The sequence below is a fragment of the Streptomyces sp. NPDC096048 genome, assembly GCF_044763415.1.
Taxonomy (GTDB): Bacteria; Actinomycetota; Actinomycetes; order Streptomycetales; family Streptomycetaceae; genus Streptomyces.
In genome coordinates this window covers 112747-200372 of record NZ_JBIWGG010000016.1, presented here as the reverse complement: position 1 = coordinate 200372, position 87626 = coordinate 112747, and the positions used below count along the sequence as shown (strand labels likewise).

Sequence of the window (87626 nt, the reverse complement as noted above, 5' to 3'; positions counted from 1 at the left end):
CCGTGATCGTCCCGGGCTGTGGTGCGCGTATGCGGGCTGACCCTCCGCAGCACGGCCATCAGTCGATCCACCTGCGGAGTTGCGCAGTTCTACCACGCCTTGGCCAATTATTTAGTGATACAAGTCACGTAACTGCTGGTGATGGACGGAAGTCCCAGCTCGTGAGACCGGACTGTTATCCGGCGGCCGGGATGGGTGTCGGGGACACGTATATGCCGGCCGGTAGGCGCTCCCGGAGGCCACTGACGGCACACGCAGTTCTGACGCCTCGTTTGACTCCTCGTTGACGCCTCGTTTGGCGGCCACCGGCATGGAGGACCTGCCGAAGACTGCCGAAAGCGAGCAATGCGGGAGGTGTTCCATGTCGGCAAGATGGACCTGAGGGGAGCACGCGCCAGGTCCCGATGCCGGACACCGGCAGGTGGCGGCACCGGGACGCTGACGTGCCGTGTGGCAAGGCGGGGTGGCGGGGGATGGGCATGGGGACGTTTGTGGATGTCGCCACGACGTTCCCCGTTCTGTTCTTCACCGTTGCGGCGATCGTCGTCACGGGCTTCTGGCTGCTCGTCGCGACGAATGCCGCCGACGTCAGATGCTTCGACGAGGACGTTGACGCTGATTCCCTGGGACTCGGCGGGGTACCGGTCGCGGTCTCGTTGTCGGTACTGACCGCGCTCGCCTGGGCCGGAAGCCTCGGTGCCGTCCTGCTGCTCGAAGCCGTCGCCTCCATGAGGCCGCTACGTGCGCTGACCGCCCCGGTGATCTTCCTCGCCGCGCCCGTGATCGGGTGGTGGGCAACCCGATTGCTCGTACGTCCGCTGCGCCGACGCTTCACCCGGGCGACGACGGGGCCTCGGTTCTGCCATCGCGCCAGGCGAGCGCGATGATGCCCCTGTCGGAAGTGCCGCCATCGGCGGTACTGAGGGTGCCGGGTTCAGTTCCTGCTCGAACAGATCGAGTTGGTCGGCCAGAGCAGCCTTGGAGACGGACCAAGGAGCGGCGGGCTCCAGCCGGAAGCGGGTGATCTTGGCAGGCTGGAAGACGCCGAGGGATGTTCCTCGCTTCTCCTGATCCCGTTTGATGGTCCAGAGCGACGGGGCGACCAGGGACTCCACATGCCGGTACCGCTTCTTCCAAGCGCATGGCACCCACGATCTCCAACGTGTCGAGGTCGGACCGGAGACTCACTGGATGTCCAGGACCACTCAGGGGCCCGACCTGCGATGCGAATCAGGCCCCTGACCTGGTACTTCCCTGTTCAAGGTGGCGGGATTTGAACCCACGACCTCTGCGTCCCGAATGAGATTCGGTTGCTGATCTTGCTGGCCCCGACGGCGTTTGTTCTGGGCAGGAGCGTGGTCCCGATTGGTGCCGGATGGTGTGGAAGGGCATTCGGAAACCGAGCGGCTCCCAAACGGCTCTCAGGGTGAGCCCAGCCAACTGTCTCGGTGCCAGCCAGACCCGCGCCAGCCTGTCCGCTCAGACACGCTGGAGGTTTGACAGCCTGTTGCAGCAGAGCATGAGCCTCTGGGACTCCGAGACGGAGGGCGTAGCCCGTACGATCGCCACCATCGTTTCCCCCGTTGTCCCATGCGGCCCCTCGTCAGGGTTCACCGACCTCTACGGCGAATGCTCAGCAACGGAGTCGCCTGGCGGACTGACATCAGTCCCGACAGACCCGATCGCCGCAGGGCAGGCATGTTGGGTGCAAGCGTGCTCGATACGCGCTGTCGAGTCGTCCGTGCGGAGGAAGAGGACGAATTCGCAGCCGCCCACCATTCCGTGCTCCTGCACCAACACCCGTAGGCTGGAGATCTGTGCCGCGCTCGTCGCCCGCTTGAGGACGATTGGTGTGGGCTGACCGGCAATGGAGAAGGTCCTGACCATGGGGGCCTGTCGCATTCCGAGCTGCCATGTGAGCCAGCTGCTGACAACGACGCCGCTCCCTCGAAGGACATCCTTGTCCACCGTCAGCCGGACGCCGAACACGTTTCCCGCAGGATCGACGGCCATCCTCGCCGGCCGTGTCGGCTCGCTTTCCTCGATCGGGGTAGCACCTCGCGCGACCAGGTCAATCCGACCGTCTTCCGTGACGCCCACTCTGTCGTCCAACAGGCATTGGTGCAGGCGCCACAGGGTCACCGGGTAGCGCTCTCCGACCTTCAAGAAGAGAGCGTCCTTGGGCAGCGGCCCCAGTTCGGTCAGCACTGCTACGAAAGCCTCTACGGCGTTCGGGTACGGAGTGACGTTCAGGTGAGGCCATTCGGCCAGCGCCCACTTCCCCTCCAGACGGAGCTGCACGAACCTCTCGTCCCGCCTGAGCGCCTCAGCGACGGCGGGCTTTCGCCTGATCCCAGTCGGTGCCAGCAATTCCTCCGCGCGGCAGGGTTCGCCATTCGCCAGGAGAAAGAGGTACGCCGCGTCCCTGCCGCGGGCGCGACGGCGTAGCCAGGTCCCTTCGAAACCAGGCACCAGAGGGCTGTCCGGATGTCCGAGCAGATCCAGCAAGGGGACCTCGTCCGGTACTCCGGCAGCCGCGAAGGTCATCGCTACGTCCTCCCCACGCAACGGTGCCTCCTCGATGCCTCGCCGAAGCAGCACTTCCAGATCGCCGGGGCGGCGGGTCCACCAGCCGTGCAGTCGGCCGGCCCACGTCATCGGGTGCTCGGCCCCCGCGGCCTCGACAAGGGGTCGCACGCCCACTTGGTCACGTACGCCCAACGCCGCCGCCACCTCGGACTGGGGTACGGCCGAGCACTCGGTGAGGGTGGTCAGCCGGTCACGCCAGTCGTCCACAAAGGCGTCGGCGACAGCGCAGAGGTGCTTCTGTGCCTTCACGAGCATCTGGCGGACCCTCTCGCGACTGACCTCATGCTCCTCCCCGATGCTCCGCAGCGTCTTCCCGTCGGCACGGTCCTCGAGCATGCGACGTGACCGGGCCGGAAGCGCACCGTAGGCAGATTGCAGCCAGTCGTCGTCCCGCGTCATCGCGGCGCCCCGTTCAGCCATCGGTCACGTGCGCGCTGATCAGACCAAGCCGCTTCGCGATCCGCTCGTTGGTCGCCTTCTGCTCCGGGGTGATCTTCCGGACGAACGAGTCCACCGTGCAGATAACCCACGGCAGGGCGTCGCCGCCGGCCTGCGCCGCGATGGCCGCCCATGCGAGATGCTTGAAGTCGCGCATCGGCGCCCATGCGAAGCGCTGCTCCATCTCCTCATCGTCCTTGTGACGAATCGTCACACAGAGCGGCTTGATGTCGAGCGTCTCAAGGTCGACATTCCAGCCACTACCGAGGGCCTTGTCGACAAGAACACTGACCGGAGTGGCCGGCTTGACCACGAGCGGAGCCCACTTGCCCACCCCGTAGGTCGCCCGGATGTACTCCTTCATGGGCCTGTCCTTGAGCCACGGCCGGACGTTCTCCGGCTTCCCGATAAACGGGAGGAGCCGTCCTCCCACCTCGGGGTCAGAGGTCCAGGCCTGATAGTGACGGGTGCGCTCGGTGTCCGTGAGATAGGTCCAGTTCAGGTCGGCAGCCCGCTTGTAGAGGAGACGCACGACTTCTTCTTCCAGGTCCGAGGGGATCGCGTACTTGGTCATTCGATTCCAGTCGTCAGAGGGAACTGAAGGCGAACCTCGTCCGCCTTGGTCTCAAGGTCCGCCGCGTCCTGGATCCAGTGGTCCATCAGCGACCCGACGGTCTCGTCGCTGAATTGGATACGGGAGGCATGCGGCATTCGTACGCGCAGGTGCTCGCTCTCCTGGGCCTCCAGCGATCGCCGGAGCTCCAAAGTGGCCGCCACCCTGCGGATGTCAGTCACGAAGTCGAGGACCCGCAGGGCCTCCTTGCCGGGGCTGAGTCGGAGTCCGCGCCCGAGTTGTTGGACGAAGATCCGCCGACTGTGTGTGACGCGCAGGAAGGCGATGAGGTTCACGTCCGGGACGTCGACACCCTCATTGAAGACGTCGACACACGTGATAACCGGCACCCGGCCTAGCCGGAACTCGTTCAGCAGTATCTGGCGTCGCTGCCGCGGGAGCGCGCTGTGCAGGAACGACGCGTTGGCCCACGCCGCGTCGGACGAAGCGAACAACCGGGCCATGTGCTCGGCATGCTCGATGGTCTGACAGAAGACGATGGCCCTCGGCTCCGTCGTGGTCCGCCACGCCTCACGGAAGTGCTCGATGATCTCCTCGTCGCGCTGCGGCAGGAACAGGGACTTGTTGAGATCCCTGATCGACTGGCCGTGCACACTGGCGTCCCGGACGGCGTTCCAGTCGACGTTGTCGACGTACAGCCGGTAGTCGACAGCGGAGAGGAAGCCAGCGGCCATGCCCTCCGCGATGCCCATCTTGAAGCTCGGATATCCGAAGCGGGAGGTGATGTCGAACTTGTCACCGCGCCAGGGTGTCGCCGTCACGCCGAACTGCTCAGCATCCCCACACAGATTGAGCAATTCCGCAAACCTGCCGGTCTCGGCCACGTGATGCGTCTCGTCGATCATGATGAGGTCGGGCCGGTACCCCACGCGTACAGCGCTGAGAACGGATTCGACCGTTCCGACCACGACTCCGTCGAGGCTTTCGGGTCGGCTTTCTCCCGTGAGCAGGCGCGTGGGAACGTACTTGGGGATGTGCCGCCACATCGCCTTCTCGAGCTGGGCGACGAGGTCCTTCATGTGCGCGACGACGAGAATCCTGGTGTTCGGGTTGGTCTTCAGGTGACGGCTGATGATCTCCCCGCCCACCACGGTCTTGCCGAGACCTGTCGCGAGGACGAGTAGCGCGGTGCCGTTGGCGTCGAGGTCCCGAACCACCGCGTCCGCCGCCTCGGTCTGGTACGGGCGCAGAGCGTACTTCGCGGGAACGGTCTCGGGCATGCGGTCCCCGATCGACCGCAGGGTCGCGCCGTGCCAGACGGTGATCGGCACGCCGACTCCGTTGAGCGCCACGCGGCGGGCCTCCGCCGCCGCGTTGATGTCGGTGTTGGTGACAAGGACGGCCTTGTCCGCGCGGTAGCGCGTACGCGCGCGCTCAAGGTCGTCGACACCGCTCCGGTCGACCTTCCCTCCGGCCTTCCACTTGCACTGGAAGGCCCACTGCTCCCTACCGCGTACCGCCAAGAGATCCGCGCCCTGGTCGCCGGCGCCGTCGATAACACGCACGTCGTTGAAGCCGAGATACCAGAGAGTACGTTCGACGGCATGCGTGAGACCTGCGGGCCCTCCCCTCAGCAACTCGCCCGCCGAAAGGAAGACGGCACTCACTTCTCCTCCGCGAGATCGTCGGCCAGCAGACGGATACTCAGCCTCGTCCGCAGCAGTTGGTCCGGAAGGCTGGCCCCGGCGTAGGTCGCCTGGGTCGCGACATCGGAGAGGTAGCCGACCGTGCGCGCGAGGCTGAGCCGCCGCGCGGACGCGGAGGCGACACCCTCGTAGACGCCCTGGAAGACGCGGTTGTCCATGAACAGCGACGGCAGCGACTCGACGAGGCGAACCAGGAAAAGTGCGGGCACGTGCAACAGGAACTCACCACTCGCACCGAGATCGGTCGTGCGAGTGACCTTGCCGTTGGCGATCATGGTGTGCTCGGTGTGGGTGAGCTCATCGGGCGAGAGGAACTGGAACGCCTTCCCCGGTTCGCCGGCGCGGTCCAGTTCGGACGCCATGCGGCGACGGACCTCGGCCAGCAGTTCCTTAGCCTCGGCACTGATCATCTCGGCGTCCAGAGCGCTGGCGGGCAGCGATTCCGCCCGGATCGCCGCGATGAGCTCCGAGTGGCTCCACTTCGAGCTCGTCTGCACCCTGAGCAGCACGGCGATCTCCGCGAGCAGCAGATCCGCCGGATCCACCCCGAACCTCTGGAAGATCGGATGATCGAGGTCGAGGAACGCCACAAGGGCGTTGCCGCCGCGCTGGTCCAGCAGGACGGGGGTGGGGTGGAGGTTCTCGTCGGTCAAGCCTCCCACCGTGAGTCGACGCGCCTCGACCTCGACGAAGCCGACGCGAGGGTGCCCGAAGGAGCGGCTCAGGGCCGGGTATGTGGTCGAGTTCTCCGTGTAGCGCGTGACGCGCTCCTGCCGCGTCTCCTTGTGCTTCTCCGCACCCAGTGCGTCGGGAGCGGACTCGCCGTCCTTCGGTGGCCGCGCCTGCGCACCGGAGTTCGTCCCGTCCGGGCCGGTCGCGGAGGAGCTCGGACTGCCGCCTTCCCCGCCGTCGAAACCGAGCGCCTCCATCACTGCTGCCTCGTCGGGCTTCCCCGGGGTGGCTGCGGCCGCCTTCGCGTTCTTGCCCCTGCTCTTGGTCGCCTCGTGGTCCTCGACCGCCTGCCACCAGCGCTCATCGGTTTGGTAGTCGGGGTTGCCCCGGTGGAACTCATGCCCCCACCGACGGGTGTCGTCGTGGATCGGCTTGCGGCCGTCTCCTGGGACCAGGTAGCGAAGACCGGCGTCGTTACGACGGTACCCCTTGAAAAGGCGCGCGAGCGGGCTGGTGTTCTCCTCATACTCAAGGTTCGCCGCACGCTGGGGCAGCAGGGGCGCGACCCCCCTCACGATCTCGACCGCCGAGCGCCAGCTTCGGTCGCCGTACTCGAATGCGTCCTTCTGGTAGGTGACCGGGACGTGGTCGAGGTGGATCTCACCGATGATGCGGCCGCCCTGGTGGGCGAGGTCCACCGGATACTCCGGCTCCTCGTTGCCCACAGCCCCGTCAGGGTTGCGCCAGGTGAACAGCTGCTTGTCCCAACGGAGGATCTTGCGGCCGTTGCGCAGGAAGTCGATTCCGTAATCGTGCTTGTGCATGTACCGCTGGATGCCGAGCCACCCGTGCACTCGGCGCTCGCGAACGGTAAGCCGATCGCTCCCGCAGTCCTCGCAGGCATCGCGATCAGTGAGCTGCCACTGTCCGCAGTCGCCACAGGCGAGCCCGTTCTCCAGCTTTTGGTCGATCTCGATGTAGGCGGGGATGCGCTCCTTGTTGTTGTAGAGGACCGAGCGGTCGTCTCCCCAACGGCAGTGCCGGACAGGTTTCACCTGGAAGCCGCCAACCCACAGCTCGAACGGACGGTTCAGGAACATCCAGGAGTAGACCTGTCCCAGGATGTTGCGCAGGGCTGGGCCGTTCTTCTGCAGCCACCGCGCGCGAGTGGGATGCAGGCGGCTGATGACGATACGCGTGCCGTGCTCGTTGGGATCGGCCTTCGGCTCCGTGATGTCCTCCGCCTCGAAATCGTCCCCGATGCGGTCGAGGTCGATCTCCACGCCGATCCACTCGGTGTCGCCCTGGCGCGTGGTCAGGACGCGCGTGCGCTTGCCGAGCCGCGCCGTCGAGACGTTGAACCCCATGCCGAAGAGGCCGAGCTTGTCGTGCATGTCGTTGCCCGACCAGCCGGCCCGCACGGCCCGCTCAAGCCGGTCGTACGTCATGCCGCGACCGGTGTCGGTGATCACGAGCTGGCCCTGCGCGGAGTCGGGGAGCTCGACGCTGACGCGATACCCGCCCGCCCAGGGGGTCCCGGACCGATGGATCTCCGTGAAGTCGTCGAAGGCGTTGTCGATCAGCTCGGCGATGCACTGCCACTCGTCGAACTCGATCTCACCAAGCATGCGCAGCACACGCGCGGAAGGAGTGATCTTCATAGGTGGACGGACCCCTGTCCTCGTCTCGCGTGGGCACGCCGAAGAAAGCCCTGCCGCGGGCAGCGCTTCGACGCGCGGCTCGGGTGGAGCCGTACGCGTGATGAAGAGAGTAGAGGGCACCACTGACAATCGGCGGTAAGTTCCCTGATGCTCCAGCCACTTGAGGGATCTGAGGCACGTGGCGAGATCCAGTCGCCAGCCGTCACAACCGCAACGTCATCGGACGACCCGCAGTGTCGATGGCAGACATCAGCGGTCCTTGGCAGACTCCTTCCGCGATCGGTGAACCCGCCGAGGTCCGTAGAGCCCGATGGGCGTGTCGAACTGCTGTTGGGGCTGCCGGTCGAGGCCGGCGTCAACGTGGGGGACGACCTGCTCGCGTTCAGTGGAGGCGACGGACGTATCGTCCCGCGCCGGGCATCCGGCGCCCTCGACGATCTCCTGAGTCACGGAACGTTGTGATCATCCCGTGCAGCAAACCCACGAACGGCCGCGGCGACCCGGGCCGCCGCTCGTACGGGATCTTCGTGTTCCCAGATTCTGATGGCACGCCATCCCGCCTCCGCCAAGAACTGGTCGGTCTGGGCGTCCCTGGCCCGGTTTCCGTCGATCTTGGCGCGCCAGAAGTCACTGTTCGTGCGTGCGGGACGGCAGTGGTCGGGGCACCCGTGCCAGAAGCACCCGTCCACGAAGACCGCGACACGGGCACGCGTGAAGACGAGGTCGGCGGTTCGCCGTACTCCGGGTAGCGGCCGCGCTGATACGCGGTAGCGCAGACCCTCGCGGTGCAGCAGTGATCGGAGACGAAGTTCCGGTGCCGTGTCGCGGCCTCGGTTCCCGCGCATCGTTGACCGCGTGGCGGGAGACGACGCCCACGATCCTTCAGGGGGAGGACGCTCTCCAACCATTTCCCGGCTCTTGGCGATCTGCCATGCCTGTTCAAGGTTTGCCGCGCGCGTCAGGTGCTCCACTTCCCCGACATACCGGGCAGGCGAACGCCCGTCCTCCGACCAGCGGAGATAGGCCCTGATCCGACGAGTCCTGGGCAACAACTTGAGCGTGATCGAGGCCAGCGCGTAGTCGCCGTCTTCACGCTTGACGTAGCGACCCTCCCGGCCACCCGCGGCGCGATCCTGCTCGGCGATGATCGCCTTCCTGGTCCGCCCCTGCCGTCCCCGCCAGGCTCTCTCGGGCGGCGGCTTGTCCCTCCATCCCACTTGCCGGGATCCGGCGGCCTCGTTCACGAGCGCTGTTCCGCGTCGTCGAGGGCTTTCGCGACGGCGCTGGTGAACACCTCGCCCAGCTTCACGGGAACCGCGTTGCCCAGCTGCCTCATGCGTTCACCGCGTGGGCCCGCCATGCTCCAGCCATCACCGAACGTCATGACCCGGGCCGTCTCGCGCACGGTCATGTACCGGTGTTCGGGGCGCATCTGGCCGGTCTTCTCGTCGCGCACCAGGTTGTCGAGTTGCACGACCGACTCGCCACCGGGCACACCGTGTACACCGGCCTTGACGGTCTTGGCCGGCCGGTCGAGTTCGTTGGGCGTGTGCCCGTCGTAGATCCTGGCACCGGGCCACCCGATGTGGTCGGGGAACCCGCCCTGTTCCGTCGTCTTGTCCAACATGCTGGTGTTGATCTCGGGGAGCCCCATCACCGCGTCTCGAAGGGTGAGCCATGGCTGGAGCCCCTCGTCGCCGCTCTCGAACGACAACTGCTCATTCGCGTAGCGCGAGGTCACCAGATCGATGACGCGCTTCGGGATCTTGGCGCCCGCCTGCTTGTGGCGGTCCCAGTAGGAGCCTTCGAGGATGGTCCGCGCGAGGGCCGCATGGGAGTGGGTACGCGCGACAGCTTGCTTGACCAGTTCCGGGTCCACGCCCAGGTCAGCGCGGAAGGCCAGGAGGATCACGCGGTTGCGGATCTGCGGCACCCCGTAGTTGGCGGCGTTCACGTCGTGTTGCGTGACCTCGTAGGTCTCCGCCGGGTCGGTGTCCTGCGCGTCAAGCCGCTCCCGCAACGCGTGGTCGTGCTCCTGCCACGTGGCGCCCTCTCGGCGCTTCACGAACGGCAGGGAGAGCTCGCGCTTGATGTACTCGAAGTAGGGATTGAACGACGGGCGGAGGAGTCCTCGGACGTTCTCACAGATGACGGCCTTGGGGCGGATCTCACGCACCGCCCGGAACATCTCCGGGAACATGTTCCGCTCGTCCTCGTCACCCTTCGCGACTCCGCCGAGGCTGAACGGCTGGCATGGTGGCCCGCCGGCCAGAAGGTCAACATCGCGCTCTCGCAGGAAGCGCATGTCCAACTCTCGGACGTCGCCGGTGACCAGGGGAGGGTAGTGCGGCCGCTCAGTGGCGCCCGCAGCTTCGAAGCCCTCCGCGCGTTGCTCATCGATCTGGTCCAGCCACTTCGCCAGCACATCGGAATCGACGTCCGCTGGAAACGCCTCGAAGCGGTTGCCCTCAAGCGTCTCGCACGCCCTCTTCGCGAACTCGTTCAGCAGCAGGTGTCGGAAGCCGGTGTTCGTGCTGGCTTGGACCAGCCCGCCCCCGCCCGCGAAGAGCTCTACCGACGTCCGTTGCATTTTCCACTCCTAGCAGTTCAGTGCAGCCAAAACCATACCGCGGAGGAGTGCCGATTGTGACCCATGTGCCGTGAGAATCGTGTGATGTCGTACGCTCCACAGCGGCGGAACCCACGAAGAGAGCGACGGGGGCCATGACGGCGACAGCAGAGGGCACGGAGGAGTCGACATTCCACCGAAGCTTCACCCTCAGCATCACGAAGGCACTCGGTGATCAGCTCGCGGCGGATCTCGCCAAGCTGACCAGGGCCCCCTTGAGTGACGTGAGCATCGACCAGCTGTCGCAGCGCCCCGGTGTCTACCAGCTCTATCTGCACGACGACTTCGTCTACGTGGGGAAGGCCGAGAAGTCCCTGCCGACGCGGCTTCGACAGCACCTCAAGAAGATCTCGGGCCGACGTGGGATCACGCCGAACGACATGACCTTCTCCTGTCTCTATGTGGCTGAGGACTTCTCGGCCCTGGCGCCGGAGCAGTTGCTCATCAACCACCACAAGGACCTGGGCGAGATCCCGTGGAACAACAACGGCTTCGGCAATAGGGATCCCGGCCGACAGCGGGACCACACCGCTCTCAAGCCCACCCACTTCGACGCTTTGTATCCGATCGATCTCGACCGACCGGTCGATGGCCTCGTGGCAGGCGAGACAAACCTGCTCGACCTGTTGAAGTCGCTCAAGGCGACGCTTCCGTACAACATCCGGTACGCGAAGTCGGGGGACTTGGAGAGCACCAAGCTCGTCATCACGGATGTAGAGCTCTCTATCGACGATCTCTTCAAGAGAGTGTCGGCCGCGGCTTCTGGCGGTTGGCAGATCACAGCGCTTGGAGGCTACGTCGTCATGTACGAGGACAACCCCACCGAGTACGCCAGCGCCTCGCGGTACTACCGGGGCGGAGAGGTGGTCCACGGAGTTCCACGCTTCGCTACCGAAGACGAGGGGACGGGGGACGACGGTTCGTCCACCCCGGCCGGAACCTGAACACGCCTGCGAAAAGTTTCGCAGAGTCTTGTCCTCCCCCGGGCGCCGTTCTCGATGGCATCACCTCCCCTCCAGGGGCTTCCACCTCGCCTGGGTACCGGCGGTTGGTGGCGTAGCGGCGGCTACCGTGCCTCGGGCGCTCTTGTTCTCCGGCGGAGCCATCCCGGGCACGTCGACCTGTGGGAGGAAAAAGGGGAGGCGGCTGCCGCTGACGGCATGCGCCGCCGCGCTCGCCGAGGGCCCGAGCCTGACTGGGGCGCCTCCTGTAAACCTGGCGTTGGTGATCAGTCGAACCGGATTTCAGCAGCCTCCCGGGAGTCAGACGCCGAACGCGGCTCCCAGAACGTCTCAGGGGCCCGACCCGCACTGCGGATCAGGCCCCTGACCTGGTACTTCACTGTCGGGGTGGCGGGATTTGAACCCACGACCTCTTCGTCCCGAACGAAGCGCGCTACCAAGCTGCGCCACACCCCGATTGTCGCTGCTCGTCGCGGCGACGTCGTTTACTTTAGCCCACCGGCGGCCGGAGGCGAAATCAGGTTTACCAGCGGCGGCGGAGCGGGTTCGGGCGGACGTGGTCCAGGGCCACGAGGAGGACGCCCAGGGCGTAGAGGGCGAGGCCGAGGAGGAGGGCGTTGCCCAGGACGCCCTTGTAGCCGTGCTGGTCGACGTCGATGAAGGGGTAGAGGTAGCGGTCCTGGGTGCCGGGGATGAGCAGCTCGCCGCGGGCCAGGGAGAAGGCCAGGTAGGCCAGGGGGTAGAGGAGCCACGCGGCGGCCTGGCGCAGGTGCAGGCGGCCGGGGGTGGTGAGCAGGAGCCAGTCCAGGACCGCGGCGACGGGGACGGCCGTGTTCAGGAGGTGGGTCGCGACCGTGTGCCAGCCGGGGCTGACGCTGCCTGCCACGGCGAACGGGCTCGCCGCGTTGGCCAGGAGCAGGTGGTGGACGAGCCCGGCGGCGACGACGTAGAGCAGGGCCGCGCCCGTGAGGGCGCCCGGCAGGGGGCGGCGGGCGGACCAGGCGCGGCGGGCGGAGGCGAACAGGACCAGGGCCAGCAGGATGCTGCTCTGGGTGGTGAAGTGGCTCAGGGTCCTGATGGCCGGCCCGGCCGCGAGCAGTTCGATGGCCACGCCCGTCAGCGCCAGCAGCGCGGTGACGGCGCGGAAGGTGGCGACCAGCGGGCGGCGCACAGGGGTCACGACGGCCGTGGCCGGGACGGGGGAGGGCAGCAGTCTGGGCGGGCCCGGGACCGCGGGGAGGTCCGGGATGTCCCTGGGTATCGGGGCTGTCATGGCCTCACGCTAGACAGACCGGACATACCGGGCTATGTGGGTGGGCCATGTGGGGTACTCGTACGCCTGCGAGGCCTGCGGCCTGAGAGGCTTGAGAGGCCTGAGAGGCCTGTGGGAGCCCGGACCTCCGGGCTCCCAGCCGTCAAGCTCCCAGCCCCCAGCTCCCAGCCCTCAGCACCCAGCCCTCAGCACCCAGCCCTCAGCACCCAGGCCTCAGCACCCAGGCCCGGGCCCACCCAAATGTGCGCCCCGCTACTCCCGTCCCACCAGCGTCAGCAGCGTCGCCTCCGGTGGGCAGGCGAAACGTACCGGGGTGTAGCGGTTCGTACCGCAGCCGGCCGATACGTGGAGGTACGCCGTACGGCCCTCGGCCGTGTGCGTCGACAGGCCCTTCACGCGCTCCGTGTCCAGGTCGCAGTTGGTGACCAGGGCGCCGTAGAAGGGGATGCACAGCTGGCCGCCGTGGGTGTGCCCGGCGAGGAGGAGGGGGTAGCCGTCCGCCGTGTAGGAGTCGAGGACGCGCAGGTACGGAGCGTGGACCACGCCCATCGAGAAGTCGGCCGTGCCGGAGGGGCCGCCGGCCACCTCCGCGTACCGGTCCCGCTTGATGTGCGGGTCGTCCAGTCCCGTCAGCTCGACGGAGACGCCCTCGACCTTGAGCGTGCCGCGCGTGTTCGTGAGGTTCTGCCAGCCGGCGGCGTCGAAGCCGTCGCGCAGGTCCTCCCACGGGTTGTGGACGACGCCCTCGGCCGGCGCGTTGCCGTTCAGGCCGTGGCGGCCCTGGACCTTCTCGATCAGGTACCGGGCGGGATTGCGCAGCTTGGGGCCGTAGTAGTCGTTGGAGCCGAAGACGTAGGCGCCCGGGAACTCCATCAGGGGACCCAGGGCGTCCAGGACCTCCGGGACGCCCTCCGGGTCGGACAGGTTGTCGCCGGTGTTGATCACGAAGTCGGGGCGCAGTCCCGCCAGCGAGCGCAGCCAGCGCTGCTTCTTGCGCTGGCCGCCGACCATGTGGATGTCGGAGACCTGCAGCACGCGCAGGGGGCGCATCCCGGAGGGCAGCACGGGGATCGTCACCCGTCGCAGGCGGAACGAGCGGGCCTCGAAGCCCGCCGCGTAGACCAGACCGGCGGCGCCAACCGCCGTGATTCCCAGGGGTACTCCGTATCGCGCGCGCATACGTCCATCGTGTCAGAAGCGGTGGTGAAGGCCGACCGCGCGAGCGGCCGGTGGCGGGCGTCCGCGAAATCGGCAGGCGCCCTGCCTCCCGTACCTGCGACAATCACTGCCATGACCACGCTCAAGTCGAAGCTGCAGGACGACCTCAACGCCGCGATCAAGGAGCGCGACGAGCTGCGCTCCTCCACGCTCCGGCTGACGCTCGCCGCGATCACCAAGGAAGAGGTCGCGGGGAAGGAGAAGCGGGAGCTCTCCGACGACGAGGTGCAGAAGGTGATCACCCGCGAGGCGAAGAAGCGCCGCGAGGCCGCGGACGCCTTCGCCCAGGGCGGCCGCCCCGAGAGCGCCGAGCGGGAGAAGGCGGAGGGCGAGGTGCTCGCCGCCTACCTGCCGAAGCAGATGTCCGACGACGAGCTGAACGCGATCGTCGCGCAGGCCGTCGAGGAGGCGAAGGCGGCCGGTGCCGAGGGGCCGCGGGCCATGGGTGCCGTCATGAAGATCGTGAACCCGAAGGTGGCCGGGCAGGCCGAGGGCGGCCGGGTCGCCGCCGCGGTCAAGAAGCTGCTGGCGGGCTGAGGCCGGGCCCGACCGCGGGCGGCCTGCCGACGACGAAGACCGGCGGCCCCTCCCGGTGAGGAGGGGCCGCCGGTCTTCGTCGTCGCTACGGGGCCTCAGCCGCGTCGGCCGCCGTTGCCCTGTCCCTGGAAGAGGTTCCCCGGGAAGCCGCCGTCGTTGCCGCCGTTGTCCGTGCCGCCGTCGATCAGACCGCCGATGACACCGTCGTCGCCGTTGCCGCCGTTGCCGCCGTTGTCCTCGTCGCCGTTGCCGCCGTCGTCCCGGCCGCCGTCGTCGCCCCGGCCCTTGTCCTTCTCCTTGCTGTCCGGGATGTCGACGAGGTTGAACTCGGAGACCGGCTCGCCCTCCAGCGCGCCCGACATCATGTCGCCCCAGATCGGGCCGGGGACCGCGCCGCCGAAGACCTTGCCGTGCGGGACACCGCCGATGGTGATGTCGACCATCTTCCGCTCGTGCTTGGGGTCGCCGACCCACACTGCGCCGGCGAGGTCCGGCGTGTAGCCCACGAACCAGGCCGCGTAGCGCTCGTCCGTCGTACCGGTCTTACCGGCGCTCGGGCGGCTGTCGAGGCCGGCCTCCCGGCCCGTACCGTCCTCGACGACGCCCTTGAGGAGCGTGTTGATGGTGTCGGCCGTGGTCTCGGACATGGCCCGCGAACAGGTGGACTTCGGAACCTCGAGCGACTTGCTCTTGTTGCCGACCCGCTGGCTGATCGATTCGATGGCGATCGGCGTGCAGTACATACCGCGCGAGGCGAAGGTCGCGTACGCGTTCGCCATGGTCAGCGGGGAGACCTCGGTGACGCCGAGGGCGATGGACGGCGTCTGCTCCAGCTTGTTGCCGTTGGCGCGCTGGACGCCCATCTTGTCCGCCATCTGCGTCACCGGGCAGATGCCGATGTCGCTGATCAGCTGCACGTAGTAGGTGTTGACCGACTTGGCGGTCGCCTCCTTCATGTCGTACGGGCCGACCTCGGTCTCGTTCTCGTTCTCGAGCTTCGCGGGATTGTTCCGGTCGTTGAGCCACTGCTTGCCGTCGCAGGCCGCGACCGGGCTCGGGTACTCCATCTCGTACGGCGAGGAGTACGACTTCGTCGCCGGCATGCCGCCCTCGATGGCGGCGGCGGCCACGATCGGCTTGAACGTCGAACCGGGCTGGTAGCCCGCCCCGCCGCCCATGGCGTTGTTGACCGAGAGGTTGAGCGTCGTCTCGCCCTGCTTGACGTCGATGCCGTACGGGCGCGACTGGCCCATCCCCACGATCTTGCCGGTGCCCGGCTCCACGATGGTGGCCGCGGTCGCCACGTCGTCGCTCGTGTAGACGTGGTCCTTGATCGACTGCTGCACCGACTTCTGGGCCTGCGGGTCGAGGGTCGTGCGGATCGTCAGACCGCCCTGGTTCCAGATCTTGGCCCGGTCCTCCTTGGTCTTGCCGAAGACCGGGTCGCTCAGGAACACCGCGCGGACGTAGTCGCAGAAGAAGCCCGCGCCCTTGACCGCGGTGATGCAGCCGTTCTTGGGCCGGCTGACCTTCAGCCCGAGCGGGGCCTCCTTCGCCTTCTCGGCCTCCGCCTGGGAGATGTCGCCGACCTGCGCCATGCGCGTCAGGACCACGTTGCGCCGCTTGGTGGCCTCCGCCTCGTCGTTGACCGGGTCGTACCGGCTGGGCGACTGGACGATGCCGGCCAGGAGGGCGGACTCCTGGATGTTGAGGTCCTTGGCGGACTTGGAGAAGTAGCGCTGGGCGGCCGCCTCGACCCCGTAGGCCTGCTGGCCGAAGAACGTGATGTTCAGGTAGTTCTCGAGGATCTTCTTCTTGCCCAGCTCCTCCTCGACCTGGATCGCGAGCTTCAGCTCGCGGATCTTGCGGCCGATGGTCTGCTGGGTGGCCTGGGCGACCTTCGTCGGGTCGTCGCCGGCCTCCTCCACGAAGACGTTCTTGACGTACTGCTGCGTGAGCGTGGACGCGCCCTCGGAGACCTCGCCGCTGCGGGCGTTCTTGTTGAGCGCGCGCAGTACGCCCTTCAGGTCGACCGCGCCGTGCTCGTAGAAGCGCGAGTCCTCGATCGCGACGATCGCCTTCTGCATGTACGGCGAGATGTCCTTCAGGGCCACCACCGTGCGGTCGCGTGAGTAGACCGTGGCGATGGTGCCGCCCTCGGAGTCGAGGATGGCGGTGCGCTGGCTCAGCGGGGGAGTCTTCAGGTTGGCCGGGAGAGCGTCGAAACTCTCCACCGACCCCTTGGCGGCCAGCCCCAGCGCGCCCACGGCGGGCAACGCGATGCCGGCCAGCACTGCTCCCGCGAGCACACTGACACCGAGGAACTTGGCGGCCTGCTGCGTTGGCGACAGACCACCGCCCGAGCGCTTCTTTGGCATGGAGGCAGCCTACGTTCTCATTCGCCGGACACGCGTATATGCCTTGGCCTAAGCTGCACTCAACTGTCACAGCAGCGAGGCCACGTATCAATACGTCCGGTGACCCCGAATCGTTCCGGACCTGCTCGATTTTTTCTGAGAGGCCCCGCTGGGGGGCGCGTTGATGTGTACGGGCGCGTGCCACGGCGTGTGGGATACGTGTCCGAATCCGCCTCGTGTGTCAATCGGTGTCCGTTGTGGCGCAACAGAGATGACCTGAATGCCGGGATCGTCGCGAATGTCGCCAGCTCACTCCCCCGGGTGATCTGCCGCTTACCCATAGTCCGTTCGGGCCATTCAAGATTGGGCCCGAAGGGGGTGTTGCGCTGTGCCCACCTTCCGTAACGTCCTCAACTGGCGGCGGTGAATATGCCGCTGCCGCCGTGGGGGAGCCTCGATTCGGGAGAGGACGGCGCCGGTATGGGCTGGGTAACCGACTGGAGTGCGCAGGCTGCCTGCCGCACTACCGATCCGGACGAACTGTTCGTTCAGGGAGCAGCGCAGAACAGGGCCAAGGCGGTGTGCACCGGATGTCCGGTGCGGACCGAGTGCCTGGCCGACGCGCTGGACAACCGCGTCGAGTTCGGCGTGTGGGGAGGCATGACGGAGCGGGAGCGCCGCGCACTGCTGCGCCGGCGGCCCACCGTGACCTCCTGGCGCCGACTTCTGGAGACGGCGCGGACGGAGTACGAGCGAGGGGTCGGCATCGTGTCCCTCGACGACGACGAGATCTACGAGAACTACGCGGCGGTGGGCTGAGTCGGCTGCGGGTTGAGTCGGCCGTGGGCTGAGTCGGCGGTGGGCTGAGTCGTCCGGGGTCGTCCCCGGACACGGATGACCGGGACGCGAAGGTCCCCCTCGGTCAGGCGCCCGTCTCGGGCAGCTCGGGCCGGTCCGTCGCGAGACGGACGCCGATGTCCCGCAGGCCCGCGAGGTCGTGCACGTCGCCGGGCAGCGCGGCCACTTCGGTGACCGCCACCTCGGGATGGCGCGCGGTGAAGCGGTCACGCGTGCGCTGCTCGCGGGCGAGCAGCTGCATCCGGTCCGCGTGCAGCCTCAGCAGGCCCGCGGTGAGCTGGTCGACGGATCGCTCCGGCGTGCCGTCCGGCGTGCCGTCCGGCGCGAGGTTCGTCGAACCGTCCGTTGTGTCGTCCGTTGCACCGTCCGTCGAACCGTCCGTTGTGCCAGGAGCCTCGGGAGAGGGCTCGGGAGGAGACTCGGGAGAGTCTGAACTGCCGTACGTGTCGGGAGAGTTACGAACTCCAGCTTTCCCGCCGTCCTGATCCACAATGCGGGGATCCTCAAGATTTTCCCCGGCGAGACTTTCCGCGGCGGCGAGCGCCCGCTCGGCCGACAGCCGGTCGGCGCCGCTGCCGTGGACGCGGTTGAGGACAAGGCCGGCGAGCGGCATGTCCTCGGCCGCCAGCCGCTCCACGAAGTACGCGGCCTCGCGCAGTGCGTCCCGCTCCGGGGCCGCGACCACCAGGAACGCCGTCCCGGGTGCCTGGAGCAGCTTGTACGTCGCGTCCGCACGCGTGCGGAAGCCGCCGAACATCGAGTCCATCGCGGCCACGAAGGTCTGCACGTCCTTGAGGAACTGCCCGCCCAGCACCTTCCCCAGGACGCCCGTCATCATCGACATGCCGACGTTCAGGAACTTCATGCCGGCCCGGCCGCCGACCTTGGCCGGGGCCAGCAGGAGGCGGATCAGCTTGCCGTCCAGGAAGGACCCGAGACGCTTGGGGGCGTCCAGGAAGTCCAGCGCCGAGCGCGACGGCGGCGTGTCGACGACGATGAGGTCCCAGTCGTCCCGCGCCCTCAGCTGACCCAGCTTCTCCATCGCCATGTACTCCTGCGTGCCCGCGAAGCCCGCCGAGAGCGACTGGTAGAAGGGGTTGCCCAGGATCGCCGCCGCCCGCTCGGGATCCGCGTGCGCCTCGACGATCTCGTCGAAGGTGCGCTTCATGTCGAGCATCATGGCGTGCAGCTCACCGCCCGCCGAGTCGTCGACGCCCTTCACCCGGCGCGGGGTGTTGTCGAGCGAGTCGATGCCCATGGACTGGGCGAGCCGCCGGGCCGGATCGATGGTGAGGACGACCACCTTGCGGCCCCGCTCGGCCGCGCGCAGCCCCAGGGCCGCCGCCGTGGTCGTCTTGCCGACCCCGCCCGAGCCGCAGCACACCACGATGCGGGTCTTCGGATCCTCCAGCAGAGGGTCGACGTCGAGCACACGCGCGGGGGAGAGGCGCCGCGCGCCCTCCTGGTGACGCGCGGCCGGGTCCGGGCTCGGGCTCATGCGATCCCCTGCTTCCGCAGCTCGGTGGCCAGTTCGTACAGGCCCGCCAGGTCCATGCCCTCGACGAGCAGCGGGAGTTCGTGCAGCGGCAGGCCCAGCTCGCCGAGGACGCCCCGCTGCTCCTCCTCCAGCGCGTACCGCTCGGCGTACTCCTCGGCCTGCGCCAGCAGCGGATCCACCAGCCGCTCGGCGTGCCCGCCCCGACGCGCCCCGCCGAGCCCGGCACCGGACAGGGACCGGGCGAGTGCCGTACGCGGTGTGCTCCGTACGAGTTCCAGCTCGGTGGCGTCCAGCACCTCGGGCCGCACCATGTTGACCATGACCCTGCCCACCGGGAGCCGCGCCGCCCGCAGCTCGGCGATGCCGTCCGCGGTCTCCTGGACCGGCATCTCCTCCAGCAGCGTCACCAGGTGCACGGCGGTCTCCCGCGATTTCAGCACCCGCATCACGGCCTGCGCCTGATTGTGTATCGGGCCGACCTTCGCGAGACCGGCCACCTCGTCGTTGACATTGAGGAACCGCGTGATGCGGCCGGTCGGCGGGGCGTCCATGACGACGTAGTCGTACGCGAACCGTCCGCTCTTGTCCTTGCGCCGCACCGCCTCGCACGCCTTGCCGGTCAGCAGGACGTCTCTGACACCCGGCGCGATGGTGGTCGCGAAGTCGATCGCCCCGAGCTTCTTCAGCGCCCGCCCGGCGCTGCCCAGTTTGTAGAACATCTGGAGGTAGTCCAGAAGCGCCAGTTCGGGGTCGATGGCGAGGGCGTACACCTCCCCGCCCCCGGGAGCGACGGCGATCTTCCGCTCCTCATAAGGCAGCGCCTCCGTTTCGAAGAGCTGCGCGATGCCCTGGCGACCCTCGACCTCGACGAGAAGCGCGCGCTTCCCCTCGGTGGCCAGGGCCAGCGCGAGGGCCGCGGCCACCGTGGTCTTGCCGGTTCCGCCCTTGCCGCTGACGACCTGGAGCCTGCTCACGTATTCGAGCGTAACCAGTCCGCGCGCCGAGTACGCCCGCGGCTGTGGACAACGTCGCCGCGGTCGGCCCGCGGACGGGCTCCGGGCAACGGCTAGAGTCGGCCACATGACCAAGTGGGAATACGCAACCGTGCCGCTGCTCGTCCATGCCACGAAGCAGATTCTGGACACCTGGGGCGAGGACGGCTGGGAGCTCGTCCAGGTCGTGCCCGGGCCGAACAACCCCGAGCAGCTCGTGGCCTACCTGAAGCGGGAGAAGCAGGCATGAGCGCCGTCGAGGCGAAGCTGGCCGAGCTCGGCCTGACGCTGCCCGAGGTCGTCCCGCCGCTGGCCGCGTACCAGCCGGCCGTGCAGTCCGGCCCGTACGTCTACACCTCGGGCCAGCTGCCCATGGTGGAGGGCAAGCTTCCGGTCACCGGCAAGGTGGGCGCCGAGGTCACGCCGGAGGAGGCCAAGGAACTGGCGCGCACCTGCGCGCTGAACGCCCTGGCCGCCGTGAAGTCCGTCGCCGGTGACCTCGACCGCGTCGCGCGCGTGGTGAAGGTCGTGGGTTTCGTCGCGTCCGCGTCCGACTTCACCGGCCAGCCGGCCGTGATCAACGGTGCCAGCGAGCTCCTCGGTGAGGTGCTGGGCGACAAGGGCGTCCACGCCCGCAGCGCGGTCGGCGTGGCGGTACTGCCGCTGGACGCGCCGGTGGAGGTCGAGGTCCAGGTGGAGCTCGTCCAGGCGTAGACGCGAGGGCGCGGGCGTGTTGCCGGGCCGGCAACAAACCTCGCCCTCCTCGCTCCGGGCCCGCAGGATCGGGTGCGGCGCCCCGTACGGGACGCGGCCGGCCGTGTTCGCCGGCTCCGCCCCGTACGGACGCCGAACCGACCGCGTGCGCAGGAGGAACCATGCCGCAGGAGCCCGTGACCGCTCGACGCCCTCTGACCCCTCACCGGGCCGTGCACCGTCTGGTGCCCTCGCCGGCCGGCCGGATCCACCTGGTGGAGCAGGGCAGCGGGCCGCTGGTCCTGCTCGTCCACGGCTTCCCCGAGTCCTGGTACTCCTGGCGCCGCCAGCTCCCCGCGCTGGCCGCCGCCGGCTTCCGCGCCGCCGCGATCGACGTGCGCGGCTACGGGCGCTCCTCCAGGCCCGACGCGGTGGCGGCGTACCGGATGCTCGACCTGGTGGCGGACAACGTCGCCGTGGTGGAGGCGCTGGGTGAGCGGTCCGCCGTGATCGTCGGCCACGACTGGGGCGCGACCATCGCCGCGCACTCCGCGCTGCTGCGGCCCGACGTGTTCCGCGCGGTCGGCCTGCTGAGCGTGCCGTACACCCCGCCGGGCGGACCGAAGCCCAGTGAGGTCTTCGCCGGCATGAGCGACCCGGCCGGTCCCTTCGCCGGGCAGGAGTTCTACGTCTCCTACTTCCAGGAGCCCGGCCGGGCCGAGGCGGAGATCGAGCCCGACGTACGCGGCTGGCTCGCCGGCTTCTACGCTGCCCTGTCCGCCGACACCATGCCCGCCCCCGAGGCACCCGACCCGCACTTCGTCGCCCCCGGCGGCAGGCTGCGCGACCGGTTCCCGTCCGGCGGACGGCTGCCGTCCTGGCTGACCGAGGAGGAGCTGGACGTCTACGCCGGGGAGTTCGAGCGCACCGGTCTGACCGGCGCCCTCAACCGCTATCGCAACATGGACCGGGACTGGGCCGACCTCGCCGATCACCGGGGTGCCCCGATCACCCAGCCGTCCCTGTTCCTCGGCGGCGGCCGGGACGCCTCCACCACCTGGCTGTCCGACGCGATCGAGGCGTATCCCACCACCCTGCCCGGCCTGACCGCCTCGCACCTGCTCGACGGCTGCGGTCACTGGCTCCAGCAGGAGCGCCCCGAGGAGACGAACCGGCTGCTCACCCAGTGGCTGACCGACCTGCCCTCCTGACGCCCGTCCGGCCCCGGGAGCCCCTCGAACATCCGCCCGTCACCGGATAGCCTCCGGCCATGGCGAACGGTCAGGCGAACGATCAGGCGGGTGCTCGGACGGGTGCTCGGGCGGGTGCTCAGGCGAACGGTCAGTGGTACCCCCCTGAGTGGCCGGACCGCATCCGCGCACTGGCGGCCGGCGACCTCACCCCCGTCACCCCCAAGCGCGCGGCCACCGTCATGCTCCTGAAGGACGCCGGTACCGGCACCGCGGTGCACATGCTGCGGCGCCGGACCTCCATGGCGTTCGCCGGGGGCGCGTACGCCTACCCGGGCGGCGGGGTCGACCCGCGCGACGACGACCGTGTCATCGGCTGGGCGGGCCCCACGCGCGCGTGGTGGGCGGACCGGCTCGGCGTCGACGAGGCGGGCGCCCAGGCGATCGTCTGCGCGGCCGTACGGGAGACGTACGAGGAGGCGGGCGTCCTGCTCGCCGGCCCGACCGGGGACTCGGTGGTCGGCGACACGACCGGCGCGGACTGGGAGGCGGACCGTGCCGCCCTGGTCGACCGTGAGCTGTCGTTCGCCGAGTTCCTGGACCGCCGGGGCCTCGTCCTGCGCTCCGACCTGCTGGGCGCCTGGGCCCGCTGGATCACCCCGGAGTTCGAGTCCCGGCGCTACGACACCTGGTTCTTCGTGGCCGCCCTCCCCGAGGGGCAGCGCACCCGCAACGCCTCCACGGAGGCCGACCGCGCGGTGTGGGTCACCCCGGCCGAGGCGGCGGCCGGGTACGACAAGGGCGAGCTGCTGATGATGCCGCCGACCATCGCGACCCTGCGCGCCCTCGCGGCGTGCGGTACGGCGGCCGAGGCGCTGGCGTCGGCTCCGGGCCGCGACATGACGCCCGTGCTGGCCCGGGCACGGCTCGTGGGCGGCGAGATCGTGCTCTCCTGGCCGGGGCACGACGAGTTCACCAAGCACGTCCCGAGCACGGACACGGCCGCGCCTTCCGGTCCGGCGCCGGCGACACCTTCCGACCCGACCGGAGGAGCCTCCGCATGACGGACGCAGCAGCACTGCCCGGACAGCCGCGCGGCGGCGTCCTGTCGGGCCCGGCCACCGCGCGCGCGGTGAACGTCCTGGCGCCCAACGCCTCCGCGATGACCCTGGACGGCACGAACACCTGGATCCTCGCCGAACCCGGCTCCGAACTGGCCGTCGTGGTCGACCCGGGCCCTTTGGACGACATTCACCTGCGGCATGTCGTCGAGACGGCCGAGCGGGCGGGCAAGCGCGTCGCGCTGACGCTCCTGACGCACGGTCACCCGGACCACGCGGAGGGCGCCGCGCGCTTCGCCGAGCTGACGCGGACGAACGTACGGGCCCTGGACCCGGCGCTGCGGCTGGGCGGCGAGGGGCTGGCCGCCGGTGAGGTGATCGAGGTCGGCGGGCTGGAGCTGAGGGTCGTACCGACCCCCGGGCACACGGCCGACTCCCTGTGCTTCCATCTCCCGGCCGACGGGGCGGTCCTGACGGGCGACACCATCCTGGGCCGCGGTACGACGATGGTGGCCCACCCCGACGGCCGTCTCGGCGACTACCTGGACTCACTGCGCAGGCTCAGGTCGCTCACGGCCGACGACGGGGTGCACACGGTGCTTCCGGGGCACGGTCCCGTCCTGGAGGACGCGCAGGGCGCCGTGGAGTACTACCTCGCCCACCGCGCCCATCGCCTCGCCCAGGTCGAGACGGCCGTCGAGGACGGCTACGGGACGCCGGGCGAGGTCGTCGCCCACGTGTACGCGGACGTCGACCGCTCGCTGTGGCCGGCGGCGGAACTGTCGGTGCGGGCGCAACTGGAGTACCTGGGTGAGCACGGGCTCATCCAGCTGCCCGACTGAGATGTCTGCCTGACGGGCTGACGGACGTCTGCCTGACGGATGTCTTCCCGACTGACGTCCGTCAGCGGGAGCGCTTGGCCAGCCGCTCCACGTCCAGCAGGATCACCGCGCGGGCCTCCAGGCGGAGCCAGCCGCGCTGGGCGAAGTCCGCGAGCGCCTTGTTGACCGTCTCGCGGGACGCGCCGACCAGCTGGGCCAGCTCCTCCTGCGTCAGGTCGTGCACGACGTGGATGCCCTCCTCGGACTGCACGCCGAAGCGGCGGGAGAGGTCCAGCAGGGCGCGGGCGACACGGCCGGGGACGTCCGAGAAGACGAGGTCGGACATGGCGTCGTTGGTCTTGCGCAGGCGGCGTGCGACGGCGCGCAGCAGTGCGGTGGCCACCTCGGGCCGGACGTTCAGCCAGGGCTGGAGGTCGCCGTGCCCGAGGGCCAGCAGCTTGACCTCGGTCAGCGCGGTGCCGGTCGCCGTGCGCGGGCCCGGGTCGAACAGCGACAGCTCGCCGATCAGCTCGCTGGGGCCGACGACGGCCAGCATGTTCTCGCGTCCGTCGGGGGACGTGCGGTGAAGCTTGACCTTGCCCTCGGTGACCACGTAGAGGCGGTCTCCGGGGTCCCCCTCGTGGAACAGGGTGTCGCCGCGGGCGAGGGTCACCTCACTCATGGAGGCGCGGAGCTCCGCGGATTGCTCGTCGTCGAGCGCCGCGAAGAGCGGGTTGCGCCGCAGAACGTCGTCCACGAGTTCTCTCCTTGTCGACCGGCTCAGAGGATCTTGTTCCCCCGGTGTACCAGGGGTCCGTGGTGCCCATTTTGCCGGACAGTCCAAACAGTGTGATCTGTCACAAGGATGCCGCACTGGTGTCCTGGGGTACGCGGCAGGGGTCCAATTGGACGCCGATCTTCGGGGTCCGGGGCAGATGTCGGTGCCGGGCCGTAGGCTGGCCGGGTGTCCAAATCGCCGGTGAGAGCACAGGCCGAGGGGGCTGCGCGGGTGGGTGTACGTCGCGATTCCGCCGTGGGCGAACAGAGCCCCGATGGCGGTAGGAAAACGGCGAAAGCGACAAAGAAGGCGGCACCTGCCAAGAGGGTGACTGCGGAGAAGGGTGCCGTGAAGAAGAACGACGAGAAGAACCCGGCATCCGCCAAGAAGACGGCATCGGCCAGGAAGGCCACACCCGCCAAGAAGGCCGCACCCGCCAAGAAGACGGCATCGGCCAAGAAGGCCGCACCCGCCAAGACGGCGCCAGGGAAGAAGGCGGCCTCGGGCGGCAAGAGCGCGGCGCCCGTCAAGAAGCAGGCGCCCGCCAAGAAGCCCGCCGTCGCCCCGAAGAAGGCCACCGCCGCCGTCAAGGGCGTCGCCCCGGCGAAGACCGTCGCCCCGACGACACCGCGCGGCGAGTCGCGCACCGCGCTGGTCCGCCGCGCCCGCCGCATCGACCGCGAGCTCGCGGAGGTCTACCCGTACGCGCACCCGGAGCTGGACTTCGAGAACCCGTTCCAGCTGGTCGTGGCCACGGTTCTGTCCGCCCAGACCACCGACCTGCGCGTCAACCAGACGACGCCCGCCCTCTTCGCCAAGTACCCCACCCCCGAGGACCTGGCCGCCGCCGACCCCGAGGAGGTCGAGGAGATCCTGCGCCCGACCGGCTTCTTCCGGGCCAAGACCAAGTCGGTCATAGGCCTGTCCAAGGTCCTGGCGGAGGACTTCGGCGGCGAGGTCCCCGGGCGCCTCGAAGACCTCGTCAAACTGCCCGGCGTCGGCCGCAAGACCGCCTTCGTCGTGCTCGGCAACGCGTTCGGCCGGCCCGGCATCACCGTGGACACGCATTTCCAGCGCCTGGTGCGCCGGTGGCAGTGGACCGCCGAGACCGACCCGGACAAGATCGAGGCCGCCGTCGGCGCGCTCTTCCCCAAGAGCGACTGGACGGACCTCTCCCACCACGTGATCTGGCACGGCCGCCGGATCTGCCACGCCCGCAAGCCCGCCTGCGGCGCCTGCCCCATCGCCCCGCTCTGCCCGGCGTACGGCGAGGGCGAGACGGACCCGGAGAAGGCGAAGAAGCTGCTGAAGTACGAGAAGGGCGGGTTCCCCGGCCAGCGTCTGAACCCCCCGCGGGCCTACCTGGAGGCGGGCGGGAAACCAGCGCCGCCGCTGGGGGCGGCCGGGTGACGGAACGATCTCGGTGGCGTCGGGCGTTGGAATCGGCAGAACGGGGGTGGCGATGACTCGGGCGAGCGACACGCAGCGGCACATCCGGGGCGGGATCCTCAGCAAGGAGGGCCTGCCGGGCTGGCTGGAGCCGGTGGTGCGGGCGGTCGACACGGTGCGGCCCGACCAGTTGAGCCGCTTCCTGCCACCGGAGGACGGAGCCGGGCGCCAGTCCGCCGTCCTGATCCTCTTCGGCGAGGGCGAGGCCGGTGGCGGCCCCGAGCTGCTGCTCATGGAGCGGGCCGGTTCCCTGCGCTCGCACCCCGGTCAGCCGGCCTTCCCGGGCGGCGCCCTCGACCCCGACGACGGAGATCCGCAGGGCGACGGGCCGCTGCGGGCCGCCCTGCGCGAGGCCGAGGAGGAGACCGGGCTCGACCCGGCCGGCGTGCAGCTCTTCGGCGTCCTGCCCAAGCTCTACATCCCGGTCAGCGGCTTCGTCGTCTCACCGGTGCTGGCCTGGTGGCGCGAGCCCACCCCGGTGGGCGTCGTCGATCCGAACGAGACGGCGCGGGTCTTCACCGTCCCCGTGGCGGATCTCACGGACCCCGCCAACAGGGTCACCACCGTTCACCCGAGTGGTCACCGAGGTCCGGCATTCCTGGTCGAATCGGCGCTCGTGTGGGGCTTCACCGCCGGCATCATCGACCGGTTGCTGCACTTCGCGGGCTGGGAGCGGCCCTGGGACAGGGACAAGCAGGTCCCGCTGGACTGGCGGTCATGACAGGGTGACCGGTGTGAGCGTAGGACGACAAGGCGGGGCCTGAATCAGTGAACGTGCTGGACATCCTGTTGCTGCTGGCCGCCGTCTGGTTCGCGATCGTCGGCTACCGCCAGGGCTTCGTCGTCGGCATCCTGTCGGTGACCGGTTTCCTCGGCGGCGGGCTCGTCGCCGTCTATCTGCTCCCGGTGGTCTGGGACGCCCTGACGGACAACGCGGAGGTGAGTACGACCGCCGCCGTCGTCGCGGTCGTCGTCGTCATCGTCTGCGCCTCCGTCGGCCAGGCCCTGACCACGCACCTCGGCAACAAGCTGCGCCGGTACATCACCTGGTCCCCGGCCCGCGCCCTGGACGCCACCGGCGGCGCCCTGGTCAACGTCGTGGCGATGCTCCTGGTCGCCTGGCTGATCGGCTCCGCCCTGGCCGGCACCACCCTGCCGACCCTCGGCAAGGAGGTCCGCAGCTCCACCGTGCTGCAGGGCGTCTCCCGGGCACTGCCCGCACGGGCCGACACCTGGTTCGCGGACTTCTCCTCCGTCCTCGCGCAGAACGGCTTCCCGCAGGTCTTCAGCCCGTTCTCCAACGAGCAGATCCCCGAAGTCCAGCCGCCCGACCCGGCGCTGGCGAACAGCCCGGTCGCCACCCGTGCCAAGGGCTCCATCGTGAAGGTGATGGGCACCGCCACCGACTGCGGCAAGGTTCTGGAGGGCACCGGCTTCGTCTTCGCCGAGCGCCGCGTCATGACCAACGCCCATGTCGTGGGCGGCGTCGACGAGCCCACGGTGCAGATAGGCGGCGAGGGCAGGAAGTACGACGCGACGGTCGTCCTCTACGACTGGCGGCGCGACATCGCCGTACTGGACGTGCCGGAGCTGAACGCACCCGCGCTGCGGTTCACCGACGAGGACGCGGCCCGCGACGACAGCGCGATCGTCGCGGGCTTCCCGGAGAACGGGGCGTACGACGTCCGAGCCGCGCGCGTGCGCGGGCGCATCACGGCCAACGGCCCGGACATCTACCACCGCGACACCGTCCGCCGCGACGTCTACTCGCTGTTCGCGACCGTCCGTCAGGGCAACTCCGGCGGCCCGCTGCTGACGCCCGAGGGCGAGGTCTACGGCGTGGTCTTCGCCAAGTCCCTCGACGACGCCGAGACCGGGTACGCGCTCACCGTGGACGAGATCCGTGAGGACATCGCCAAGGGCCGCACCGCGAACCAGCAGGTGGACAGCGACAGCTGCGCTCTCTAGGAACGGGCCCCGGGCGCGGGTCGCGCGGGCGTCAGCTCGGTCAGCTCACGCCGCGTGGATGGCGCAGGCGCACGGAGACCCAGCGGGCCCGGCGGCGCAGGATGCGCGGAATGCCCACCCGTAGGTCCGCACCCGCCAGTTGCGGGGTGCCTCCTCGTCGGTGGGTGCTGCTCATGCCGCTCGTGGAGCGGCCGTCGCGTGCTACGTCACTGTAGTCGTGCGTCCAGCCCATAACCGGACGTGTGCCCCCGCCCCAAGGTCGATAACCGTTCTCAAGGCCCCCAATTGGCCTATGCGCCGGGCAAGTGGCCGTTCATAGGACAAGCGTTCCGGTTCGAACACCAGGAGCGTTCGTTCGGTCACCGATCGGGTTCGGGATCCTTCAGCCAATTGATCAGTTCGGTGGAGAACGCGACCGGGTCCTCTTCATGCGGGAAGTGCCCGAGACCGTCGAACAGCCGCCAGCGGTAGGGCGCTTCGACGTACTGCCCGGACCCGGCCGCGCTCCGCGTCCGCATCACGGGGTCCAGCGAACCGTGCAGATGCAGGGTCGGCACGCGCACCGGCCGCTTCATACGGCGGTAGAACTGGATGCCGTCCGGGCGCGCCAGGGAGCGCACCATCCAGCGGTACGGCTCGACGGAGCAGTGTGCCGTGGAGGGGATGCACATGGCCCGGCGGTAGATCTCCACCGCCTCGTCGTCCAGGGGGCGCGGCCCCGACCAGTCGTGGATCAGCCGGCCGACCAGCGCGCCGTCGTCCTCGGTCAGTTGGCGCTCCGGGATCCAGGGGCGCTGGAAGCCCCAGATGTAGGACCCCGCCCGGGTCTGACGGACGTCTCCGAGCATCGCCGAGCGCCAGCGCCGGGGATGCGGCATGGAGGAGACCGCGAGCCGCCGCACGAGCTTGGGCCGCATCGCGGCGGCCGTCCAGGCCAGGTAGCCGCCCAGGTCGTGGCCGACCAGCGCGGCGTCCGGTTCGCCGAGCGAGCGGACCACGCCGGTGATGTCGAGGGCGAGGCCGGCGGGGTCGTAGCCGCGCGGGGTGCGGTCGCTGCCGCCGACGCCGCGCAGGTCCATGGCGACGGCGCGGAAACCGGCGTCCGCGAGTGCCACCAGCTGGTGCCGCCAGGTCCACCAGAACTGGGGAAAGCCGTGCAGCAGGAGTACCAGCGGCCCGTCACCCAGTTCGGCGATGTGGAAGCGGGCGCCGTTGGCGGCGACGTCCCGGTGCGTCACCTCGTGCCCGCCCGGGATGTCGTGCCGTACGACCGAGGTGGGTTGTTGCGCCGATGGGAATGGTCCCGAGGGGTGCCCAGAGGAGGCGTGCCCCGAGGAGTTGTGCCCCGTGGAGGAGCGCCCCGAAGGGGACTGTTCCGAGGGGGACTGTTCCGAAGGGGTGGAGGAGCCCGTCATGAGGACGAGCGTGCCACAGCCTCGATGGCTTCGGGGGACCGGTCCGCGGGCAGTTCCGGCCGCGGATGCGGCTTGGCGTTCTGCAGGACGCCCGCCGACTGCTTCACGGACGCGGCGACCTTCTGCGGGCCCTTGCCCTTCTTGGCCTTCTTCGCGAAGACGATGCCGATCAGCGCGAGGAGGGCCGCGAGGAGGACGTTCGCCGCGAAGGACAGCAGGAAGCAGACCGCCAGGTTCCACTCGCTCCAGGTCCGGATGGCGTAGGCCAGCGCGAAGCTCAGCATCGGCAGCGAGAACAGGAGAACGGCCCCGGCCAGCGAGAACGCGCCGCCGCTCGTCGCCCCGCGCTTGACGTCCTGCCTCAGCTGCGCCTTGGCCAGGGCGATCTCGTCGTGCACGAGCGCCGACATTTCGGTGGTCGCCGAGGCGAACAGCTGTCCGATGCTGCGTTCGGTGCCGACCGGGCTGCCGTCGGGTGCGCTCATCGCGGTCTCCCTCTTCTCCTGGCTCATCTGCGTACGGTTCCGTGGCTGTCGTGCGCCGCCCGCCAACTGCGGCCCCGACCGCGTACGGTCCGTCTTCTGTACCGTCTCGTCAGATCATGCCGGACGGTCGCCCTCATCGCCTGCCCCGCCGGTCACTTCGGCAAGCCCGTGGCGTTCCTGGGTCTTCTCCTGGGCGAGCCGACGGTGCTCGGCGGCCTTCTTCTCGAGGATGGCGGCCATGCGCAGGTGGTACGCCGGGTCGTCCTCCTCGTAGATGTCCGGGATGCCGCTGAGATCCTCGTCGCGCTCCTCGGCCTCGGTCATGCGCCGGTACTTGGCGTTCCGTACCTTCAGCAGCACCGTGGCCAGGAGCGCCGCTATCAGGGAGCCGGTCAGGACGGCGGCCTTGACCTGGCCGGTCATCGCCGTGTCGCCCTCGAAGGCCAGCTCGCCGATGAGCAGCGAGACGGTGAACCCGATGCCGGCCAGGGCCGCCACCGCGAACACGTCGGCCCATTCCAGTTCGTCGCTGAGCGAGGCCCGCGTGAAGCGCGCCGTCAGCCAGGTGCCGCCGAAGATGCCCAGTGTCTTGCCGGCCACGAGCCCGAGCACGACACCGAGGGTCTCCGGCTTGGTGAACACGTCGCCGAGCGCGCCGCCCGAGATCGCGACACCCGCGCTGAACAGCGCGAACAGCGGTACGGCCAGGCCCGCCGACAGGGGGCGCACGAGGTGCTCGATGTGCTGGCCGGGGGAGTGCTGCTCGCCCTCGCGGGTGTGGCAGCGCAGCATCAGGCCTATCGCGACGCCGGCGATGGTGGCGTGGATGCCGCTGTTGTACATCAGCCCCCAGATCACGAGGCCGAGCGGGACGTACACGTACCAGCCGCGTACGTCCTTGCGGAGCAGCAGCCAGAAGACGGCGAGACCGACGACCGCGCCGCCGAGCGCGGCGAAGTTGAGGCTGTCGGTGAAGAACACCGCGATGATCAGGATCGCGAACAGGTCGTCGACCACGGCGAGCGTCAGCAGGAAGGCGCGCAGGGCGCTCGGCAGGGACGTACCGATGACGGCGAGCACCGCGAGCGCGAACGCGATGTCGGTGGCGGTGGGCACGGCCCAGCCCGCCAGCGAGCCGCCGCCCGCGGTGGCGGTGACGGTGTAGACGAGCGCCGGTACGGCCATGCCGCACAGCGCCGCCACCACGGGGAGTGCGGCGGCCTTCGGGTCCTTCAGGTCACCGGCGACCAGCTCGCGTTTGAGCTCGATACCGGCGACGAAGAAGAAGATCGCCAGCAGTCCGTCGGCGGCCCAGTGCGCGACCGACAGGTCCAGGCCGAGGGCCTCGGGACCGAAGTGGAAGTGGCTGACGCTCTCGTAGCTGTCGCTCAGCGCCGGTATGTTCGCCCACACCAGCGCGGCGACCGCGGCGATGAGCAGCAGGACGCCGCCGACCGTCTCGGTGCGCAGGGCCTCCGCGACGTAGTTCCGCTCCGGGAGGGACAGGCGTCCGAAGGCTTTGCGGGGGGTGCGGGGCGCGGTCACAGGGAGAACCTCCGGTTGATGGGCAGCACGAAACGCTTGCCGACCAGACTTCCCGGCACACCATGAGAATCTTCGAGGGGACTTACTTCGAGGATCTTGTTGAGTCTCTTACGCGTTCCTTAGCCTACCTAAACTGCGGCGGGGGTGCCGGGTGATCTCCGTGACGGTGCGTAACGGGCCATTTCGCACGAAAAGGGCACCCGGCGGGGTTCTCGCCGGGTGCCCTCGGAGCGGGCGGTTCAGTCCTCGCTGGACGCCGCCGGGAGCTTCGTCTGGATGAGGTCCATGACGGTGGAGTCGGTCAGGGTGGTCACGTCGCCGAGCTGCCGGTTTTCCGCCACGTCGCGCAGCAGGCGGCGCATGATCTTGCCGGAGCGGGTCTTCGGCAGCTCCGCCACCGGCAGGATCCGCTTGGGCTTGGCGATCGGGCCGAGGGTGGCGCCGACGTGATTGCGCAGGTCGGCGACCAGGGTCTCGGTCTCCGCCGCCGAGCCGCGCAGGATCACGAAGGCCACGATGGCCTGCCCGGTCGTCTCGTCCGCCGCGCCGACCACGGCCGCCTCGGCGACCGACGGGTGGGAGACGAGGGCCGACTCGACCTCGGTGGTGGAGATGTTGTGCCCGGAGACGAGCATCACGTCGTCCACGCGGCCCAGCAGCCAGATGTCGCCGTCGTCGTCCTTCTTGGCACCGTCGCCGGCGAAGTACTTGCCCTCGAAGCGCGACCAGTACGTGTCGATGAACCGCTGGTCGTCACCCCAGATGGTGCGCAGCATCGACGGCCACGGCTCGGTGAGGACCAGGTAGCCGCCACCGCCGTTCGGCACCTCGTTGGCCTCGTCGTCGACGACGGTGGCGCTGATGCCGGGCAGCGCGCGCTGGGCGGAGCCCGGCTTGGCCTCCGTGACGCCGGGCAGCGGCGTGATCATCATCGCGCCGGTCTCGGTCTGCCACCAGGTGTCGACGACCGGGGTCGCGTCGGCGCCGATGTTCTTGCGGTACCAGACCCAGGCCTCGGGGTTGATCGGCTCGCCGACCGAGCCGAGGACGCGCAGGGACGACAGGTCGAACTTCGCGGGGATGTCGTCGCCCCACTTCATGAACGTCCGGATCGCGGTGGGCGCGGTGTAGAGGATGGAGACCTTGTACTTCTGCACGATCTCCCAGAACCGCCCCTGGTGCGGGGTGTCCGGGGTGCCCTCGTACATGACCTGCGTCGCGCCGTTGGCGAGCGGGCCGTAGACGATGTACGAGTGCCCGGTGACCCAGCCGACGTCGGCGGTGCACCAGAAGACGTCGGTCTCCGGCTTGAGGTCGAAGACCGCCCAGTGCGTGTACGCCGTCTGCGTGAGGTAGCCGCCGGAGGTGTGCAGGATGCCCTTGGGCTTACCCGTCGTACCGGACGTGTACAGGATGAACAGCGGGTGCTCCGCCTCGAACGCCTCCGGCGTGTGCTCGGCGGACTGCCGGTCGACGGTCTCGTGCCACCACTTGTCCCGGGAGTCGTCCCAGGCGACGTCCTGGCCGGTGCGGCGGACGACGAGCACGTGCTCGACGGTGCCGGCGCGCTCGGCGGCCTCGTCGACGGCCGGCTTGAGCGCGGACGGCTTGCCGCGTCGGTAACCGCCGTCGGCGGTGATGACGACGCGGGCGTCGGCGTCCTGGATGCGGGTCGCGAGGGCGTCCGAGGAGAAGCCGCCGAAGACGACCGAGTGGGCGGCGCCGATCCGGGCGCAGGCCAGCATCGCGATCGCCGTCTCGGGGATCATCGGCATGTAGACGGCGACCCGGTCGCCCTTCCGCACGCCCAGCTCCAGCAGGGCGTTGGCGGCCTTGGAGACCTCGTCCTTGAGCTGGGCGTAGGTGATGGCGCGGCTGTCGCCGGACTCGCCCTCGAAGTGGATGGCGACCCGGTCGCCGTTCCCGGCCTCCACGTGCCGGTCCACGCAGTTGTAGGCGACGTTGAGCTTGCCGTCCTTGAACCACTTGGCGAACGGCGGGTTCGACCAGTCCAGGGTCTCGGTCGGCTCCTCGGCCCAGGTCAGCCGACGGGCCTGCTCGGCCCAGAAGCCGAGCCGGTCGGCCTTGGCCTGTTCGTACGCCTCCGCCGTGACGTTGGCGTTCGCGGCCAGGTCGGCGGGGGGCGCGAACCTGCGCTCTTCCTTGAGCAGGTTGGCCAAGGATTCGTTGCTCACGACATCTCCCATTCTCAGGGTTGTCCGTTGTGTCCCAGGCCACAGCTCATCAGACCCGGGGGGCCGGTGACAAGGGTCGACGGGCAATTGGTTTAGACCTGTCTGGCGCGCTCGCCTGTCTTCGTGGCCAGTGGTCATCCGTACCCACGGACGCCGACGGCGCGGGGTTCAGGGTCTGTAACACCCCTCACACTCCCCGCGCCTCGGCTCGCCGTGTCGCTCAGGCGGTCAGGTCGGTCTCCAGCACCAGCTCGAACACCCCGTCCCCGGCGTCCTCGGACAGCAGGTACGCCTGGGCCTCGCCCACGTGGAAGTACATGCCGTGCAGCTCCAGGTCGCCCGCGCGCAGTGCCCGGGACACCGCGTCGTGGGCGCGCAGGTGCTCCAACTGCTGGACCACGTTGGCCAGGCAGAGCTGCTCGGCCGCGTCGGCGGGCAGGCGTCCGGCCAGGCGGGGCCGGGACGTCTCGTCCCCGGACATGCGCTCCAGGCTCGGCCGCCCGTGCCGCAGCCACCGCTTGAGCGGGGTCTGCGCGCCCCCGGGCTCGGCGTTGAGCAGCGCCTGCATGGCCCCGCAACCGGAGTGCCCGCACACCGTGATGGATCGCACCTTCAGGACGTCCACCGCGTACTCGATCGCGGCGGCCACCGAGTCGTCGCCGCTCTCCTCGCCGGGCAGCGGCACGAGATTGCCCACGTTGCGCACGACGAAGAGGTCACCGGGGCCGCTGGAGGTGATCATCGACGTGACCACCCGGGAGTCGGCGCAGGTCAGGAACAGCTGGGAGGGCTGTTGTCCCTCGCGAGCCAGCCGGGCCAGCTCACCGCGCACCAGCGGGGCGGTGTTGCGCTGGAACGCGCTGATGCCACGGGCCAGTTCCCGCCCGCTGGGTCCGTTGGGGCTGCTCGGTCTGCTGGGCGCGTCGGCCGTGCGGGTCCTGCCGGGCGCGTCGCCGGTGCCGGGCGCGTCGAGCTGTCCGTTGGCTCCGTTGGCTCCATTGGCCTCGTTGGTTCCGCGCGGACCGGTCGCCGCGTCGGCGTTCGCGCCGGAGTCGTCCCGCCGGTCCGTGCCGGGCGGGGGCGCCGACTGCGGGGGTGTCGGCCGCGGGGGCTCGCACTGGTGGTTGCGCCAGGGTGTCCAGGGACGGCAGCGGCAGCCGTCCAGGTCGGCCGGCTCGGAGATACGGGTGCCGGGCCGACGGCCGGTGATGTCGACGGAGCCGCCCTGCGCGGTGTGCGTCCGCTGCCAGTCCTGCAACGTCTCGTACGCCGCGTGGTCCATGAACGAACCGTCCAACGCCACGACGGCGTCCGCCCCTTGGGGAACGTGGTGCAGGACCCGGCTGAGCCTCGGCACCGCGAGGAACGTCAACTGGCCCCGGACATGTACGTGATGGACTCCTTCTGTCTCGTCGTGCGTGATCCGGGTGCGGGTCAGGCGGTGCAGGGCGACGCCGACGGCCACGGCGATGCCCAGCGCGACGCCCTCCAGGACCCCGAGGAACACCACGCCGCAGGTGGTGACCGCGTAGACCAGCACCTCACGGTGGCGGGTCACCGTGCGGATGTGGTTCAGCGACACCATCTTGAGGCCGACGGCCATGACCAGGGAGGCGAGCGAGGCGAGCGGGATGAGCTCCAGGGCCGGGACCATCAGCAGTGTGGCGATCACTACGAGAACGCCGTGCAGCATCGTGGAGTTCCGGCTGATGGCGCCCGCGGCCACATTCGCGGAACTGCGCACGGCCACACCGGCGATGGGCAGTCCGCCGAGCGACCCGGAGACGATGTTGGCGGCGCCCTGCCCGAGCAGCTCGCGGTCGAGGTCGGAGCGCTTGACGCGGCCGGTCAGACCGGGCCGGGCGGCGGCCAGTTTGTCCACGGCGACCGCACCGAGCAGGGACTGCACACTGCACACCAGCGTGGTGGTGAGGACGGCCGCGATGAGTCCGAGCACCGGCCCCTCGGGCAGCGAGGCCAAGGCGTGGCTGCTCCAGGACGGCAGGTCGACCTTGGGCAGGCGGAGCCCGGCGAAGGCCGCGACCGCGGTGGCGCCGGCGACGGCGATCAGGGCGGCGGGGAGCTTGCCCAGAAGCCGCCCGGCCCGGCCGGGGAGGCGCGGCCAGAGCAGCAGCAGGGTCAGGGTCAGCACGCTCACCGCCACGTCGGCGGGGCGCAGGTTCGCCAACTGGGCGGGCAGCGCGACCAGGTTGTCGGGCACGGAACTCTGCGGGGTGCCGCCGAGGACGATGTGCAACTGGGCGACGGCGATGGTGACGCCGATGCCGGCGAGCATGCCGTGCACGATGGCGGGGCTGACGGCGAGCGCGGAGCGTGCCACGCGCAGACAGCCGAGGCCCAGCTGGGCGAGACCGGCGAGCACCGTGATGGCACAGGTCGTACGCCATCCGTAGCGCACGATGAGGTCGGCGGTGACCACGGTGAGCCCGGCGGCGGGGCCGCTGACCTGGAGTGGGCAGCCGCCGAGCCGGCCGGCGACGATCCCGCCCACGGCGGCGGCGACGAGGCCGGCCTGGAGGGGGGCGCCGGTGGCGAGGGCGATGCCCAGGGAGAGGGGCAGGGCGATCAGGAAGACGGCGATCGAGGCCGACAGGTCGGCACCGGCGACGCGGAAGCGTCGGGGGCCGCCGGGTGGCGGGCTGTGCGGTGGATGGACGTGTTCGGTACGGGCCGAATCGGCACGGGCGGGGACGCAGGCAGACATGTTTTCCCGTCTCCTCCGGGGCTGCGCGGTCGCGGTCATGGTCGGTCCCCCGCTGGACGGGGGCGGTTCGCGGCCGTGGGTCACGGCGTACAGCGGCGGGATGCCCGAGCGCTCGGTTGTTGCGCTCTGTAAACAGATCGTAATTCAGAGTAAAGAAGAGGCATAGACTTTTCGCGCAAATGGAGTAATGGGCCGCTCAAGCAGGTGAATCGAGCTTTTCATCGGCTTGTCGTACTAATTCCTTCTCGCATTCGTGCCACCTTGACGGCGCTGACGGCACGTCCCGGCTCAGCACCCGACATCGCCCTCGTCGGCGTTGGCCCGAGAGAAGGAAGAAGGTGGGCGGAACATGGCCGCCACCCGCAGGATCGCCGCGCGCACCGCGATCGCCGTCGCGGTCTGCGCCGCGTCGCTCGCCGGTTGCGCGATCGGCAGCGGTAACGGTTCCGGTGAAGGGACGCAGGGTCCGCAGAAGGAGAAGAAGGGGAAAGCGGCGCCGGCGCCCAAGAATGCGGTCCGGCTCATCGGCGACGGTTCCACCGCGTACACCGGAGCCCAGCCGCACCTGCCCCGCCCCGAGCGCCTCAAGCCCGGCCAGAAGCCCCCGCAGTTCGTGGTGTTCTCCTGGGACGGCGCGGGCGAGGACAGCCAGAGACTGTTCTCCCACTTCCGTGAAGTGGCCAAGGAGAACAACGCGACGATGACGTACTTCCTGAGCGGCGTGTACATGCTGCCGAAGGAGAAGCGGGACCTGTACCGGCCGCCGCAGCACTCCCCGGGCCGCTCCGACATCGGCTTCAACGACGAGCAGGGCATCGCCGACACCGTCAAGCAGCTGCGGCTGGCGTGGCTGGAGGGCAACGAGATCGGCACCCACTTCAACGGCCACTTCTGCGGACCCGGCGGCGGGGTCGGCGAGTGGTCCGTCGAGGAGTGGAAGGACGAGATCAGCCAGGCCAAGCAGTTCGTGAAGACCTGGAAGACCAACACCGGGGCGAAGAACGCGGCACCCCTGCCCTTCGACTACGACAAGGAGCTGATCGGCGCCCGCACCCCGTGCCTGGAGGGCCAGAAGAACTTCGTGCGGGCCGCCGCCGAGATGGGCTTCCGCTACGACAGCAGCGGCGTGAACAACCAGGTCTGGCCGAAGAAGAAACAGGAGTTGTGGGACCTGTCGATGCAGCTCGTGCCCTTCCCCGGACACACCTTCGAGCAGCTCACCATGGACTACAACTTCATGGTCAACCAGTCGGGCACCACCACCCAGGGCGACCCCGCCAAGCACGAGTTCTGGGGCGACCAGATGCGCGACGGCCTGCTCCAGGGCTTCCAGCGGGCCTACGACGGCAACCGTGCACCTCTGATCATCGGCAACCACTTCGAGTCCTGGAACGGCGGCACCTACATGCGTGCCATCGAGGAGGTCATCGAGGGGGTGTGCACCAAGGACGACGTGCGCTGCGTCTCCTTCCGGCAGCTCGCGGACTGGCTGGACGCCCAGGACCCGAAGGTCCTGAAGAAGCTGCGCACCCTGGACGTCGGTGAGGCCCCGAAGAAGGGCTGGGCGTCCTTCCTCTCGGCCGCCCCCGCACCGGCGCCGAAGGGCGTGCCCGGGGCGCCGGCCGTCAAGCGGTAGCCCAGGCGGCGTGACGGCGAGGGCGCCGTCACGCCGGGGCGACGACTCCCTCGCCGAGGACGAACCCGGGGTCGACCTGCGCCGCCAGGTCGGCCCCGGTGCGCTCGTTGCCCCAGCTGCGGGCGTTCTTCACGTGGAAGTGGACCATCTGGCGCGTGTAGCGCTCCCGGTCGCGCAGCTCGTACGTCGCGTCGACGGCCGTGTGCAGGACGCCGAGCGCACGGCGGTTGGCGTCCTCCAGGAGCTCGAACAGAGGTGGCCGGCCCTTCTCCATGGCGCGCACCCAGTCCGAGTGCCCGACGGTCACCAGCAGGTCGTCGCCCACCTCTTCACGGAGGAAGTCGAGGTCGTCCGGCCCCTGCACCTTGTTGCCGACGACCTTCAGGGCGATGCCGAAGTCGCGGGCGTACTCCTTGTACTGGCGGTAGACGGAAACCCCCTTCCGGGTCGGTTCGGCGACGAGGAACGTGATGTCGAAGCGGGTGAACATGCCGGAGGCGAACGAGTCCGAGCCGGCGGTCATGTCGACCACGACGTACTCGTCACGGCCGTCCACCAAATGGTTCAGGCACAGCTCCACCGCTCCCGTCTTGGAGTGATAGCAGGCGACGCCCAGGTCGGCGTCCGTGAAGGGCCCCGTGACCATCAAACGGACGGCCCCGCCGTCCAGTTCCACCGGCCGGGCGCAGGCGTCGTAGACCGGGTTGTCCTCGCGTACCCGCAGCAGGCGGGAGCCCTCGCCGGGCGGGGTGGTTTTGATCATTTTCTCGGCGGAGGCGATGCGCGGGTTGGTGCCGCGCAGGTAGTCCTTGATCAGCGGGAGGTGCTCGCCCATCGCGGGCAGCCCGGTCGCCTCCGCCTCGTCGAGCCCCAGCGCGGTACCCAGGTGCTGGTTGATGTCGGCGTCGATCGCGACGACGGGTGCCCCGGTGGCGGCGAGATGACGGACGAACAGGGAGGACAGGGTGGTCTTGCCGCTGCCGCCCTTCCCGACGAAAGCAATTTTCATGTTCACCAAGAGTAGTAGCGCGGTAGCTGTAGGTCGCACGAGAGTCCGTGGCTACGTGAAGAAGACCACTCGTTCGTGGGGTGTGGCGCCGGGATGCGTAGGGTCGTACTCATGAGTACGACAGGCGCGACCGCCGATCCGCTCGCGGCCCTGGGCGCACTGCCCGGCGTGGCCGAGTCCGTGGAGTCCGTACGCAAGGCCGTGGACCGGGTCTACGGCCACCGGGTCATGCGGCGCCGCAGCAACGAGATCACCTCCGAGGCGGCCCTGCGCGGCGCCCGGGGCTCGGCGGCGCTGTCCGGGGCGGACTGGGCCCTGGAGGAGGTGCGCAGGCGGACCGATTTCAGTGGCGACGACGAGGCGCGTGCGGTGGGTGCGGCCCTGCGGCTGACCGCCGAGGCGGGCCAGCTGCTGTCCATCTGGCGGCAGTCCCCGCTGCGGGTGCTGGCCCGGCTGCACCTGGTGGCGGCCGCGGACAAGGCCGACCAGGTGGGACGGCCCCGCCAGGCGGGCGAGCCGGTGGACGAACCGCTCGTGGAGCTGCCGCTGCCCGGCGCCGAGGAGGCGCACGGCCGCCTGGACGGCCTGGCCGCGCTGGTCATGGCGGGCGGGTCCGCGCCGGCGCTGGTGACGGCGGCCGTCGTGCACGGCGAACTCATGGCGCTGCGTCCCTTCACGACGCACAACGGCCTGGTCGCGCGCGCGGCCGAGCGCATCGTTCTGATCAACAGCGGTCTGGACCCGAAGTCGGTCTGCCCGGCCGAGGTCGGCCACGCAGAGCTGGGACGCGCGGCCTACTTGGCGGCGCTCGACGGCTACGTCTCCGGAACGCCGGAGGGCATGGCCGCCTGGATCGCCCACTGCGGCAGGGCGGTCGAACTGGGCGCGCGCGAGTCGACGGCGGTGTGCGAGGCGCTCCAGCGCGGGGCGGCGTAGGCGAGGACGCGACAGAGGCGGTCGGGAGGGGCGGTCGGGAGGCGCTCAAGAAGCGCACGAGAGCCGTACGAGAGGCACGCGAGACGGAAAAATGCGGCGGTACGACTGCTCGTACCGCCGCTGGCACGACCACCGGGATACCAGGCGTCCTCGATGTGTTGCCCATCAGGTCGGGAGCTTTGCCCGTCACCTGGTGCGGCTGGCCCGTAATCGACGGGTCGACGTCGCGTGGGTGCCCGATGTTCATGCTCGGTCCGTGGGGCCAAATGCGTTCTTAAGGTGATCCTTTCGGATGTCCCTGGTCTCGCGGGCCGTTGACTCCTTTGTACTCCTGCCCCGAAGCAAGCGGAAGTGCCGACCGCACTTCTTTACTTTTGCGCTCATACGCGGGTGAAAGGGTGGATCCGGTTCAGCGGTTCAGGCCGCTGCGGACCGCCGTCGGCTCGCGTACCAGACGAGGCCTGCGGTGGCCGCGGCGGCGCCTATCGCGGCGGCTGCGACGAGCGCCGGACGCGGGGGCACCGAGAAACCACGGATCCGTTGCTTGAGCCGCACCGGACGGTGGAAATCGAGAATCGGCCACTCGCGCGCGAGAGCCTCGCGGCGCAGAGCCCGGTCCGGGTTCACCGCGTGGGGATGTCCGACGGACTCCAGCATCGGCAGGTCGGTCGCCGAGTCGCTGTAGGCGTAGCAGCGGGCCAGGTCGTACCCCTCGGACTTGGCCAGCTCCTGGATCGCCTCCGCCTTGGTCGGGCCGTACGCGTAGTACTCCACCTCTCCCGTGAAACAGCCGTCGTCGCCCACGATCATGCGGGTCGCCACCACCCGGTCCGCGCCGAGCAGCTCACCGATCGGCTCGACGACCTCGGCGCCCGACGTGGAGACGATCACGACGTCGCGGCCGGCGGTGTGGTGCTCCTCGATCAGGGAGGCGGCCTCGTCGTAGATGATCGGGTCGATCAGGTCGTGCAGGGTCTCGGCGACGAGTTCCTTGACCAACTGGACGTTCCAGCCGCGGCACAGCGCGGAGAGATACTCGCGCATCCGCTCCATCTGGTCGTGGTCGGCTCCGCCCGCGAGGAAGACGAACTGGGCATATGCGGTACGCAACACTGCCCTGCGGTTGATCAGCCCGCCTTGGTAGAACGACTTGCTGAACGTGAGCGTGCTCGACTTCGCAATGACCGTCTTGTCCAGGTCAAAGAAGGCGGCTGTGCGGGGCAAGGAGTGCCGCAAGGAGTGGGGCAAGGAGTGGTTTTCCACGACCCCGAGCATAGGCGCAGCCCATTCGGCGTAAGGTGGGGCGCGTGGGTTTGCCTGAGATGGCTCTCGGGTACACCATGGAAGTCACGGATCGTTCGCGACCGTGCTAACCCGGTCCGACTCCTCCCCCCCCGAGTCGGCCGTGGAGACGACCCCCGCTCTCCCCCCCGGCGGGGGTCGTCGCATGTCCGGGTGGGTTTTTCCTCACTTCCAGCCCCCGGTTTCGGGGTGTGGTGGCGCGGATGCGCGTGACATGTCATGTGCATGGTCTGCTACGCACGGTAGTCGTCGGACTGCTCTGCGGGAGTCGTACACGGGGTGGGGCGGTGTGCGTCGGGCTCACCGGTTTGAGTGACGCGATATTCACAATCGTTGAGTTGTCCACAGTTTTTGACCAAGATCCACACGATTTTCCGGATCGCTGCACCGTGATTCCCATGCGTCCGGGCCGCACCGACTTCCACGGCCGGTTCCGTTTGCCGGATGCGTATGGCGGGTTCGACCGGTGTTCAAGCCGACGCGCAAGTCGGTGTCCAAGTCGGGTGTTCACGTCGGCCGTTCACGTGGGGACCGTTTGCCGGTTCTTCACACGGTTGGGAATCGCGGGGCCGCAAGGGCTGCGCGAGGTCACAGAAGTCGGACGCGACCGCGGGAGTCGCGGCGAAGGGGGAGACAAGCCATGACCGGAACCATCACCCAGGATCCGCCGCCCGCCGCCGGAGGGCGGCAGAGCGGACCATTGATCGTCACCGAGGACAACGAACTCCTCGACGACCTGCTGCGCCTGTGCGCGGCGGCCGGCGCCACGCCCGAAGTGCACCACTCGGTGCCCGCGGCGCCCTCTGCCTCCGCACTGCGGGGTGGCTGGGAAACCGCGCCGCTCGTGCTCGTCGGCGACGACGCCGCGCGACGTGTACGCGGGGCCGTACGGAGACGAGGAGTGGTCCTCGTGGGCCGTGACCAGGACGACTCGGGGGTCTGGCAGCGGGCCGTCGAGATCGGCGCCGACCACGTCCTGATGCTGCCCGACGGCGAGCAGTGGCTGGTCGACCGCATCGCCGACGTCGCCGAGGGAGTCGGCCGGCCCGCTCTCACCGTCGGCGTCATCGGCGGCCGAGGCGGCGCCGGAGCGTCCACGCTGGCCTGCGCACTCGCCGTCAGCTCCGCACGAGAGGGGCTGCGCAGCCTTCTGGTGGACGCCGACCCGCTGGGCGGCGGACTCGACGTGCTCCTCGGCGGTGAGACGGCCGAGGGGCTCAGGTGGCCCGCGTTCGCGGCCTCGCGGGGGCGGGTCGGCGGCGGCGCCCTGGAGGAGTCGCTGCCCGAGCTGCACTCGCTGCGGGTGCTCAGCTGGGACCGGGGGGACCGCGTCACGGTGCCGCCCCAGGCCGTACGGGCGGTGCTCGCGGCGGCCAGGCGCCGCGGCGGCACGGTCGTCGTCGACTTGCCGCGCCGGATCGACGACGGCGTCGCCGAGGTCCTCGCCCAACTCGACGTCGGCCTCCTCGTCGTCCCGGCCGAACTGCGGGCCGTCGCGGCGGCCGGCCGGGTGGCCGCCGCGGTCGGCATGGTCCTGCGCGACCTCCGGGTCGCGGTGCGCGGGCCGTACGGCTCCGGACTCGACGACCGCGAGGTGGCCCGGCTGCTCGGGCTGCCCCTGGCCGGCGAGGTGCCCGTCGAGTCCGGGCTCCTGCGCGCCACCGAGAGCAGGCGTCCCCCGGGCGCGTCCGCACGCGGGCCGCTCGCGCGCTTCTGCCGGGAGTTCTGGGAGCGGGCGCTGGTGGAGACGGGAGGGACGCATGAGGGCGCTGACGGGCTCTGAGAGGGCGACTGGTGGCGTGTGGGGCGACGGGGCGAGTGGCGAGAGGCGGGTAGTGGTGGGGGCGGGGGTTTCTGGCGGGGTGCCGGGCGCGGGGTTCGCGGGGCGGGCCTCCGGGGGGTTTGCCGGGCGGGCCTCCGGGCTGTCTGCGGGGCGGGCGCCCGAGGGGCGGTCCGTGGGAGATGGCCGGGGCGGCCGGTCTTCCGGGACTCCCGCGGAGTCGGCTGCGCGGATGGTCCCGGGCTGGGCTACCCGGACGTCTCCTGGAGGGGCTTCCGCTGGGCCCGCGGGGTCGGCCGTTGGACGGTTCCGGCTCCCGGGGGCGGCCTCCGGGCGGACGCCGACGGCGACTTGCGGAAGGGGCCCGGGCCCGGCTGCCGGGATGCTGGACGGCGTCCGGCGGTGGCTTGCCGAGAGCGGGGCGGAACCGACGCCCGCGCGTGTGGCGCAGGCCCTGCGGGAGCAGGGGCGGGTGCTCGGGGACGCCGAGATCCTCGGCGCCGCCGAGCAGCTGAGGTCGGAACTCGTCGGCAGCGGGCCACTGGAACCGCTGCTCGCCGACCCGTCGGTGACCGACGTACTGGTCTCCGCCCCGGATCGGGTCTGGGTGGACCGGGGCGGCGGCCTCGAACTGACGACGGTCTCCTTCCCGGACGCCGGTGCGGTACGGCGGCTCGCGCAGCGCCTCGCCACGGTCGCGGGGCGTCGGCTGGACGACGCCCGGCCGTGGGTGGACGCCCGGCTGCCCGACGGCACCCGGCTGCACGCGGTACTCCCTCCGGTCGCCGTCGGCTGCACGTGTCTGTCCCTACGGGTGGTGCGGCCGCGCGCCTTCACCCTCGACGAACTCGCGGCGGCCGGCACCGTGCCGCCCGGCGGTGACCGCGTACTGCGCGCGCTGCTGGGAGCACGGCTGTCCTTCCTCGTCAGCGGTGGCACCGGCAGCGGCAAGACGACACTGCTGAGCGCGCTGCTCGGGCTCGTCGGACCGGACGAGCGCATCGTGCTCGCCGAGGACTCGGCGGAGCTGCGGCCGGACCATCCGCACGTCGTCCGCCTGGAGACGAGACCCGCCAACCAGGAGGCCGCGGGCCTGGTGACCCTGGAGGACCTGGTGCGGCAGGCGCTGCGCATGCGACCGGACCGGCTGGTCGTCGGCGAGGTGCGAGGACCAGAAGTGGTCCATCTGCTCGCGGCGTTGAACACCGGCCACGAGGGCGGCTGCGGGACGGTACACGCCAACGCCGCCGCCGACGTACCGGCCCGGCTGGAGGCGCTCGGCACGGCCGCGGGCCTCGACCGGGCGGCCCTGCACAGCCAGCTCGCGGCTGCCCTCTCGGTCGTCCTGCACTTGGTACGGGACAGGGCTGGACGGCGCCGGATCGCCGAGGTGCACGTACTGGAGCGCGACCCGTCGGGGCTGGTGCGGACGGTGCCGGCGCTGCGGTGGGGAGCGGAGGCCTTCGTGGCCGAGCGCGGGTGGGAGCGGCTGCGGGAGCTGCTCAGCGGTGACGGGCTCGACATGCGAGCCGCTGGACGGGAGGCGTACAGGTGACGGGGACGGTTGAGCTGTCGACGGGCGTTGCCCTGGTGTGTCTGGGGGCGGCGGCCTGGGCGGCCGGGAGCGGGTGGCACTCCGGGGCCCGGCGCGCGCGGCTGATGCTCGCCGACGGCGTGGCGGTCGGCACCGGGCCACCCACACTGCGCCGGGCGACGGACGGGCTGCGGCGAGTCCGTGGCCGGTTGCGGCCCGAGTGGTGGTCGTTCGCGGCCGGGCTGCTGCTGGCGGTGCTGGGCAACTCGGTGCTGCCGGTCGTCGCGGGGGCGGCCGGGGTGCCGGTGCTGCGGCGGACGCGGCTGGCCGGCCGGGCACGGCGGGCCCGGGAACGCCTGCGGGACGGGGTGATCGCGTTGTGCGGGGCGCTCGCCGGGGAGGTGCGCGCGGGGCGGCAGCCGGGCGAGGCGTTGTTGTGTGCCGCCCACGACTCCGGAGGGCTCGGTGAAGCACAGGCGGCGGTGCTGGCGGCGGCCCGGTTCGGCGGGGACGTCCCGGGGGCGCTCGCGGCGGCGGCGCGGCAGCCGGGCGCCGAGGGGCTGCGAGGGCTGGCGGCGTGCTGGCGGGTCGCCGTGGACCAGGGTGCCGGGCTGGCGGCCGGGCTCGACCGGCTGGAAGGCGCACTGCGTGCCGAACGGGACCAGCGCTCCGACCTGCGAGCCCAGTTGGCGGGCGCTCGCGCCACGGCGGTGATGCTCGCCGGCCTGCCGGCCCTGGGCCTCCTGCTCGGCTTCGCCCTCGGTGCCGACCCGCTGCACGTGCTGCTGCACACCGGACCCGGGCTGGGCTGTCTGCTGGCCGGCGGGGTTCTGGAGGGCCTGGGCGTGTGGTGGGTGACGCGGATCGTGCGTGCGGCGGAGGCGGTGTCGTGAACGGCGAGGTTGTCCACAGGCTGGGGGCAGTGGTGGGGACGGTGCTGGTGGCCGGATGGCTGGCGCGCGCGGTCGGGGCCGCGCGCCGGGAGCGGAAGGTACGCGGACGGCTCACCGCACTGCTGACCCCGCGACCGGCCCGCGCCGTCCCACGACGCGTCGAGGTGCTGGGCGCCGTGCGCGGATGCCTGCCGCTGGTGGGCACGGTGGGCGCCGGCTGGGCCCTGGTCGGGGGTGGAGCCGGAGTCGTGGTGGGGCTCCTGGGCGCGGCGGCGCTGTGGCGATGGCGCTCCCGACGGGCAGCCTCCGGTACGGCCGCTGCGGAGACCGTTGCCGCGGAAGCCGCCCGCCAGATGCCGTTGGCGGCCGATCTGCTGGCCGCGTGCATCGCGGCGGGCGCCGGACCGGTGGCCGCGGCACAGGCGGTGGGCGACGCTCTCGGCGGGCCCGTCGGAGACGCGTTGGGCCGCGGCGCCGCCGAGGTCAGGCTCGGTGGTGAACCGGGCGGTTCCTGGCGGGACTTGGCCGCGATTCCGGGCGCGGGTCCGCTGGCGCGGCTGCTGGAACGGGCCGACGTGTCCGGCCTGCCCGCGGCCGGTCCGGTCGCCCGGCTCGCCGCCCGGGCCCGTGCCGACTGGGGCCGCGCCACGACCGCCCGGGCCCGCCGGGCGGCCGTCATGGTCACCGCGCCGGTGGGGCTGTGCTTCCTGCCCGCGTTCATCGCGGTGGGCGTACTGCCGGTGGTGATCGGGCTCGCGAGCGGGGCGCTGGGAGACGGAGGAGGTGGCGGCTGACGGAACGGCGAGGGCGGGCGGGCGCCGGGCCCGCGAGTGAGTCGACCGACGACGGACGAGCAAGTGGCAACGGGAACGGACCTTACGGGGGTTGCGATGTATCAGGCGGTACGGGCACGGCTGAGTGCCCTGGTGTGCGGAGCAGTACGGGTGGCGCGGCGGGACGCCGGGATGGTCACTTCGGAGTACGCGATGGGGATCGTCGCGGCGGTGGCGTTCGCCGTGGTCCTCTACAAGGTGGTGACGAGCGGCGCGGTCAGCGCGGAGCTGCAGGGCATCGTGAAGCAGGCACTCGATGCGCGGATGTGAGCGGGCAGCGAGGGCGGGAGCCCGCAGAGGCCTCGCCGGTCACTCCGACAGGGGCTTCGTGACGGCGGAGACGGCCGTGGTGCTGCCGGTGCTGGTGGTGTTCGCGATGGCGCTGGTGTACGGGCTGCTCGTGGTGGCCGCTCAGATCCAGTGCGTGGACGCGGCTCGGACGGGCGCCCGCGCGGCGGCCCGTCAGGATCCGGCCGACGCGGTCGTCGAGGTCACGAGAGAGGCGGCGCCGCGCGGGGCGCGGGTCACGGTCAGCCGGGAGGCGGGCCAGGTCCGCGTGACCGTGGTGGCCGAGCCACCGGCGTGGCACGGGCTGCCCTTCGAGGTCCGGGAGGAGGCCGTGGCTTCGGTGGAGCAGACGGCGGGGGCGGGGCCATGAGGGACGGTGTCCTGCTCCGGTCGGAGACCGGCCGATGCGTTGGCGCTGGCGCTGGCGCTGGCGCGGGCGTTGGGTCCGGCGTGGGCTCGGCCACTGGCTTTGGCTGGGACACGGGGGCGGGCTCTGCCACCGAACCCGGATCCGGATCAGGCTCTGCCTCGGACACTGCCTCCGGATCCGGCTCTGCCTCGGACACTGCCTCCGGATCCGGGTGTGGTTCCCGCTTCGGAGGCGGCTCCGACAGAGGGTCCGCAACGGTCTGGAGCGTCGGCGCCGTCGCCGTCCTGTGCCTGGTGTTCGGCATCGTGCTGGCTCTGGGCCAGGCCGTCGTGGCCCGGCATCGCGCGGCCGGCGGTGCCGATTTGGCGGCGCTCGCGGCGGCGGACCACTGGGCACGGGGCGGCCCGGCCGCGTGTGCCAGGGCGGACCAGATCGCGCGGGCCCAGGGGGCGCGACTGGTGCGGTGCGTGCTCACCGGTCAGGTCTCGGACGTGACGGCGGCGTCCGGCCGAGGTCCGTTCGCGGCGGAGGTCCGGGCGAGAGCGGGGCCGGTGACGGACGTACCGGGGGCGGGCGTCTTACCGGCGGGTGTCCGTGGGGAGGTCGCCTCACCGGCGGGCGCCCCGGGGGCGGATGCCCTAGGGCGGCTGCCCCGCTGACCGGTGTCCCGGCGACCGGTGTCCCGCCGAGGGAGCACTTGGCCGAGGTGGCGCCTACCCGGCCTCCGTACCCGCCGCCTTCGTACCGGCGGCGGGGCCCGCCTCCGGTCCGGGGCCCGCCTCCGGTCCGGGGCCTGCCTCCGGTCCCGGGTCCACCTCCGGGCCCGGGCCCGCCTCCGGTCCCGGGTCCACCTCCGGTCCCGGGCCCGCCTCCGGTCCGGGGCCCGCCTCCGGTCCCGCGCCCGCCTCCGGTCCGGGGCCTGCCTCCGGTCCGGGGCCCGCCTCCGTGCCCGCGCCCGTCCCCGCTTCCGCGCTTCGTCCCGCCGCTCCCCGCAACAGCACCGTGAGCAGCCGAACGGCCCCCCGCTTGTGCAGCGGATCGTTGCCGTTGCCGCACTTGGGGGACTGGATGCAGGACGGGCAGCCGGCGTCGCACTCGCAGGAGGCGATGGCCTCCCGGGTGGCCGTGAGCCAGTCGCGGGCCGTGTGGAAGGCGCGCTCGGCGAAACCCGCGCCGCCGGGGTGGCCGTCGTAGACGAAGACCGTCGGCAGCAGCGTGTCCGGGTGCAGGGGGACCGATACGCCGCCGATGTCCCAGCGGTCGCAGGTCGCGAACAGGGGCAGCATGCCGATCGAGGCGTGCTCGGCGGCGTGCAGGGCCCCGCCGAGGATCTCGGGGTTGATCCGGGCCGCGTCCAGCTGGTCCTCGGTGACCGTCCACCACACCGCGCGGGTGCGCAGCGTCCGAGGAGGGAGGTCCAGCTTCGTCTCACCCAGGATCTCGCCGGTGATGAGGCGCCGGCGCAGGAAGGAGACCACTTGGTTGGTGACCTCGACGGAGCCGTAGCACAGGCGTCCGTCGCCCCAGGGGACCTCGATGTCGGTCTCCAGGACCGAGATCGCCGTCGTGTCGCGGGCGACCGTCGAGTAGGCGGGAGTGGCCTCCTCGACCAGCGCGACGGAGTCCTCCAGGTCGAGGGAGCGGACGAGATACGTGCGGCCCTGGTGGAGGTGTACGGCGCCCTCGTGGACCGTGGTGTGGGCGGCGCCGGCGTCCACCGTGCCCAGCAGCCGGCCCGTCCCCGCCTCGACGACCTGGACCGGTCGTCCGCCCTCCCCGCGGATGTCGGTGAGGTCTGCGGCCCTCTCCCGGCGCGTCCAGTGCCAGGCCCGCGTCCGGCGGCGCAGCAGCCTGGCCGCCTCCAGTTGGGGAAGCAACTCCTCGCAGGCGGGGCCGAACAGCGTCAGGTCCTCGTCGGTCAGGGGCAGCTCGGCCGCCGCCGCGCACAGGTGGGGGGCGAGGACGTACGGGTTGTCGGGGTCGAGGACCGTGGACTCCACGGGCTGGTCGAACAGGGCCTCGGGGTGGTGGACGAGGTAGGTGTCCAGCGGATCGTCGCGGGCCACCAGTACCGCGAGGGCCCCCTGCCCGGACCGCCCCGCCCGGCCCGCCTGCTGCCACAGTGACGCCCGGGTGCCCGGGTAGCCGGCGATCACGACGGCGTCCAGGCCGGAGATGTCGAGGCCGAGTTCGAGGGCGTTCGTCGCCGCGAGGCCGAGGAGTTCGCCGGAGTGCAGGGCACGTTCCAGGGCGCGGCGCTCCTCGGGGAGGTAGCCGCCGCGGTACGCCGCCACGCGCCGGGGCAGCGAGCGGTCGACCTCGGCCAGACGTTCCTGGGCGATCACCGAGATCAGCTCGGCGCCGCGCCGGGAGCGTACGAAGGTGATCGAACGCATCCCCTGCACGGTGAGGTCGGTGAGCAGATCGGCGGCCTCGGCGGTGGCCGTGCGGCGGACCGGCGCGCCCTTCTCGCCCTCCATCTCGGTCAGCGGCGGTTCCCAGAGGGCGAACACCAGTTCACCGCGCGGTGAGGCGTCGTCGGCGACCTCGACCACCGGCAGGCCGGTGAGCCGGCGGGCCGCCACCGAGGGCTCCGCCGCGGTGGCGGAGGCGAGCAGGAAGACGGGCGACGCGCCGTAGCGGGCACACAGTCGGCGCAATCTGCGCAGCACCTGGGCGACATGGGAGCCGAAGACGCCCCGGTAGGTGTGGCACTCGTCGACGACGACGTATTTCAGCGACTTCAGGAAGGAGGACCAGCGGGGGTGGGACGGCAGGATGCCGCGGTGCAGCATGTCCGGGTTGGTCAGCACGTAGGTGCCGTACTGGCGGATCCACTCGCGTTCCTCGAACGGCGTGTCGCCGTCGTACACGGCGGTCCGTACGGATGTGCCCAGAGGTTGTGAAAGTTCCTTCACGGACCGGCACTGATCGGCGGCCAGCGCCTTGGTCGGAGCCAGGTAGAGGGCGGTGGCGCCACGCCCGTTGGGGGCCTCGGATCCGTCCAGGAGCGTCGACAGCACCGGCACCAGGTACGCCAGGGACTTGCCCGACGCGGTGCCCGTGGCGACGACCACCGAGTCGCCGTCCAGGGCGTGCTCGGCCACGCGTGCCTGGTGGGCCCAGGGGTGTTCGATGCCCGCGGCCCGCACCGCCGCGAGGACCTCCGGGCGAATCCGGTCCGGCCAGACGGCATGACGGCCCGCACGTGGGGGCAAGTGCTCCGTATGAGTGATGCGCGCAGCCCGGCTCGGTCCCGCGGCGAGCCGGTCCAGGAGCATGCCCGGTTCCGGCCTGGAGCCGGGCTCCGCCGGGGGTCGATCGGGTCGGTGATTCTTGGCCATCGGCACCGAGTCTGTCACCGGCGTGACGGACAATGGGACCAAGGCGTCGTGCACGCCTGCCGGTAAGTGATTGAATGCCATCGCGGCTGGCGAACCGTCCTGGGGGCTTCAAGCCGAGGTGTCCCGAGGGACGACCGCTCGATAGCAAGGTGCTGGAGGATCCGTGGACCTGTCCCTGTCGACCCGTACCGTCGGCGATCGTACGGTCGTCGAGGTCGGTGGCGAAATTGACGTATACACCGCGCCCAAGCTGCGTGAGCAGCTGGTCGAGCTCGTGAACGACGGGAGTTTCCACCTCGTCGTCGACATGGAGGGCGTGGACTTCCTCGACTCCACCGGGCTCGGCGTGCTGGTCGGCGGACTGAAGCGGGTGCGTGCCCATGAGGGCTCGCTGCGCCTGGTCTGCAACCAGGAGCGCATTCTCAAGATCTTCCGTATCACCGGCCTCACCAAGGTGTTCCCCATTCACACCTCGGTCGAGGAAGCGGTGGCGGCCACCGACTGACGACCGGTCCCGGGCCCTTGGGCCCGGGACGGCAGTAGAACAAAGTAGAACAAGGGGGGTCCGGGCTGTCGGCGGCCCGGACCCTCGAAAGCACGCCCGTAGTTCTGAGGGGGATGCATGGCCACCGTTGAACTCCGCTTCAGCGCGCTGCCCGAGCATGTCCGCACCGCCCGTCTGGTGGCGGCGGCGGTGGCACGCAGGGCCGGAGTGGACGAGGCCGTCCTCGACGAGGTCAGGCTCGCCGTCGGCGAGGCCTGTACCCGGGCTGTGGGTCTGCATCAGCACGTCGGCATCACGGCGCCGGTCAAGGTGTCGCTGATCGAGGAGGAGAAGCAGTTCTCCATCGAGGTCGGCGACGAGGCGCCGCACGCGGTACCCGGGGCCGGAGACCCGGGCGCCGTCGACGACGTGGAGGCCGAGGAGGACGAGATGGGTCTCGCTGTCATCAGCGGGCTCGTCGACGACGTGGAGGTCACGGCCGGCGAGGACGGCGGACTGATCCGCATGACCTGGCCGACCGCGCCGGCGGTGCTGCCGCCGGTCTGACACCCACTTCGGCCCCCTGAAGTCACCAGTTTCACCTGTTTCACCCGTTTACCCGTTTCACTCGTCTCACCCGCTTCACTCGTCTCACCCGAAGGGCCCTACCTCGTAGGGCCCTTCGTCATGTGCGGAAGTCCAGGTCCGCGCATACAGTGGTGCCGACCGGGCGTTAAGTGAATTAATTCACGATCAGTCGTGCGGTCAATCGTCCGGTCAATCGCGCGGAAAAGGATCACGATGTTAATGCCGGAAGGGCATTACTACTTCTGGGCCCCTTGTGGTTGACAGGCCAATTCCTTTTGTCGTGCACTGTTTTGATCAGGTTCCGGTACCTACAATCCCGTCCACATCTTGAGCTCAGCCCAAGCGTCAAGGAGGACGAATGGCGGAGCTTTCCACCCCTCATCAGTTGGGCGAAACCTCGACCATCGCAGCCGCCGTGCTGACCGACTCGAACCGCGTCCTGGTGGCGGTCGTCGCGGTCGTCGCGCTGGCCGCGCTGGTGCTCGCGGGTGTCCTGGTGCGCCAGGTACTCGCGGCGGGCGAGGGAACCGACAGCATGAAGAAGATCGCGGCGGCCATCCAGGAAGGCGCGAACGCCTATCTGGCCAGGCAGCTTCGCACGCTCGGCGTATTCGCCGTCGTCGTGTTCTTTCTGCTCATGCTGCTGCCCGCGGACGACTGGAATCAACGGGCCGGACGATCGATCTTCTTCCTGATCGGCGCGGCGTTCTCGGCGGCCACCGGCTATATCGGCATGTGGCTCGCCGTGCGCAGCAATGTGCGCGTCGCCGCGGCGGCGCGGGAAGCGACACCGGCCCCCGGCGAACCGGAAAAGGATCTCACCCTCGTCTCGCACAAAGCTACGAAGATCGCATTTCGCACGGGCGGCGTGGTCGGCATGTTCACGGTGGGGCTCGGCCTGCTGGGCGCCTGCTGCGTGGTGCTGGTGTACGCGGCCGACGCGCCGAAGGTGCTGGAGGGCTTCGGCCTCGGTGCCGCGCTGATCGCGATGTTCATGCGGGTCGGCGGCGGCATCTTCACGAAGGCCGCCGACGTCGGCGCCGACCTGGTCGGCAAGGTCGAGCAGGGCATCCCGGAGGACGATCCGCGCAATGCCGCGACCATCGCCGACAACGTGGGCGACAACGTGGGCGACTGCGCGGGCATGGCGGCCGACCTCTTCGAGTCGTACGCCGTGACCCTGGTGGCCGCGCTGATCCTCGGCAAGGTGGCCTTCGGCGACGCGGGACTCGCGTTCCCGCTGCTGGTGCCGGCGATCGGCGTGATCACGGCGATGATCGGCATCTTCGCGGTGGCGCCCCGGCGGTCCGACCGCAGCGGCATGAGCGCGATCAACCGGGGCTTCTTCATCTCCGCGGTGATCTCGCTGGTGCTGGTGGCGGTGGCCGTCTTCGTCTACCTGCCCGGGAAGTACTCGGAGCTGGACGGCGTCACCGACGCGGCGATCGCCGGCCGGGACGGCGACCCGCGGATCCTCGCCCTCGTCGCGGTGGCGATCGGCATCGTGCTCGCCGCCCTGATCCAGCAGCTCACCGGCTACTTCACCGAGACCACCCGACGTCCCGTCAAGGACATCGGCAAGTCCTCGCTCACGGGCCCCGCCACCGTCGTCCTCGCCGGCATCTCGCTCGGTCTCGAATCCGCCGTCTACACCGCCCTGTTGATCGGCCTCGGCGTCTACGGGGCCTTCCTGCTCGGCGGTACGTCGATCATGCTGGCGCTGTTCGCGGTGGCGCTGGCCGGCACCGGCCTGCTCACCACGGTCGGCGTGATCGTCGCCATGGACACCTTCGGGCCGGTCTCCGACAACGCGCAGGGCATCGCCGAGATGTCCGGCGACGTCGAGGGCGCCGGCGCCCAGGTGCTCACCGACCTGGACGCGGTCGGCAACACCACCAAGGCCATCACCAAGGGCATCGCCATCGCCACCGCCGTCCTCGCGGCGGCGGCCCTGTTCGGGTCGTACCGCGACGCCATCACCACCGGCGCGGCGGACGTGGGCGAGAAACTCAGCGGTGAGGGCGCGCCGATGAGCCTGATGATGGACATCTCACAGCCCAACAACCTGGTCGGCCTCATCGCGGGCGCGGCGGTCGTCTTCCTCTTCTCGGGGCTGGCGATCAACGCGGTGTCGCGGTCTGCCGGGGCGGTGGTCTACGAGGTGCGGCGGCAGTTCCGGGAGCGGCCCGGAATCATGGACTACAGCGAGAAACCGGAGTACGGCAAGGTCGTCGACATTTGCACCCGGGACGCCCTGCGGGAACTCGCCACGCCCGGGCTGCTCGCCGTGATGGCGCCCATCTTCATCGGGTTCACGCTCGGCGTGGGAGCGCTCGGAGCGTTCCTGGCGGGCGCGATCGGCGCGGGCACGCTGATGGCGGTGTTCCTCGCCAACTCCGGTGGTTCCTGGGACAACGCCAAGAAACTCGTCGAGGACGGTCACCACGGCGGCAAGGGCAGCGAGGCCCACGCCGCCACCGTCATCGGCGACACCGTCGGCGACCCGTTCAAGGACACCGCCGGTCCGGCGATCAACCCCTTGCTGAAGGTCATGAACCTGGTCGCGCTGCTCATCGCGCCGGCGGTCATCAAGTTCTCCTACGGCGCCGACAAGAGCATCGGCGTACGGGTCGCGATCGCCGTCGTCGCGTTCCTCGTCATCGCCGCGGCGGTCTACGTGTCCAAGCGGCGCGGAATCGCCATGGGGGACGAGGGCGACGGAGACCGGGAGCCCAAGTCGGCCGATCCGGCGGTGGTTTCGTAGGCCCGAGTCGGAGCGTCGCGGAGGCGCGGGTCAAAAAGGTGGGCGGACGGCGCGTGTTGACGCGTCGTCCGCCCGCGTCGTGCGTGCGTGCGCCCCTCACCGTGAGCCTTCTCTCTCTTGGTGCAAATGGCTGCAATACGGTCTTAATGGATGTTCGTCCTGCGAGTGTCCCCCATCCGGCGTGTATGTTCCGGGGCCGAGAGCCATGGAAGGGACCAATCCGGTGAACAAGAAGCTCGCGGCCGCACTGTCCGGCGGTGCGGTACTGGTACTGGCGCTGACGGGATGCGGCAGCAGCGACGACAACGACAAGCTGGACTCCTGGGCGAAGGACGTCTGCGACGCCGTCCAGCCGCAGGCCAAGAAGATCGAGGCGGCCAACGCGGCGATCCAGAAGGAGACCTCGGACAACAGCACGCCGGCCGAGGTCCAGAAGACCGACGCGAAGGCGTTCCAGGACATGTCCGACGCCTACAAGGCGATGGGCAGCGCCGTCCAGAAGGCCGGGGCGCCGGACGTCGACGGCGGTGAGAAGAAGCAGAAGGACGCGGTCACCGAGCTCAACGGCCTTTCCTCGTCGTACGCCTCCCTGAGGAAGCAGGTGGAGGACCTCGACACGAAGGACCAGGCGAAGTTCGCCGACGGCCTCAAGGACATCGCCACCGAGCTGAACAAGCTCAGCAAGAGCGGCAACGACGCGCTGAAGGCCCTGGAGGAGGGCGATGTCGGCCAGGCGATGGCCAAGCAGGAGAGCTGCAAGTCGGCCTCGGTGACGCCGTCGGCCGCGGCCGGCTGACCTCTGCCGCACGGGGGCGGGGCGGGGGCCGCAGGGCCACAATGGGGGTGTGAGTAACACCAGCCTGTCCCCCCTGCCCTCCGCCGACCGCCCCGACGTCACCGCCCGGCTGCGGGATGCCCTGCTCGGGGCCTCCTTCACCGCCGACGGACTGCTGGAGCTGCTCGGCGCCCCCGCCTACGCGGCGCTGTCGCGCAGCGAGACCGTGCCCGCGCTCCGGGCCACCCGCGGCGACACGCCGCTCGAACTGCTCGTACGGCTGTTCCTGCTCCAGCAACCCGTGCCCCGCGCGCGCGTGGCCGACGTCCTGCCCGTCGACGCCTGCCTGGAGAGCGGGTGGCTCGTCCGCGCGGGCGACGACGAGGTGGCGGCCACCGTGGACGTACGGCCGTACGGCGGGCCCGGCGGCGAGGACTGGTTCATCGTCTCCGACCTGGGCTGCGCGGTCGGCGGCGCCGGTGGCATCGGCAACCGCGCGGAGGGCGTCGTCCTCGGCGTCGGCGGCGCGTCCATGACGCTGGCCGGCCTCACGGTCCGTACGCCCGTCTCCGCCGCCCTGGACCTCGGCACCGGCTCCGGCATCCAGGCGCTGCACGCCGCCCGGCACGCCACGCGCGTGACGGCGACCGACCTCAACCCGCGCGCGCTGCACATCACCGCGCTCACGCTCGCCCTCTCCGGGGCCCCGGCCGCGGAACTGCGCGAGGGCTCGCTCTACGAGCCGATCGAGGACGACGAGACGTACGACCTGATCGTCTCGAACCCGCCGTTCGTGATCTCGCCCGGCGCCCGCCTCACCTACCGCGACGGCGGGATGGGCGGGGACGATCTGTGCCGCTCGCTCGTTCAGCAGACGGGGGAGCGCCTGAACGAGGGCGGGTTCGCGCACTTCCTCGCCAACTGGCAGCACGTGGAGGGGGAGGACTGGACGGACCGGCTGCGCTCCTGGGTGCCGCGCGGTTGTGACGCCTGGATCGTGCAGCGCGAGGTGCAGGACGTCACGCAGTACGCCGAGCTGTGGCTCAGGGACGCGGGCGACCATCGCGCCGACGCGGCCGAGTACCAGGCGCGGTACGACGCGTGGCTGGACGAGTTCGAGACGCGCAAGGTCAAGGCCGTCGGTTTCGGCTGGATCACACTGCGCCGGACCGGGTCCGCCGAGCCCTCGATCACCACCGAGGAGTGGCCGCACCCGATCGAGCAGCCGCTCGGCGAGACCGTGCGCGCGCACTTCGACCGCGTCGACTACCTGCGCGCCCACGACGACGCCGCCCTGCTGGAGGCGCATTTCACACTGGCCGGCGAGGTCGTCCAGGAGCAGGTCGGGCTGCCCGGCGCGGAGGACCCGGAGCACGTCGTTCTGCGCCAGAACCGCGGCATGCGCCGGGCCACCCGGGTCGACACGGTCGGCGCCGGTTTCGCGGGCGTCTGCGACGGCACGATGAGCGCGGGCCGCATCCTGGACGCCATCGCCCAGCTGGTGGGCGAGGACCCGGTGGCGCTGCGCGACCGCACGCCCGCCCAGATCCGGCTGCTGGTGGAGCAGGGCTTCCTCGAACCGGCGTAGAGACGCGTCGAACCGGCGTAGAGACGCTTCGAACCGGTGTAGAGACGCGTCGGCGGCCCCGCGGCGCCCGGATCCACCGCCGCACGGGAAGACGGAAAGTACGGGGGCGCCGTACGGAAAGTACGAGGGCGCCGTACGGAAAGAACGAGGGCGCCGTACGGAAAGAACGAGGGCGCCGTACGGGAAGTACAGGGGTGCCGTACGGGAAGAACGAGCCACGGGCAGCGGCACACCGAGTCCGTCGGCTCCCCGTTCACCTCGGGTTCGCCTGCCCGCCGCCCGCGCGTGCCAGCCTCCCGGAGGCTGAACACTCGCGGGTGGCAGAAAAGGGGCACGGGGACCATGGAAAGTGGGCCGGCGATCTTCGCGGGACTGGTGTTCGCCCTGTTCGGGGCCGGTCTGCTGGTGTGGACCGCGACGCGGGTCCGGCACGGCCGCCCCGTCGCGCACGGTGTGAGCCCCGTCGCATCGGCGACCGTCGCGAGCGTCGCCGCCGTGGTCGCGCTGGTCCTCGGGGCATGGTGCCTGACGCACGTGTGAGAGGCCGGTTCCGGACCCCGGCCGCATCCTCGCCCGCGTAACCGGCGGGTCGCGCTCCGGATGCACGCGTCAGGGCCGGTAAACACTCCGGGCGGCAGGAACGGGGTTCGTCGGGTTACCGTTCGAGTGGCCGTTGCGGGCTTTTCCCGTTTGACACGGGGGCGGGAGGTACCGTCACACTCCGCAGCGTCACGACCGAAGCGCAGCACGACCCGACCCCGGGAGCACTGCCTGGGGAGGCCCCAGCGTCGACCGGAGAGAAGAGCGAAGTTGTCCCCGACCAGCGAGACCGCGAACGGCGGCCGTCGACTCGTCATCGTCGAGTCGCCTGCCAAAGCGAAGACGATCAAGGGCTATCTCGGTCCTGGCTACGTCGTCGAGGCGAGCGTCGGGCACATTCGCGACCTTCCCAGCGGGGCGGCGGAGGTGCCGGAGAAGTACACCGGCGAGGTCCGCCGCCTCGGTGTGGACGTCGAACACGACTTCCAGCCCATCTATGTGGTCAACGCCGACAAGAAGGCCCAGGTCAAGAAGCTCAAGGACCTGCTGAAGGACTCCGACGAGCTCTTCCTCGCCACCGATGAGGACCGCGAGGGCGAGGCCATCGCCTGGCACCTCCAGGAAGTCCTCAAGCCGAAGATCCCGGTCAAGCGCATGGTGTTCCACGAGATCACCAAGGACGCGATCCGGGCCGCCGTGGCCAACCCGCGCGAGCTCAACCAGAAGCTCGTCGACGCCCAGGAGACCCGCCGCATCCTCGACCGCCTCTACGGCTACGAGGTCTCGCCGGTCCTGTGGAAGAAGGTCATGCCGAAGCTGTCGGCGGGCCGCGTCCAGTCCGTCGCCACCCGCCTCGTCGTCGAGCGGGAGCGCGAGCGCATCGCGTTCCGCTCCGCCGAGTACTGGGACCTGACGGGCACCTTCGCGACCGGCCGCGCCGGTGACGCGTCGGACCCGTCGTCGCTGGTCGCCCGCCTGCAGACCGTCGACGGCAGGCGCGTCGCCCAGGGCCGCGACTTCGACTCCCTGGGCCGGATCAAGAGCGCGAACACCCTCCACCTCGACGAGGCGAACGCCCGCGCGCTCGCCACCGCGCTGGAGAACACGCGCTTCGCCGTCCGCTCCGTCGAGTCCAAGCCGTACCGCCGCTCGCCGTACGCGCCGTTCCGTACGACGACGCTCCAGCAGGAGGCGAGCCGCAAGCTCGGCTTCGGCGCCAAGGCGACCATGCAGGTCGCCCAGAAGCTGTACGAGAACGGCTACATCACCTACATGCGTACGGACTCGACGACCCTGAGCGACACGGCGGTCACCGCCGCCCGCGCCCAGGTCACGCAGCTGTACGGCGCCGACTACCTGCCCGCCCAGCCGCGGACGTACGCCGGCAAGGTCAAGAACGCGCAGGAGGCGCACGAGGCGATCCGCCCCTCGGGCGACCGTTTCCGTACGCCCGCCGAGACCGGTCTGACCGGTGACCAGTTCAAGCTCTACGAGCTGATCTGGAAGCGGACCGTCGCCTCCCAGATGAAGGACGCGACCGGCAACAGCGTCACCGTGAAGATCGGCGGCGCCGCCTCCGACGGCCGGGACGTCGAGTTCAGCGCCTCCGGCAAGACGATCACCTTCCACGGCTTCCTGAAGGCCTACGTCGAGGGCGCCGACGACCCGAACGCCGAGCTGGACGACCGCGAGCGCCGGCTGCCGCAGGTCGCCGAGGGCGACGCGCTGACGGCCGAGGAGATCACGGTCGACGGCCACGCCACCAAGCCCCCGGCCCGCTACACCGAGGCGTCGCTGGTCAAGGAGCTGGAAGAGCGCGAGATCGGCCGCCCGTCGACGTACGCGTCGATCATCGGCACGATCCTGGACCGCGGCTACGTCTTCAAGAAGGGCACGGCCCTCGTCCCGTCCTTCCTGTCCTTCGCCGTGGTCAACCTCCTGGAGAAGCACTTCGGGCGGCTCGTCGACTACGACTTCACCGCCAAGATGGAGGACGACCTCGACGCCATCGCCCGCGGCGAGGCCCAGGCGGTGCCGTGGCTGCGACGTTTCTACTTCGGTGAGGGCGCCGGAAACGGCGGCGCGGCCGACGCGGGCAACGGCGACGGGGACCACCTCGGCGGCCTCAAGGAGCTGGTGACGGACCTGGGCGCGATCGACGCCCGCGAGGTGTCGTCCTTCCCCGTCGGCAACGACATCGTGCTGCGCGTCGGGCGCTACGGCCCGTACATCGAGCGTGGCGAGAAGGACTCGGAGAACCACCAGCGAGCCGACGTCCCCGAGGACCTGGCGCCGGACGAGCTGTCCGTCGAGCTGGCGGAGGAACTGCTCGCCAAGCCGAGCGGCGACTTCGAGCTGGGCACCGACCCGGCCACCGGCCACGCCATCGTCGCCAAGGACGGCCGCTACGGCCCGTACGTCACCGAGGTGCTCCCCGAGGGCACCCCGAAGACCGGCAAGAACGCCGTGAAGCCGCGTACGGCCTCGCTGTTCAAGTCGATGGCGCTGGACACGGTCACCCTGGACGACGCCCTGAAGCTCATGTCGCTGCCGCGTGTCGTCGGCACCGACGCCGAGGGCGTCGAGATCACCGCGCAGAACGGCCGCTACGGCCCGTACCTGAAGAAGGGCACGGACTCCCGGTCCCTGACGTCCGAGGAGCAGCTCTTCTCGATCACGCTGGAGGAGGCGCTGGCGATCTACGCCCAGCCCAAGCAGCGTGGCCGGGCCGCGGCCAAGCCGCCGCTGAAGGAGCTGGGCACCGACCCGGTCAGCGAGAAGCCGGTCGTGGTCAAGGACGGCCGCTTCGGCGCGTACGTCACCGACGGCGAGACCAACGCGACCCTGCGCTCCGGCGACAGCGTCGAGGAGATCACACCGGAGCGCGGCTACGAGCTGCTCGCCGAGAAGCGCGCCAAGGGGCCTGCCAAGAAGACGGCGAAGAAGGCCGCCGCGAAGAAGGCCCCGGCCAAGAAGGCGACGGCGAAGAAGACCGCGGCCAAGAAGACCACGGCGGCGAAGAAGACCACGGCCAAGACGACGGCCGCGAAGACGACCACGGCCAAGACCGCCACCAAGAAGACGGCCACCAAGAAGGCGACCGCGTCGAAGACTTCGGAGGACTGACCTCCGTTCCTCGACTCCTCGCGAAGCCTCCTGCGCTCTTCGCGGAACGAACGCCCCGGCATCATTTCGGTGTCGGGGCGTGCGTACGTTCGGCCGGGCACGCCGGACTGTCGGCGGCGACCGATAGGCTGAACGCATGACGCGAGCCGAGCAGCCAACGGCCCCTCACCCCGCCCCGGACGACGCCCTGGTCGCGGACTCCCGCGAGCGCGCCGTCCGCGCCCTGCTGCGCCGCCCGCAGCTGAGGCGGTTGTGGAGCGCACAGCTCGTGGGGGGTGTCGGCGACATCCTCGCCCTCCTGGTGCTGGTCCTCCTCGCCGTCCAGGCCGCGATCGGCGCGGGCTCGTTCGGCGGCGGTTACCGGGGCGTGGCGTTCGCAGTGGCGATCGTTTTCGGCGTGCGCATCCTGGCGACGCTGCTCTTCGGTGCCGTACTGCTGGGGCCCCTCACCTCACTCACCTCGCAGGACGGTCCGCTCGACCGCCGCTGGACCATGGTCGGCGCCGACGGGTTGCGGGCCGCGCTGCTGATCGTCGCGCCCCTGTGGATCGACTGGACGCCGGACGACGCGCTCGCCGTCCTCCTGGTGACCGTCTTCGTCACCGGCGTCGCCGAGCGCTTCTGGACGGTGTGCCGGGAGAGCGCGGCGCCCGCGCTGCTGCCCGCCCCGCCCCCGGAGGGCGCGACGGTACGACCGCTGCCCGACCACATGGACGCGCTGCGCCGCCTGTCGCTGCGTACGAGCTTCGTGGCGGTCCCGCTGGCCGGCGCCGTGCTGGTCGTCGCGGGGCTGTTCAACAACCTGCTGGGCGCCGGTGTCGACTGGTTCGCCGAGCACCAGGCGGCGCTCGGTTCGTACGTCGCGGCCGGTCTGTTCGCCGCCTCCCTGTCCGTGGTGACCTTCCTGGAGCTGCCCGGGGTCCGCACCCCGCGCGCGCGGTCGCCGCTGGAGGGCATGCGCCGTCCGAAGAGCGACTCGGGCGTCGACACGGGCCGCACCGGCGCCCTCCCGCTGCTGGTGCTCGCCTGTGCGGCGGTCGCCGCCGTGGTGGCCGCCGCGGTCGCCGTGGCGGTGCTGCACGCCAAGGACCTCGGCGGCGGCCCCGTGCTGTACGGGCTGATGGTGGGCGCGCTGACCGGTGGTGTCGTCGTCGGCATCCGCACGGCCCCCGCCCTGCTGCCCTCCCTGTCCCGTAGGCGGCTGCTGGCCCTGGCGATCGCCTTCGCCGGCGTCGCCCTGCTGGCCGCTGGCCTCGTCCCGGACGACACCACCGTGCTGCTCCTCCTCGCGCTGGCCGGAGTCGGCGCGGGCGTCGCGGCCAACACCGGGCACACGCTGCTCGACCAGGAGACCGAGGACCACCGCCGGACACGCACGACCGAGCACCTGCACGCGGTCGTCCGGGTCTACGTGGCACTCGGCGTGGTGGTCGCGCCCGTGGTGGCGGCGGCGATCGGGCCGCACCGCCTGGAGAACGGCAAGTTCGTCTTCGCGCACGGCGGCGCCGCGTTCGTCCTGATGCTGGTCGGCGCGCTGCTGCTGCCGGTGGCCGCGCTGGTGCTGGCCAAGGTCGACGACCGTTCCGGCGTACCGCTGCGGCACGACCTGCGGGACGCGCTGCTCGGCGGCGACGACCCGGTGCCGGTGCCCGCGACCACTGGTTTCTTCATCGCCCTGGAGGGCGGCGACGGCGCGGGGAAGTCCACCCAGGCCGAGGCACTCGCCGAGTGGATCAGGGGCAAGGGACACGAGGTCGTGCTGACGCGCGAGCCGGGGGCGACCCCGGTGGGCAAACGCCTGCGCTCCATCCTGCTGGACGTGTCGAGCGCCGGTCTGTCGCACCGTGCGGAGGCGCTGCTGTACGCCGCCGACCGCGCGGAGCACGTCGACACCGTGGTCCGGCCCGCGCTGGAGCGCGGCGCCGTGGTCATCTCCGACCGGTACATCGACTCCTCGGTGGCCTACCAGGGCGCCGGCCGCGACCTGTCGCCGACCGAGATCGCCCGCATCAACCGCTGGGCGACCAACGGGCTCGTTCCGCACCTGACCGTCCTGCTCGACGTCGCGCCGGAGGCCGCGCGCGAGCGGTTCACCGAGGCGCCGGACCGGCTGGAGTCGGAGCCCGCCGAGTTCCACGCGCGCGTGCGCTCCGGTTTCCTGACCCTGGCGGCGGCCGACCCCGGACGCTACCTCGTCGTGGACGCGGGCCAGGAGCCCGAGGCCGTCACCACCGTCGTACGCCACCGGCTCGACCAGGTGCTGCCGCTTTCCGAGGCCGAGATCAAGGCCCAGGAGGAGGCACGCCGCAAGGCCGAGGAGGAAGCGCGCCGCAAGGCCGAGGAAGAGGCCGCGCGCAAGGCCGAGGAGGAGCGCCTGGAGCGCGAGCGCCTCGAACAGCTGGAGCGGCTGCGCGCCGAGGAGGAGGAGCGCAAGCGCCGCGAGCTGGAGGAGGCGCAGCGGCGCGAGGCCGAACGGCAGGCCGAGGAGGCCCGGCAGCGGGCCGAGGAAGCGCGCCGGAAGGCCGAGGAGGAGCGGGCACGGCTCCTCGCGGAGGAGAAGGCACGGGCCGAGGAGGAGGCGCGGCGCCGGGCTGAGGAGGAACGGCGGCGCAAGCAGGCCGAGGAGGAGGAGCGGCTGCGGGCCGAGGCCGAGGCCCGGCGCCTGGAGAAGCAGCGCAAGGCCGAGGAGGCCCTGATGCGGGCCGAGGAGGCGCGCCGGGCGGCGGAGCAGGCGGCGGCAGCGGCCGCGGCGGGTCCGAGGCCGACGGCGCCTCCCGCGGCGGACGCGCCCCGGCCGAAGTCGGCCGCTCCGGCCCCTTCGGACGCGGTGACCGTGCCGACGCCGGTCGTGACCCCGACGAACGCCTCCGGCGGGCCGGTCGAGGACACGGCGGTACTGCGGCCGGTGCGGGACTCGCGTGACTCCGCTGATGCCCGGGACTCGGCCGGCTCGCCGGACGACCGGGCGTCCGGAGTGTCCGAGGCACCCGTGTCCGAGTCCGAGGTGACGGCCGAACTGCCCAAGCCGCCGGCACCGCCCGGCACGACGGGCACGGCGGACGAGACGGCGGTGCTGCCGGCGGTGGAGCCGCGGGCCGCCGACGAGACGGCGGTGCTGCCGCCCGTGACGCCGGGAGCCGCCGACGAGACCGCGGTACCGCCCCCCGTACGCGGGGACGACCCCGCCGACCGGGTTCCGCCGGGCTACTTCCGGGAGGACGGCCCCGCCGCTCGCGCCGACCGGCCCGGGGAATCGCAGGACCGCACGCGCGAGCTGCCCCAGGTCGACCCCGACCAGGCACCGCCCCGCAGGCGCCGCTCGGACTGGGCCGAGGAGACACCGCTGGACGACCTGCCGACCCTGGCGGACGAGCTGCTCGGCCCGCGTGACGGCGACCACCACGGAGGCGGCCGGGGCGACGGTGGCCGTGGTGACGGTGGCCGTGGTGACGGTAGCCGTGGTGACGGCGGCCGGGGCGATGGCGGCCGGGGCGATGGCGGCCGGGGCGACGGCAGGCTTGGCGACGGCCGTGACGGCGGCGAGGGCCGTCGGGGGAAGGGACGGGGCCGGGGCTGACGGGCCGATGGTCGGGTTCCCGTCCGCTCTCGGCCTCCGCCCGCCGCTCCCGCTCCACCCCCGCCGGGAGCGGCCCCGGCCTCCGCTGTCAGTGCCGCCCCGCACAATGGAGGACGCGACGCGGAGTGCGAAGCGGCGCGGCGGCGTATGACGGACGTGACGGAAGGGCGGCGTGACCCATGACCGTGTGGGACGACCTCGTCGGGCAGGAGAAGGTGAGCGAACCGCTCGCCGCCGCTGCCCGGGACGCCGACGCCTTCGTCACCGCCGCCGCGGCCGACGGCCCGCTCCCCGAGACGTCGAGCATGACGCACGCCTGGCTGTTCACCGGCCCGCCCGGTGCGGGGGTGGCGCAGACGGCGCGGGCCTTCGCCGCCGCGCTGCAGTGCGTGAGCCCCGACCGCGCACTCGGCGGCGTCCCCGGCTGCGGCTTCTGCGACGGATGCCACACGGCGCTCGTCGGCACGCACGCGGACGTCAGCACGGTGGTCGCCATGGGGGCGGAGATCCGCGTCGCGGACATGCGGGACACCGTCCGCAAGTCGTTCACCTCACCCGCGAACGGCCGCTGGCAGATCATCCTCGTCGAGGAGGCCGAGCGGCTGAACGAGAAGTCCGCCAACGCCGTCCTGAAGGCCGTGGAGGAACCCGCTCCGCGTACGGTCTGGCTGCTGTGCGCCCCGTCCGTCGAGGACGTCCTGCCCACGATCCGCTCCCGCTGCCGCCACCTGAACCTGCGCACTCCGTCGGTCGACGCCGTCGCCGACATGCTCGTACGACGCGAGGGCGTCGAGCCGGACGTCGCCGCCGCGGCGGCCCGCGCCACCCAGGGCCACATCGACCGCGCCCGCCGCCTGGCCACGGACCCGGCCGCCCGGGGCCGCCGGGCCGCCGTGCTGAAGCTGCCGCTGCGGGTCGAGGACGTCGGCGGTGCCCTCAAGGCGGCCCAGGAACTGGTCGACGCCGCGGCGGAGGACGCCAAGCAGCTCGCCGAGGAGATGGACACCAAGGAGACCGAGGAACTGAAGGCAGCCCTGGGCGCGGCACAGGGCGGCCGGCTGCCGCGCGGCACGGCGAGCGTGATGAAGGACCTGGAGGAGAACCAGAAGCGCCGCAGAACGCGCACCCAACGCAACAGCCTCGACCTCGCCCTGACCGAACTCACCGCCTTCTACCGCGACGTCCTCGCCCTCCAGCTCGGCTCCCGTGTGGCGATCGCCAACGCCGACGCCGAGGAAGCCCTGGACCGTCTCGCCCGCGGCAGCTCACCGGAGTCCACCCTGCGCCGCATCGAGGCGATCGCCGCCTGCGGAGAGGCCCTCGACCGCAATGTGCCGCCGCTTCTCGCGGTCGAGGCGATGGCGATGGCGCTCAGAGCGGGCTGACCCTGCGAGGGGTGTTGACGGCGTAACTCGTACGGGGCACGTCGAGCACACACCGCATCGATGTCGTTGCGGAGAGTTACGCTCGCTGAATGCACACAAGGCGCACTCACCGCAGGGCCCGCATCGGCAGGACCCGCATCGGCGGAACTCGTACCGGCGGAACTCGTACCGGCAGGACCCGTACCGGAGCCACACTCCTGGCCGCCGCCCTGCTCGCCACCGCCTGCTCGGCCGGGGGCGCGTCGACGTCGGCCGGCTCGGCGGCGGAGGCGGCCGGATCGACGGAGGCGGCAAAGGCGACCCTGGCCGCTCTGCCGCAGGCCACGCCCTCCGCGCTGGCGCCGTACTACGAGCAGCAGCTGAGCTGGCGCGACTGCGGCGTCCCCGGTTTCCAGTGCGCCACCATGAAGGCCCCGCTCGACTACGCGAAGCCGACCGAGGGAGACGTCCGGCTCGCCGTGGCCCGCAAGAAGGCCACCGGCCCGGACAAGCGGCTCGGCTCCCTGTTGGTGAACCCGGGCGGGCCGGGCGGTTCGGCGATCGGCTACCTCCAGCAGTACGCGGGCATCGGCTACCCGGAGGAGGTCCGCGCCCAGTACGACATGGTGGCGGTCGACCCGCGCGGCGTGGCCCGCAGCGAGCCCATCGAGTGCCTCGACGGCCGCGAGATGGACGCGTACACGCGGACGGACGTCACCCCGGACGACGAGGCCGAGGCGGACAAGCTGGTCGACGCCTACCAGAAGTTCGCCGAGGGCTGCGGAGCGGACGCGCCGAAACTGCTGCGTCACGTGTCGACCGTCGAGGCGGCCCGTGACATGGACATCCTGCGGGCCGTGCTCGGCGACGAGAAGCTGACCTACGTGGGCGCGTCGTACGGCACCTTCCTCGGTGCGACGTATGCCGGCCTGTTCCCGGACCGGGCGGGCCGCCTGGTCCTGGACGGCGCGATGGACCCGTCACTGCCCGCACGCCGGCTGAACATGGAGCAGACGGCGGGCTTCGAGACGGCGTTCCAGTCCTTCGCGAAGGACTGCGTACGGCAGCCCGACTGCCCCCTCGGCGGCAAGGGCACCACTCCCGACCAGGTCGGCAAGAACCTGAAGGCCTTCTTCGACGACCTGGACGCCAAGCCCATCCCCACCGGCGACGCGGACGGCCGCAAGCTCACCGAGTCACTGGCCACCACCGGCGTGATCGCGGCGATGTACGACGAGGGCGCCTGGCAGCAGCTGCGCGAGTCGCTGACCTCGGCGATGAAGGAGAACGACGGCGCCGGTCTGCTGGTCCTGTCCGACAGCTACTACGAGCGCGAGGCCGACGGCGGCTACAGCAACCTGATGTTCGCCAACGCCGCCGTGAACTGCCTGGACCTCCCCGCGGCCTTCACCTCCCCGGACGAGGTGCGAGAGGCGCTCCCCGACTTCGAGAAGGCGTCCCCGGTCTTCGGCGAGGGCCTCGCCTGGTCCTCCCTGAACTGCGCGTACTGGCCGGTGGAGCCCACGGGTGAGCCGCACCGCATCGTGGCCGCCGGCGCTACCCCGATCGTCGTGGTCGGCACCACCCGCGACCCGGCCACCCCGTACCGCTGGGCCGAGGCCCTGGCCGGTCAGCTCGCCTCCGGCCGCCTCCTCACCTACGAGGGCGACGGCCACACCGCCTACGGTCGCGGCAGCACCTGCATCGACTCCGCGATCAACACCTACCTGCTGCGCGGCACCGCGCCGGAAGACGGCAAACGCTGCTCGTAGCCGCCCCGGCGACCGCCCTGCCCGCCTCGGAGCCTCAGCCTCCGGGGCGGGTACGAAGCACCCTCGGAAACTGTGTAGACTTACCGACGTTGCTGATCGCACCATGGTGCACAGCGCACGCCGCCTTAGCTCAGATGGCCAGAGCAACGCACTCGTAATGCGTAGGTCTCGGGTTCGAATCCCGAAGGCGGCTCTGAGGTAAACCCCAGGCCGGGTCTCTGGCCTGGGGTTTTTTATTTCGGGTGACCTCGAATCCCGGGTAAATCGGGCATGTGCGGGCTACGCATTGTAATGCGTAGGTCGCGAGTTTACTCGCAGTCGCCCGATAGGTGGCCGCAAGGCTGTGACCTGCTGTTTTGATCGGCTGAGTTGCGGAATTCGTCTGGTGCGCGATGCCTCCGGTGGACAGCCGGGGGACAGCTGTGCGTGATGAAACGTCAGATTCTTGCGGGGCGTCCGAGTCCTGGGGCCAGTTGGGTTATCCGTGACCTGGGCTTGGCGATCTCGGGCTTGTGCCGTTCTGACAGTTGCCCGTGCCCGATCGGCATGCTGCCCCTGTTCGCGACGTGCGACCGCTGGGACATCGGCGGTGTGCCGGTCCCCCTGCACCCCGACACGCTGCCCCCGAGGGTCTTCGTCCACGACGGCCACCCCGGCGGTGCGGGCTTCGCCGAGCGCGCCTTCCACACGGCCCGCGACTGGCTCGCGGCCACCCGGGAGGCCATCGCCTCCTGCGAGTGCGACGCCGGTTGCCCGTCCTGCATCCAGTCCCCCAAGTGCGGCAACGGCAATGAGCCTCTGCACAAGCGGGGGGTGCCTCTATGTCCTTCGTCAAGGCATCTCTGTCGGGTTTGGGGTAGTTCGGGGTTGTTGAGGTTATGCGGCGAGCTCGACGTCCTTCGGCGTCCGAGATTCGTAGAAGGTGCCGTCGCGGAGCATGGCGAACAGGACGCTGATGCGCTGGCGGGCGACGCGGAGGAGGGCCCGGGTGTGGGTTTTTCCGCGGGCGCGTTGCTTGTCGTAGTAGGAGCGGGAGGCGGGAGGTCAAGGACCTGACGAAAAGGATCGCCGATCCGGTCCACCACGCGGCCCCACAATTGCTTGAACCCTTCGGCATCGGCGCGGCCGAGTGGGACGACTGGTACGGCCACCGCCGACTGCACGGTGAAATAGGTCACATCCCGGCCATCGAATGCGAGACCAGCCACTACCTCGCCACCGCGAACCCCGAGTCCACAGTATGAGATCTCTACCGACCCCGGGGCGATTCACGAGCTCCGCAGCGGTGTCGCGGACAGTTCCTCAAAGGACGCGGACCGTCGGGGTGTAGAGGATCCACTTGCCGCCGCCCGCGCGGAACTCCTGCTCCTTGGACATGATCTCCTCCGCGTGGTTCCAGGCGAAGAGCAGCGCGTAGTCCGGGTAGGGCTCTTTGAAGGCTTCCGAGGGGTGTACCGGAATGTGGGAACCGGGGGTGAGACGCCCCTGTTTGGCAGGAGTTGTGTCGTAGACGGAGGAGACCAGGTCCGGGCCGATGCCGCAGTAGTTGGCGATGGTGGCGCTCTTGGCGGTGGCACCGTAGGCGACGACCCTGCGGCCCTCCGCGCGCAGCCCCGTGAGAAGGGCGACCAGCTCGTCTCGAGTGCGCCGGACATCGGCCGCGAAGCGCTCGAGCGTCGCTGGATCGGCGAGGGCGCGGCTCTCCTCCTCGGCCAGCAGCTCGGCCACGGCCAGCCTCGGCACCCGGGTGCCGAGGCGTGCGAGGGTGTAGCGGACCTCCCCGCCGTGCACCGGCAGCCGCAGGACGTCCACCAGCTCGAAGCCGTGGCGCCGGGCCATGTTCCGCACCGAGCGGGCCGTGAAGAAGTAGAAGTGCTCGTCGTAGATCTGGTCGAACGAGGTGCGCTCGACGATCTCGCCCAGGTAAGGGTCCTCGAAGACGAACACCCCGTCCGGCTTCAGCAGGGCGTCCAGCCCGCGGAAGACCGAGTCCAGGTACGGGATGTGGCACAGGGTGTTGGCGGCGTAGACGATGTCCGCCCGGCCCTCGGCAGTGGCGATGTCGAGCGCCGTCGACTCCTCGAAGAACGCGGTACGGACCCGTACGCCCTTGGCCCGCGCCTCGTCGGCGACGCCTTGCGAGGGGTCGACTCCCAGATGGCGCACCCCGGCCTCGCCGACCGTCGCCAGCATCACGCCGTCGTTGCAGCCGATCTCGACGACGAACGGGTCGGGCCCCGTCGCCTCGGTGGCGAGCAGCCGGCGCGCCGTGCTCTCGAAGTGCTCCCGCATCACCGAGGACCCCGAGGAGTGGTATGGGTAGTCCCGGTGGAACATCCGCTCGCGCGGGACCTCCTCCATCAGCTGCACCATCGTGCAGGAGCCGCACCTGCCCACCGCGAGCCGGAAGAAGAACTCGCCGTCGGTCTCGTCCGGGCGCGGGAAGGCGTCGGAGTTGGGCTGCGTTCCCAGGTCGAGGAACTCGGTCAGGGGGCCCGTGCAGACGCGGCAGTTGCTCATGGGTTCTCCTCGGAGTGGGTGAAACGCGGCAGCATGTCCCGGTCGGCGGCTTCCGCGAGGGTGACGGCCAGCCGGTCCCGTTCGGACAGGACCGGGGTGACGTCGTGGGGGAGGGGCAGGCCCAGCTCGGGGTCCAGCACGGACACGGCGAGTTCTTGCGTGGCGACGTAACCGGCGGACAGCAGATATGACATGACCGTGTCGTCCTCCAGGGCCACGAAGGCGTGCCCCAGGCCGGCGGGGAGGTACACGGCGCGGAAGTCCCGCGCGTCCAGTACCACTGAGTCCCAGGTCCCGAAGGTCGGTGAGCCGACGCGCAGGTCCACCACGAAGTCGAGGGCCGTGCCGCGCGGGCAGTGGACGTACTTCTCCGTGCCCGGTGACTCGGCGGTGAAGTGCACGCCCCGTACGACTCCGCGGCGGGAGACGCTCACAGACGCCTGCCGCACCGGGAAGAGCGGCCTGCCGACCGCTTCGGCGAAGTCGTCCTCCGTGAAGGTGGACACGAACAGGCCCCGGTCGTCGGGGTACGACGCGGGGCTGAACTCCACCGCGCCGAACACGGCGAGCGGCCGGGCCTTCACGACAATTCCTCCAGTACGTCGCGTAGGGCGGCGATCACCGTCTCCTGCGTCTCGGGCGGCAGCGTGGGGTACATCGGCAGCGAGAAGACCTCGTCCGCGAGGGCCTCGGTGACCGGAAGCGCTCCGCGTGAGAGGCCGAGGTGGGCGAAGCCGGACATGGTGTGCACGGGCCACGGATAGCTGATGTTGAGGAAGATGCCGCGGGACTTCAGCGCATCGAGGACGGCGTCCCGCCGGGGGTGGCGGACCACGTAGAGGTAGTACACGTGGTCGTTGCCCGGCGCGACGCGGGGGAGGACCAGACCGGTGTCGGCGAGACCCTCGGCATAGCGCCGGGCGACGGCGCGGCGGGCCTCGGCGTAGGAGTCGAGGCGGCCGAGCTTGCGGCGCAGGATCTCGGCCTGCACCTCGTCGAGCCGGCTGTTGTGGCCAGGGGTCTCGACGACGTAGTACCGCTCCTCCATGCCGTAGTACCGCAGTCGGCGCAGTCGGCGGGCCACCTCGTCGTCGGACGTGATCGTCGCGCCGCCGTCACCGTAGGCACCGAGCACCTTCGTCGGGTAGAAGGAGAACGCGGCAGCGTCGCCGAAGGTGCCCGCGCGCCGGCCGTTCCGGCGGGCACCGTGTGCCTGGGCGCAGTCCTCGAGGACGGCCAGGCCGTGCCGCGCGGCGATGTTCCCGAGCGTGTCCATGTCGGTGCACTGTCCGTAGAGGTGGACCGGGAGCAGGCAGCGCGTCCGGTCGGTGATCGCCGCGGCGACCTGGGCGGTATCCATGAGGAAGTCCTCCTCGCGCACGTCGACGAAGACCGGGGTGGCACCGACCGCGTCGATCGCCACGACGGTGGGCGCGGCCGTGTTCGAGACGGTGATCACCTCGTCCCCCGGTCCGACGCCGAGGGCCTGGAGGGCGAGTCTGACCGCGTTGGTGCCGTTGTCCAGGCCCACGCAGTGCCCGACACCGTGGTAGTCGGCGAACTCCCGCTCGAAGCGGGCCACGCTCTCGCCGAGCACGAGTCGGCCCGAGCCGAAGACGGTCTCGACCGCGTCGAGGATGTCCGCGCGTTCGGTCTCGTACTCCCGAAGGTAGTCCCAGACGTAGGTGGTCACAGAGGGTCCTTTCCATGGGTGTCGGCAAGCGCGGCGACGGTTCGGGCCACGGCCTCATGCAGGGGGACCCGCGGGGCCCAGCCCGTCACGGCGCGGAACGGCGCGTGGTCGACACGGACGTCCCGGAAGTCGGCGGCCGAGGCGAACGCGGGTGGTTCGACCTGGCGCACCGGGACGGGCGGTCTTCCAGTGCGGTTCGCTACGGTGGCCGCGAGGGTGCGGAAGACGTCGCCCAGCGGTGTGCCGCGGCCGCTGCCGACGGACCAGTGGCGTCCGGCGAGCGCCGGGGCGTGGTGGAGGGCGGCGGTGAACGCCGTGACGGCGTCCCGGACGTACAGCAGGTCGCGCCGCACCGTGCCGTCGTGCCACATCGTGATCGGCGCGCCGTCCAGCGCCCGCCTGGCCATGGCCGAGATGACGCCGCGGTCCACCGCGGGGGCCGGTGCGGGGCCGAACACGGTGGGCAGCCGCAGGGACACGCCGCACAGTGCATCCGCGGCGGTGGCATCGGCGAGCACCCGCTCGGCGGCGAGCTTGTGCCGCTCGTAGGCGGTGGCGGGCTCCGTGCCCGCAAACCCGGGCACGCCGTCCGTGGCGGCGCCCGCGGTGCTTGCGAACACCACCACGGTCGGCGGCCGGCCCGTGGCCGGCGCCGGCCGCAGGGCGTCGGCGAGCTCCTGGACCAGGCCGGTGTTGAGCCGTTCGGCCGCGGTGTCGCCGTCGGCCGCCCGCCACGTTCCCGCACCGTCGTGGTGCGCGACGAGGTGCACCACCGCGTCGGAGCCGGCCACTGCATCCGCGAGACCGCCCGGCCGGGAGAGGTCGACCGCGCGGGTCTCGACGTCCGCCACTGAGCGCCCGAGCCCGGCCGGGACGGTGGGCCGACGGGCCACGGCACGCAGCCGGACGGGGCGCCCGGCGAGTTCCGCGACGACGTGGGAGCCGATGAAACCGGAGGCGCCCAGCACGGTGATCAGGGGACGGCTCACCATGCCGTGGTGTCCGTGGACGGGGTCAGGGCGGACAGACAGGCGAGCAGACTGCGCGTCTGCATGTTCACGCGGCCTCCGTGGCACAGCAGTTCGTGGAGCTGGTCCAGGGCGAGCCAGCGATAGCCGGGCCGCTCCGGCCGCTCGGCCCGCTCGTCGAGTTCGACGACGAGGTGACGACTGCGGGAGTGGTGGAAGCGGCCCCCCTCGTCGGATAGGACCGTGTCGAACCTGATGGACGAGGGGTCGGCACCCAGCACGTCGTCGAGGAACGGCGGTCGGGCGGCCGGGGGCAGCACGTCGTAGTTGGCGGGTGTGCACTGCACGGTGGGCGCCAGTTCGGCCGTGTCCGCGCAGCCGGGCTCCGCCCGCAACTGCGCCAGTACGTGCGGCACGCCGTCGACACGGGTCGTCAGGAACGCCACGATGCCCACCCCGTGGGGGGCGATCATCGGCTGGTCCCAGCGGTCGACCTCGCGGCCGACGGCCTCCACCCGTACCCCGATGACGTCGAAGAACCGGCCGGACTCGTGCGAGATGTGCCCGGCGTCGCGCCGCCAGCCTGCCAGACGGCCGAGCGGCCGCCGCTCGACGGCCATCCCCGAGCGGGCCCGCCTCCGGGCGATCCAGGCGAGGACGTCGGCGGTCGGGTGCGCGGACGTGCCGCCCCTCGCCACCCGTGGCAGGCAGGAGAGCACGGAGCGGGTGTCCATGTTCACCAGGTCGTCCACGCGAAGCAGTTGCCGCAGCTCGGCCAGAGGCAACCAGCGGAAGCCGGGTATCGCCTCGACGTCCTCGGTGACCTCGACGACCATGTTGCGGTTGCGTTTGCGTAGGAACCACGAGCCGTGCTCGGACTGGTGCACGTCGGTGACGATCCGGTGCCGGGCGGCGGCGTTCAGGAAGTGGTCGAGATAGGGGACCTGGGCACCCTTGTGCACCCCCGTGTAGTTGCTGCGGGTGGCCTGCACGGTCGGGGAGATCTGGAGTCCGCCCCAGTTGCCCGGCTCCGGCTTGAGCTGCATCAGGCCGTGCGGAACGCCGCCGAACCGCTTGACGAGGATGCCGAGCATCCCAATCTCCGGCTGGCTGATGATCGGCTGCTGCCAGTGGGACACCGGGTGCCCCGGTCGCCGCACGTCCAGCCCCTCGACGGAGAAGAACCGGCCGCTGCGGTGCCGGATGACGCCGGCGTCCGGATCGGTCTCCCAGCCGTCCAGGGCGTCCAGCGGCACCTGTTCGGCGCGGATGCCCAGGCGTTCCCTCGTGCCGTCGAGCCAGGACCGGATCCCGGCCTGGTCCGCGTGTTTCAGGACGCTCACCGCCGCACGCTCCCGTGCGGCAGGACGTCCTCGAGGAACGCCATCTGGTGGTGCATGGTGGCGCGGAAGTACCGCGTGTAGCGGTCGGCGTGCTCCGCGGTCATGGTCGACAGCGGTACGCACAGCGAGACGTACGTGTCACGGGGGACGAGGGCCAGCCCCTTCCACACCGTCCCGTTCTCGCGTATCTGCGACTCCGCCGCGGCTTCGAGCGCCGCCGTACCGCCCCGCCAGCCACGCGGGAGCACCAGTTCGCCGCTGTCGGCGAGGAATCCGTACCAGGTCAGCAAGTCTTCCCGAACGGCGCGGAGTTCACGTACCTGGTTGCGGGCGTCGGCCAGTGCGCGGTACGCGGCGCGGGCGGACAGGGCGTCGTCGAACCGCGCGATCTCGTGCGTGAACCGCCGCTCCAGGCTGTGGGTCCTGGTGCCGGGGTCGTCCAGCAGGGTCACCGTGCGGTCCAGGAGGGTGGTGCAGCGTTCGCCGGCATCGGCGAAGCGCAGCCACAGGTCCCAGTCCTCCAGGCCGACCGGGGACTCGCGCCAGCCGCCCACCTGTTCGGCGAGGCCGGCGACGTGCCCGGCACAGGAGTTCTCGAACAGCGGACTCATCAGCTGGATGTCCGGGTGCCAGCACAGGGACAGGGGGTGGGCCGTGCCGGTCACCGTTCCGGCGGCCGTCGCCTTGCGGGCCCGGGTGGCCACGAACCGGGCTCCGTCGTCGAAGGCCTGCCGGAGCCGGAGCAGATGGTCCGGCTCCCAGTGGTCGTCGTGGTCGAGGTAGGCGACGAACTCGCCCGCGGCCTCGCCCAGCGCGATGTTCGTGGGACCGGACTGGGACCCGAACCGCCTGGTCCGCAGCAGCCGTATCCGGCGGTCGCGCGCGGCCAGGGACGCGACCACCGCGTCCGTGTCGTCGTCGCTCGCGTCGGACACCACCAGCATTTCCCAGTCGCGCATCGTCTGTGCCCGCACGGATTCCAGCGTCGACAGAATTGCTTTACCGCGGTTGTACGTAGGGCATATGACGCTGATGTGTGGCGGCATGGGATATGGCCTTTCCAAGGTCCGATGCGTCGGAGTATGAGCGAACAGCGACCTCCTGTTCAAGGTGAATGGGGGTCGTGGGCGCCCCGGTACGGGAGCGGCCCGTCTCTTCCCCGTCCCGGGACGGGGAAGAGACTGTCCTTGTGGCGGGGGCGCGGAGGTCGTCGACCCCATATCTTTGTGATGTCAGGTCGGGGCGACAGGCGCCGTGCGAATCGGCTTTCCGGCCGGCCCGCCGTGACATTGTCGGGGGAATCAATGTGCCCTTTTCATGGGCATGTTTCGATGTCGGAGTGACACATGACCGCGTATTCGGTACTGATGCCGTTTCTGCCGCGTCGGCCGGAACAGCTGCTGCCGTACGCCGCGCTGGTCGAATGGACCGGTGCGGACCGGTTGTGGCAGGGCCAGGCGATGCTGGTCGAACCCTTCCAGGGGTTCGCCGCCGCGGCCGGCGCCGGCTTCCGGGTGCCGACCGGCACCGGTGTCACGCTGATGCCGCTGCGACACCCGTACGAGGCTGCCCACCAGGTCAGGTCACTGGCCATGACCACGGGCAAGTCGGTGGTCGCGGGGTTCGGCCCCGGCGGCAGGGCGTTTCAGCGGAGCCTGCTCGGGACCCCGTACGCCAGCCCGCTGACAGCCGCGCGCGAATATCTGACGATCGTCCGCGGCCTGCTCTCGGGCAAGACCGTGGAGCTGAACGGGGAGTACTTCTCCTGCCACGCCGGAATGGTCCCCGCAGTGGCGCCGCGCATCGACCTCGGGCTGGGAGTGCTGCGGCCGGGAATGGCGAGACTGGCCGGTGAGGTCGCCGACGCCGCCGTCACGTGGCTGACACCTCCCGCCTATCTCCGGGACACGGTGCGGCCGGCCATGGCGGAAGGCGCGGAAAAGGCGGGGCGCGCGACGCCCCGGCTGTCGGCCATCGTTCCGGTGGCGCTGGAAAGGCCCGACCACGATCCGACGGAATTGGTGGTGGCCAGTAATTCCCGGCACATGAGTGCTCCGCACTACATCGACATGTTGCGGAAAGCCGGAATCGACATCGCGGGCGAGGAACTGCCGGCCGCGGCGAAACGAATGCTCGAAGGCGACGCTTTCGTCCACGGCGAGATCGACACGATCGTCGAAAAACTCGCGGCCTACCGCGAGGCCGGTGTCGACGAGATCGTCCTGAATCTGACCGGCGTTTTCAACGTGCACGGCCCGAAGGCCGCCATGGACGACCTGAAGAAGATCCTGACATCGGTCACGGCGTGACGCAGACGGCCGCGACGCAGACAGACGTGACGAAGACGGACGCGACACAGAAGTCGAATACGAAATGGGGGGTGGAAGACGTGGACGGGAACCGTATGTCCGCGGCCCGACGGCACCTGATGTCCTGGGGGGTGGGCCGGGCGCTGCCCGGTCGCCCCGGGCAGGAGTACGCCGGTGCCGCGACGGTGGTCCTGGAGAACCCGCGGCACCTGGCCGAGGTGCTCGGGTCGGACCTGGTCGGCCCGCACACGGTGGTCCTCGCGCCGGGCCGGGTCCCGGAGAACGCGGACGCCCCCGGCCCCCTCGTCGTGGGGTACCAGGGGTCGCTGAGCGAGCCCGGCGGCGACCTGTCCATCGACGACTCCTTCTTCCTCCAGACCCAGGACTACGCGACGTCCGCGTACATGTCGGTGATCGGCGCGACCCTGATCCGCGTCACCGAGGAGGCGGACTTCGAGGCCTTCCTCGCCGACGCCGACCACGCTCACGCCGAGGGCGAGTTCGCCGCCTTCGCGACCGACCCGGCCGTGCAGCTCGCGGACGTCTCGGCACTGGGCGCCGGACCGGCCTCGGACGGCCCCGCCACCCGGCTGTACGTCGGGGAGGAGGGCGGACTGTCCACCTCCCCCTGGGGCCGCCGACTGGGCGGGCTGGGCGACGGCTTCGCCTCCGTCGTGGCCGCCTGGGACCGTGCCAACGCCGAGACCGCGCACCCCTGCGCGGTCGCCCTGGGCGACACCGTGCCCGAGGACGTCCGCACGGCCGCACTCACCGAACGGCCCTGGCTGGGCCGGTACCTGGCCGCGCTGGCCGCGGTGCGGGAGCTGCGGGCCCGGGGCCTGGACGGCGTACGGGTGTCCGGCTTCGGAGGCCGCCTCGCTCCCGACCTGGCCGGTTCCTCCGGTGCCGCGGATGCCGACGGCGCCGGGCTGCCGCTGCTGCTGTGGACGGACGAGGCCGCGTACGTGCACGCTCTCGGGGCGGGCCGGACCTTCCGGGTCGGCCTCGCGGCGGGCGTGCTCGCGGAGACGCTGCTGGCGTGCGGCTCCCTCGACGCCGCCGCCGAACACGCCGACCGGGACCGCCTGCGCGAGGTGGAGGCCTTCTTCGCCGAGGCGGGCGTGGAGCTGCGGTCCACCGGGCTCCTCGGCGCGGGGGCGTGAGACCGTGGCCGCCGCGCTGACACCGCCGAGTGTTCCGGGCCGGGCCGGCGAACTGCTGGCCGAGCTCGGTGACCGGGCCGAATTGCACGACGTGTACGACGAGACCGGCTCGCCGATCTACCACGACTTCTCCCTGAAGGACACGCACGAGGTCCGCGAACTGGTGGGTCTGGTGCGGCGGACGCCCGGCACCGTCCTCGAACTGGCCGCCGGTTCCGGCCGGCTGACGCTGCCGCTGCTCGCGCTCGGCCGGGAGGTGACCGCGCTGGAGCTGTCGGAAGGCATGCTGCGGCTGCTCGACGAGCGGCTGGCGCAGGCACCCGCCCGGCTGCGCGAGCGCTGCGTCCCGGTACGGGCCGACATGAGCTCCTTCGCGCTGGGCCGCCGGTTCGAGGTGATTGTGCTGGGCACGACCTCGGTCTCCCTGCTCGACGAGGAGGGCCGGGCCGGTCTGTACGCGGCGGTGCGTGAGCACCTCGCACCCGGCGGCCGGTTCCTGCTCTCCACGGCGGACATCGTGACGTCCGACGCCCCGGGCCCCGACACCGACGGGGCCGCGTCCGAGGCGGAGGTGGAGGCCGTGATCGAGGCGGTCGGTGCCAGCGGACGCGTCTACCGGATGCACGACCACTGGCCGGCCGGGTCCGGCACCCGCACCGTCACCATCTTCCCCGCGACGGTCGGCGACGAGGGACCCGTCACGGTGTGCTCCACCACCGTCGGCGTGCTGCCCGCCGACCGCCTGGAGACCGAGCTCGCGGCATCGGGCCTGACGGTGTTGTCCCGGCACCCGCTGCCCGGCACCGGGCGCTACCGCGACGTACTGCTGGAAGTGGGGGTGTCGGCATGACGGACAACGGCACCGGGACGGCCCCCGGCCCGGCCCTGTGGCCTTCGATGCTGGCTCCGGAGCTGCACGGCGACGACGGACTGTGTGCCGTGTCGGCCCAGGGCGTCCGGATCCGTTTCGCCGACGGCCGCGAGCTGCTGTGCGGCTCCAGCGGACTGTGGAACACCAGCCTCGGCTACGGCAACCGGGCCATCGCCGAGGCGGCGGCCGAGGCCCTGCGCGAGGCCTCGTACCTCAGCGTCTTCCGGTACGAGAACGTCTACGCCCGCCGGGCGGCCGCGGCCCTGATCGACGTCTGCGGCCCGGACCACTACCAGCGGGTGCTGTTCTCCACCTCCGGAGGCGCGGCCAACGACCTGGTGATGAAGGTGGCCCGGCACTACCACGCGCTGCGCGGTCAGGACCGGCGCAAGGTCGTGGTCGGCCTGCGCGGCAGTTACCACGGCCTGACCTTCGGCGGCTTCGCGCTGACCGGCGACAACCTGGGGCAGCAGCTCTACGGCGTCGACCAGCGGCTGGTGCGGCACGTGGCGCCCAACGACCCGCAGGAGATCCGGGCGTTGCTGGATCGCCAGGGCGCGCACGTCGCCGCTGTCGTCGTCGAGCCGGTGCTCGGCTCCGGCGCGGTCCCGCTCACCGACGAGTACGTCGCCGAGCTGCTGCGCCTGCGCTCGGAGCACGGGTTCCTGCTCGTCGCCGACGAGGTGGCCACCGGCTTCGGCCGGACCGGCGCCTTCTTCGCCTCGCACCGCTGGCCCGGGCAGCCGGACCTGCTGGTCACGTCGAAGGGACTGACCAACGGCACCAGCGCTGCGGCGGCCGTCGTGGCCTCGCACCAGGTGGCCGACGTCTTCACGGACGCCGGTTCGCTGCTCTCCCACGGCGAGACCCAGGCGGGCACCCCCGTCACCTGCGCCACAATCCTTGCCACCGTCGAGGAGATGCGGCGGCTGGACGCGGTGGCCCTGGGACAGCGGCTGTCGGCGCGGCTCGACACCGAACTGGAGCGCCTGGCCGCCGAGCACCCCCGGGTGTCCGGGACCACCGGCGTGGGCTGCTTCCGCTCGGTCCGCGTGAGCGCAGCGGACGGCTCGCCGCTGCCCCAGACCGAGGTCCCCGCCCTGGTGGCCGCGATCCGCGAGGCCGGCGCCGTCGTGCACCCCGGGATGAACGGCATCCAGCTCTTCCCCGCGCTGATCTACACCGATGCCGACCTGACCGAGCTGCTGGACTGCGTACGCACCGGCATCACGGCGTACACGACGCACGCGGCGCACACGCGGCAAGCGGCGGACCCGGCGGGACCGGGGGCGGCGACATGACCCCCGGCTGGCACTGCCCCACGGTGATGGCGTACGGCGGTGACGGGCTCGCGCAGTGGCTCGGCACCCGGCCGGAACGCTCCGTCGCCCTGCTGTTGGACGGCGGCGTCGCCGAAGCCGGCATCGCGGGCTCGGTGCGGGCGCGGATCGAGGGCGGCGGCCGGACGGTCCGGACCGTCGTGGTCAGTGGTCCCGGGACGCCGAAGGCCGTCACCGAGCTCGCCGGGCGGTTCCAGGACGCGGACCTGGTGGTCGCGGTCGGCGGCGGTTCGCTGCTCGACCAGGCCAAGCTGGCGGTCCTGCTGCGGTCGGACCCCGACGCGCTCGCCCGGCTCACGGTCCCGCAGCGCGGCGGGCTGGTCCTGCTGCGGGCCGAGCGGTCCCGAGGGCCCCGCCTGGTCGCCGTGCCGACGACGCTGGGCACCGGCTCCGAGCTGAGTGCCGTCGCCTGCCTCGCGTACCAACGGGGCAAGCGGCTGGTGATGGGCGGGGCGCTCCGCCCCGACGCCGCGGTGATCGACCCGGAGGCAACCGCGACGCTGCCCGCCGAACTCGTCGCGGAAGGCGTCCTGGAGGTGCTCTTCAGGATCAGCGGCAGCTACGTCGGCGAGCACCGGGACCAGCCCACCGAGGACGCCCTGGCGCAGGCGCTGGCCGAACGGGCGGTACGGCTCGGCAACGAGGTGCGGGCCTGCCGCGCTCGGGGCCGGGCGGCCGACGAGCGGCAACGCACGGAGATCGCCAAGATCAGCGGCCTCAGCCACGCCGGCTGGGTGGTCCTGAACCGTTCCCCCTACGCCGGCAAGGGCTGGTACCTCGCCAACGAGCTGTCGAGCGAGCTGGGTCTGCGCAAGATGACGGCGGTCGCCGCGCTGCTGCCGCCCCTGTGGTCAGCCATCGCCGCGGGTGACACGCGGCTCGGGTCGGCGCGCAGGCTGGACGCGCTGTGGCAGCGCCTGCGGGCGGCGGCCCTCGACCCGGTGGGCGAGGGACGGGCGGACCCGCCGCTGCCCGAGGACCCGGGGGCGGGGATCGCGGCGCTGATCGACTCCTGGGGCGTCGGACGGCGGATCACCGCGGAACCCGGCCGGCTAGCCGTCGTCGCCCGGCGCAGCGTACGGGCGTGGGGCGCGGGGCTGCCGATGCTCGACGGACTGGGTGCCGCCGACATCGAGGGCCTGCTGGCACGGGCGGTGTGCGATTCGACGCCGGTCAGCCTCTGACCGCCGGATCCACCGAGACTTCCGCGGGTGCGGGCTGTCGCCCGAATTCCGCGGATGAACAGCACATACAAGGAAGGGGGGTAAAGAAAAATGCAGAACTCTGCCGAGCTGGACATCACTCCGGCGCTCGAGCTGGGCATGCAGGAGCTGGAGGCCATGGAGGCCCCGGGCTTCTGGTCCGTGACCGGTTACATCAGCGGCGCGGGTGCCGGCGGTGCCGTCACCTACAGCATCGTCGCTTCCGTCATCGCGACGACCTGATAACCGGACTCCGGGTATCGGCTCGCAATTCGAACTACTCGATGAGAAGGAGGTGTTGAACAATGCAGGACATCTTCGAGAAGAACGCCCCCGAGGCGCTTGAGCTGGGCATGCAGGAGCTGGAGGCCATGGAGGCCCCGGGCTTCTGGTCCAACTTCAAGGACGGTGTGGTCGTCTCGGTAGCCGCCAGCGCCGTCTACGGCGGTGTGGCCTCCGCGGTCGCCGTCACCTGATCCACGCCCACGCGGAGAACGACCGCACAGGCGAACCCCGCCCCGGAAGGAAGTCTCGTTTCCTTCCGGGGCGGGGAGCCGGGTTCCCGGCCGTGGGACATCACCGGGACGACTGAGAAGGAATTGCCATGCCAAGAAATCACAGTCCGTTCGCCTGTGTGCGCCACATCGCGGAAAACTCCCGCACGGAGAAAGTATGAGTAGTGCCGTCGTAGCAGATTTCCGCGGTCTGACCAAACGCTTCGGCGAGTTCACCGCGGTCGAGGACGTCACCTTCGAGGTCCCCGCCGGACGCATCGTCGGCCTGCTCGGCCGCAACGGCGCCGGGAAGACCACCTCGCTGCGCATGCTGCTGGGCCTCACCGCGCCGACCGCCGGAAGCGCCACCGTGTTCGGCAAGCCGTACGCCGAACTCCCGCACGCCGCCCACCGGATCGGCGTCAGCATGGACGGCATCGGCGTGACCCCGGGCGTCACCGGCCGCCGCGACCTCAGGATCTGGGCCAGGATGCTCGGTCTGCCGCGCCGACGGGTCGACGAGGTGCTGGAGCGCGTCGGCCTCGACGGCCGTGCCGACAAACAGCTCAAGGGCTTCTCCACCGGCATGAAGCAGCGTCACGCACTGGCGTCCGCGCTGCTCGCCGACCCCGAACTGCTGGTCCTGGACGAACCCGCCAACGGCCTCGACCCGGACGGGATTCGATGGCTGCGCACCTTCCTGCGGTCCCTCGCCGACGAGGGCCGCACCATCCTGCTGTCCAGCCATCTGCTCGCCGAGGTGGAGCAGACGGTCGACGACGTGGTGATCCTGCAGAAGACCCTGCGCTACTGCGGATCCCTCACCGAGCTCACCTCGGACGGCCGACACAGCCTAGAGGACCGCTTCTTCGAGCTCGCCGAGTCGACCGCAACCGGAGAAGCCGCCCATGCGTAACCTCATAGCCGCCGAATGGTCCAAGGCGTTCACCGGACGCGCCTGGTGGTCGCTGGCCCTCATCGGAGTGATTCTCGGGTTCCTGGCGAGCAGCGGGTTCGTCGCCCAGGCCGAGGAGGACATCGCCAAGGACGCCACGACCATCGAGGTCGTCACCGACCAGGTGGTCCGCTCCTGGTTCATGCTGCTGCTGTTCACCGCCCTGCTCGGCGCGGTCCTCGTCACCCGGGAGTACAACTCCGGGGCCATCGGCAGGTCCGTGCTGCTGAGCGGCGGACGCGGCCGGCTGCTGGGCGCGAAACTGCTCGTGGGAACCGGCATGGGCGTCGTGTTCGCGCTGCTCGCCACGGGACTGGCCGCCGCCTCCCCGGCGGTGTTCCTCGCGGCCTCCACCGATCTCGAACCCGCCTGGACCCACGAGACGACGCTGACCCTGGTGGGCGTCTTCACGGTCACCGTGCTGGGCGCCCCCTGGGGCGTGCTGCTCGGCTGGATCATCCGCAACCAGACCGCCGCGGTCGCGACCCTGCTGGGCCTGACGCTCTTCGTCGACGAGGCACTGCTGCGGCTGGTGCCCTCCGTCGGCAGGTTCACCATGACGATCGCGATGAGCTCGGTCTACCGGGACGGCAAGCCCGAACTGCTGTCGGTGCCCGTCGCCCTGATCGTCATCGGGGCCTGGCTGGCCGTGGCCGGTTACGCCGCCCGCCGGCTGTTCCTCACCCGGGACGTCATATGAGGCTCGGTCGGGCGGGATCGGGCGGGACACTGACGCCCGAGCGGACCAGTGCCCTGCGGGAGCGGCCCCAGCTGGCCCCCGACGTGCGGCTCCACGAGCCGATCGCCGACGGTGCGCCGTGGGTCGTCCAGCGCGGCTCACAGCAGTACATCCGGGTGGGGACCGACATGGTCCGGCTGCTGCGCGTCCTGGACGGGGAACGCGACCGCACCCGTCTGGTGGAGGCGCTGGGGGCGCCCTGGACGGAGGAGGCCGTCGAGCGGGCGGTCGAGAGCCTGCACGAAATGCGGCTGCTGGAGGACGGGCAGCCCCACCGGCGCGCCAACTCCTGGTTCAAGTTCGTTCCACCGCTGACGTTCCAGTTCACCGTGGTCAAGCCGGAACGCATGCTCGCCGCGCTCGTGCCGCTGCTGCGGCTCGTGGCCAACCGGGGTGGCGCCGTCCTCGCGGCCGTCCTCGCCCTGGGCGGTGTGCTGTCCCTCGCGTTGCAGGCGCCGCAGCTGCGGCAGGCGCTGGGCTCCCCGCTCCCGCTGGGCGTCCTCTTCGGCGTCGCGTGCGCCTCGGTCGTCGCGACCGCGCTGCACGAGATGGGCCACGGCGCGGTCCTCACCCACCACGGGGGGCGCCCCAGCCGGATGGGCGTCATGCTCTTCTACCTGACGCCCGCCTTCTTCTGCGACGTCTCCGACGGCTGGCGGCTGCCCCACCGGGAACAGCGCGTACAGGTGGCGCTCGCCGGAGTGGTGACGCAGATGGTCATCGCCGGGTCGGTGGCGCTCGGCGCGTTCGGGGTCGGTGCCGCGTCCGGTGACTCCGGCCTGCGCGACGGCATGCTGGTGTTCGCCGTGTCCACCTACGTGACGGGCCTGCTCAACCTGCTGCCGCTGGTCAAGCTCGACGGCTACATCGCGCTCATGACCCACCTGGACATCTCGCACCTGCGGGATCGGACGATGACCGACGCGCGCCGCTTCCTGGCGAAGGTCCTCTTCGGCGGCCGGTACGCGCGGGAGCTGCCCGGGCTGCGGTGGTCCGTGCCGTTCGGCCTCGCCTCCATGGTCTTCCCGGTCTACCTGATCGCGATGGCGTTCACCCTCTGGCTCGACATCCTCCAGGGCATGGGCCTCATCGGCGCGACGCTGGTGCTGGTCGGCGTTGTCTACCTCGGCTACCGCCTGTTCACCGGCGCACGGCTGCTGCTGCGCGAGGCGCGCACGGCCGGCGCCCGGATGTGGCGCGTGTGCGCCGTCGCGCTGCTGCTCACCGCCGGGGTCGGTACGGCGCTGACGACGGTCACCGTGCCGTACACGGTCACCGGCGGCTACGTCGTCGAGGACGACAGGGCCTCGCTCGTACTGTCGGACGCGGCCGACCTGGAAGCGGTCGCCCCGGGCTCCCCGGTGACGCTGTACCGGCGCGGAATGGTGACGCGCACCGAGATCGGGTCCGCGACCGTGGGACGGGGACCGGCCGAGGAGGACGTCGCCCCGCTGTCCGCCTTCGTGCCGGTGCGCGAGGGCGACTCTCTCCCGATACCCGCCGTGCTGCTGCCGCTGTCCGTCACCGACACGGCTTTGGCGGAGAGCATCGGGACGGCCCGGGTGGCGGCCGGCAGCCGCTCGCTGGGCGAATGGCTCTACCTCTCGTACATCGCCCCGGCCGCTCGCTGACCCGCCCTCACCCGCATCAGGAAACAGGACTCCTTCGGCATCATGGACATCATCCGGCACCTGCACTTCTGCCCGCCCGGTACGCCGTTCTTCGACCTGCCGGCCCGGTCCACCGCGGCCGAGGACGACTTCCCCCTCGTCCACGACGAGCTGCCCGAGGGCTGGGGCCGCGCGCCGGGCAGCGAATGGGTGGTGCTGTCCCCGCCCGGCGTGACGCTGCCGCGGCAGGGCTGGAAGATCCACGTCTCGGCGACCCTGGACAACGCCGGCCACATCCTCGACGTGGTGGCGAAGTACTGCGTCGCCGAGCGCGTGATGTTCAAGTTCATCCGCAGCCGGGACCTGCTCAAGAGGCGCAACAGCAAGTACGGCGACCGCAGCGGCAGCGGCAAGTTCGTCACCGTCTATCCGCTCGACGATCTGCACTTCGAGCGGATCCTCCACGAGCTGGGCGACCTGCTGGACGGTGAGAGCGGGCCGTACATCCTCAGCGACCTCCGCTGGCGCTCCGGCCCGCTCTACGTCCGCTACGGCGGTTTCGTCCTCCAGGCGGTGCGGTCCGGGACGGGCGAACTGATCCACTGCATCGAGGACCCCGACGGCCGGCTGGTCCCCGACCGGCGGGGCCCCGGGTTCCGGCCGCCCGAGTGGGTGACCCCGCCGGTCTGCCTGGCCGAGGCGATCGCCGCCCGCAACGCGGGCACGCTCCGGGACTTCCCGTACCGGGTCACCAAGGCGGTGCACTTCTCCAACGGCGGCGGGGTGTACCGGGGCACGGACACCCGGGACGGCACCGAGGTCCTGCTGCGCGAGGCCCGCCCGCACGCCGGCCTCGACGCGGACGGGCGCGACGCCGTCACCCGCCACGAACAGGAGCACTGGGCGCTGCGCCGGCTCACCGGCCTGCCCTGCGTCCCACGGCTGATCGACTACCGCAAGGGGCACGAACACTACTTCCTGGTCCGGGAGTACGTGGAGGGGACGGCGCTGTCCAAGGAGCTCGTCCGGCGCAACCCCTTGCTGAAGGCGGTCGGTTCCGAGGAGACCGTCGCCGAGTACACCGCCTGGGCACTGGACGTGCTCGACCAGATCGAGCGGGGCGTCGACGCCATGCACGAGCGCGGTGTCGTCTTCGCCGACCTGCACCCGGGCAACATCCTGGTCCGGCCCGACGGCCGGGTCGTCTTCATCGACTTCGAGACGGCCGGCACGCCGGACGCCACGACCGCGCAGACCATGGGCGCGGTGGGGTTCATCGCCCCGGCCGGGCACACCGGATTCGCCATCGACCGCTACGCGCTGGGCTGTCTGCGTCTCGCGCTCTTCGCCCCGCAGGTGGCCGTGCTGCCCTGGGCGCCGGAGAAGGCGGACGAGCTGATCGACGTCATCACCGCGTACTACCCGGTGCCCGAGGACTACGCGGAGCGGGTCCACCGGGATCTGGGGCCGACGGCCTTCCCAGCGCCCCGCCCGGAGCGTGCCGGTGGTGCTGAGGACGCCGATGGCCCCGAGGGCAGCGGTGGAGGCGGCGGGCGGCGCGCGGCGCCGGTGTGGGCCCTCCCCGCCCCGGCCGACCGGCCCGCGCTGCTGCGCTCCCTGGCCGACGGCCTGCTCGCGACCGCCCAGCCGGGCCGCGACGACCGGCTCTTCCCGGGCGACGCCGAACAGTTCTTCACGCCGGAGGGCGGACTCGACCTCGCCCACGGCGCCGCCGGAGTGCTGTGGGCCCTCGCCGAGGCGGGAGCCCGGGTGCCGGAGGAACACCTCGACTGGCTCGCCGGGAAGGCGCACGCCCTCGAGGACCCGCGGCCCGGCCTCTACGACGGACTGGGCGGCATCGCGTACGCCCTGGACCGGCTCGGCCGGGAAGACACCGCCCGCGAACTCCTCGGCTGCGTCCTCGACGCCCCCTTGGATGGCCTCGACCACAGCCTCCACGGCGGCCTCCCCGGCGTCGGGCTGACCCTGCTGCACTTCGCCGGGACCACCGAGGACCGCGGACTGCTGGAGCACGCGGACCGGATCGCCGAGCGCGTCGTGCGTGTCGCCGCCGGCGGACCGCCGACCGCCGAAAGCCCTGGAGAGGGCAGAGGAGCGGGGCTGCTGCGAGGAGCGTCGGGCGGTGCCCTGTTCCTGCTCCGCCTGTACGAACACACCGGGGACACCGCCCTGCTGGACCACGCCGTGGCGGCACTGCGGCAGGACCTCGCCGACTTCGGCTGGACACCGGGGGCGCCGTTCGCGGACGGCACCACGGGACGGCTGCCGCTGGTCGCCTCCGGCAGCGGCGGTACGGGCATGGTGCTGCACGACCTCCTCGCGCACCTCCCGGACACCGAACTGGCCCAGGCGCGCGACGCCGTCCTCGCCGCGACGGAACTGCCCTTCGTCGCGCAGGCGGGCCTGCTGAACGGCAGGGCGGGCGTCATCATGGCGCGGGCGCACATGACGAACGCGCCGGTCCGGGAGAGGACGCGGAGCGGCGCGGACCACCCGTCCGGGCCGGAGCACGGCCCCGGCACGGACCCCGTGCAGAGCCGGCACGTGGCGGGACTCGGTCTCAACGCCGTCCGCCACCAGGGCCGTCCCGCCTTCCTCGGCCAGGAGTCCCTGCGGATCTCCTCCGACCTGGCGACCGGCACCGCCGGTGTGCTGCTCGCACTCGGGTCCGCGTGGAGCGACCGCCGCTGCCGACTGCCGTTCCTCTGACCACCCCGAAGGGCGCTCCCGGCCGGGACGCCCTCCTCCCCACCGCGCGTCCACCCCGTCGCCTCCCGGCAGGAACCCTTTGATGATCGACTTCTTGGCCACTCTCGACCCCGGCAACGGACTGGCGGAGAAGTCCGGCATGCTGCCTCCCGCACCGCCCGCCGATCCCCTGTGGAAGGCCCTGGTCCGGCTCTCCTGCGGCACCGACCGCGCCGAGAACACGGCGCAGGCGCTGTCGCCGAGGGTCGTCGGCGCGTACGGGTACTCGCGCATGGACGCCCTGGTGCGCGGCGCGGGTGAGGCGGTCGAGCGGTACGCGCTCTTTCCGCGGCCGGGGTCGCTCCCCGGCGCAGTCCGGGCGGCCCCGAGCACCCTCGGCACCCGCGCGCTGTCCTTCGCCGGCCACGGTGTCGCGCTCGGCGACGCGCGGGTCACGGAGCGGCCTCTGACGTGGTACCCGGCTCGGCGGCTCCGGGACGGCGCCGAGGTCCTGGTGCCCGCGGGCCTGGTCGACTACCCGGCGCCCGCTGAGGAGGCCGAGGGTTTCGACCCGGGGCCCTCGGGGGCGGCGTCCGGGCAGGGGTACGACATGGCGTTGCGCTCGGCCCTGCTGGAGGCGGTCGAACGGGACGCGCTTCTCGTCGCCTGGGAACGCCGGCTGCGTCCGACGCGCGTCGACGTCGGCGCCATCGAGGCGGAGCGGGTGCGCAAGGGCAAGAAGTACGTGCACTGGCGCAGCCTGCTGAAGCTGTGGAGGTCCGCCCGCGAGGCCGGGCTTCTGCCGGTCCTCGCGGATCTGCCGACCGGGGTGCCCGGCGTGGTCTGCACCGTGGGGGTGGTCATCGACGAGACGGGTCCGCAGCCGCTGGCGACCGTCGGCTGCAACGCCACGGACCA

Annotated in this window: 70 protein-coding genes, 2 tRNA genes and 3 pseudogenes (1 of these 75 running past the window's edge); 46 read left to right on the top strand and 29 right to left on the bottom strand. The window is 71.0% G+C overall.

Annotation, left to right across the window (positions count from 1 at the left end):
• Positions 1 to 473 precede the first annotated feature (473 nt).
• Positions 474 to 887, top strand: coding sequence for a hypothetical protein (locus tag ACIQ6R_RS34960; RefSeq protein WP_404225870.1), 414 nt, complete (start codon positions 474 to 476; stop codon positions 885 to 887).
• 733 nt (positions 888 to 1620) lie between these two features.
• On the opposite strand, the gene ACIQ6R_RS34955 is transcribed toward ACIQ6R_RS34960, so the two are convergent.
• From ACIQ6R_RS34955 to ACIQ6R_RS34930, 6 genes are all read right to left on the bottom strand, one after another.
• Entirely contained in the window at positions 1621 to 2988 is a 1368-nt protein-coding gene (locus ACIQ6R_RS34955; protein WP_404225869.1) for a sigma factor-like helix-turn-helix DNA-binding protein, read from the bottom strand.
• 13 nt (positions 2989 to 3001) lie between these two features.
• Positions 3002 to 3601 carry a hypothetical protein gene (locus ACIQ6R_RS34950; protein ID WP_404225868.1) on the bottom strand — a complete coding sequence of 200 codons (600 nt, stop codon included), beginning with the start codon at positions 3599 to 3601 and terminating at the stop codon, positions 3002 to 3004.
• Positions 3598 to 5268, bottom strand: coding sequence for a DEAD/DEAH box helicase family protein (locus ACIQ6R_RS34945; RefSeq protein WP_404225867.1), 1671 nt, complete (start codon positions 5266 to 5268; stop codon positions 3598 to 3600). The genes ACIQ6R_RS34950 and ACIQ6R_RS34945 overlap by 4 nt, the downstream gene beginning before the upstream one ends.
• Positions 5265 to 7607 (bottom strand): ATP-binding protein, encoded by a 2343-nt coding sequence (locus ACIQ6R_RS34940; RefSeq protein ID WP_404225877.1) that lies wholly within the window; start codon positions 7605 to 7607, stop codon positions 5265 to 5267. The genes ACIQ6R_RS34945 and ACIQ6R_RS34940 overlap by 4 nt, the downstream gene beginning before the upstream one ends.
• 479 nt (positions 7608 to 8086) lie before the next feature.
• Positions 8087 to 8548 (bottom strand): very short patch repair endonuclease, encoded by a 462-nt coding sequence (locus ACIQ6R_RS34935; protein WP_404225876.1) that lies wholly within the window; start codon positions 8546 to 8548, stop codon positions 8087 to 8089.
• A gap of 332 nt (positions 8549 to 8880) precedes the next feature.
• The gene (locus ACIQ6R_RS34930) at positions 8881 to 10230 is read right to left on the bottom strand and encodes a DNA cytosine methyltransferase (protein WP_404225866.1); all 1350 of its coding nucleotides are present in this window, start codon (positions 10228 to 10230) and stop codon (positions 8881 to 8883) included.
• Between the two features lie 134 nt (positions 10231 to 10364).
• Between ACIQ6R_RS34930 and ACIQ6R_RS34925 the strand changes: the two genes are divergently transcribed.
• A complete protein-coding gene (locus tag ACIQ6R_RS34925; protein WP_404225865.1) occupies positions 10365 to 11213 on the top strand; it encodes a GIY-YIG nuclease family protein in 849 nt (282 codons plus the stop codon).
• A 400-nt stretch (positions 11214 to 11613) separates the two neighbouring features.
• On the opposite strand, the gene ACIQ6R_RS34920 is transcribed toward ACIQ6R_RS34925, so the two are convergent.
• The 3 genes from ACIQ6R_RS34920 to ACIQ6R_RS34910 form a co-directional block, all read right to left on the bottom strand.
• Positions 11614 to 11687 (bottom strand) — tRNA-Pro (locus ACIQ6R_RS34920).
• A gap of 67 nt (positions 11688 to 11754) precedes the next feature.
• Complete coding sequence (locus ACIQ6R_RS34915; protein ID WP_404225863.1) at positions 11755 to 12504, bottom strand: Pr6Pr family membrane protein; 750 nt, start codon at positions 12502 to 12504, stop codon at positions 11755 to 11757.
• Between the two features lie 252 nt (positions 12505 to 12756).
• The gene (locus ACIQ6R_RS34910; RefSeq protein WP_404186023.1) at positions 12757 to 13683 is read right to left on the bottom strand and encodes a metallophosphoesterase; all 927 of its coding nucleotides are present in this window, start codon (positions 13681 to 13683) and stop codon (positions 12757 to 12759) included.
• A gap of 111 nt (positions 13684 to 13794) precedes the next feature.
• On the opposite strand from ACIQ6R_RS34910, the gene ACIQ6R_RS34905 reads away from it, so the two are divergent.
• On the top strand, positions 13795 to 14259 hold the full coding sequence (locus tag ACIQ6R_RS34905; protein ID WP_121748291.1) for a GatB/YqeY domain-containing protein: 465 nt from the start codon (positions 13795 to 13797) through the stop codon (positions 14257 to 14259).
• Positions 14260 to 14354: 95 nt separating this feature from the next.
• Here ACIQ6R_RS34905 and ACIQ6R_RS34900 read toward each other — a convergent pair whose 3' ends face one another.
• Complete coding sequence (locus tag ACIQ6R_RS34900) at positions 14355 to 16637, bottom strand: transglycosylase domain-containing protein (RefSeq protein ID WP_404225862.1); 2283 nt, start codon at positions 16635 to 16637, stop codon at positions 14355 to 14357.
• 459 nt (positions 16638 to 17096) lie between these two features.
• Here ACIQ6R_RS34900 and wblA point away from each other — a divergent pair, with 459 nt between their 5' ends.
• A complete protein-coding gene (wblA, locus tag ACIQ6R_RS34895; RefSeq protein ID WP_404186017.1) occupies positions 17097 to 17435 on the top strand; it encodes a transcriptional regulator WblA in 339 nt (112 codons plus the stop codon).
• A gap of 103 nt (positions 17436 to 17538) precedes the next feature.
• Here wblA and ACIQ6R_RS34890 read toward each other — a convergent pair whose 3' ends face one another.
• Together ACIQ6R_RS34890 and ACIQ6R_RS34885 are read right to left on the bottom strand one after the other, a co-directional pair.
• Positions 17539 to 18972, bottom strand: a complete 1434-nt coding sequence (locus tag ACIQ6R_RS34890) for an ArsA family ATPase (protein WP_404225860.1) — start codon at positions 18970 to 18972, stop codon at positions 17539 to 17541.
• Positions 18969 to 19946: an ArsA-related P-loop ATPase gene (locus ACIQ6R_RS34885; protein WP_404225858.1), complete on the bottom strand. Its 978-nt coding sequence runs from the start codon at positions 19944 to 19946 to the stop codon at positions 18969 to 18971. Before ACIQ6R_RS34885 ends, ACIQ6R_RS34890 begins: the two co-directional genes overlap by 4 nt.
• Before the next feature lie 106 nt (positions 19947 to 20052).
• Here ACIQ6R_RS34885 and ACIQ6R_RS34880 point away from each other — a divergent pair, with 106 nt between their 5' ends.
• The 5 genes from ACIQ6R_RS34880 to ACIQ6R_RS34860 all read left to right on the top strand — a co-directional run bounded on the left by ACIQ6R_RS34880 (position 20053) and on the right by ACIQ6R_RS34860 (position 23750).
• Positions 20053 to 20214 (top strand): DUF4177 domain-containing protein, encoded by a 162-nt coding sequence (locus ACIQ6R_RS34880; RefSeq protein ID WP_003975360.1) that lies wholly within the window; start codon positions 20053 to 20055, stop codon positions 20212 to 20214.
• Complete coding sequence (locus tag ACIQ6R_RS34875; protein ID WP_375923950.1) at positions 20211 to 20678, top strand: RidA family protein; 468 nt, start codon at positions 20211 to 20213, stop codon at positions 20676 to 20678. The genes ACIQ6R_RS34880 and ACIQ6R_RS34875 overlap by 4 nt, the downstream gene beginning before the upstream one ends.
• Before the next feature lie 161 nt (positions 20679 to 20839).
• Positions 20840 to 21868 (top strand): alpha/beta fold hydrolase, encoded by a 1029-nt coding sequence (locus ACIQ6R_RS34870; protein WP_404225856.1) that lies wholly within the window; start codon positions 20840 to 20842, stop codon positions 21866 to 21868.
• A gap of 59 nt (positions 21869 to 21927) precedes the next feature.
• On the top strand, positions 21928 to 22911 hold the full coding sequence (locus ACIQ6R_RS34865; RefSeq protein WP_404225855.1) for an NUDIX hydrolase: 984 nt from the start codon (positions 21928 to 21930) through the stop codon (positions 22909 to 22911).
• Entirely contained in the window at positions 22908 to 23750 is an 843-nt protein-coding gene (locus tag ACIQ6R_RS34860; protein ID WP_404225853.1) for an MBL fold metallo-hydrolase, read from the top strand. Before ACIQ6R_RS34865 ends, ACIQ6R_RS34860 begins: the two co-directional genes overlap by 4 nt.
• A gap of 61 nt (positions 23751 to 23811) precedes the next feature.
• Here ACIQ6R_RS34860 and ACIQ6R_RS34855 read toward each other — a convergent pair whose 3' ends face one another.
• Positions 23812 to 24486, bottom strand: a complete 675-nt coding sequence (locus tag ACIQ6R_RS34855; RefSeq protein ID WP_003975365.1) for a Crp/Fnr family transcriptional regulator — start codon at positions 24484 to 24486, stop codon at positions 23812 to 23814.
• Positions 24487 to 24855: 369 nt separating this feature from the next.
• Between ACIQ6R_RS34855 and nth the strand changes: the two genes are divergently transcribed.
• Genes nth through ACIQ6R_RS34840 form a run of 3 tightly spaced genes read left to right on the top strand, consistent with a single transcriptional unit; the run spans position 24856 to position 27924 of the window.
• Positions 24856 to 25917, top strand: coding sequence for an endonuclease III (gene nth, locus ACIQ6R_RS34850; RefSeq protein WP_404225852.1), 1062 nt, complete (start codon positions 24856 to 24858; stop codon positions 25915 to 25917).
• Between the two features lie 52 nt (positions 25918 to 25969).
• On the top strand, positions 25970 to 26677 hold the full coding sequence (locus tag ACIQ6R_RS34845; protein WP_404186001.1) for an NUDIX hydrolase: 708 nt from the start codon (positions 25970 to 25972) through the stop codon (positions 26675 to 26677).
• 47 nt (positions 26678 to 26724) lie between these two features.
• Entirely contained in the window at positions 26725 to 27924 is a 1200-nt protein-coding gene (locus tag ACIQ6R_RS34840) for a MarP family serine protease (RefSeq protein ID WP_404185999.1), read from the top strand.
• A gap of 40 nt (positions 27925 to 27964) precedes the next feature.
• Here the strand turns inward: ACIQ6R_RS34840 and ACIQ6R_RS34835 are convergent, their stop codons facing one another.
• The 6 genes from ACIQ6R_RS34835 to ACIQ6R_RS34810 form a co-directional block, all read right to left on the bottom strand.
• The gene (locus ACIQ6R_RS34835; protein ID WP_404185997.1) at positions 27965 to 28156 is read right to left on the bottom strand and encodes a hypothetical protein; all 192 of its coding nucleotides are present in this window, start codon (positions 28154 to 28156) and stop codon (positions 27965 to 27967) included.
• A gap of 127 nt (positions 28157 to 28283) precedes the next feature.
• Positions 28284 to 29339 carry an alpha/beta fold hydrolase gene (locus ACIQ6R_RS34830; protein ID WP_404225851.1) on the bottom strand — a complete coding sequence of 352 codons (1056 nt, stop codon included), beginning with the start codon at positions 29337 to 29339 and terminating at the stop codon, positions 28284 to 28286.
• The gene (locus ACIQ6R_RS34825; RefSeq protein ID WP_404186043.1) at positions 29336 to 29824 is read right to left on the bottom strand and encodes a phage holin family protein; all 489 of its coding nucleotides are present in this window, start codon (positions 29822 to 29824) and stop codon (positions 29336 to 29338) included. Before ACIQ6R_RS34825 ends, ACIQ6R_RS34830 begins: the two co-directional genes overlap by 4 nt.
• Positions 29825 to 29938: 114 nt before the next feature.
• Positions 29939 to 31369, bottom strand: a complete 1431-nt coding sequence (gene nhaA / locus ACIQ6R_RS34820) for a Na+/H+ antiporter NhaA (protein ID WP_404225849.1) — start codon at positions 31367 to 31369, stop codon at positions 29939 to 29941.
• Between the two features lie 239 nt (positions 31370 to 31608).
• Positions 31609 to 33564, bottom strand: a complete 1956-nt coding sequence (acs, locus tag ACIQ6R_RS34815; protein WP_404225847.1) for an acetate--CoA ligase — start codon at positions 33562 to 33564, stop codon at positions 31609 to 31611.
• A 220-nt stretch (positions 33565 to 33784) separates the two neighbouring features.
• Positions 33785 to 36289 (bottom strand): SulP family inorganic anion transporter, encoded by a 2505-nt coding sequence (locus tag ACIQ6R_RS34810; RefSeq protein WP_404225845.1) that lies wholly within the window; start codon positions 36287 to 36289, stop codon positions 33785 to 33787.
• A 349-nt stretch (positions 36290 to 36638) separates the two neighbouring features.
• Here ACIQ6R_RS34810 and ACIQ6R_RS34805 point away from each other — a divergent pair, with 349 nt between their 5' ends.
• The gene (locus tag ACIQ6R_RS34805; protein ID WP_404225843.1) at positions 36639 to 37925 is read left to right on the top strand and encodes a hypothetical protein; all 1287 of its coding nucleotides are present in this window, start codon (positions 36639 to 36641) and stop codon (positions 37923 to 37925) included.
• 28 nt (positions 37926 to 37953) lie between these two features.
• Here ACIQ6R_RS34805 and ACIQ6R_RS34800 read toward each other — a convergent pair whose 3' ends face one another.
• Positions 37954 to 38934 (bottom strand): ATP-binding protein, encoded by a 981-nt coding sequence (locus ACIQ6R_RS34800; protein WP_404225842.1) that lies wholly within the window; start codon positions 38932 to 38934, stop codon positions 37954 to 37956.
• Positions 38935 to 39045: 111 nt separating this feature from the next.
• On the opposite strand from ACIQ6R_RS34800, the gene ACIQ6R_RS34795 reads away from it, so the two are divergent.
• The gene (locus tag ACIQ6R_RS34795; RefSeq protein ID WP_404185983.1) at positions 39046 to 39870 is read left to right on the top strand and encodes an oxidoreductase; all 825 of its coding nucleotides are present in this window, start codon (positions 39046 to 39048) and stop codon (positions 39868 to 39870) included.
• 417 nt (positions 39871 to 40287) lie between these two features.
• Here the strand turns inward: ACIQ6R_RS34795 and ACIQ6R_RS34790 are convergent, their stop codons facing one another.
• Positions 40288 to 41145, bottom strand: a complete 858-nt coding sequence (locus ACIQ6R_RS34790; protein ID WP_404185981.1) for an HAD family hydrolase — start codon at positions 41143 to 41145, stop codon at positions 40288 to 40290.
• Between the two features lie 667 nt (positions 41146 to 41812).
• Between ACIQ6R_RS34790 and ssd the strand changes: the two genes are divergently transcribed.
• From ssd to ACIQ6R_RS34755, 7 genes and pseudogenes are all read left to right on the top strand, one after another.
• Entirely contained in the window at positions 41813 to 42955 is a 1143-nt protein-coding gene (gene ssd / locus ACIQ6R_RS34785) for a septum site-determining protein Ssd (protein ID WP_404225840.1), read from the top strand.
• A gap of 379 nt (positions 42956 to 43334) precedes the next feature.
• Positions 43335 to 44507, top strand: a complete 1173-nt coding sequence (locus ACIQ6R_RS34780) for a TadA family conjugal transfer-associated ATPase (RefSeq protein WP_404225838.1) — start codon at positions 43335 to 43337, stop codon at positions 44505 to 44507.
• The gene (locus tag ACIQ6R_RS34775; RefSeq protein WP_404225836.1) at positions 44504 to 45379 is read left to right on the top strand and encodes a type II secretion system F family protein; all 876 of its coding nucleotides are present in this window, start codon (positions 44504 to 44506) and stop codon (positions 45377 to 45379) included. The genes ACIQ6R_RS34780 and ACIQ6R_RS34775 overlap by 4 nt, the downstream gene beginning before the upstream one ends.
• Entirely contained in the window at positions 45376 to 46173 is a 798-nt protein-coding gene (locus ACIQ6R_RS34770; protein WP_404225835.1) for a type II secretion system F family protein, read from the top strand. The genes ACIQ6R_RS34775 and ACIQ6R_RS34770 overlap by 4 nt, the downstream gene beginning before the upstream one ends.
• A 96-nt stretch (positions 46174 to 46269) precedes the next feature.
• Complete coding sequence (locus ACIQ6R_RS34765; RefSeq protein WP_404225833.1) at positions 46270 to 46482, top strand: DUF4244 domain-containing protein; 213 nt, start codon at positions 46270 to 46272, stop codon at positions 46480 to 46482.
• A complete protein-coding gene (locus ACIQ6R_RS34760; protein WP_404185969.1) occupies positions 46469 to 46870 on the top strand; it encodes a TadE family type IV pilus minor pilin in 402 nt (133 codons plus the stop codon). Before ACIQ6R_RS34765 ends, ACIQ6R_RS34760 begins: the two co-directional genes overlap by 14 nt.
• 236 nt (positions 46871 to 47106) lie before the next feature.
• Positions 47107 to 47529: pseudogene (locus ACIQ6R_RS34755) on the top strand (Rv3654c family TadE-like protein); the annotation flags it as partial.
• A 54-nt stretch (positions 47530 to 47583) separates the two neighbouring features.
• On the opposite strand, the gene ACIQ6R_RS34750 reads toward ACIQ6R_RS34755, so the two are convergent.
• Positions 47584 to 50295 (bottom strand): DEAD/DEAH box helicase, encoded by a 2712-nt coding sequence (locus ACIQ6R_RS34750; RefSeq protein WP_404225831.1) that lies wholly within the window; start codon positions 50293 to 50295, stop codon positions 47584 to 47586.
• An 82-nt stretch (positions 50296 to 50377) separates the two neighbouring features.
• Here ACIQ6R_RS34750 and bldG point away from each other — a divergent pair, with 82 nt between their 5' ends.
• From bldG to ACIQ6R_RS34690, 12 genes and pseudogenes are all read left to right on the top strand, one after another.
• Positions 50378 to 50719: an anti-sigma factor antagonist BldG gene (bldG, locus tag ACIQ6R_RS34745; protein ID WP_003975386.1), complete on the top strand. Its 342-nt coding sequence runs from the start codon at positions 50378 to 50380 to the stop codon at positions 50717 to 50719.
• Between the two features lie 117 nt (positions 50720 to 50836).
• On the top strand, positions 50837 to 51265 hold the full coding sequence (locus ACIQ6R_RS34740) for an ATP-binding protein (protein ID WP_404185965.1): 429 nt from the start codon (positions 50837 to 50839) through the stop codon (positions 51263 to 51265).
• Positions 51266 to 51644: 379 nt separating this feature from the next.
• Positions 51645 to 54050, top strand: coding sequence for a sodium-translocating pyrophosphatase (locus ACIQ6R_RS34735; protein ID WP_404185963.1), 2406 nt, complete (start codon positions 51645 to 51647; stop codon positions 54048 to 54050).
• A 205-nt stretch (positions 54051 to 54255) separates the two neighbouring features.
• The gene (locus tag ACIQ6R_RS34730) at positions 54256 to 54846 is read left to right on the top strand and encodes a small secreted protein (protein WP_404185961.1); all 591 of its coding nucleotides are present in this window, start codon (positions 54256 to 54258) and stop codon (positions 54844 to 54846) included.
• Positions 54847 to 54895: 49 nt separating this feature from the next.
• A complete protein-coding gene (locus tag ACIQ6R_RS34725; RefSeq protein WP_404225829.1) occupies positions 54896 to 56413 on the top strand; it encodes a methyltransferase in 1518 nt (505 codons plus the stop codon).
• Between the two features lie 342 nt (positions 56414 to 56755).
• Positions 56756 to 56953, top strand: a complete 198-nt coding sequence (locus ACIQ6R_RS34720; protein WP_404185957.1) for a hypothetical protein — start codon at positions 56756 to 56758, stop codon at positions 56951 to 56953.
• A gap of 270 nt (positions 56954 to 57223) precedes the next feature.
• Entirely contained in the window at positions 57224 to 60079 is a 2856-nt protein-coding gene (gene topA / locus ACIQ6R_RS34715) for a type I DNA topoisomerase (protein WP_404225827.1), read from the top strand.
• Positions 60080 to 60215: 136 nt separating this feature from the next.
• Positions 60216 to 63656, top strand: coding sequence for a dTMP kinase (gene tmk, locus ACIQ6R_RS34710; protein WP_404225826.1), 3441 nt, complete (start codon positions 60216 to 60218; stop codon positions 63654 to 63656).
• 179 nt (positions 63657 to 63835) lie between these two features.
• On the top strand, positions 63836 to 65041 hold the full coding sequence (locus ACIQ6R_RS34705; RefSeq protein ID WP_404185953.1) for a DNA polymerase III subunit delta': 1206 nt from the start codon (positions 63836 to 63838) through the stop codon (positions 65039 to 65041).
• A gap of 89 nt (positions 65042 to 65130) precedes the next feature.
• Positions 65131 to 66792, top strand: coding sequence for an alpha/beta hydrolase (locus ACIQ6R_RS34700; RefSeq protein WP_404225825.1), 1662 nt, complete (start codon positions 65131 to 65133; stop codon positions 66790 to 66792).
• 119 nt (positions 66793 to 66911) lie between these two features.
• A tRNA-Thr gene (locus tag ACIQ6R_RS34695) sits at positions 66912 to 66985 on the top strand.
• A 347-nt stretch (positions 66986 to 67332) separates the two neighbouring features.
• Positions 67333 to 67605, top strand: a pseudogene (locus ACIQ6R_RS34690) (Zn-binding domain-containing protein); the annotation flags it as partial.
• Positions 67606 to 67668: 63 nt separating this feature from the next.
• On the opposite strand, the pseudogene ACIQ6R_RS34685 reads toward ACIQ6R_RS34690, so the two are convergent.
• A pseudogene (locus tag ACIQ6R_RS34685) lies at positions 67669 to 67833 on the bottom strand (IS110 family transposase); the annotation flags it as partial.
• 56 nt (positions 67834 to 67889) lie between these two features.
• On the opposite strand from ACIQ6R_RS34685, the gene ACIQ6R_RS34680 reads away from it, so the two are divergent.
• Positions 67890 to 68036 (top strand): hypothetical protein, encoded by a 147-nt coding sequence (locus tag ACIQ6R_RS34680; RefSeq protein WP_404225823.1) that lies wholly within the window; start codon positions 67890 to 67892, stop codon positions 68034 to 68036.
• Between the two features lie 58 nt (positions 68037 to 68094).
• Here the strand turns inward: ACIQ6R_RS34680 and ACIQ6R_RS34675 are convergent, their stop codons facing one another.
• Genes ACIQ6R_RS34675 through ACIQ6R_RS34650 form a run of 6 tightly spaced genes read right to left on the bottom strand, consistent with a single transcriptional unit; the run spans position 68095 to position 74362 of the window.
• Positions 68095 to 69312, bottom strand: a complete 1218-nt coding sequence (locus ACIQ6R_RS34675) for a methyltransferase domain-containing protein (protein ID WP_404225821.1) — start codon at positions 69310 to 69312, stop codon at positions 68095 to 68097.
• On the bottom strand, positions 69309 to 69896 hold the full coding sequence (locus ACIQ6R_RS34670) for a dTDP-4-dehydrorhamnose 3,5-epimerase family protein (protein ID WP_404225819.1): 588 nt from the start codon (positions 69894 to 69896) through the stop codon (positions 69309 to 69311). The genes ACIQ6R_RS34675 and ACIQ6R_RS34670 overlap by 4 nt, the downstream gene beginning before the upstream one ends.
• Positions 69893 to 71005, bottom strand: a complete 1113-nt coding sequence (locus ACIQ6R_RS34665) for a DegT/DnrJ/EryC1/StrS family aminotransferase (RefSeq protein WP_404225817.1) — start codon at positions 71003 to 71005, stop codon at positions 69893 to 69895. The genes ACIQ6R_RS34670 and ACIQ6R_RS34665 overlap by 4 nt, the downstream gene beginning before the upstream one ends.
• The gene (locus tag ACIQ6R_RS34660) at positions 71002 to 71997 is read right to left on the bottom strand and encodes an NAD-dependent epimerase/dehydratase family protein (protein WP_404225815.1); all 996 of its coding nucleotides are present in this window, start codon (positions 71995 to 71997) and stop codon (positions 71002 to 71004) included. Before ACIQ6R_RS34660 ends, ACIQ6R_RS34665 begins: the two co-directional genes overlap by 4 nt.
• On the bottom strand, positions 71991 to 73316 hold the full coding sequence (locus ACIQ6R_RS34655; RefSeq protein ID WP_404225812.1) for an NDP-hexose 2,3-dehydratase family protein: 1326 nt from the start codon (positions 73314 to 73316) through the stop codon (positions 71991 to 71993). Before ACIQ6R_RS34655 ends, ACIQ6R_RS34660 begins: the two co-directional genes overlap by 7 nt.
• Entirely contained in the window at positions 73313 to 74362 is a 1050-nt protein-coding gene (locus ACIQ6R_RS34650) for a glycosyltransferase (protein ID WP_404225810.1), read from the bottom strand. The genes ACIQ6R_RS34655 and ACIQ6R_RS34650 overlap by 4 nt, the downstream gene beginning before the upstream one ends.
• 300 nt (positions 74363 to 74662) lie before the next feature.
• Here ACIQ6R_RS34650 and ACIQ6R_RS34645 point away from each other — a divergent pair, with 300 nt between their 5' ends.
• The 12 genes from ACIQ6R_RS34645 to ACIQ6R_RS34590 form a co-directional block, all read left to right on the top strand.
• A complete protein-coding gene (locus ACIQ6R_RS34645) occupies positions 74663 to 75625 on the top strand; it encodes an LLM class flavin-dependent oxidoreductase (RefSeq protein ID WP_404225808.1) in 963 nt (320 codons plus the stop codon).
• 80 nt (positions 75626 to 75705) lie between these two features.
• A complete protein-coding gene (gene mpaB / locus ACIQ6R_RS34640; RefSeq protein WP_404225806.1) occupies positions 75706 to 76788 on the top strand; it encodes a daptide biosynthesis RiPP recognition protein in 1083 nt (360 codons plus the stop codon).
• A 4-nt stretch (positions 76789 to 76792) separates the two neighbouring features.
• Positions 76793 to 77638, top strand: coding sequence for a daptide-type RiPP biosynthesis methyltransferase (mpaM, locus tag ACIQ6R_RS34635; RefSeq protein ID WP_404225804.1), 846 nt, complete (start codon positions 76793 to 76795; stop codon positions 77636 to 77638).
• Positions 77635 to 78960, top strand: coding sequence for a daptide-type RiPP biosynthesis aminotransferase (gene mpaD, locus ACIQ6R_RS34630; RefSeq protein ID WP_404225803.1), 1326 nt, complete (start codon positions 77635 to 77637; stop codon positions 78958 to 78960). Before mpaM ends, mpaD begins: the two co-directional genes overlap by 4 nt.
• Positions 78957 to 80183, top strand: coding sequence for a daptide-type RiPP biosynthesis dehydogenase (gene mpaC, locus ACIQ6R_RS34625; RefSeq protein WP_404225801.1), 1227 nt, complete (start codon positions 78957 to 78959; stop codon positions 80181 to 80183). Before mpaD ends, mpaC begins: the two co-directional genes overlap by 4 nt.
• Before the next feature lie 90 nt (positions 80184 to 80273).
• Positions 80274 to 80444 carry a daptide-type RiPP gene (locus tag ACIQ6R_RS34620; protein ID WP_179342685.1) on the top strand — a complete coding sequence of 57 codons (171 nt, stop codon included), beginning with the start codon at positions 80274 to 80276 and terminating at the stop codon, positions 80442 to 80444.
• 62 nt (positions 80445 to 80506) lie between these two features.
• Positions 80507 to 80677 carry a daptide-type RiPP gene (locus tag ACIQ6R_RS34615; RefSeq protein WP_179342686.1) on the top strand — a complete coding sequence of 57 codons (171 nt, stop codon included), beginning with the start codon at positions 80507 to 80509 and terminating at the stop codon, positions 80675 to 80677.
• 196 nt (positions 80678 to 80873) lie between these two features.
• Positions 80874 to 81611, top strand: a complete 738-nt coding sequence (locus tag ACIQ6R_RS34610) for an ABC transporter ATP-binding protein (protein WP_100045340.1) — start codon at positions 80874 to 80876, stop codon at positions 81609 to 81611.
• On the top strand, positions 81604 to 82350 hold the full coding sequence (locus ACIQ6R_RS34605) for an ABC transporter permease (protein ID WP_404225799.1): 747 nt from the start codon (positions 81604 to 81606) through the stop codon (positions 82348 to 82350). Before ACIQ6R_RS34610 ends, ACIQ6R_RS34605 begins: the two co-directional genes overlap by 8 nt.
• Positions 82347 to 84020 (top strand): daptide biosynthesis intramembrane metalloprotease, encoded by a 1674-nt coding sequence (mpaP, locus tag ACIQ6R_RS34600; RefSeq protein WP_404225797.1) that lies wholly within the window; start codon positions 82347 to 82349, stop codon positions 84018 to 84020. The genes ACIQ6R_RS34605 and mpaP overlap by 4 nt, the downstream gene beginning before the upstream one ends.
• 42 nt (positions 84021 to 84062) lie before the next feature.
• Complete coding sequence (gene lanKC / locus ACIQ6R_RS34595) at positions 84063 to 86729, top strand: class III lanthionine synthetase LanKC (protein ID WP_404225796.1); 2667 nt, start codon at positions 84063 to 84065, stop codon at positions 86727 to 86729.
• An 82-nt stretch (positions 86730 to 86811) separates the two neighbouring features.
• A protein-coding gene (locus tag ACIQ6R_RS34590) for a YcaO-like family protein (protein WP_404225794.1) crosses the window boundary here: on the top strand, positions 86812 to 87626 show its 5' portion. The gene runs 484 nt beyond the window's last position; 815 of the gene's 1299 nt are visible here — the first part of the coding sequence; it begins with the start codon at positions 86812 to 86814; the stop codon falls past the right edge of the window.

Bases quoted from the DNA above. Each gene is read 5' to 3' on its own strand.
- ACIQ6R_RS34960 (WP_404225870.1), top strand. From the start codon at position 474: ATGGGCATGGGGACGTTTGTGGATGTCGCCACGACGTTCCCCGTTCTG.
- ACIQ6R_RS34955 (WP_404225869.1), bottom strand. From the start codon at position 2,988: ATGACGCGGGACGACGACTGGCTGCAATCTGCCTACGGTGCGCTTCCG.
- ACIQ6R_RS34950 (WP_404225868.1), bottom strand. From the start codon at position 3,601: ATGACCAAGTACGCGATCCCCTCGGACCTGGAAGAAGAAGTCGTGCGT.
- ACIQ6R_RS34940 (WP_404225877.1), bottom strand. From the start codon at position 7,607: ATGCTTGGTGAGATCGAGTTCGACGAGTGGCAGTGCATCGCCGAGCTG.
- ACIQ6R_RS34935 (WP_404225876.1), bottom strand. From the start codon at position 8,548: ATGGTTGGAGAGCGTCCTCCCCCTGAAGGATCGTGGGCGTCGTCTCCC.
- ACIQ6R_RS34930 (WP_404225866.1), bottom strand. From the start codon at position 10,230: ATGCAACGGACGTCGGTAGAGCTCTTCGCGGGCGGGGGCGGGCTGGTC.
- ACIQ6R_RS34925 (WP_404225865.1), top strand. From the start codon at position 10,365: ATGACGGCGACAGCAGAGGGCACGGAGGAGTCGACATTCCACCGAAGC.
- ACIQ6R_RS34915 (WP_404225863.1), bottom strand. From the start codon at position 12,504: ATGACAGCCCCGATACCCAGGGACATCCCGGACCTCCCCGCGGTCCCG.
- ACIQ6R_RS34910 (WP_404186023.1), bottom strand. From the start codon at position 13,683: ATGCGCGCGCGATACGGAGTACCCCTGGGAATCACGGCGGTTGGCGCC.
- ACIQ6R_RS34905 (WP_121748291.1), top strand. From the start codon at position 13,795: ATGACCACGCTCAAGTCGAAGCTGCAGGACGACCTCAACGCCGCGATC.
- ACIQ6R_RS34900 (WP_404225862.1), bottom strand. From the start codon at position 16,637: ATGCCAAAGAAGCGCTCGGGCGGTGGTCTGTCGCCAACGCAGCAGGCC.
- wblA (WP_404186017.1), top strand. From the start codon at position 17,097: ATGGGCTGGGTAACCGACTGGAGTGCGCAGGCTGCCTGCCGCACTACC.
- ACIQ6R_RS34890 (WP_404225860.1), bottom strand. From the start codon at position 18,972: ATGAGCCCGAGCCCGGACCCGGCCGCGCGTCACCAGGAGGGCGCGCGG.
- ACIQ6R_RS34880 (WP_003975360.1), top strand. From the start codon at position 20,053: ATGACCAAGTGGGAATACGCAACCGTGCCGCTGCTCGTCCATGCCACG.
- ACIQ6R_RS34875 (WP_375923950.1), top strand. From the start codon at position 20,211: ATGAGCGCCGTCGAGGCGAAGCTGGCCGAGCTCGGCCTGACGCTGCCC.
- ACIQ6R_RS34870 (WP_404225856.1), top strand. From the start codon at position 20,840: ATGCCGCAGGAGCCCGTGACCGCTCGACGCCCTCTGACCCCTCACCGG.
- ACIQ6R_RS34865 (WP_404225855.1), top strand. From the start codon at position 21,928: ATGGCGAACGGTCAGGCGAACGATCAGGCGGGTGCTCGGACGGGTGCT.
- ACIQ6R_RS34860 (WP_404225853.1), top strand. From the start codon at position 22,908: ATGACGGACGCAGCAGCACTGCCCGGACAGCCGCGCGGCGGCGTCCTG.
- ACIQ6R_RS34845 (WP_404186001.1), top strand. From the start codon at position 25,970: ATGACTCGGGCGAGCGACACGCAGCGGCACATCCGGGGCGGGATCCTC.
- ACIQ6R_RS34835 (WP_404185997.1), bottom strand. From the start codon at position 28,156: ATGGGCTGGACGCACGACTACAGTGACGTAGCACGCGACGGCCGCTCC.
- ACIQ6R_RS34830 (WP_404225851.1), bottom strand. From the start codon at position 29,339: ATGACGGGCTCCTCCACCCCTTCGGAACAGTCCCCCTCGGAACAGTCC.
- ACIQ6R_RS34825 (WP_404186043.1), bottom strand. From the start codon at position 29,824: ATGAGCGCACCCGACGGCAGCCCGGTCGGCACCGAACGCAGCATCGGA.
- ACIQ6R_RS34810 (WP_404225845.1), bottom strand. From the start codon at position 36,289: ATGTCTGCCTGCGTCCCCGCCCGTGCCGATTCGGCCCGTACCGAACAC.
- ACIQ6R_RS34805 (WP_404225843.1), top strand. From the start codon at position 36,639: ATGGCCGCCACCCGCAGGATCGCCGCGCGCACCGCGATCGCCGTCGCG.
- ACIQ6R_RS34800 (WP_404225842.1), bottom strand. From the start codon at position 38,934: ATGAAAATTGCTTTCGTCGGGAAGGGCGGCAGCGGCAAGACCACCCTG.
- ACIQ6R_RS34795 (WP_404185983.1), top strand. From the start codon at position 39,046: ATGAGTACGACAGGCGCGACCGCCGATCCGCTCGCGGCCCTGGGCGCA.
- ACIQ6R_RS34790 (WP_404185981.1), bottom strand. From the start codon at position 41,145: ATGCTCGGGGTCGTGGAAAACCACTCCTTGCCCCACTCCTTGCGGCAC.
- ssd (WP_404225840.1), top strand. From the start codon at position 41,813: ATGACCGGAACCATCACCCAGGATCCGCCGCCCGCCGCCGGAGGGCGG.
- ACIQ6R_RS34780 (WP_404225838.1), top strand. From the start codon at position 43,335: ATGCTGGACGGCGTCCGGCGGTGGCTTGCCGAGAGCGGGGCGGAACCG.
- ACIQ6R_RS34765 (WP_404225833.1), top strand. From the start codon at position 46,270: ATGTATCAGGCGGTACGGGCACGGCTGAGTGCCCTGGTGTGCGGAGCA.
- ACIQ6R_RS34760 (WP_404185969.1), top strand. From the start codon at position 46,469: ATGCGCGGATGTGAGCGGGCAGCGAGGGCGGGAGCCCGCAGAGGCCTC.
- ACIQ6R_RS34750 (WP_404225831.1), bottom strand. From the start codon at position 50,295: ATGGCATTCAATCACTTACCGGCAGGCGTGCACGACGCCTTGGTCCCA.
- ACIQ6R_RS34740 (WP_404185965.1), top strand. From the start codon at position 50,837: ATGGCCACCGTTGAACTCCGCTTCAGCGCGCTGCCCGAGCATGTCCGC.
- ACIQ6R_RS34735 (WP_404185963.1), top strand. From the start codon at position 51,645: ATGGCGGAGCTTTCCACCCCTCATCAGTTGGGCGAAACCTCGACCATC.
- ACIQ6R_RS34730 (WP_404185961.1), top strand. From the start codon at position 54,256: ATGGAAGGGACCAATCCGGTGAACAAGAAGCTCGCGGCCGCACTGTCC.
- ACIQ6R_RS34720 (WP_404185957.1), top strand. From the start codon at position 56,756: ATGGAAAGTGGGCCGGCGATCTTCGCGGGACTGGTGTTCGCCCTGTTC.
- tmk (WP_404225826.1), top strand. From the start codon at position 60,216: ATGACGCGAGCCGAGCAGCCAACGGCCCCTCACCCCGCCCCGGACGAC.
- ACIQ6R_RS34705 (WP_404185953.1), top strand. From the start codon at position 63,836: ATGACCGTGTGGGACGACCTCGTCGGGCAGGAGAAGGTGAGCGAACCG.
- ACIQ6R_RS34700 (WP_404225825.1), top strand. From the start codon at position 65,131: ATGCACACAAGGCGCACTCACCGCAGGGCCCGCATCGGCAGGACCCGC.
- ACIQ6R_RS34675 (WP_404225821.1), bottom strand. From the start codon at position 69,312: ATGAGCAACTGCCGCGTCTGCACGGGCCCCCTGACCGAGTTCCTCGAC.
- ACIQ6R_RS34660 (WP_404225815.1), bottom strand. From the start codon at position 71,997: ATGGTGAGCCGTCCCCTGATCACCGTGCTGGGCGCCTCCGGTTTCATC.
- ACIQ6R_RS34650 (WP_404225810.1), bottom strand. From the start codon at position 74,362: ATGCCGCCACACATCAGCGTCATATGCCCTACGTACAACCGCGGTAAA.
- ACIQ6R_RS34645 (WP_404225808.1), top strand. From the start codon at position 74,663: ATGACCGCGTATTCGGTACTGATGCCGTTTCTGCCGCGTCGGCCGGAA.
- mpaD (WP_404225803.1), top strand. From the start codon at position 77,635: ATGACGGACAACGGCACCGGGACGGCCCCCGGCCCGGCCCTGTGGCCT.
- mpaC (WP_404225801.1), top strand. From the start codon at position 78,957: ATGACCCCCGGCTGGCACTGCCCCACGGTGATGGCGTACGGCGGTGAC.
- ACIQ6R_RS34620 (WP_179342685.1), top strand. From the start codon at position 80,274: ATGCAGAACTCTGCCGAGCTGGACATCACTCCGGCGCTCGAGCTGGGC.
- ACIQ6R_RS34615 (WP_179342686.1), top strand. From the start codon at position 80,507: ATGCAGGACATCTTCGAGAAGAACGCCCCCGAGGCGCTTGAGCTGGGC.
- ACIQ6R_RS34610 (WP_100045340.1), top strand. From the start codon at position 80,874: ATGAGTAGTGCCGTCGTAGCAGATTTCCGCGGTCTGACCAAACGCTTC.
- ACIQ6R_RS34605 (WP_404225799.1), top strand. From the start codon at position 81,604: ATGCGTAACCTCATAGCCGCCGAATGGTCCAAGGCGTTCACCGGACGC.
- mpaP (WP_404225797.1), top strand. From the start codon at position 82,347: ATGAGGCTCGGTCGGGCGGGATCGGGCGGGACACTGACGCCCGAGCGG.
- lanKC (WP_404225796.1), top strand. From the start codon at position 84,063: ATGGACATCATCCGGCACCTGCACTTCTGCCCGCCCGGTACGCCGTTC.